Source organism: Lysinibacillus sp. KCTC 33748, from assembly GCF_002237755.1.
GTDB lineage: Bacteria > Bacillota > Bacilli > Bacillales_A > Planococcaceae > Lysinibacillus.
Genome location: NZ_MWSJ01000004.1, coordinates 57,672 through 170,911, shown reverse-complemented (window position 1 = coordinate 170,911; position 113,240 = coordinate 57,672). Strand labels below are relative to the sequence as shown.

Here is a 113,240-nt window from a genome sequence, read left to right as displayed (position 1 = left end):
TTGTAGCGTTTATTTCGAAGGTTGTATAGGTTGTCTCATTTACAGCACGGAGTAATCGTTGCTCCTGATAGACCCCGTTTTCCTTTAAATTATAGCAAACAGGCATCCATCCTTGTGACCAATCAATACTGCCTATTATTTCTTTTTTACGTTGTGCTAGTTTGCCAATTGAAAATGTAAAATATATTTTCATAATAGCTTGACCTATTTCATTTACCCCTTCACATACAGCTGTTACTTCTAACTTAATATCCTCCTTCGAGTGCTTCTGAATAACCACTAAAGTCACAGTGAAAATACAGATAACAAGTACTACACTAACGATTATCAATCCCATTTAGTCCCTCCCGATATCGCCATAGCTATTACTATTAGATTACCATGTTTTAGGAGTAACAGTATTTTTTCATCAAACAATCTTATGAAATGACATAGGCATAAAGGATAAGACAAATAACGAGTAGATACAGACTTAGCCATTGGTGAAGACAAAAAAATCAGTGGGTAAGAAAACCCCACTGATGATAGTTTCACTTCACTTTTTCGCTTGTAACTCGGCTGTTAAAGTAAATGGTATTTTTAAATACTTGTACTTAATCGTTATTTTTTTTATAGTAGGCGCTTCAACCTTTACTGCATAATGCTGAGGCTGCTTTCCAATGGCCTGGCGATCTATGTATTGACTAGGAAAAATGGATATTTGCCTTAATTTATGATAGGTAATATTCGGATTACCAACCAACTTCGTCTCCGCTTCAAACGGTTCAGACTTACTCACGACAAGCTCGGCACTTTCAGGCATTTTATCATTGACGAGTATTTGTTGAAGCTCTATCTCATGCAGTCCTTTATTTTCTATTTCTACGATTCTTATAGTTGAATCATCTACTGGATTCGTATAGCTGTTCATGACGAGTGGTGGATTGCTCTTTAAATAAATGATGAAGGCAGCTCCCACTACTAGAACACTAAATAATAAAACAAATAGTAATTTTTTCATGTCATTCCTCACTTTCTTTCTACCTATCAAGTATAGCGAGAAATCATAGGTGATGAAACCTTGAATAGTAAATGAGGATTTTCTTCTTCTCCACCTAACTTCTTTAAACCAACTAAAAACAACCTGACTCATTATAAGCCAGATTGCTTTGCTAATCGTATTTCATCACGTATTGGAATCCCATCATTGCCGATTAAAGGGATTTCAGGTTTATATGCTCTTGCTTGTTCGACCGCGTTTTGTATGATTTCGTCTAAGTGATAGCCTCTTTTTTGATAAAATTTTAACTTCTTTCAGCAGAAGTCTCCCACCTCTATAGGGGTGAGATGAATGAGGATTTAAGTTACTTTTCATCAGGTGTCCAAACATCCGCTGGAAGAAGTTAAAGCCTCCGGCGGATGTCACAAAATCGGAAAGGAGTTCTTTGCGCAAGCACAAAGCCGATTCAGGACGCAATTATGCCGAGGCATAATTGATCGGTGTGCAAATTATCATTTGTCGTTATAAGAGTAATTATCGTACAGCCTTGTCCGAAAGCAATTTCTTCAACCGCATGTACTAACAATGAACCTATCCCTCTTCCTTCTTCAATACTATCAAGGGAAATAATTTCACATTCTTCCTCACGAATGATATACGTTACAAGACCCAAAATCGTATTTTGTTCATCTACATAGACGAACCCCTCTAATTTACTACAGTCATAAACCCCACTGGAAATAACCATTTCTGTACTTCCCCAATGCTCTTTAAAAAATTGCAAAACATCAATTTGGGGTAATTGTTGAATAGGAATTATTGTCATTTATCATTCTCCTAAATAGAAAAATTAAACATACTAGCTATGGCTTTTTGAACACCTAGAAATACTGCCCACGAAATGACACCAAGTCCAATGGCAAAAACGATATGGATCGATGATTTCATAGCCATATAAATAACAAATAGCATCACCATTGTTGCTGGTAATCCAACGATTACACCAACCGTAAATCGCTGAATATGCTCACTCGATTCACTTTGCACAGTAAGCCAAATGATGCTTAAAATACTGACAAGTGGCAGTGCTGCGATAATGCCACCATAGCTAGGAAATCTTCTAGCAATCTCCGTCACAATACCAATAACGGCTGCCGAGCATAAAATTTTTACAAATGTGTACATTATTTAGCCACCTCGCTTAATAAACGAAATGCCTGTAAGATTAATTGTTGCTCTTCTTCCGTAAGCTGGTTTAGTGCATGTTGCAGTTTCTTATCATTTAATTCTGTGTTTTTCTTTAAAACAAGAAGCCCTTCAGTTGTTAAATGAATATGTACTTTACGCTGATCATCACTGTCCCGCTCCTTTTTTATCCAACCATTACGCTCCAGCTTTTTGATATGCTCAGACGCGGTATTATGAGAAATATTCAATAACTCTGCAATATCACGCACTGTTACTTCAGCTTCCTTTTGAATCATCTGTAAAATACGCACGCTCTGATGCGAAATTGAATCTTCATGTGTTGAATGTAGATGGTAATAAATCGATGTAAAATAGTTATTTATATCTTTAATCATCAAACTTGCTCCTTTATTATATCGTCATAAACGATTATATCGTAATGGACGATATATCAAAAGAGAATTACTCCTATATTTAAAAAGTTGTAATTTTCACACTCTTCAACACGCGAATAGTTTGGTAGCCATTTAAAGGCAATTCAACATAAGGAAGTTTTCCACATACTAAATAAATGGGCTGTCTATTGGCAGCCCATTTACTAGTTTTATCGAGAGTTTAAAATTAAAGAATCTTCACAAATAAACCCTTCTGAAATTATTCTATCGCATCTACCTACGCAAAATTTGAAAGAACAAAAACCCCACCACAATGCGAGATCGGGTAAAATTCTAATTGGCATACTCCTTTTAATAAGGATCTCATTTCCCCATGGACAAAGTAGATTTCATCATCATCCCAATAGCCAATACTTTCTTCACGGCATTTTTCAAGGTCCGCTCTTGTATTAAACGCAATATCGCCAATAAAAATTTTGCCTTCAGGTGTTAGATGTTGCAATAATTCTATAATGTATTGCACCTTCATTTCATCGGTAAAATGATGCAACGCATAGGTGCTAATAATAGCTTCATATTTTTGATGAAGAAGTGCTGTTGGCAGCCCTTTTGACAAATCCCACTCCATTAAGTTTGCATCAGGCATTTTTTCTTTGGCAATTTCGATCATTTTTGAAGAAAAATCGAATCCATTGATCATATGCCCATTGTCATATAGCTTTGCCGTTAACACCCCTGTGCCAAATCCAATGTCTAATACAGTGGACTTTGGACTGTGCATGACCTCATTAAAAATCGTATTTAATACTTCTTTATATCCTGCAAATGGATATTGGTTGCTTTCTTCACTTAGCTGAACCGTTTTATCGTAACCATCAGCCCATAAATTAAATCCTTGTTGACTTAGCATAATAGTCCTCCTAGAGTTTCAATAGCTTAAGAATTCGGAGGGTCTATTAGCACTAAACATCCCATGTTAGTTACTAACAATCCCTCTCCATACATATAAATTTTCATGACCTATAACCTGTTTCATAAAAACTCCCCCTTTCAAATTCAAGTTCATCACCTTATCGTGTAGGGTGTTTTCCGTTCCGACTGGGCACTTTTTGTAGGCGTCCAATCTCCACTCCAATCAAACTATACACACGACATGCTTCTTTCAAAATGTCATCCACAACTATTAGCAATGAACAAATATTAAACTATTATACCATTTTTTATCATTTGAATAAATTAAATTTTCTAACTTTATATAATTCCTAAAAAATGTTATAATTAGGGTAGCTTCTTTTCAAGGAGGAATCGAAATGGACGCATTCTTTTGTAATGCTTGCTCTAGACCAAACACTTTACAGGTCAAAGAGGTCTAGAAAAGTTAACGCAAATAACATAAATTGAAGGATCTCTTTAGGCCAGTAACCTTTATTAAAAGCCTACTATTTAGGAGTGAATTCAGATGGAAAAACAAACAATTCAGCCGTTCTTAACGGTAGCAAACTATCATTTACTAGAGCAACAAATGAATAAAATTATACAAACACTTGCAACGACAAAGGATAAGAACGTTATCTTAGCCGTTCATGGTATTGTTGAAAGCGAAATTACAGCAAAATTAGCGCTATCCACTGCGGAAACTCAGCTAATTGAACAGCTTTTTAATGTGACAGATCGCGCTCATGGCGAAGCGTATTTAGAGCAATTAAAACCGTACGTTATCCCATTCAAAGCAGTCACTGCAAGCACACTAAAGAGCCTATTTAAAAAGGAAAAAAAGCTCAAGCTACCGAAGCTTGAAGAAATGGACTTTCAGCAGATTTGTTATTTAGCTTGGGATGATCCCGGTACACATCGAAAATATGTCCTACTAGAACAAAATGAACAGCTAAAAGCGATTAAAGGAACTTTCTCTAACAATACAATTAAAGGAATATGTGCACTATGTAACCGCCATTCTGATGTTGGCCTATTTACAACGTCTGTAAAAGGGCAAGTCGTTGGAACGTTCACGAATTATAGTAATTACATTTGCGCAGATAGCCAAACATGCAATCGACATGTAACGGATATAGAAAAAACAAATGCCTTTTTCGAGCGTATTACTCAAAAATAAAAATAAGCCTTCTCCGTTATGGAGAAGGCTTTTTGTTGGTCTTTATTACAATCGAAGCGGATTGTGATTTACTTTTATTATCATCGAGGCAATAATAACAAAGCCAAACATTAAAACAATGATTAAATCGAGTAAGGATGTATACACCACACTATAGACTTATTATCTTTTCCATATTTCATTGCAAATGATAAGAAAGCTTCCATGTGAGCACGGGTTAATGCATTTTGTGTTTTAAATTTTTCATCAGAATATCCATTTGCGATAACAGCTCTTACATTACTTTGAATTGGAGCTAGTTCAACGTGATTGCAATTTCCGAGTTCGGCGCGCCAGCAAATACAACCGTTCCATTCTTCGGCAGTTTTACTTTGTTATTGCCGCTCACAACGGTAAAGTTGACATTTACTCCCTTCTCATCATACACTGCGAACGAACTCTTCTCTGGCAACGTCACGGTCATCGTTTTCCCTGCTACCGCTCGTGGGATCGTAAACCATTTCGCATGCCCATTTGCTTGTAGCGTAACTTTGGATGATTGGCTTGCATCAAGCTGTTTCACGTTTGTTCCACTTACGTATAACAATCCGGACATCTCCATATATTCATTACCGCCTTCTGTATAGAAACGAGATTCCGTTGTATCACGACCTGTCATCACGGGAATCTGGAGCTGATGTGCAGCCGTGTTTGGGCCTGTAATTTTTCTGCCGTCCCAATAGCCCTCTAGACCTTCACTGCGATTAATTTGTGTTGTAAGCATCATTGGTAAGAGATATTGAGCAGAACTATATTTCTCGTTTACGAGATAGAACTTAACGCCTTCCCGCTTCGCCCATGCGGCAGTGGTTTCCTTCGATAGCACATTGTCTTCTAGTTTTTCGGCTAAATATTGAGTAGCCGCTGCTTGCCCTAAACCTGGCAACGATATAAATGTGCTCTCCCTCAAATATGTTCGTCTATTCTTCTCTGTGACGAAGTTGAGCTTGGAGGTACCTGTCTCATTAATAAAGCTTCCATCTGCAGTATATACATATTTTTCTTCTGGATTAGATGGTAAGATCAGTTCTCCATTCTTCGTAATTTCTATTTTAAAATGGCTGAAACTATTGCCGTAAAAACCCGCTTTCTTTGCTATGTCTTGAGGCATTTTGGCCTTGGCCGGCTTGCCAAAGGATTTGTTCGGCTTGATATCCTTAATTGTACCCTTCTCTGTAAGGGCTGCGAGCAGTAATTCAGTCGCCATCATTTGATTTGTAGAGCTGCTACCGCCGGATGACAACACAGCCACTGCCATCTTCTGTTCAGGAAGGACGACCAGTGAAGCATGTTGCAGTCCCGTGTCACCGTTTTTAGCCAATCCCTTTAACCCATATTCACTGAATGGATATAGTTTCACACTATCCCAGCCAAGACCATAGTTGATAATATTATCTCCATCCCCCGGCCACATTCCTTTTTTATATTCCTCTTGCTCCATCGCCCTGACTGCCTTATCGGAGAGGATCCCTTTTCCATGTCCCATAAATAATTGTGAGAATCGAACCATATCTTCTGCTGTGGAAGAGATCCCTCCCGTACCAATCACATTCACCAATTCAGTAGGAAGCTGCCCTTGGTACGTTGGAAAATAAAGTCCAGCCCGCTTATCGTTTTCCCATTCGTCCTGCGGCGTTTTCGTATGATTTAACTTTAAGGGTTCTGTAAACCGTTGATGTATAAATTCGGTAAAGCTCATACCGCTGACTTTTTCCACCATAATCTCAGCCAGCGTAAAGCCGTCGTTGCAGTATACCGAGAACGCGCCAGGGTCCGCCTTCAAGCTCTGGTTGGACAATTGTCGCAACAAATTATCATGGGCATAGGTATCATTATCTTTAAATAAAAAATTATTGCTATACTCAGTACCTTGCAAGCCAGAGGAGTGGTTCAACAGCATACGTGGCGTAATACGTTTGTAACGCTCGTCTTTCATCTGGAAATCAGGAACATAGTGGACGACAGGAGTATCCAAATCGACTTTTCCTTCGTCGACCAATTTCATTACAGCCGCCGCTGCATACATTTTACTGACTGAACCAATCCCGTATTGGGTATCTTTGGTCAGCGGCTGTTTCCCTTTCATATCGTTCTTACCTGTCTGACCCGACAAAATAATTTGGCCATTATCAATTAACGCATACTGCACACTAGTCGTCTCATAGGACTTCGTGAGTAGAGCAGCCTTCTCTGCCGCAATCTTTTTCAGTGCTTGGCTAGCAACTTCTTGGCTAACTACAACCGTAGTCTGACTGCTAGAAAACGCCATCGCTCCTGTTGGTAGGCTCATCGTTAACGCTAATGTAGCAGCTAACACCCCAGATAATTTATTTTTCATAATAGAATTGCCTCCTTAGATAAGTAATTGATTTCAAGATAAACACTTCCTAAAACCAAGAAATATTTTCTATAAATAGAATATCAAGGTTTTATTTTGCTCGTAAATACAGTAATAGACTGAAACCATATCAGGCTTAAGACTTATGCTTGATCATGACTAAGTAAATGAAAAAGACCAGCTTGGCTAAATTAGCTTTGCTGGTCATCCTCTATTATGTAGCCCTACAATATTTGTGACTTGTGCTAATTTAGCTGTTTTCATTTCACTTGTTACAGCATCACTAAAATATTCATCCGCATTAACCACTTCAATACCTCAATATTTTTCTTTGCAAGTTAGCGTTTTTATTATAGAAATCATTTCTTAGACTATACGTTAAAAATTGTTATTCACTAAGCTTCCCCATCCATTTAATTCCCTCAAATTGTTCAGCAAAACTAAAAACCAGAACGGAGAAATCCATTCTGGTTAAAGTCTAACTTTTGAGGTTCATACATCTTAAGTGATTTTTATTTATTTAAACAATTTTGCATCTGCCCAGTCGGCATGATCATTGTCAATATTATCATTAGCATTAAAAGCAACTAACTCAAGTGTATTTTTCCCTGCAATATCTACTTCTACATGTTCAGCTGGTTCGTTTGATTTTTTAACCGGACTTATATACAAAATTTTGCCATCAGCAATTATCACAAAATTCACAGAACCATGACCCGGCGCTACTTGATCATCAATTCCTACATCAACTGTAAATTTAGTATACTGTCCATTCAAATTATACTTAATTGAACTATTTGAATGCGAGCCAATCCCTTTTTCATATTTCACACCTTTAATAGATAACTGTGTTTTATAAAACGATTGGTTTTTATTATAAGAAAAATAATCAGGTGTCATTTGCTCTATATCTCCTGTAACTGAAGTTGGAGTTAACTCATCACTTAAATACACAGATACAGGTGCAGCTAAAGTAGTTGTATTTCCGCCTACAAAAAATGTACAAATAGTAAGCATTAAAACCACCGCTAAACTTAATACATTAAATCGAAAACCTTTTGGATTAATAACGCGCTTTGTGTTTTTCATATCACTAGCCCCTTTCGATTTTGAAGTACACTCATATCTTTACACACGCAACCAAAATTTTCAAGAAATTTTTCAAATTGTAAATTTTGTTAAAAATTAGAATAAAACAAAAAGACATTAATAATTGGTAGTGTAGCCTCGATACCATACTGTGCCGTTTTTGCCCCAACAAACATTTCCGCTCGCATTTCTTTGATGGCGTTAACCATCTAGTGGTAGTCTGTAATCATTGAATCTAAAGCATCTGGTGGTTAGTGCTCTTTCTTTTAACATAGGTTTGCCCTCCTACGGTTGTGGTATAATAATGTTGTTAAGCACCGTCAAAGGGCATAAACCAATTCGAGCTGTAGCGTCTGATCACGCTGCGGCTTTTTTGTGCATTAATCTACAAAATCAAAACCATCGTATAGCTGTTCCCAAGCCCATTGTTATAACTCTCAGCGACAGCCTCTTGGAGTTCTCCGACTGTTAGATTTTTATCAATTCCTAATTGCTCAAGGGTAAATGCCTCTTTTACTTAAGCACCTTGTAAATTCATTCAGACTAAAAAAGTAACTTCCATTTCCTCCTTTTGTTATCGAACATTTTGGTTTAAACACGAATTATAAAATAGGATACAGAATAAGATATAGAACTGATTAGTTTAGGGAGGTTAACATTTGAGTAAACACAAAGATACTTTTAATATTAATGACTTTTTATCGAATGGCGAAAATGATGCTGCTAAGCTTGCTGTAATTGGTGGACTAATTACTACATTAGGTGACGGTTTATCTACTATTGCAGCAATGATGGCTTTGGAGGAAGCTCAATCCCAACAATCAAATACCAACAATCATAGCTACTTAAATAAAATAGATGAATTAGAAAAGCAAGTTCAATATTTAACAAAGGAACTACATAAACTTAAATACTCAAGAAAATGAACCTCTTTCCCTATTACACAAAATTTATCAGACACAATCTTCATATTTTTCATTAGTTTGCTGTAACGACCTCGTTATGGTTTTTTCTTATATTGTTCAGTGAAAAATTCCGAATATTCGGATGGTTAACATAACCATGGTCTTTCGTTAAATAAATTCCTATACTAGTAACATCTTATATACTGAGGTGGATAATATTGAATATATTCAAAACATCGGAAACATCAAAAACAAAGAAAACTGCTTTATCAAATGGCTGGACTCTAACAAAAAGTTGTGTAGACATATCTGTATTTAGCCATTCGCCCTCGCCTCTCCTTATATTCGAATTTTTACCATAGATTTATTAACAATCAGGTTAGGAAATAAAAAATAATTTCCCGGGTAAGCGCAGGAAATGACAAGTAAACCCTTAAGAAAAACTTTGTGGGTTACATTATTCATCCATTTTCACCACCTAATCAAATTTCGAATGTACCTTCTAACTTCTTTGTGGACCCGCAATATCCGCACCTATCACATCTATGTGGCTTTTTACGACCTTGTTTCGCTGCTATAATGTTTGCTAGCATCGTTTGAACATATTCCTTTTCAAAGTCGAAACGCCCTGAATTCAAGTGTAAAACTGATTTATCTGGCGGCGATTCTTTAGTTACTGCCACAATCTATAGATCATAGTAGCGACCTGTATTTTGATAGATGATCTCTCGATACACCCACATCTGCAGCACGTAATCGAAGGCTTGTACAAATGAAACCAAAGTATTATATTTCTCGCTCCAGTGGCGTTTCCTAAGCTCTTGAGTACTCTTTAAATCACTGAAAAATCCACGTTCATGATTGATGTTGTCTACTTTGATTTTCCACCCTACACCAAATAATTCGCCTGTATAGATAACCTCTTTTTCACCTTGCAAAGCGAACATACAAATCTCGTCATTTTTAATGGTATCAATCATGTCGTCAGCTTTTTCGTAGTCCTTATACTTGTTGCCACGATTGTTATAAATGGTGTGGTGATTTAGCTCTTTAAATTCAGTGAATGCCTCATTACTTTCAAATGCAGCGTGTAAATATGAGCCGACCATTAAAGCTGTAGAGGGAGGACGAGAAAACTCGCCCCTTACCTCTACAAACGCTAAAAAACACTCGTATTTTAAACGAGTGTTTCGTGACTTTTATGACAACCATTTCGGCGGTGTGTTTTTCTCCCAGAGTTCAAATGATTTTATATTATGTATTTCCCTATAAATAGATTGCTATAGTATCAACGTTCAATAGTGTACCACACTTTTTGATTTTAATATTATTGTATATTTTCATATACTCTTTTGGGGTACATCTGGGGTACCAAATATTTTGTTCATCCAGCGTTAAAATATAAATAATAAAATAGAAGAAGGCCACACATTTTTTTCAAGTGAGTGGCTTTATATCGATATTCATTTTCTAACGTAGTTATACTTAAATGATATATTCATTTATCCTTCTTTTAAACTCAAAAAAGACTAGCATGGCATAATTGCTTTGCTAGTCTTTTATCTTATTAAACATACTAGGTATATTTAAAATATTTTTTAATTCTAGTTTTTAGTTACTAATACTTGGTCTGCTTTTACCCATTCTGTGCCCAAATTGTACCAACCGTCTTTAGCTGCATGTACTTTATAAGTTCCTGGTGCTAATTGACGTTTAATTGCTCCGTTAGGGGTGCTATACGTATTGATGGTAGATGTAACAGTTGCATGGTGATTAGCAATAGTACCATAAGCATTGTGAACATAACCAGATCCTACATTGTAGAATAAAGTACCATCAGCTGCATATTCTCTTTGACCATACACTTTGTATTTTCCACCAGCTTCAAGTTGACCGATAATTTCATATCCAACATTTTTGAACACATTTGCTTTCTGAGTAATTGTAATCGTTGCCCAAGTTCCATCATAAGTATGGTAGTTAGCTGTTGGCTTGTCCCCTTTTAAATAAGGCATAGGGTCTACTGCCTCAGATTGAGACACTCGTGCTTTTTCATATATTTCAAAGTGTACGTGTTGACCAGTGGAACTCCCACTGTTCCCCATAACACCAATTTTAGCACCTTGACTTACAGTTTGACCTGCTGAGACGCTAATAGATTGTAAGTGAGCATAAAGAGTATCATATGTTTCCCCATTAATAGTGTGTCGAACAATTACATAGTTTCCATAACCACCATTACATGTATTACCGATAGAGCCATTATTAGAACAACCACCAACGGCTTTGTTAATCACACCCTCAGCGGAAGCGTGTACGGGTACATTGGAGCTACTATTTGCAATGTCAACTCCATAATGCATTGAACCACTTCTCATGCCATAAAGGCTTGTATAAATACCTTCAGCTGGTTTTATAAATACCTGTTTCATCAAACATTCTCCTTTTGAACTTTCTATATTTTAGTAGTATTAGATTGAATAATAAATTGATATTTTTTAAGTAATAACCAAAAATATATACTAAAAATAATACCGAGTTAATAGAATAAGCCCATTACCAATTAAGCTAATGGGCTTAAATTTTTTAATTTCTTTCCTCTATAACTTAGTGATTCTTTCTGTATTAATTAAGTGTTGTTATACCACTGTTCATGGCACCAGCTAAGCCTTGAAGGATACGGGATGCTCCAGCTTCTGCTTTCACACCAGTATTAGTTGAAACGATGTTATACGGAAGTGCTGCTGAACCTGCTTTGTTTGCAATTGCAGAAGTCAATTTACCAGAGGTTACCAGAGTGTGACCACCATACCAAGCTGTTGTGTACAGATAAGCTGTTACAGATGCTGCATCAGCATTACTTTCTTGCAGCATGTTGTACTGTACATTAGAGTTAGCAATAAAATCTGCTCCTGGAGTGAACGTAGAAGTAAAGTGTTGATAACCCGCAAGAGCGTAACCTGCTGTTGGAGCAGATGGACTACCAGGATATTCTGAACCACCTGGAGCTGCATTTGGACCGCCTGGCATAAAGTTAGGAAGACCAATTTCGAACGAACGTCCTTCGTTTAGAATTTGAGTGTTGTAGTAGTTCATGATTTCAGCTGCTGTTTGTTGACAAACGTGAGAACTTAAAGCAACTGCATTTTTGAATTGAGGAACTTGTGTTGTTAAGCCTAATTCAGCAATTCGGTAAGCACGAGCTGCAAGGTTAAGACCCCAGATAACGAATGCGTTGTAACCAGACGATGGGAAATACCCTCGCATTTGGTCAATTTTACTCCCATTGCCATTATCACCTGCACGACCTGCACCTATGTTTACACAAAGTTCAGTTAAACCATTGTTATCACGAGAGTTACCGTATGATTGACGTAGGCGTGTACACATTTGTGTGAACCAAGCGCTTAAGTCAGAATAGATTGCATTACCAGCACCGTTAATAGCTGCATTGATAAAGTGAACTGCACCTAGACCAAGAGTTACACCATTAAGTGCTGTAGGAGCATGTTTTGTACCAGCTAATGCTCCAACACTAACTGTTACCCCTTTACCATTTGATTGATTTACATTTTTGTAATCAGGTTGAGCAGTAATACGAGTGTAGAAGTTGCTAACATAATTAGTAAGTAATGTACGAAGTTCAGTTTGAGTTACCGGATTAGATGAACTAGCTTGTGTATATGAAGCCATATTAGCATCTTTGGCTAGAGCTAATGCTGCATAAGCACCTAAAGCTAAAATCGGGTTTTCTGGACCGACGTTGGCTGGATTAGCTGGGTTAATAAATGCTTTGTAATTGATTAAAATACGGTGAATACGAGTTAAGATTTGACCACGAACTGTCGCAGAAGATGCGTTAGAGTAAAGAGATGTCAAGAATAGCAATTGACTTCCTGCACGTTGACGTTTAACTCCTACTGATTTATCTGGTGTACCAAAAATATCATGGAAGTTAGTTTTTGAACCTGAGTCGGCTGCCAAACGTACTGCACCATCACCCATAATGTTAGTAAAGATTTTTTCTGCTTCTGTTTTGACTGTGAATGCCAAAGATATCATCCCCTTTTTATTTTATAAAAAACTCCCTTTGTCAAGAACGTTTGTTCTTATTTTTATTATAGAACAAACGTTCCCTTTTATCAAGGGATATATTCTTTTCAAGGAAAATAAATGAAGAAAACCATCACAATTATATACCATGGTATATAATAAGTATATAAGAAAGGGGTGAACAAAAGTGGATTACGATAAGATGATTCTAGCACCTAGTAGCTATCGCAACAGTCGCAAACTTACTTACAAGGTCAGCCAAAAACATAAGCGATATGAAAAGTAAGAAAAAAGAAAAGCGACCCACTCCCGCAAAGAAGAAACGTCGCAAATAAAGGAGAGATATACGTTGACTGAGAATAAAACATCTGAAGCACAGAAACGCGCTACACAAGCGTATCGAGAAAAAAATAGAGAAAAGACACGTAAACAATCAGCAAAGAGTGCTGCTAAAACGTACATTAATAAATACTGCGATTTAGACGATCTAGCTGAATTAAAACATTTGGTAGCAGCCAAAGAAAAGGAATTACTAAGTGAATAAACAAAAAATGACCAGGTGCTCACATTTTATGAGCGTCTGGTTAATTATTTTGGTGACTTAATAATAAATTTTCTACCTGCGTTTTAATTGCTTGATTTGCATATCGCAGAACAACATCATTTCCTGCCGTCGCTACATGTACATCACTAAAGTATTCGTCTATCTTTTCCAACTTTACTAATCTTATTTTTTCTTTAGCCAATAGCCTCTTAGCGTTGTAATAATCTTGCGTTATGTCTTTTAGTAACCTTTCGAGGATTGGTAAATAAACTTTACTCATTTTCAAATTTTCTATTACCGAGAAATCACGTTGTAATGATTGTATGGCCATTTCAAGAATCAAGAATTTATGAAATAGTTGCCTTTGTTCAGGTTTCATCATACAACTTCTCGCTCCTTGTGGAAGACTGGAACAACCGCCAATACACTATCAATCATAAATGTACGTTTTGCCTGTCTACTGAAGCAGTATGCTTGAAACGAATCTCCTACAACCTTAATGACTTTGATACGCCTTTTTGATATTTCACCAGACTTAGCCAAATACATCATATTCACAAATTGATTACGTTGCATTGCTTTAATCAATTGTTCTTTCATCATTCCACACTCCTTTAAACAAGAACGTTTGTTTGTTTTATTTTAGAACAAATGTTTCTATTTTGGCAAGAAAAATATTTAGAAACGCAAAAAAAGCCCAGGCTCAAAATTAATTGAGTACCTGGGCATTTAAGTTCCAAGGCTGCCGATTTTATCATTTCACTTCATACAATTTTGTTGTTTTGCTCTCGTTGTTATAAACGAGTTTCAATCCTAATAACTCTGCGATTTCTCGCACCTGAACATGCGTCCTACCATCTATAATAACAGCGGGAATTGTCTTAGAATCATTGAGCATAATTTTCGCATCTGCTGGCTGTCCAGTTTGGATTTTTGCATATCCTAAATGCTCAGCTAAAATCTCTGCGATGGCAGTACAAATAACGTTGAAATTTTTATGATACAGGTCAACATCTACTTCGCTGTCAACAAAACATACTTCAATTAAAATAGCTGGTTTATAAGTGTTTTTAAGGAAATACAGCTCTGTACGTTGTTTAGGACCACGGTCTTTAAGTCCTGATGCTTTTGAAATTGCAGCACTTACTTTAGCTGATAAATCCTTCATATCGTAATACAATACCTCTACACCACGCGGGGCATCAGTAACATTTGCAGCGTTGAAATGAATGCTCCAGTCTAGTTCTCGTGTTTGTTTATTGTGATAATTTACGATAGTTTGGAGGTTTTGGTTTTGCGTAGTCGATGTATCATCATGAAATACTGAACCAGCACCGTTGTACTGTGTTGTTAAAATACGATGTACTTCATTTGTTACTTTTCGTGCCTCGTCCACCTCATCGATAAAACACTTGGCACCTCTAATTTTTAAGCTGTGACCACTAGAACCTACATATCTTTTAGTCATTAATATCACCCTTTCGTTCATACGTCATAGCTCTGTCACTATCGTTTGCACCTGGTGTTGTTGGATCAACAACAACTCCGATTAGCACTAAAAAAGCGAGCACAGTGTTAAATAACTCTGTAACTCGCTCGTTATAAATTGTTGTATCGTAGCCGAATAATGCCCCTATTTGTTGCACTAATAGTAGCAACAAAGAAAAAGCTCCAATTAAAAATGGTTTGTGTTTTAAACGTACTTTCCAATTAATCTTCATGTGCAATGTCCTCCACCTTATCAAGTCGTTTATGTGCCTGTTTTGCTGATTCTTCCACACGAGTAACGCGTTGTACTACATCTTGTACTTTTTGATCATTCTCTTTCATATCCAAACGAATATCTTTCATATCAATTTGAATATCATTTACACCTTTACTGATGTAATGTAACTGCATACTTACTTCTGCTGATTGCCTTCCATCATCTTTAATACTTTTAGTTTTATTGAGCTGATACCCTTGTATCGCTACAATTAGCGATAAAATCGTTAGTACAATGCCTAATTCTACTGTCAATTGCCCTCACCAATCCTTTGCCCTAAAATAAGTAACGCTGTCAGACACATCGAGAATCAGTAATATGTACCGTTGCCCATCTCGATTGCTCTCACAGCGTGTAATAAATAGAAAAGCACATCCATTTGGATGTGCTCTAAATTTTTTTTATAAAATGTGTAGTTGCTAGAAATGATACAGTATAAATAACTAATTTAATTGTTATATTGAAACTATACTATACCATTCCTTAAGTGCTTGGCTACATATTCTGTCCTCCAGGCTCCCCGCAAAGCGCCAAAGCAGCAACTATAATGAAAGTATTAAACAAATTTATCATCTCCAAACTAGGTATTGAATCTAAGATATCTGATATCACAGCTGATAGTACGCCACTATACATAACGCCTATAAACCATCCTTTATTACCCATAAAAACAGTTAAACTTTCATAGGTTGAGAGATTTCGAATCGAACGAAAAACAGCGAAGTACATATTTATACCTTTATTATATATAATTGTTATTAAACCGTAAATTCAATTTTCGTAGTTTTCATACAAATCAAACTAAGCCTTAGCTTGCGTTTCGAAATCTTGCTTTGTAATTTCTTTGTACTGCTCTGGAGTAATTTCACCGAACGGATTAGCATCAGTTTTCACAACAATTCGTAATTGTTCTGATGTTACCCATCTTGAGATAAAAGCAATTTGCCAAAAATTCATCACTCTCCACCGCCTTTCATTGAGATAACCTCTAGCTTTAACTGAGTAAGTTGTGAACCAAGACTATTAATCAAGAGGTCTTTTTGGATGCTTTTTACTTTTTCTTGAGCTAACTCTTCACCTAAAGATAGTACTTGTTCTTCGGTTGTAGGTATCAATCCAACTTTTTCAAGTTCACCTAGCGAACCATCTGGCAATCTCTTGCGTCTCAACATTATTCAAGCACCCCCATGATTAAATGGATTTTATGGTCAACGTCAATGTTAGGTCTAGTTGTAGTTAGTTTTAGAATGATATCGTCTTTCGGCTCCAACGTTTCATAATAAAACTCATCCTCCACAACACCTTCATATACCGGCACAGTATGCATTGCTGTAAGTGGTACATACGTTTCTTGTTCGCCTTTTAACGTCATTGATAAATCAACCTTTAAATCTAGGTCAGTATCACGTTGAACCCACAACAAAACGCCTTTTGCAGATCCCTTTGGCGGCTCGACTTTATATCGAGCTACGGATTGCAAAATAGGCGCATTCACAGCATTTTTATTGAGTTTAATTGTTTTGCTAGTTTTAGCACCGTAGTTATCAACGACTTCGATGACAATCGTATTCGCACCAACAACTAGCTGAGAAAGTGAGATTTCAAACTCCCACTCGCCACCTTTTCCACTATAAATTTCAACAGGATTATTAGCATTAATACGTCTAGTTACTTTAACGCTTGAATTAGCATCTTCATCCAAAGCAGTACCACTGATTTTAAATTTGTCCATATCAATAACACCTGAAGGTACAACAGCGTCTACAGATAAAAGTGGAGCTCGGTTAGGAACGACATAAAACGTACGATCAACAGTTGTAGATTGTGCTCCTTCACTCTCAACCGCCCATACCTTTAATTTATGCTCTACACCTTCAGCAAGCATTCCAGTAAGCACTGTTTCGCCATCGTACAACTTCCCACCTTTAAATGTGAGTTGCTTTGATAATGATATTTGCATCTGACTTAGATTCGTTGCTAAGACCTTTTTAGGTTCGCTATTGATTTGATAATACGCAGTTACTGATTGGTCTTTATCTGCATCGTAAGCATTGCCTGATATGTTTATTGTGTCGTTTTCGTACAGCGTTTGGTTGTTGCTAGGTGAGACTAATGTGACTGTTGGTGCGGTGTTTGCCTTAGTACCCTTTACATACCAATATCCATCAGTATGACGACCATCTGTTGGGTATGTTCCTTCTTCTGCTACTACGTTCGCCTGCACTAGTTCACCTTTTACGTATGACCAACTGTATAGAGTAGGCGTCATTTTATACATCGTTATGTGATACTGGTTTTCGTAGTTTTGGTTATCCCAGTTATCGAACATATTAACCATGTAAAAACCTTTAGCAGGTCCAGAAAGCACTTCTATAAAGAAGTGTCTATTTCCGTAAGACGGATTATTAGTAGTAATATCCCATACTTCTTTTATTGTTGAAGTATTAATAGGGCGTGAATCCATAGGCTTACTACGCGTAAACTTACCTGTCTTAGAGTTAAAAGATATTTCGTTGTATGCATATCCATTAGTTATTGGCGTTGTTACACCAACACCGTACTTTGCTTTTAACCATTCGTAAAAATAGCTCTCGAAAGAATAGGTGTGTATATATACCCTTTTCTCATAAATATCCTCGACCACATCATAGGTATAATATTCGTCCTTAATCGAGGTAAACTTGTCGTAATAATACTTTACCACTAGACCACCTCCACTAACTCTACATTATATGTCTGCCAATCACCGACACCCATTTCGGCATTTACCGTATCCACAGTCACATTACTGCGAGCTACTTTCGCACCTTTTTTATATGCATTTTTAAGAGCTTGTACTTTAATAGAGTCTGTACCTATCTCAGTGATAATAACATCCTCGCTGTGAAGATCATCAAAAATAGTGACTTGCGTAAATGGTGCAAAACCATTAACACTAGCCACTTTTAAAGTAGTTGTACCTATTATGACAGCCTCGATAATATCAGTCATTGCTTTGTCTAATATGATTTTATTACTGCTACCATCTAACGTGTCAGCGAACGTCCCGCTGTTACCTGGTACACGGCCATCTAACTCCATTTGGACACGCATACGTTCCATTTGCCGATACATTTCATTTAAAAAACGATAAGCATTAAAAATACCCCACTCGAAATTATTAGCGTACTCAGACATAAATGGTGTGCCTTCCTCAATGATTTCACCAGTGACAGGATCTTCAACATCATCATGCCATTGAATGCGCTCATACGGGTTTTTCTTAAAATTTAGAGGTATTTCGCCATTCATTAGTTTTTTATTCACTTACTTTCACTTCCTTCACTTCGAGTTGCAGAGGAAATGCAATTACATACCCCTGTGAACCTTTTTGATAGTTCATCGTTTTCACATACAATTCACGCCCATAACTATCGACTAAAGCAGCACGTGTTACTAAACCTTGTTCTAACGACAATTTCACATACTTCCTTAGTCCATATTTTGTACTAGTGTGATAGATTTCTTTGTCGTAAACGACACCATCAATAGTAACCTTGGCACCTGCAACAAGATTACTTAAAAATTGTTGTACTAAATCTATCATCAATGGTTGTATTTCATTCAATTCCTCACACCTCCTGCTTTAAATCTGCCGCACACTTTATTGTTCATAATGAAACCATAAGACTCATTGTGTATGCTTAATATTTCATCTCCTAATGCACCATGAGTTCTTGCTGTTTTAAAACGACCACAGATTTTGTAATTAATTTGCCATGCATAAGTGCCAGCGTGGAGTATTATAAATTCGTTTAATTCATTTAAAAAAATATAAATACCTACACCAGCAGCTTTTATTCTTTTGGTTAACGATTCTGGGACGCTTTTAGCAGATGAACGAATATTCAACAGTAATGTAGCTGGATCAAACTCCATCCAGCCTTCCTCAAAGCCAATGAAATCATTGCCCATGTACGCATCCATAATCTGATTCATTGTGTCTATATCGCCATCGGAAAGGTTAAGAACGCACTGAATTTTAATCATTTTACGATATTCTTCATCATCCCAACTGCCGCGCGCTATCCCTTCGTCTTTCCCGAGCCTATCTAAGCCATAATCTTCAGCTTGCTCTACATCCCAATACTTTAAAATTGTTTGCTGGATAGCAATGTTTTCTACGCCATTTTCAGCAATGATTTTTAGTAGCTTGTAGTTATTACTATCCTCACTATTAGCATACTGACGAGGCATACGGTCCAGTAATGTTTGCAGTCGTTCATTAGACAAGGTTCAACACCTCGATTTTGGATTCATCTGTTTCCCCGACTTCAGGAAAGGCGATTGCTACATTACGAGGTTTGTAAGTAATTCCATCTGTAGAGAACTCGACCCTTACATCCTCTATACCATCAATTGATAGGACACGTGCTTCTGCCTTTGTACAAATGACGTCTTTGCTCATGCCTACTCCTGGATAAAGCGTTTTATTGTAAGTGCCATCAACATATTTGATCAATTGCTCAATGACCAATTCGTCTCTGTTTAACGGATATTGTTTGCCCTTTTCGATATATACTTTTACAAACAAACTAACTGTTGTCGCTCTTGTAAAGCCAATTTCATGTATAATTCCACGATTATCTTTATAGGTAAATATAGTTTGTCCATAAGCACGAATGCCGCCACCTTTTTTTTGAAAGATAGCCATTGCAACATCTTCATCTAATCCGCCTAAAACAACTGTTTCAATAGAATGGGGTGGACGTCCTTCAGCATCAAAATCATTTGTATCGTTTTCAATAACAATAGCAGAGCGAACACCGTTAACATCATCAAGAACATTCGCTTCGATTGATTCAACACGTCTAGAACCTACCTTCCCCAACGAGTCGTAATAACGATCTTGTAATTCTGCGTCCGTTTCTTCATCTTGGCCATTAAAAAAAGCATCTGGATTCGTTACCGAATTGATGCCACTCTGTGGGTTTACGATAATTGAAATGTCATTTGGTTCTACATTGCCGATTGCACCATATTCCAGTGCTTCGACATTCAATCGATAGTTTCCATCTTCTACTGCGTCAACAGCTTCTAACGCTTTAAAATACACATTGTACTTCGTTCTGAATAAATCATCTAAATTAATCTTTGCGCCCTTATCTAAATTAACAATGACTCCACCACTTGCTTTCAGCCATCTCTTACGAGTGATTAAGGCTCGCATGACATTCGCTTCTAACGCTGCACCTTCGCTTGTATCAACAAATCGAGCATTATAAACCTGTTCAAGCTCTTCATTATCTTCAGCACGTTGTTGTGCTTGTAAAAATATGAATTTACCAAGAGGTGTGAGATCTGATAAATCGGCATCTTCACCAAACAAATCCCGAGCCTGTTCTTCAATAATCGGTAGATAATCGGCTGTACGTAATCGTTTAAACCCATATTTGGTTAACAACAGCTTCACCTCCTACCTCTTCGCCATATGTTGTGCGAGCTTTAAAATTAATGGTTAAAAACCGTTTAATCCGATTGAAATCGTAATCTACATTTAGTACTTCAACTACTCGTGGTTCCTGATATAAACAGTCGTGCATGGCCTGAACGATTTGTTTTTTATTAGGTAATTTTTGTTCGATAACCGCCCTTCGGAAACCATGGTTATCATCAAACATCCATTCACCTACTCGAGTACGCAACAATTGTTTAAGATTTTGAATGAGTTGGTCATCATCATGCACAAGCTCATTTAGCATCCAATCACCATTATCGTCATATTTAAGAGTGTGCATTTCTCCACCACCTACTCTATATTTGTGGCTAAATTTCTGCCATTTGCAGTGATATTACTACCAACAAATTCTATATCATCGGCTTCGACTCTGAATTTTGATGATTTTATATCAATTTCTCCAGCATCGTTTAATACTATTTTTGTTTGAAAATCCTTAGTGCCTATTACCACATCATTAGGATGCTCGTTTTGAATTGGATTTGTAAAAAGGTTAATTCCACCGATTATTAATGCATCATTGGCACTGAATGAACGACTAGCAGCATCGCCACCGCCAAACATTAGAGGGTCGATATCAGCCTGTGAGCAAACTACAAGTACCTTATCATCTTTTTTATATGGAATCTGAATTACGAATTGATCAGTTTGGTGAAATGCTATTGGTGCATCTAAAATAGGTGTGGCATCAGGATCATTAAGAGGTAATACATCAGCTCTAAATGTGTTCATGTCCACCTCTAAGATCCTGCAAATTAGACAAGTATTCACATTCATCAAACTTTCCTCAATAGATGCGCTCACAAGTTGAGTCATTGTAGTTTTTGTCATACCGGTACCACCTCGCACTCTGTGTAGTACTCTGTTCCTGATGTATCTCCTTTGTGTTCACCTTTTGATACACGGAACACCCCATTAACATTCCTTGATTTTAGTTTAATAATGACATCTGTTGTAATTTTGTGATTTAACAACATCTTAATTTTGTATCCTTTTATCTTTTTTTGGGGGTTCTCGGATTTAGATTTGGATTTTTTCTCATCCTTTGTTTCCTTTGTTTCCTTTGTTTCTTTTACTTTCTTTTCTTCCTTTACTTCTTCTTCAATTTCTTCTGGTGCATCAATTAAGCCTGTTTCTTTAGATATATCCAAACCTACTTTGTCACCTTTGGCTCGGTCACGTACATACATACGGCCTTTGTTGATATGCAGTTTCGCCTTACAATCCTTCGCTATTTCAGATACTAAGAACTTGATTTTTCCGTTAAGCGCTTTTCCTGACCTATAAATAAAATCCGTAGGCAAGTCAATGTCACCAATCGCAAGGCCTGCATCGCGAGCTAAATCTCTTAAGATTACGGATGCTGGTGTATTACGGGCATATGTTCTTTTGATAACACCTTGGGTATAGTCCAACGTGCAATCAATACACTTGAATGTAGTAATCTTATCTAAGCCTTCCCACTTTGTTTCCTTTTTCTTGAGTACGCCACTAAAAATTACTCCATTATCGTCAACATAGCCAGCGCTCAAAATAACTGCTTTGTTCACTGATATGGATTTTATTGTTTCGTCTTTAAGGTTGTAAACTTGGATGTCTATTGTATCTACTTTATCGTTATCACCAAAAGGAACACTAAATTTAATTGTTAATGGATCCGTAATTTCACGGTCGCCAACTATTAATTTAGTCTTACGCATGTATAAATTACTCATCTGTTTCACCTACATATAAAAAGACCGTCTCATACAGATTTTCGTAAGTGATACGAGTAGCTGAATTAGCGCGGTCTTTAGGAATTATTTTTACTTTTGGTAAGTCAATATCAACGCGGTTTCGGAATAACGGTCGATTAAGAATTAACTTTTCGCCAATCACTAGCGCGCCACCATCTTTGAATAAATCAACAGTGAAAAAGTCGTGAGCTTGGTTGTAATTTGCTTCTAACTCAAAAACTTCTCCTGCTAACTCAATTTCAAATGAGTATGGTATTTCATTTTTATCGATATCAATATACTCGTTCACTTACGCCCCTCCTGTTTTTTAGACGTTTTATTTTTTGGGTGGATTTGAATATTTTGTTTTGTTTGATTTTGAGTTTGCTGTAGGTGTCTTTTTCGTCTGTTGTCGTCCTTTTTGGGTTACAGGTTTTGTTTGCTTCTTAACTGGAATAGACACACTAACATATTTAGCAACCTTCCCTACTTTTATCTGTTTAAGTGTCATTGTAAAAGCGTAACCGTCTTTAATTTTAGCTTCGTAATCACGATTGAAATCAGTGATCACTACATGTTTAAGGGCTGTCATGTAATTAAAATCAATAATTACACCTTTTTCCCTGTATTCACGTAACTTTAGTACCTTTGCTTCAGTCGCATCTAGAATTACACCCGTTAACGAGATAGTAATAGGGTTACTTATAACATGGTCTGTTGTCTGCTCACCATCTTCCAAAGCATGGTCCGTTGTAGTAGAGGATTCAGGTATATTAATATTTGTTATTACATCAATTAATACATCTTTAATGTATGGCATTACATCAACCCTCCTACGTTGTTTGCATTTCTGAATCAAGAATATCACTAATAACTTCACGTACTTTTTGCGTGATATCCATGGCATTGTTACCTGAAATGTTAAAAATAAATTGATTTCCACCATTATTAGCAGTGGCATTGTTATCATTACTACTGTTAACTGGTTGTGGCATTTGTGGCGTTGAACCAGAATTATTTTCATCTAGATTTAACTCTGGTGTACCCGAACTACCTTGGCTCAATATCCCTGCACTTCGTAGCGCATTTGATTGATTTGCAGTTAGAACAGCTTCGTCTTTATGCAATTCAGCTACATAACCATCGAATGGTACTCGTTCCAAGCCTGTAGCGTGAGAACCTGAAATGAAATTCCCAACTGCGCCGGCTGCTTTACCTATCGCACCACCAATTGATGAAACCCATTCAGGTGGTTTAAAGCTTAGTATTGCGTTTTTAAAATCGATAAATTTATCATAAAGACCTTTAAAAAACCCTGTTACTGGTTGGATTTTAGACATCCCCCAATCATATATGGCACCAAATACCTCTTTTACTTTGCCCCACAGTTCGCCTGCTTTTTCCTTTACTGTATCCCAATTCTGATACAAGTACACACCGGCTGTTACTAACAATCCGATGGCTGTTACAACCATACCAAGAGGGTTAGCCCTCAAAGCTGCATTAAAACCTTTTGTGGCAATAGTAGATAAAAGTGTACTACTTTTAAATAAATCTAAAGCTGTTTTTACGGTGGAGATAGTTTTAAACACAGCGAAACCGCCTGCTATACCTGCCGTTGCTGCTATTACGACATCTTTATTATCCATCACCCATGACAAACCCGTTTTGAATCCATCAAAAGCCTTTTTTGCGCCATCTACAGCGGTTGATAATGTACCCCTTATTACATCGGCGAATGATGCAATGCCATCACTCGTTTCTTTTGGCAATCCGAATTTTTGCCAAATGTCTGATACATCTCCACTATCGTTCCATAGTGATGAAATGGTATCTTTTACGGCACTAGCAAAATTCATAACGCCGCTGATTTTCTCACTCAAACTAGCTGTATCAATGCTTTTTATACCGGATGATATAAATCCTAATGCTGTATTGAATCCCTTACCTAGTTTGCTGACAACGTTTTCTATCGATTCCAAAGGCGTATCTTTCAACGTATCCTGAATCGATTGAATAATGCCAGCCGTACCTCTTGTCACTGCGGTTTTCATATTGCTCCATGATGTAGCGATACCAGAACTACTCTCCTTAGCGATCTCCGCGAATCCGCCTACACCGCCATTAAGCGAAATTATCTTTTTGTTAAAATCATCGAATGTGATTTTGCCTTTTTGTAGCGCACCATATAAATCACGTTGCGCCGACTTGCCTGTATAACCAAATGCTTCGGCCGTTTTATTAAGTGCGAATCCCATCGTTTCTTGTAACGTTGACCAACTATCAGCTTCAACTTTACCCTTAGATAGCATTTTTACATACTGATCAAGACCACGTTCCGCGTCTGCTGACGTTGACCCCGACGCGATAAATGCGTTATTTAACGATAGCGCTGTATCTGTAGCCATATCCAAATCGCCGGTCATAAGTGCAATATTCTTTGTACTTCCGACAATACCATCTAACGTTGTTGGTAGGCCCTGAATACCATCAGACAATTTATCAATACTAGCTGACGACTTTTCACTAGCAAAGCCCATTTTTTCCATAACAGTAGGGAAACCGTTTAGTGTATCAATACGACCTATAGCCCCATCTACTGAACTTTTAACCATACCAATAGCTTTATCAATAACTTTGACCGCACCAACGGCCGTGCCAACACCGATGATTGTGCTTTTTAATCTACTAAAACCACTACCTGTTTCACCGACTTTCTGGTTTAGTTTTCCGACACTTTGAACACTCTGATTCATGCCACTGTTAACAGATGCAGCAGTGCTCATACCAACTTTCCCCATCGAACTAAAACCAGATGATGTTTTACTCAGTTTTGACCCAAATCCAGTTAACGAACGCTGAACTTCATCCATCTTTTTATCTATTTGATCAATAACTTTAGTTGCTTCATCCTGAAAATAAATGCCGACAAACATATCTCGCATGCTACCAGCACTACTCATTTAATCACCCCTAGCATTTTTAAGGATGCGAGTGTTTCTAAAATGGTGTCATTATCCCATTGTTCTACAGCGTGAGGATCCATCTTATAGTGATATCCAATAACATATTTCCACCACTTCTCTTTTGCTTTCTTTCCATAAAAAGAAGGGATGCTTTGCACCCCTGAAAGATTTTTTAATTTATTATTGTCCTGTTCGAAGAAATGTAAAGGCTGCGGTAGTGACCTCCTCTAACTCCTCCCAAGTCTCAAAGTCATCCATTTTCAATCCATTAGGTACAACTACAACATGTTCTAAAATTTGTGGCATCATTTTTGAATTCAAAACTTTCCCCTGTAACCCTGTTCCAATATCAACAATTTCAGCTTGTTTTGAATTAGGTACGGTTTGAAAAGTGTATTCATTGCCTGCTGTTGATTTAAATTCTTTCTTTTTAGGTGTAAATGTCATTTGAATTAATCCTCCTTGTATTGTGCTGCTAATATTGTGTATTCAACTGCGTCAACTTCAGCGCCGCGTGAAAATGTTGGGTTTTTCGAAAAGTGACAATTTAAACCACTTACACGTTTCTTTCGTTTAGAATCAGTAATCGAAACATTAAATGGTTCCTTTGATTTTAATAAAGCATCTAACATAGGCAATACACTCGAATCTTGTTTTAGCGTAAATGTAAAAGTACCTGTCTCGTCTGCTGATTCATTATAAGTAACGGCTCCATCAGCACCAACATGTTGAGAAAAAGTATCTTCATTTTTCTCTGCCTCAACCGGTGTACCATCCATAAATCCAGTGAGTATAATACCTCCGACAACAGATACTGAATCTTTAAAATTAAAAATCATTAAAAAACCTCCTTAAACCGTTAGTACACCACGGATTTGTACTTTTTCGAATGCTCCTGAAATAGTAGCCGTCCATTGAATATCTGGAAGAATACGTTGAGCAAGTATTTTCTTTGGAATGTCTGCACGTCTGGGGAAGGTAATAGTATACATCGGATTACCAGCGTCATCACGAGCAATGATACCCTCTCCGGTAGTTGTGTTTTCTACTGTTTCCGACAGAACGCTTTCAATTTCACTTACAACCAAGCCGATACCTGCATCCGTGCCAGGAACTTTATCTCTAAGCGCAAGTAAGTGAAATACTCTCTCAGCAATACGTGATTTAAGATAATGTGTTGCTTGAATCACATCAATATATTCACCACTTGTTGTAACACCTCTTGAGTTCAATAGCAGACCTGCTTCATTGATGTAAGTCGATGCATTCGCATCATGAATACGATTAATCATATGATCACTATATTTTGCTGCTGGTACACCACTTACATTTTTAAATGTCCATGTATACGAGCCTATTTTTTTTGGAGCACAAACACCAATTAGGCCTTCTGCAACGAACGTATCTGGTTGATCATGCACAACAACGAAAGCATTGTCATATAATTCACGTATTTCCTCAGTTAATTCTACATTTGATGTCGTGACACCGTAGATTTTATCTTGAGTATTAGTCCATTCTGCGAGAGCCTTAATCTCCTTGTCACCTTGCTCAGTACTGACCACATAATAAAAATCTTTATGAATTTTAATTAATTCATTTAGCGCTGTTGTTAATGCTGTTGGATCATCTTTATTAGAATCGAAAACAATGCCATACACTGCTATTTCTGCAGGCTTTGGATTTTGACCAAACATACGAGATAACAATTTATATTCTTTTGTTGTTTCAGCGATGTCTTCGGTAACACCTTCAATGCCTGTATATTTCTTGTAATCTATAGCTTTACTGGTAGCTAATACCAAAGGTACTCCGAAACCCTTTTCCGAAACTGGCTTTGTTTCTCTAGAAATCTCTATATCAACAAACCGCATTTAATCACCTTCCTAATTTCATTTCTACTTCTACTTTGTCGAAGTAATCTACTTCATTTTCATCAACGTCTAGGTATCGAATAATCACATCAAATCCCCATTTTTCATCATAAGAATCGATTAAAAAAGTAGTACGATTCTCTACCTCTGACACATCAACAATCGCAACATCGATTTCCTCTAAATAAAGAGAACCACCATGTGCAAACCACTTACGAAGCTTTTTAGCTATCTCATAAGAGTTGTCATGTGTAGTTCCATAAGAGTTAAACGAAATTGTGGCATTACGTTCTTCTGTCCGATTTTCTATAAGAACATTGGGTTCATCTCGATAGGAAATATCTTCTTGACCCACGCCTTTACGATCACCTATCACCTTATATGTTGCGTATGGTAATTTCGGTAAGTCTCCTGGTTGATCTGCACGAATTATTGTTAAATCCGTATCGGTTGCGAGTTGTTTACGAATTAATTTAATTAAATTAATTTTTCTCGCCACCTCAACAAATATATATTGACGTCTGTATACTCGGAATAATCTTTAAAAGCTTGCAGAGTATATTTTTGGTCTTTGTACTCCACCTTAGTTCCTTCTGGTATTTGGTCAACAGTTAGTAATTTCTTTTCTTTAACTGTGTATGTGCCGTTTTCAGCATATTTTAAGTCATCATTACTGAGAGGTAGTATTACCCCTATCATTTCCTTAGGTGCTTCTTGCCCTGTAACCCATTCACCATCAACGTAGCCACTTTCACCTTGCAAATGAGCGATGAATGGCACACCTTGAGACTGGATAACAGAAGCAAACAACATTTTTTCAGGCATTATTTCTTCACCACTCTATAAGTAATTTTACTAAGCAAGCCTCCAGCGCCACCTTTATTAATCAATGGATTACTAGATCCCTTTTGATCAATGGTCGACTGTGCATTGGGTGGAGTATCTAAATCTACTATTTTTTCTTGAATATCTCCTACCATCTTTGCTCCTAAGTCTTCACATAATATACGAACATCTAATTTAGAATCCAACACAAGTGGTAATCGCTTCTTAACAAACTTGGTCCATGCATCTTGTTTTTCCTCAAATACGGAACGCATAAAAGAACGTTCAGGAATATTGATATTCGCTTTTTTAGTCCTTATTGTCATACCGAATTCATGAACTCTAGCTATCATCACGTATTCTCCATCGCCAAATATCCCAACTTCAACAGCATAGCTATTTAAATCTTTTATAACTTTTTTTAATTGAGGAATCCTAGTAATGTTTCTTATCTGTATATTCTTACTCATATCATAACACCATCAAATTGATTGATTTCTTTGGTTTTATTTGTTCCTCTAATTCATCTAAAATACGTTGGTATTCTTGGCCCCACTTTGATGCTAAAAGCCCGATGTTTTTATTTGGGGCACTGTATTGACGTTCGATTATGTCAACTTTTTCGCGGATTACCGTTTGATCCTTGCTTACACTTAAAATAGCTAGATGCGCTGCTAAATATCGCGCTAATCGCTCCTGATATATCTCTGGAACAGGCAAAGAGGACACTTCAAGCGAAGCATCCTCAATGTACATGGTTAATCTTTCATCCGAAATTGAAGTAAATTCATCACTTAGCATATGAATGCGCTCAATTGACGTTAATAACATGTGAATCCCTCCTATTTTTCGGGATTTTTCAACTCTTCAATGCGCTTATCAATGGCATCTAGAACTGTTTTACGGTCCTCTTCAGCTTTCAAAGCCTCTAGCATGTCAATGTCAAACGCATCTTCAATCATCGCAATTGCATCCTTTGCAGATGGTCTTGTTTTCTCATTGTCATAGACAAACTCGCCTTTATCATTAAGATGTTTCATCAGTGGATGAGTAAGAAAATGTTCGAATTCCTTTTCATCCACTTTATTTGTACCAGGAACAAGTGTTAAATCATTTGCTGTATATGAGTGATTACCTTTGTTTTGTACTAACATTGATTGGTCCTCCCTTAAATTCCATCTGCACGGCAAATAGCCATCGGATATCGAATGATTAAACCTGTTGTACGTTCTTCGAATGGCACTTTGGTATTTGGGAATGCGTACTCTTGTGGATGACGTATAATATCTAACGGAATCCCAAGTTCTACAACGTCTGGTGAAGAATCAAGGACCACAAAACACTCTGTACCCGCCAACCCCTTTTTAGCTAGGTCGTTTACTGTTTCAATACGTTTAAACCAGTTTTGAGATTTAATGTACTCCAACACCGATTGTTGCGTGAACTCGTTAAATGTTTTTTCGAGCTCTTCGTTTGAATCCGGCGTTACTAACAACGTATCAGCTTCATGCCCGTTTAATTTATTAATCATGTTTTTTGCTTTACGAATGTCAGCTACGATTTCTTTGCCTGTCTTGTCTTTCCATTTCGTAGAAGTGCCTGCCTCGTTTTGTGGTGTCGCATATACCTGAATACCAACTGAATCCGTTAAACCTTTAATTCCATGAGTCTTATCACCTGCGAAAGCGATTTGATTTTCCTTTTCAGCAATGGCCTTTCGTACAGTATCAGCTTTTGTAACATCAATCGGACGTCCTGCCATTTGCGCCTCACGTACTTCCTGAACACCGATATTAAAAGCTGCGGCAATGGAGTATATTTTCACTGTTTCTTCTGTTAAGTCTGCGTCCACTAAAGGTACATCTGTTGCACCTGGAGCTAAGATTTTAGCAGCACCTGAGCGAGTTAAAACATCATAGCTATATGTTTTAGCTCCTGCCGGAATATCCGTTTTTACACCGAAAATAGATCGTGCTTTTAATTCTGAAGCATGTGGTTCATACACACGCTGATCAATTGCGTTTAAATCTTGAGGGCGGATTAAAGCATCTCCGCGATATGATGGATTTGTCATGTAAAAGTTCCTCCTTAAGGTAAGTTAATTTCGATTTCTACTAATTGATTTGCTGTAGCATTTGCTTTGAATACAGCACCATTGATAGCTACTTCACCATCAATTGTAAATTTTTGAGTTGCAGGGTCCACTTTAACAGCTTGGCCATTGATAACGTCGCCACCAGCAACTACAAAAATGCGACCACGTTTAACAATCGCTGCCGGTTCACCTACTGGATAGTTTTGATCATCTTTCTTTTCCACCCAGTCATGAATGTTTTGAGCTAAAGCAATACCGATTACTGCACCACCTGTAGCTATCTGCTTAATTGCTGTGCCTGCGGCATTAAGTTGTACTGCTGCACCAAATGGTACTATTGCTTCTACTGCGTAAGTATCTGCTAAGTATTCTTGGTAACTTGATAATTGACCGGCTTTACCAGCAGGTTGCATGTAATCTGGATAATTTGTAATAGGCATGTAAGTTCCTCCTTATTTACGCATGTTTAAGCGTTTATTTTTAAGTTCTTCTAAATCTTTATTGTTAGATGAATCACCTGTGTACGCACTATTAGGACCAGTGCTTGAGAAGCCATTTGATTGGACCTGTTCTACAGTTGCATCAAAAAAGGCGTTGATATAGTCGTCTGACTTACCATCGCCTTTAAATTCCTCTTTAGTTGTCGCAATTACTGCCTCTTTAATTTCACGTTCTGTTTTACCAGTGAAGTCGAATGAGTCCCCAAGTAAAGGTTTTGCTGTGCTGATTAACCCTACACGTTCCTCTACTTTTTTATCTAACTCATCTGCAGATACTTGTTTTGCTTTTGCATTCGCAAGCTCGTTTTCAGTATTTTGTAACTTCACTTCCAAAGCATCGAAACGTCCTTGCAAAACATCCAAGGCATCTGTCTTTTTCTTTTTATTTTTCGGATCTTCCTCATCATCCTCGTCTTTTGAAGATGTTAAGCTTTCGATGTGCGCCTTAACCGCTGGATCAATCTCATATTCTTTTCCGTTAATTTTGTATTTGACCAAAATTGTTCCTCCTTTATGTTTATCCTCTTCGGAATCAATTTGCCATGCGTCGGAATCAGAACGAATAGCAACCTCTGAACCTGCACGACCTTTTTCTACAATCGCAATATGATTAATTTCAACATTTCGCTGAACATATTCGTACTGATCGCCGTTGTATATTCCACTTTCTGCAACAACATCCGATAAGAAACCAATACTGATTTCGTTATATCCATCATGTATTTTTTTAATGAGCGCCTTATCCGTTACTGTCAATGAGATATAAAGCTTAAAGTCTTCCACACGTGAATCTGTGTGGCTCATCCCTTTTGCGTAAGATTGATAATTATCAACCGTCACTGGTACTTCTGGATGGCCATCTGTAACTGGCTTAGAACGTGCTGAATAAATAGTACGGTCACTAAAAATATCTTCTGGCAGTTTCGCCTCCATTTGAACCGAACCATCTTGCCGTTGATATGGAAAAACACCAGGACGAGTAATCGGTACATTGACCGTTAAATACCCTTCTGGTGTTTCCATGTAGTCTTTTATATAAGATGTGTCGTAACGTTGTAGTTTCAATGTTTCACCCCCTTTCAAAAATAAAAAGAGAGTTGTTAACACAACTCTTTACAAATGTTGAGATGCAATGGCATGCGCCATTTCTTCTTGAACATTTTTTAAATTGTAATGTGAATTGATTATAAAGCTTGTCATTTCATGAGTATCGCTATTAAAATCACTACTAAAATACAATTCCAACTCTATTTTGTTTATTTTTGTTTCGGTTTGATTATCTTGTAAAAGTATAATATCTTCTGTTGAGGAGACCACATCAATTTGTCCATTAAATGTTAAATCCCCACTTATAATACTAAAATTACCTCTTTCCGTTTTCAATTTCACTTTTTCTATATTTAATAATTCGGATCCACCTTCTCCTTTTCCGAAGTAATAAAGTTCACTAAAAGGACTATATTTTATATATTCTGTCACATAATTCCTTATCTCATTTTGAACTTCTTCTTTTTCCAACACCTTATTCAAGATACTATTTCTAACTTCACTACTCATATTATCCCATGTCTTCACAAATTCTTTAAATTGTTCATTTGTTTCAACGTAGGGCTCTAAAAGATCTGAATTAAGAACCCCGTATGGTTGCTGAAAAACCTTTATTCTTGCTGTATCTTTCTGCAAATCTTTGTGAAGCTCTTGTCTATATAGATAGTCAGTAGAATTATTTGTGATAAATAAGCAATTTTCTAAACAATTCTCCTCAGCAAATTGTGCATAAGTAAGCCAAATAATCGCATCCCTGAATTCTTGTTTTTTTTCTGTAAATGGCTTAATCCTATAAATTGACCTACTTACCAATTCAGGTAATAGATTATTGTCATATTCCAATACAGTAATTTGTTCAGCATTATTGTAATGACGATCAAACCTATCTCTGCAATATTCAACTTCTTTTTCCACATCTTGATATATATCTCTAAAGTAACCACGGTGCTTATCTTGTAAATATTTAGCAGATTTATTAAAAGAATTAATGTTTTCTCTTATTTTCTCCTCATAATGATGTCTAGTTTCCATTAATACAACACTCGAAACATAAACTTTAAAATCATGTTGCTTAAAGATATTCAAAAGATTTTTCATATGTGGCTTTTGTAAAAAAGGATCGTCATAAAAGACAGTAGTATCTAAAAATAAATTCATAATTAATTTTACCCCCTAAATTCATTAAAATTAATTTTAACTTCATTAGGTTATATTAGTCAAAATTAATCAAAAACAGGAATAGCAACACATCTGCAACGATAATCCTCACCAGGCAACACAACACGGCCGTTTGCAGTAGGTGGGTCATCATAAGAAAAAACTTCATTACTGAGCGCTTTATGTGAGTCTCTAACTCTTTCATCTTGAGATGTGAGCCATTTAAACTTATCTATCCCGATTTGTTGGTGCCTTTCTGCAGTCATTTGACCAAGTATAGAACCTGTCTGATCTACAGCGATAAATTGCGCTCTGCTTTCAGCTACACCAACCCGTTCAACTAATTGTTTGCGGATTTGTTTAGCTGTACGACCTTCTTTAACGCCATCACGGACCACATTTTCAATTTCAGATAAGTAGTCATCCTTTATGTTTTTAACATAACTCACATTATCTTTTATTTTGTTATTAAGAAACGAATCTAACCACGGTTCTCTTTGTGCTGGGTCTATAACTTTAACCACAAGTTGATTATCAATGTTATGTTTGTTAAAGCGATTAACGCTTTTCACAAACCTTTCGGCTGCAGATTGTGTTTTTCTTTCACTGAATACTATCTCAGCCTTGTTTTTAATAGCTTTCAGCATTCGTTTGATGCTGTCAAAGATACCATCAACAACAAACTTCGTACTATCTTGTCTGGATTCAATCAATAGTAGTTCAATATGCTTTTCGAATTGCTTAAGAGTTTCATCACCTAGTTCAAGCACCATTTTTCGAATAGCACGACTATAAGTAACTGCTACTGCATCAGGGAAACGTGTAATCGGCACCTTCTTATTCATTGCGACCACGGTATCCTTTGTATACTTGATCAGCTAGATTCTTTAAATCAGCTTCATCACCACTAAATTTAGTTTCGTTAGTTAAACCAAACTGACCAAATCTCGCCTCGCGTACCTCGTCCGTTTCGACAACACCATTCAATAAATATATCTGGTCTGTCTCTGCAACAATCTTCCGTATTTCTGCATCCGTCTTAGCGTCAACATTCCATAACGGATTGAATTGTATTTCCCACTCCAATGATTCAGGGTCAATACGCCCTCCAAGCTCTTTTTCAGCCATTAAAAGCATTCGAATGAGCTTTTCTAAGTGAGGCTTCATTTCGTTCTCTTGATCAGCAACAATGCGAGAATAGTAGTTCATCACATCGTATTGAGCGCCGGTAATAGTTCCTGATTCTTGTCCTTTGATTACTGTTTTAGGCATTCGTGCAGCTCCAGATAATAAATCCCAAACGAAATCTAGTAAATCTTTAATACCTGATACTGATGTACCTTGTTTTGTTAGGTCCTCATCTGCTGCAATCATCGCTAGTGCTTCTGTACGGAACATATAGTCCATAATCATAGATAGTTGCTGCTTATCCTGTGATGATAAGTTATCAATATCCTTAGATTTATACACTTTAAAAGTGAAGTCATGAAGAATCTGACCAACTGACCAAACAGACGTATCAAAAACCGTCAGAATGTCATATAACGGTTCTAAAAGCGAGCGACCTTGCGCTTCCCCTTCAAATCGCCTTGTTTGGCTGTGAAGCAAACGCGAGACGTGTACAGCCGATTCCGTTGTTTGTGTTTGCGTTCCATGACTAGATGCACGATTAATACGTAATTGCTCCAACTGTCCATATTTAATATCGAATACGTCCTCATTAATCAGGAATTCATTAACCTTCATGGAACTAAAAGCATGCAAATAATCAACAGAATACAATTTATCCGTTTGTAATTCATCACTTAATTCAAATGCAGTAGCTTGTGTTACCCCTAAACTAATAAAACCATCTCCTCTGAGACGGTCATAAGTAAACATTTCTTTGAATGCTTTTTTCGCTTTAAGATCAGCAAATTTACTCATAATGTTCCGGGCCAATTGTTCATCTTTCATCTTCAAAGTGAACCAGTTGCGCGTCATATCCTCTGCTGGTATATCGATAATATTTTGAACAATACGGCTATCACCATATAAGTTCGTGATTTCATCATGCGACAATTTACGTCCAACACCTGCAACCTGTCTGGTCAACTTATCTTTCTGATTCGCTTTGCCATTTCCTTGCATGAAGTCATTTCTCATCTCTTTTGCTTGATCTAAGGATTTCATTCAATCACCTACTTTCCTAATAAATTTCTATAGCGATCAATTGGATTCTTTAAGTCTGATACTTCGTAATCATCTAGCGCATACCAAATGGCACTTAATGTATGCGGGTCAATACTAAATTCATCCGGAATGATTTCATCTATTTTATTTTTCTTGTACGTCAGTGTCTGCAACTCAAATATTGTGTTCTCACATTGATCAGAACAATATATCTTTTTGAATCGTTTAACTTTTTTCGTGTATTGTAAGCGTGATCCTTGAAACTTCTTAGCAGCAACCATATTGAAACCTTGCTGACTAAAATACTCAATAGTCTTTGGTTCCGCGCTATCAGCTCTAATGCGCTCTTTCGATTCTTTAAATTCAACTAATTCAATCGCAGTTTTATCATCTGTCATCTTGTTTTTGTAGTATTCTGTGTAGATATATAGATGCTTTCGCTGTTTATCGATTGCTACACGCACTAAAGCGTTATAGGAATCTTCGAACCCGAAGTCCATACCCACACGAAACATTAAGAATGGACGATTACTTTCGATAAAGTCCAACACTTCTCTATGTGACTTCACCTCGAATTGAGGCAACACTTTCACACCGTTAATACCAAAGCGCCCCAAACGTGCCACACGATATAAATCTCGGTCATAATCTTTCAACTCATCCAACTGAGCTATATAACTTTCAGGCAAAAATAAATTATCATCAGCAGTTGAGTGATGATAATACGTGTCATTCTTTATAATTGTTTTTTGTTCATATAACAGCTCGTCATCTAAAATTAATCGCTTATTCAAATCATCTTTGAAAAAGTGTTTATATGACCAGTTATCTGTTCCTATTGGGTTTGTAGAGAGAATCATGTGCAGTTTTAAAGTTGGGTGACGTAAACGTCCAAGCAACTCTTTAAAGCCTGCGTATTTGATTTCTGAACATTCTTCTAACCATACAATCGATATGTTATTTATCGATTTTAACTTTTGTGGCTTATCCATCCCTTTAAAGATGATTTTCGAGCCATTAGGAAACCTGATTTGCATAGGTGACGATAAACATTTCACTCTACCATCCAACCCTAAATCGATAACTATTTCCTCTAACAAGGAAAAAGTAGAGTCCCTATGCGTGTCATATACTTCGCGCACAACCAATGCGGTACGCCTTTCTTGCAGCAACTTTAAAATTAGCTTTAATGCCACATGATAAGACTTACTGGACCCGTAACCTCCTACAAGAAACTGAAACTTGGTTGACCAATCAAACAGGAAATCGTCAAATCGAGGATTAATTTCTTTTTCCATCAATCCTCACCCTTTCTCTTGATAATAATTTCCATAGGTCCGTCATCCTTCTTATCAAGCTTTTCGATTTCAGCTTTCGTCTTCGAAATATTCAGTTGCATCTGCTCAAGCTTCAAGCGACGTTCATCATCTGCATCAGCCATCTCAACAAACTGACGAATAGAAGAACGCAACTCCCCAATTGCTCTCGATTGAGCGGTGAGTAGTTGCGCCTGTCGTTCCCATGCGAACTGGAAGTTGTATTCTACTTCATCTAATGTTCGCTCGTATTTGGATGAAGTTTTACCATCTTCATCGGTTGTCTCAACTTCAGAATAACCATACTTCTCTTTTTTGATTTCTTTGATCATTTCCTCTTTCGATTCAACATGCATGATGCGTTGAGCACGAATGATTGCAGCATATTGAATTTGTATTTGATCCCAGATTAAATCTGCTGGAGAACGCTCATTCATCGCTTCTATGATTTCGAGTGTTTCTTCTGGTAGGAACTTTGAAAAGAAACCGTGCTTCTCTGCGATTGAGTTGCGTTTCGCAAACTTAGGTGTCGGATTAGGATTGCCTCTATTCCCCTTAGCATTCTCATTGCCTTTAGGGGCTCCTACTTGTTTCTCTTTGGTTGCAACCTTTGTTGTTTTTGTTGCATCCTTTTTAGCTGCATCCCTAGTCCACGGATTACCGTTCTTAGCATCACGGCTCTTTTGGCTTTTCACAGTACCTAAAGGAACATCATGTTTTTCAGCCAGTTTAGCTAATGTTATTTTAGTAGTTTCATATTCACGTTTTATTTCATCCCAATTAGCCATATCTCATACACCACCACCTCCACCATTTGTTTGTAATCACCCCATTATGCTAATTGCTTTGTAAAATAAAAAGCACCGTAATAAACGGTGCTTAAACGTTTTAAAAAACTCCCTCAAAATTCAACAACCTCTAAATGATAACTAGACTTATCTAGTTTAATTTGTTTTAAAGGAATCCCTTTTTTCTTTGCTTCAAGTGACAATCTGTTTTTATGAATTTCTTCTACCCGTGCCCCTAAGATGATACTTGAAGGCTTTATAATTGGTAGGTTGAAGCCAATTTCATCTGTTTCATTATGAACAATTATTCTCCATTCTTTTTCGTATTCCCACTCTACAGATTTATTTATAGCAGCTAATGTATGAACTGATATTTTACCTTGTACATCTCTATAATTATCAAGATTTAGTAATTCACTTGTGTAATAAACAGGGTGTAAACCTGTCATAATTTGTTTTTGATTATCTAGATCTAGATTATTAAAATTATATTCAATTACCATCCCTTTATGATTATCCGCATAGTGACTCCACATCAACATTGAAGTGGGATCCTCACTAAAACAAGAAGCAAATACTTTCTCTTGGAAAACATCGGAAATATTTTTAACGTATTTTTCAAATTCTTTATCTGTACCTTCAATATACTTTTCAACTGTGGTAGCTAATATCTCCGGATTATGTTTCAACTTAGTATAATTGTATAAAATGTGTTCCAATGTATCTTTAGTATTGAGTGATTCAATTTCTTCCAACGGGACATTAAACTCCCTAGCAATATTTTCAAGTCCCTCTTTGTGAATGGGATTATGCTCTTTGTTATTAATAGTTAAACTACTATCATATGGATCGTTAAAACCCGTAGCTCTACTAAACCAAGCTGTATCATTAGTTAAATTAGCAAGAGAATATTCATCGATTCTTCTATATTTATATAATGATTGAGGGATATTAAAAAATTTCAATGTTATTCCTTCTAGCGAGTTTAGTTTCTTCGGATCATTCGAGAACATTAAATCTAAATATTCATCTTTCCACATACTCCTCACCTCCAAACCAATCATAAGCCAGAAGGTGAAAAATATGTAATAACTTTTTGCTCACAAAACCACACCAAACTCTGCTCTCTCATCACAAAGTATTTTGGCTGTTTGATGGCAGTTTTCAAAGCAAAATAAAAACATCCCGAAGGATGTTTTTATATTTTTTCAATAGGAGCAAATTCTACTAATAATCGCTTTGTTCCAAATTTAGGATTAGTAAATTCGACTTCAATTTCAGTTAATTCACCACTGGCTAAAACGCTTTTAATATTACCTATCCCAAATTTCTTATGTTTAATTTTATCCCCAATCTGATAGTAATGTTTTTTTATTGTCTCTTTATCTGGTATTTGTTGTTTAATAATTCGTTCGAATTCTAACTGTAATTCTTGTAAATCATCTTTCAATTTTTCATCTAATTCTTTGGCACTTATTTCACTATTGTTTTTTACTGTTTCCCCCACATCAGCTATTACTTCTTCTATTTTATGTCTATAAACTCTTACTAGTAAGTCAGGATCAATCTTATTTACTTTTTCATCCACATTACTTATCTTTTCATTCATTATAGACATCATTACATTCAAACTTGTTGATAGCTCTTGATTATCTTTTGATTGAGATAAAGCAATAAATATGGCTACTAGTGCTAATGCAATTGAAACAGCACTAGAGATAATACTGAAATTCGTTTCAATTTTTAAACTTTTTGCAAATATTGAAGCTATCAATAATATTATTATCCCAATTAATACTCCAAGCAGCCAAACCCAGTCTCTATTAGTCCAATTTTTAAACATATTAAAACCTCCCATCCAATCATAAACTAGAAGGTGAAATATATGTAATAACTTTTTGCTCACAAAACCACACCAAACTCTGCCCTCTCATCACAAAGTGTTTTGGCTGTTTGATGCAGTTTTCAAAGCAAAAGAAAAAGCCCTCAAGCGAAGGCTCTTAATTACGTGCGATTGAAGCATTAGTCCAACCATTACTTGCTTGATATTTTAATTGCAAGTAGGATTTCCTTCTATTCTTGTCGAATTATAGAAATGAAAGGAGGTGTTCCCTATGGCAAAAAATAAAGAACCAGGTAAAGGTCGTGTTGGCGCAGTTAAAGACCGTCACCAAGTTTATAATCCTAAAACTGACAAATGGGTAAAAGTAGATTCAGATACTGGTTTGTTTATGGATGTAAAACAAGATGGTACACCATTTAAAGGTGTAACTAAAAAATAAAACAATTTCCGTTGAATAAATCTGTTCCCATAAATTTATTCAACGGATACTTCAAGAATCTTTAATTCCAACCACTCTTCGTTGATTTTCTGTGCTTTGGCATTTGCTTTCTCGTAACTTGAAAAATAGCCAAGAACTTCTCCTCCATATTTTCCATCTTCTACTTCTAACGTTGAATTCTTTCCGAATAGCACGTATACATTTTTCATTAATTTTCTCCTTTCGAATACATAATTAAAAGCCTCCATCCTAAGATGAAAGCTTTGCTATTGTGGTAATTGTCGAGTTAGCTCACTTTTAGGCCGCGGTAGAGCTGCACCACGTTATATTTGTAAAGCGAATTGCGTTTTTATTTATAGTGCATTTCCGTGCACTTGTTAATCAGTAAGTTTGACTGAATCATGGAAAGTGGACGAAGTTCACATGATAACCACTCCTTCAGCAATTTTTAGCCTTTTTTATTAATTAAGATACCTAATCTCTTAAAAATTATGGGCCGGCCTTGTATGTCTTGCCTCGAACAAGTTTATGAGGCGCAGGTCGGTCGTCGGTCTGTCTTTCCCTAATATTTAGGTTTTGATAAATACCAAGAGTGGAAAACCTTACCGCGCCGTCCTGCCTCCAATTTTACAATATTATTTTTATCTCACCTAATATTGAAAGTATGGCAAGTATGGCAACTTTGGAAAGTGTAAAAGCCTAAATATCACTTACTTAGATTTTATTTCCGCCATTCCTTTGTTTGTTATTTTTTGTATTATAATTCTTTGGTTTTTTATTGATAATAAAATTTCTTTTGCTTTTTCATAATCCTTAGGAATCATTCCCCAAATTATTTTTCTTTCTTGAATTGCTTTTTGTAACTCTGCAATACGCTTCTTCTCTTCTAATGAATGAATATTAATTTCGTATGATTTACGAATACGTTTTAATCTGTTTTGAAAAAATATTATATCTCTAAGTATAATAGTATTACTAACTTCCCATTTCCTATCCCATATATCCATACTAACCTGGTAAAATCCTCTTTTATTTTTAGGATATTCTAGAGTCGTAGCTATTTGATTTTCACCTTCTAAAAATTCAACTACCCTTTCAAATTCATATTCTAATGCTGCATATACCGTTAATTCTTTAGCTAGTTTATTTAACTTTTCATTTTCTTTCTCTTTATTCATTTGATATCGCGCTACTAAGTAAGCACCGAATGCACCCGCTGAGCCACCCAAAAAACTTAAAATACCACTAGTTAAGTTATCAACATTTTGAATATCCCTAAATAAAAATTGTACCGTAAAGACTGTAAAGCTAATTACAAATGTCGCCAATAATGCAACAAAAATATAATCAAGTTTTTTACTCATATATCCACTCTTCCCAAAATTAATGTATTTTCTATTTTATTATAAAACAAAAAGCCTCTCTTACGAGAGACTTTAATTAACCATTTGTTTTACAATACTGTCCTTGATATTCTGAATGTGGGTGTGACTTAATCCCATATTAGTTGCAATCCAGCGCTTAGATTTTCCGTCCAACATCCAGTTTAGGACTTGTAATTCCCTGTCACCTGTAACCTTATCTAGAAGCTTCTGAACCTCTATTAACTTCTTCTCATACTCAGCAACTCGCTTGATGTTTTTCGAACGTCTAATAGCCTCCTGCATAATTGGATCACCTACACCGCCTACTGCTTTCGGTAGTGTAGCCTCGATTCCATACTGTGCCGTTTTTGCCCCAATAACCATTTCTTCTCGCATTTCTTTGATGGCGTTAACCATCCAGTGGTAGTCCGTAATCATTGCGTCTAGCTTGTCTTGCGTTAATAATTTCATAGGTTTGCCCTCCTACGGTATGATATAATAATGTTGTTAAGCACCGTCAAAGGGCATAAACCAATTCTGAGTTGTAGCGTCTGCAAACGCTGCGGCTTTTTCATTTGTAAAAATTACTAGATTTTCCTTTAATTAAATGATATATTATTATGGCATGGTGGAACTGGCAGACACGCTAGCCTGTCAAGCTAGTGGTCTTTTAGACCGTACGGGTTCGATCCCCGTTGCCCGAATCGCCCTCAGGCTGTATAAGTCTGAGGTTTTTTGGTTTTATAAAACCTTTTCCTCAAATGTTCAGTTAATATCATCAATAATTATGTTTGTAACACGACCTCCAAAATCTTCTAAAGTAATTCTATCAGCGTAAAGTTTTTTAGCCTCATTCAAATTTTTTTCGTAACGGCCCATTGATTGGAGCGCTTTTCTCATTGCTTCTTGCTGTTCTTCAGTCCAGTTTGCCCACGCAAGACCTGCTTGGATAATTCTTTTTGATTCGTTAATATCCATTTCAAACTCCCTTTCGTACTGCGCAATATCTTTCAAATTACCTTCACAAAAGTTTTCAGAAAAGTTATACTATTTATATCCTTAATAGTATTTATTTTTTCCTCGAGTAGGTCTGCTAGAACTTCTTTACTCGAGGATTTTTATTTTTCTTACTTCCTCCACCTACGTAAACGACTAATCTGCTCCAGCTCTTTCCCAATGCTTCCTAGTTTCCTATAAGTCTTGCATCTTCCGCATTTTTTTATAGGATCATAAGCTCTACGTTTCGGACACCCTTTACACTCGAGAAAAGCTATATGGTCCTGTTGGTTAATTAGCCTGGCTCTACGCTGTTTTACTTCCTTGCGTACAGTTAAGCACCCCATTCAATCGTCACCTCGGCTCTAGGTTGTTCTGAATAAAACTTACGAACATTTAGTTCTACGATTTGTGCGTCGTCATGCCAAATGATTTTACTCATTCCATCCTTTATGCCCTTAATCAAGTTATCCGCATCAGGTTTCGTTGTAGGTCGCAATTCACCACTAGCTATAAGCGCTCTTTTGGGTCCTGTATGGTATTTCTTCGGTGGCATGAGATAAATATCAGCTTGTAGCTTTATCGGTCCTGTAATCAATTCAGAAGGCTTATTTTGCCATGCTACGATCTTTACAAAGTCTTTAAAGTCCTTACTCTTTGGTGCGTCATGTGTTCTCACGCCTTTCCCATGTCTACTAAAACGCGGACGCTCTTGAGGTTGAATAACTCCTGGTATTTCAAATGTTAAAGTGTTCATATTTCCACATCCTTAATATCCAGCGTTTTGACGTTCATGGTTGACTTTGTTTTTAGCGTAGTAGGCCTCTTCTACTTGCTCCCATGTGAAGCCAAGCATCTTGCCTAAAATGTAGAATTCACTGAACAGCCCTTCCCACGAACCATGACTTTTCCAATTTCGTAATTGTGAAATTGTTGAAGCAACTCCGATGAATTGCACTGTTATATCAGTGTCAAAGAAATCTATATCATCCCAAACTAATGATGTTTTAACGTCAATTTCTAAACCAATACTCAAAATGAAATGCAAGCAATCAACATATTCTTCAAGGAGTGGGTTTCCTACTGTGCCACTACCATTACAAAATCTACATGTTTTCTTAACTACAAAGCTAAGAAGACCTGATCCGTTACAAGGTTGGCATGCCACTCTAGTTCGTGGCTCCTGATCCTTACTCCACTTTTTAAACCCACGCCATTCGTTAGCACACTCACCTAACTCAACCTGTAGTGCAAGTAGCTTCCAGTCAAGATTGTTCTGCTCTAGTAGCTCTGGATGCTCCTGTATAATGCGCTTGTCCAATTCTGCTTGTGTTTCATATAGTTTTGTTAAGTTCATTGTTTACCTCCAACATTCCGATTATCTTTTACATAACGTTCACCATTAAATTCAATGACAGCAGGTTTCTCTCCACGTAACTTGAGGATTTTGACTTTCGTAAACATCTCGCTACCTTTCTTCATAGCCCTTACTCCCTTTCAGTATTAAATTCCAATAGTATTTGATAAGGTCGTGGGTCTTGAGAAATGTAGTTCATCCGACTCGCAACGTTCCAACCTCTCTCCGTATCATCTGCAACCAAATGTTCTAATTCTCGTGATGTTCTAGCCTTGGTGATTTTTCTTAATGGCGCCATATTTACCACCTCTATTTTAGAATGGGAGATCATCTTCGCTAACTTGCATTGGCCCTTTACTATTTGCAAACGGGTCATCCTCTACCTTTAAATAACTTGGCTGGTTGTTATTACCGCCATTATTGCCCTGTGGAGCGTTTTGATTTGCTCCACCTGTATTTGTACTAGATTCGTAGTTTGATACGCCCCGTGAGCCTCCTGTGCCGTTTTTCGGCTCTAAAAATTGAATACTATCGGCAACAACGTCTGTAGTGTATACACACTTGCCATCTTGCCCCTCATAACTGCCTGTTTGGATTCGCCCTTCCAAACCTATTAAGCTGGCTTTCTTCATAAAGTTAGCTAGGTTCTCAGCTTGTTTACGCCATGCTACACAACTTATGAAGTCAGCTTCAGGTTCACCGTTTTGCCCTTTGAATGTACGGTTAACTGCAACCGTGAAGCGACATGTTGCAACTTCATTTGGTGTATAGCGTAACTCAGGATCTTTTGTTAATCGGCCAACAAGTACAACTCGATTTATCAATTTGAATTACCTTCTTTCGTTAGACATACTGTGAATTTGCGTAAAAAGTATACAGATGAATTTAAAAATGCTAGTCCGACAATGAAATTACTGAAATTACTCCCCGTTACTAGTTGAATGAGACATATCGTCCAGACAATACCGCACACTAACGAAATGTACTTCGCGCAGTTCTTGCCAACTAATACGACTCGATTAATCATTCAAATCACCCCAACTAACTTGAAGTACATCCTTTTTGATACTTGGAATGAGTTGACTAGCGGATATTCTAATTACACTTACATTCACACCGTCCAACAAATCATTTACAACACTCAAGAAAAGTGGAGAAGTTAAAATATGATGATGTTCATTTGCAATAGAAACAATGTATTCTGTTCTACCATCACGAGCTTCTTCTGCAAGTTTCGGCTCTATGTTACATGCAAATCGAATAGCATAATCTTCAATTGCATTACGTGATGTTTTTAGCAATTTATCTTTTAATGTCATGCAGCAATAGCCCCTTTCATTCTCATAATCATTTGACTAACATCCACTTTCTCAACCATTCGCTTCACTCCTATTTCTCATTCTTTCAATATTTTCTAAGGCCTTTTGTCTCTCAACCTCAAAATCAATCGTGTTGTTATCAGATTCAGTATTTGGTGTTAGTGGCTCTTCTTTGTTATTACGATTAGCAAACCACTCTGGCACTATTTCTGTTCGACCTTTAGGCTTTTGATAGGATTGGTTAGATTGTTGTCGCTTGTTGTTTTTCTCTCTTTCTTCTTTAGCCTGTAACTGCTGGTAAGTTGTGATCATTTCCTTACGCCAATTTATTAACGTTCCTTCTGCATATTTAATTTTGTTGCGAGCGTTGTTAAATACTGCGTTTTGTAATGCCGCTAAGATTAAATCCACATCTTTATAGTCATCTAAGATGTAACCAAGGAGTTCTGCAATGGTCGGAAGAACTGGTGTAATGTTATGATTTGTAAATTCAACTAGTCTAGCAAAATCAGATTGAGAAGAAACCGACTGACAACCTTCACTGTCTTTTGTTTGTTTTTCTTTTTTATTTTCTTTTTGTTTTTCTTTTTCTGTTTGTTTTTCTTTTTGTCCACGTATCGTTAACGTATCGTAGGAAACCGCATCATTACTGGATTCTTCATTTTCTGACGTAACGTTATACGTATCGTAGTACGACTCGTAGACGATACGTACAGAATCATTCAAGATTCCTTCACCTACCCATTGAATTAATGTGGTATCTTTCACTTCTTTTAGTTCTGACTTCACACAATCAAGAATCGGTTTGCCTCCGCGATTAAGGTTGTATTTGCCCCAGTTTTTAATAGCTATTTCACGAGTTTCCTCATTGTATTTAATAAGTTTGTGATGCTCTCTGAACCTTTGTAGCAGCGCACCAGCACTTTCCATTGAGTAACCCATATCAAAAGCTATTTGCTTTTTGGTAATTTGATAGATGCCAATTTGAGTCGTACTTTCATTCGTCAGCAAATACAGGAAGAAGTATTTATCCTCTGCTGTCATTTCCTCAACCACACGAGGATCGTTCCAAAAAGTTGTGTAGACGTATCTGTATTTAGCCATTTGCCCTCGACTCTCCTTATATTCGAATTTTTTAATCACAGACTTATTAACAATCAGGTTAGGAAATAAAAATAATTTCCCGGGTAAGCGCAAGAAATGACAAGTTTAGTCTTACACTTAAGCACCAAGCGACTGATTTCTTCATTCCTTCGCCTGCTCAAATATCCAAGCAGGCAATAAAACTTTTGGCGGTATATTATTCTTCATTCTAATAAATAGCCAACTTTAATGGTTCTAGTGAGTTGTTTAGTCATCCGACAGTATTCACATTTCCCACATCGTACTGGTTCTTTTTTATAGTTTTTTGCTTCAATAATGCTAGGTAACATAGTTTTCACATACTCAAATTCAAAATCGAAATCAGATATTTCAAATTCCAGTATTTCCTTATCAGGTGGTGTTTCCTTAGTGACTGTAACTAGATATGGAACATAATACTGACCTGTGTTTTGATAGATTATTTCGCGATAAATAGCCATTTGTAGCACATAATCATAAGCTTCAACAAATGATACATACTTATTGTATTTCTCACTCCAATATCGCTTATAAAGGCTCTGAGTGGTCTTTAAATCACTAAATAATCTACGCTCATGGTTTATAGAATCGACTTTAATTTTCCAAGGCACTCCAAATATTTCACCTGTGAAAATAACTTCTTTTTCACCATCTAAAGCAAACATTGCAAATCTATCGTTTTTTAAGGTTTCTATCATCCTGTCTGCTTGTTCAAAGTCAGCGTACTTCCCACCACGACTCTTAAAAATACTGTTATGATGCTCCTCGCAAAACTCAGCAAAGGCTAGATCGCTTTCAAAAGCTATGTGTGTGTACGAGCCAACCATTAATGCAGGAGATAAAGGACGAATATACTCGCCCTTCAACTCAGCGATTAACCGTGCTTCACACTCTATAGCGTTTTTAAATTGAGATACAGACATATAATTTTGGTTCGCTTCATTCGAGTGATAATTCTGGCTGTTCAATTGGAATGACGTTAACATCTTTCTTCACCTCAGTTTTTAGCTGTTCTTGCGATTTTTCAAATTCGGCAGTTAGTCCACTTGTTTGGTTCTTGCCAATTTCCTTGTCAAACCAATCCTCAACCTTTGACATACCATCACACAACGAATTGTATATTTTGCCCAAATCGACATAGTCTCGTTCTGTAAATTCACTTGTTTTATAACCGAACTTGTCCTCAACCATTTCTTGTGTGACTTTAAAATACTCTTTAAGAAGCTTTAAAGCATTTGCTAGTCTATCTTTCAGTGGTTCCGTGTTATTACCTTGCATGGTAACTTCACACTCTTTTAAAGCTTTTTCTACAACATCTCCTGGGATAATACTCAAAATACATGAACGAAGTCGGCGAGCCCCGTCATTAGCTACTTTTTCATAAATATCACGAGGATCAGATAGTATCTTTAAGCCTTTTTTTGTCTTTATTGAATGTTTAACTGTAAAAGTTTTTTCTTGTCTTGTATTCGTTTCTAAATCCCAACAAAAAGCCATAGCTGTCGATTCGCCATTCCGTTGTTCCAATTCCTTAACACCGAAAGAAATGTTCCCCCAATTTTGTGCTAAAACCTCAGCAAGTCGAATTGAAGGTCCAGTAACATTTGTGCCTCCACGTGGGTATGAATACAACGCTGCATCTGCTAATGAAAAACGTTTACATGCATCTAAGATTCTTTTTTCAGCTTCATAAATATTTCTCGGAAATGACTTCGCCATAAATATTTGCCCTTTAACTTCTTCCATTTCACGGGAAGCACTAACTTGTGCTAATGCTCCACCACCTTGAAATTGAGGTTGTCCCATTTGAGGACTATGGAATTGTTCTGCTAAGTTACTCATTGAAATTCCTCCTGTAGTGCGCTATAATGAGCGCAATTAATATGTTTTCTTAGACCACTCTGCCAAGTGGTTTATTTTTTTGTATGAGCAAACCCATAACGCTCCTCCACATAAGCAATTACCTCTGAATCAGTCATGTCATAAGTTGATTCATCCATATATCCAACAGCCAAGTAATCACTGATATTGTCGATGTGTACAATCGCATCACCGATTTCGAAATAAACATCGCCAGAAGCTATGAAACTACCAAAATCATCGTGCATTTCGAAGCTTACAACTGGCTCATAACGCGGTGTCGGATACTCAATACGACCAAGTACCATTGGATTTTCAACTTCTAGAAGCACACTCACGCTATCGCCTCACGTTCACAGCAAACAAATGAAATTCCATCTTTATCGAATCTATACTGTGTCCAGCTTGCGTCATCGTAACCTACGAACGTTTCGACATCGCAGTTACCTAGTTTTTCGATAGTTTCTTTGAGGTGTAAATGTACTAGGATATCAGAGTTAATCATCGCACTATCGCTGTACTGTACACTGATTACATTTTCTGACGGTATTCCGTATTGTTCTAAAATGTTCGGTAAATCAGCAATCCTAGATATTGCTTGATTTAATTTCATACATATCAATCCTTTCGATTATTGTTTTGATGGAATCCCATCAAGCAACTCACAGCGGCAAAGCATACCGTAGGAAGACGTTGTTGCAAGTTGCTTGACGAGAGCGAGATAACACTCGCAAACGTCTGATATTGTGTTATAATAGATACATAACTAAACTGTATGGCTGTTTAATTGTTGCAACCAATTAAGCAGCTTTTTTATATTCATTTAGCTTTGATAACTCCTTTTTATCGCAAATGAAGTGTAAATAAATTAACCTCTGTTTTAATGTCATGTACTTCCACGCTCTAGGCTTGATTCGCATATTTTTTCATTACCTCTCCAAGTAATCCTCTATCTTGTAAATCCTTGATAACCCACATGAAATTTTGTTGATCTCGTAAATGTGCTTTTAATCTTTCAATTTCACGAATCGTTTTATTGATTTTTCTCATGCACTCAGCTGATAAGTGATATTCACCACGGTTGTTATGAACACCTATTGCTACTAATAAATCCTCGTTGCAAGCCTCTAACATAGCTATTTTTAGCTTTAATTTTTCTACTAAATCCATCTGAACATGCCTCCTATAAACATTGGTACTGTTTGTGATAAGTGTGTAAGAGCATTTGCTATTTCCATTCCGAACATCATTGCTGTTCCAGCAAACTCCGATTCGGTAATTTTCAACCATGAAGCGAAGGTGAAAATATCTATTGTCTTTCTACCACTTTCTAATTTGCTGATAGCTGATTGTGTACTATCTAATCGCTCCGCCATTTCTTCCTGAGTAATATTTGCATCGATGCGGAATTTCTTTAACATCTTTCCGACTTTCGCAAAATCTGCAACCATATCTATTTGCCCCTTTATTCCAATTTCGAATATATTCGTTAATCGAATACTAATTTCTTCCAAGTTAACTTAATATAAAGATAAGAGGTTGATTTGCCCCAACCTCTTACTAGATTGGTAGTTTGACTTGAGGCCATTTGCCCTGGCCTCTCCTATTAAATTGCACATGCCCGTGCATTTTTTAATACCATTCGTTCATGATGATTTCTTGTAATAACTTTGATGTCGGTTCTTTTAACCAGACACGTTTACCACCCTTTTCACGTTGGCGTTCATATCGCTCTATACGCGGATCGTTCAAAATGTGATCTTCCAAAAATTTACGACTAAATGTAGTTGTTTTCATAATGTCGTTAATATCCCAAAACAAAATAAGTGGCTTAGCAGATGTTTCAACAAGTTCAGTTAATTTTTTATGAACTATTTCAGGTGTGATGCCTGACATTTCGAAAAGTGTTTGAATCACTGCGCTTTCATTGGGTGTTGTACTAATCACATTGCCACCGCCTTATTTATAAACTTTTTAATAAAATAGACTTGTCCTTTACCAGTGATCTTTGATGTTCTACTGATACTTATCTCACCACTGCTGTGATAAATTGGTGTTTCTTTAATTTCAAATAATCCAAGCTCCATCGACTTTTGTGTAGGTGAGTTATAATCAGAACCTCTACGTTTGATTAAGTAACCATTTTCTCTAAGCCATTCGAACAGACGTTTTTGCCCAACATCTACACCGTTTTGTTTTAGGATTTTAGCGAACTCACCTATTAAAATCGATGTATGACTTGCTTGTATTGCTTCAGCAAATAACACTTTTGGTTTTTGAGCATCAATAATTAGTTGCTGTTCAACAATTTTTTTCTTGTTATTTTCGATTGTTTTATTAGCAATAAGCAAAGCTTTTGCCATGATTGATGCATCATCGTCGTTTTCATTAGTAGCAATATAGCCACCGTTTAGACGAATTTCCTTTAAGATGTTTTTGACCTGTTTTTTGAATTGCTTTGCGATAGGTTTACGTGATTGCATTAATATTTCGTATAAACCATCTTCAGTTAAAAACCAAGATTCTTGTAATCCACCAAGGGTAGGAACATTATTCTTAACCTTTCCATCTTCATCTATTGATCGAATCATTTTTGATGTGTCACTATGCTCAATCCAATCGGCAACATCTTTAGCTAGAAACAATGGATTTTCAAATGTTCCAAATACCTTAAATTTTTTTGTTAGTAATACCTGCTCATATATAATCTGTAAATGATTCATGATAAAACCTCCTTTGTTCCTTCATTGAAAACAACAAAATGTTGTGTTGTTATTTAAAAAAATTTTGGATGGTTCTATTCCAAATAATGCTGAGATAGCTAATGCTATATCTAGAGAAGGTGTTCGCACCCCTTGTTCAATCATTCCATAATAGCTTTCGGTAATTGTTATACCAAACTCGTTACAAAGTTTCTCTACTACATCTTTTTGTAACCAGTTTTTGTGTTTCCTAGCATTAATAAGAATGATTCGACGTTTTATCGTTCCCAAAAAATCATCTCCCAACTTTTTGTTGTCCTAATAATACCCAACAAAAAGTTGTGTGTCAACACAAAAACTAGATATTTTGTTGTTCTTGGTTATTATTTACCTACTGACCCAACGAATAGTTGTATAATGAGAATACATATTTAAGAGAGGTGTAATCATGTCTAATGTACCGCAGAGGCTTAAAGAGTTAAGAAAAGAAGCTAGTTTAACACAAGCAGATGTTGCCAAATTCTTAAATATTTCTGAAAGTGCATACGGTTACTATGAGCAAGGCCGCAATGAAATTTCAATCGGAAGTATTCAAAAGTTAGCAGAAAAATATGATGTAAGTGTTGCATATATTTTATGTGAAACTAATGAAAAGCAACCTTTTGACAAAGATGAGTCTGCTTTCCAAGCATTCGCCAACGACCCTTCCCTACAAAAATGGTACAAAGAATTACCTAAGAGTCGCGAAGAGGATTTACAGAAGTTGCGGAAGATGTGGGAAATTATTAAAAATGATAGTAATTAAATCATTTATAATAAATGATTTGAAAAATAACAATTTAATATCTAAACAAAGGACATGCATATATGACGTGTCCTTTAAAAACACCATTACAGGAAATATTAAACATTTATGTTTTATATTATTTTTTTGTTATTTACCTAGTTATATTTACACAAGTCAAATGTAACTATTAAAATTGGAGGTATTTTATATGGAGAAGTTTGTTGAACAATTAAAAAATTTAGCAACACGTATTGATTCCTTGAAAGATTCAATTACAACAGAAGAAGCAACAAAAACGGCTATTGTCATGCCTTTCTTTCAAATACTAGGTTATGACGTATTCAATCCTTTAGAGTTTAGCCCTGAATTCATAGCTGACGTCGGAATCAAAAAAGGTGAAAAAGTAGATTATGCTATCTTGAATGATGGTGCACCTGTAATTTTAATAGAATGTAAAAGTATCACAGAAAATTTAACTAAGCACGATTCACAATTATTTAGATATTTTGGTACCACTTCTGCTAAATTTGGAATACTGACGAATGGTGTTGAATATAAATTTTTTACAGATTTAGAAGAACCAAATAAGATGGATACTACCCCATTCTTTACATTTAATATCTCTGAATTGCGCGATATTCACGTTCAAGAAATCGCAAAATTCCGTAAAGAATCTTTTGATCTCGAAAATATTTCAAGTACTGCCTCTGATTTAAAGTATTTAAATGCATTAAAAAACTATCTATCAATCCAATTCGAAACACCTGATGAAGAGTTTGTAAAATTCCTAGTTCAGCAAATATATGACGGTTTAAAAACGAAAAATGCTTTAGAGAAATTTACGCCTATTATTGCAAAAGGATTAAAACAAATCGTTACAGAAAAAGTTAACGACAAACTAAATGCAGCACTTAAATCAACTGGTGATAGCAAGGTGCGTGTGACACTACCTGAACCTAATGAAGGTGAACAAACACATATTCTAGCTCAAACGGAGTCAGTAAAGGACGATGGTGTTGTAACAACTCCAGAAGAACTTGAAACTTATTCAATTGTTAAAGTAATTTTAAAAGATGCTATATCACCAGAACGAATATACTATCGTGATAATCGAAGCTATTTTAATATTATAATCGATAATAATATTCGCAAATGGATAATTCGAGTATTCTTTGAAAAGAATCGCAATTATATTATGCTTAATGATGCGGCTACCGATAAAGAACGTACTGTTATTGACTTTATTCATCCAATTGATCTTTTAAACCATAGTGAGCAGATAATACCTCTAGTACAAAATCATATTGAAGAAACTGTATAATTTTTCAAAGAAAATCCCCACTTCCTAATGGTGGGGATTTATTATACAATGAACAAGAACAAACGTTCTGGATTTTTAAAATGAGGTGTTGTTGCTTTGAAATATTATAGTCACTTGGAAGATTACATCAAGGATTTTTATTTACAAATTGGTATTACCACCCCTAACCTTCTGGATTTTAGAGAAATTGCAGAAAAGTTAGGAATCAAAGTATTTTTTTGGTCTGATAGTAGCCAAGCATTATTTGCTAAAGAGAAACCATTTATATTCTTAAATGAATCACTTAGCAAGCAGCAGCAATGGCAAGAATTTGGTCATGAATTGTCGCACGTCCTATTACATACCGGAGATCAATTCTTTATGTCTCCCCTATTTCGAGAATATCAGGAAAATAAAGCTAACAACTTTATGTATCAATTCTGTATGCCCACATTTATGTTAGATGAACTAGATTTATATGATTGCACACCTTCAACTGTTATGCAGTTACAAAAGTTGTTTAACGTTGAATATGAGTTTGCTTTAAAAAGACTCTCACAATATATTAACAAAAAAATTATGCTGAATTGGAATACTGTTTTCTCAAAAACTATGAGATGATTTAGAAACATGGATAAAATATTTTAATGGGTTATTTCATCACAAAAAAAGAACATACGTTTCACAAAGGAGTGATCTAAATGGCTCGAGAAAAAATGACAAAAACTAAAATAGATAGTGTCTACTGGTACAAACAAAATGGTAAAAAAAGATTTACATATCGATACAAATATTATGACCGTCATGGAGAAAGAAGAGAAAAAACGGAACGAGGCTTCGATTCAATTGAAAAAGCTGAGCGAGCATTAATTGAAGTGAAGGCTGCTATATTAGATGGGAATGTTAGTTTTGTTGAAAATGATAATTTAACGGTCGCTCAATTAAACGAAATTTATGTTGAAGCTAATAAAACGAATTGGAAACCCACTTCTGAAAGAAACCATAATTATGTGATGAATCAATATGTGATTAATTCAATTGGACATATCAAAATTAAAAATGTGAATAATATTGTTGTCCAAAAAGACTTAATAGATCCGTTGATTATTAAAGGCTTTAAGGAAGGTACCCTTATGTCGATTTTTAGACGTTTGAATGCCATTTTCACGTTCGCTATTAAGAATGAAATTTTAGATAGAAAGAAGTTTTCTACTCCTAATTTAAGTAGAGCTACTGAAAGTATTAAAAGAAATGCTCTTTCCATAGATGAAATAACAAGGGTTTTAGAAATCGCACGCACTAAATACAAAATCACTCATTATACTTGTCTGAGCCTCTTACTTTTAACAGGAATGCGCTCTGGTGAATTGAGGGCTTTGCAGTGGGAAACAGATATTGATTTCGAAAATAATGTAATTCATATAAATAAAACTAAGGATCGTTATGGATCCAGAACACCAAAGACCAAAAACAGTTATCGAAAATTCCCAATGAATGAAAACATCAAAAGTATTCTACTGGATTATAAAAAGTGGTATGAAGAAATAATGGAAACTTATAAATTCCGGAATCCTGATGGGTATGTATTTGTAACATACGCTGGTGAACCTATTGGTGAACGTTATTTGAAACGCATCATTGACTTAATCTGCGAGCGAGAAAATATAACTCACTTCACACCTCACTACTTACGGCACACATTTGTAACGATACAGTTATCTAATAAAATTCCTGTATCTACAGTTGCAGCTTTAGTCGGTGATACTCCTGAAACAATTTACAAAGTCTACGCACATTCATTTGAAAAAGATGAAGTACACGCATCTAAACTTATGGATGAAATCATCAATTTAAGTTCATTTGAAGAATCTGAGGAATTCGAAAAGTGATGAATTTGGGGTACATTTTGGGGTACACACTTTTCTCTACCCTCCCCCATTTTAACGGTATCTAAATTAAACAAATTAACAATATACTACAAACGTTGATATATCAATGTTTTCGAACAAAAAAACACCCGCATATTAAGCGAGTGTTTCGTGATTTTTAGGATAACCATTTCGGCGGTGTGTTTTTCTCCCAATAAATATCCCCTAAATTATTGTGTGCCATAAAGTCGTCCTCGGCACTGTGGTAGTGGAAGTTGTAATAGTAACCGTCCTGCGGTCTTTTTTCTGTGCGGACATGGAAGCGAATTAAATCCATACCTGTTTCATTGCTAGTAATATTAAAAATTTTCTCGCCATAGTTTCCACTTGGCTTTTCTGAAATTGTTAACGATGCTAACGATTCATCATCTAAGCCTTCTACTGTCATCGCAATGGCTTCCTCCATTTTAGGGAAGATAATAGCGTCAAACTCATTGCTAATTTTCGGACCAATTTTTGTGCCGAATTTCATATAGGATTGCTCTTTCGCCGCATCAACAAGCAATGCATTATAGTCAATCGGGTCTTCCTGTATTTCTGTTTGTTCTATCGGAAGAGCAGCCACTTCTGCAGTACTTGTCCCAGATGCCGGTCCGATAGAAGCACGATTTGATGGATTATGATCAAATGCTTCCCATATCTCATGTGTTGGCGTAATTAATCCAAATGTTAAAAACGCAACCATAATAACGATACTTTTTTGAATCCATTTCTTCATTAATTTACACCTTCTCTTTATGTACAAATTGGTAATTCTATTACTAATATATACGCATAAGCCCTATAAAAGGTTTCATAATTTTATAATTCATTGTACAATATTTATGTATAAAGTAAAAACTTCACATCCTGAGAAAACGCTTGTATGACCATCGTCCTGTTGCCCCATACTAATCGGGCATTTACTCGCAGTATGCAGGATAAATGTGTCGTTTTTTTAAAAGGAGGTACAAAACATGGATATCGCAATGGGTATTGGTCTTTTAATAATGTTAGGTTATTTATCATCTTTATGCTTCACGGACTAATAAAATCACTTTTACGAAGAAAGTCCGCGAGCTAGCGGACTTTTCTACTTTGTTAAGACCTATTTTAGAGTACAAGATAATACAGGCTGTCGATTAAATTTATATACAGTCTAGCACGTTCCTTCTTATTCTTACTTTATAAGTATTCAAGCACGATTCCCGCTACTAATGTACGCGGTAAAATTGTTAAAATACCACTCTCTTTCCGTACTAGCTGCCTATGCTCTTCATTGTACCCCATACAATCCAAAACAATCAGATCTACTCGGTAGTCACGAAGATAACGAGCTGCCTCTTCAAAGTTGCCATAATCAAATGGTGAAGCAACAGCAATCGTGATATCCTCCGAAATATCTTTCCACTTTTCAAGCATAGTCTCTCTCTGTTCTTCTAGTGGAATGATTAAACCTAGCTTCGGTTGATCGGCCATTGCACTAATCATTTGTGTGACGATACGATTCGGATAAAAAATAGTCTTTTCACATGTTAATTTCGAAAAATCATCTGTGCTTAATACGACGACCATATCCACCTCTTGTTCTAACTTTGATAATTCCATTTGTAATAATGGTAATAGTTTTCTTCTATCTATTATTATAGATCTGCCATCCCGTAATCGAGAGATAGATGTGTTCTTTTCATTTCTCGCTAAAACTGTTAGTAATTCCGCCTCGTTTAAGGAATCCAACGCTCCTCTTTCCACAATTTTAATATCTTTATTAAAAATTTCTGTAAATGTCGGTATAATATCTGAACGAGGTGATTGTCCGATCGTCAAAAAACCAACTTTATTCATTTGCAGTCACCCCTAAAGTTTGAAAATATATCATTGAACCGTCTAATTTATTCAAAAGGTTACATTCTTCTTTATCGGAAAACTTAGCTGCATCCTCAAAAAGTTGTTCTAATTTTAAATGATCGAATAACATCAATAATATCTGCTTTAACACCATAGCTATTCCTCCACAATTTTCTTCTATAATTTTTACTTGCCACAATTAGGTAGTACCTTTGTAAAAAATTCTGAATTTAAATACGAGAAATTAACACATTACAAATAAATACTCATTGATAGCAATTCCGTTGTAACATTTGCACTATCCCAATATCGAAAAATAAACTATAAATATATTTAGATCAAAAATATTAATAAACATTGTTACACAAGTTCATATTTATTGGAACATTTTTTAGAATAAATAATCAAAAAGAACTACAACAGATATGACATTTGGGAATTCATTTCATAAAAAAAGAGTAGACATAGTCTGTCTACTTCTGAAGGCACTTCTATATATTTGTTCGATGATTCTATCCATCATTTTGGCTGCCTTATCCACGATTTCGGCCTTTCTATCCATCACTTTAGCTGTTCTATCCATCATTTGGCCTTTTCTATCCGCAGATTCAGAAATATTCGACCTTCCCAATATATTAGACAAGGGGCAGCCTCGCTACTGCGAAGCCACCCCTTTAGTATTTAATAGGTAACATGTTTCGTAAATTGTAAAGTCTCAACCCAATCATCTGGGGAATATTATATTGAAACGTAGTTGTTTCATCACCGCGGTAAAATTCCACTGTGTGCTTTCTAACTTAAGCAACGCAAACCCAACCTTCTTTTGCGTCCTTGCAGCCCTATAGCATGCGCCAGTGTGAATAAGTATCTTCAAAAACAAAAAGTAGAATTCCAGATTACGTAAATATGCCACCTAAAATAGCACGATTCATATTATAGCACATAGTTTTTAAAAAGTAAAGATTACATCTCAAGTTACCAAGGTATAACTTTTGAACATTCAATTTGATACCCATGTGAAGCATACCACTCTAGTAAAGAATCCCAATAGATTTCGCAAATCCCAATAATTTGTTGTGGGTCAGAGAGATTACCGGACATCATTAACTCGCATAGAACCTCAAATCCCTCGGGCTTATCTGCAAACGACAATGCTTCAGGTAATACTTGAGCAGAAGTTGTGAAAAATTGTTTATTGTGTAATCCTAAAATCATCGCACCTGCTGTGGCAATTTCCATCGCCAAAATCGGTAAAAATGTTTGAGGACCTTGTATTTCAATATTTCTCACTTTACCAATATACTCATACATTTCTTCTACTAAAGTTCGACAGATCGCTTCTTTAAATATCGAGCTATCTATTGAGCTAGCTTTTACTTTTAGTTCAGTAAAAAAATCATTCGGGTCATAGATAGGTAAAATGTTGAAAAATTGTCCATGGGTCAGTGGCCATCTTTCGTCAACTGTAGTCGCTTCTTCAATTATATGTTCTGCGCTTTCAAAGTTCACTTCTGCTTTCCAATCTCCGGATGTCCATTCATAGCAAAAGTTTTCATCTAAGGCGTTTAAAATACACTTAATTTCTATATCTGAAAATGGCCCATCTGTTTTTCGGGCTAATGAACCGTAAATCCCAATTGCTTGAACCTTCGAACCATATCTTTCTGTAACTTGGTTAGCAATCGAATAAGCAATTTCCATTCTTTCTTCTCTCATTATTTTTTTCGGACCAATCATATTTATCTCTCCTTGTGAATGAATTATTTAATTGAGCAATATAATTGGCCGTGGAGGACCACGAGCTTAACGAGGAATTTTATCTGCCATCATGTGCAAAATCCCCTTTCCTTACTAAACATTCCGCTTTCTTTTTTCCAACAAACCCGACATTTCGTCTATATCCATTTCAAACATTACCGTGTCATGTGATAGAGGTGCAAAATAATATGTAACTTTTTCTTCCCCATAATCTTTCTCTAACCGCAACCACTTTTCGGTTGGTAGCACACAAAAAGCCAACGTATCTCCGCCAAGTGAGTCCATGTACCAGCGGATTTGATATTTTGGAGCAATAAAGTCTTGCACAGCTTTCAAAGTTGTGTCCCTATCCGTTCTTTCTTCATTATATGGGATTGCTTTCTTCACTTCATCTTTTATTAAGAAAATATCAACACACCTTGGCTTATCAATTTCAATTAGTTCAACATTTATTTTATCTTCTTCCAGTAAGTATTCGTTAAAATAATCCGCGATAGATTCGTCAAAATCTTTCCAATCCACCCATACTAATGCTTCACTATGCCAAAAGCTTTCTTCTTCCGCTAATGGATTTTTCAAAAATAGCTCGATTTCCCCCTCTATTTGATTCATACACATCCCCCTCAAATTTGATTTTTAACGCTCAAAAATTCGTAAATTCTTTATACCTATACTGCATTTTCGCAATACTGATACTTCCAACCCCAAAAACAAACATTCTATCACTACTATATATTACCATATTTTGAATTTCAGATAAAAATAGAGGCCCGTTCACAATGAACAAGCCTCTTGAAACGCTTAATATTTACTTCATTCAACATCCAGAACACCATAATGAAACTTCGCAGTCGTTCTTGTTAATTGCTGAAATTCATATTTGGCAAACCATTCTGAGCGAAAATGAGCCTTTAACACTACCCGTTTTCTCGCCACGCGATACGCTTCCCTTACCCATTCATCCGTTAATGTCACATGTTCCCCAGCTATGCGTAATGCTTCAAAATTATTGGCTTCTTCAATAGTTTCTTCAAACATCGGATCCATATAGACGACATCAAATGTATTGTCGGGCAATGTTTTCAAATAGCTAACCGCCTCAGCCTGCACCACTTCTATATGGCGCATACATGCAGTTAATGGCAGCTCAGTCGTATCGTAGGATTTCATCCCTTGCTCAACAATAAATGCTACATTCGGATTCGCTTCGAGCCCAACGACGTGTCCCGCTTCGCCAACTGTATAAGCCGCCAGCATAGCGTCAGCAGCAAGTCCCAATGTACAATCGAGCACTGAATCTCCTTTTTCAAGCTGTGCCGCTTCTAAAAAAGGTTCCGCTTCCCCACGAGCAACACGCTTTAAGCGAAACGCTGCTGAATTTGGGTGGAAGAAAAACGGTTCATTGGCACCAAAAGCATAATACTCAAAACGATTTTTCCCTGCAACGATTACATGTGCATGCAATTCCTGAGAAATCTTTCGAACAGAACGCTTTTTTCGTGGCTCAAACGAAGCATCTAATTGTTCACACGCAAAAGCAGCGAGCGCCAACGATAAATCGTCTGGTCTGCCCGCTGTCGTAACAATAGTCTTTACTTCTCGCATGTTTGCTCTAAAACACCTGTTAAATGTGTAACAATTTGCTCCACAGGGAACCCTTCAATCTGTTCACGTGGAATAAAGTATGCCAATTCCCCATCCTTTAAAATCGCCATCGAAGGTGAACTTGGTGGCACATCCTCAAAAAAGCCACGCATCGCAACAGTCGCTTCAGGATCCTGCCCAGCAAAAACAGTCACAAGATGATCAGGCTTAACCGCCTCCACTGCCTCACGAGCAGCCGGACGCGCTAACCCAGCCGCACATCCACAAACCGAGTTAATCACAACCAACGAAGTCCCCTTCGCCTCCGCCATAAATTCATTCACCGCATCAGCCGTCGTAAGCTCCGTAAATCCAGCCTCCACTAACTCCTCGCGCATCGGCTTCACTACCTGTTTCATATATTCATCGTAAGCGTTCATGCTTTTACCCTCTTTCATATGTATTCGCAAAGGTTATTATAGCAAGGTTTTTCATCATTGTATAATGATTCGATTTCACCGTTATTCACTTGCTTTCGGAATTTCGGTTGCTTTTTTGTTGCTTTGGTTGCTTTTTATTTTTAGACAAACGTTCGTATTTTAGCTAAGAATCAATAGAAGTAATATGGCCAGGTCTTCTTGACGAATATGATAACTAATCACGGTTGTCTGTTTTTTTGTATGTACTTTTACCTACAGTTTCCATTATAGTTATATAGAAGGAGGCAGTGTTTAATATGAGTTATTTTTTAGTATTTTTAGGTATACTCGGAGTTTTTGCTGGTCTTATTCTATTAATAATAGGATTAATTAAAAAGAAGAAAATGAAAGGCGGTCTCGTGCTAGGTATATCGATTGTTGCCTTTATTATTGGTTTTATAATGGTACCAACTAATAGTACGGAATCCACAGATAAATCTAAGGAAAAGGAAAAAGTTGAAACAGCTGTAAAACCTAAAGAAGAAGCACCTGAAGACAAAACTACACGTGAGAAAAAAGAAACCGAGGAGAAAGCATTAACTGAACAGAAAGCAAAAGAAGAGGCTGAGGCGAAAGTTAAGGCGGAAGAAGAAGCTCGTTTAAAAGCAGAACAAGCAGCTTCTGTTGCCGTAACTTGGCAAAACAAAGTGAAAGAAATCGCTACAATGAACGGAACTTCTACAGAGAAATATGATGCAGTTATGCTTTATGCAAAAGATTACCCTTCTACAGAAGATGAAATCAAAGAATTTGAAAAATACATCATAACTGAATACAAAAGTAAAAATTATGTAGCTGATATAAACAATGCAGAATATATGTTAAGTAATATCTTTAGAGCAAATGTAATCAACAGATTCTATGGTGAAGTACAATCTCCAATTAACAATTTCGCATTTGATTTCTATCAAAACACTAAATATACATATCGTGGTGTAGATACATTAGATAGTTCTGCTGTGAGATCTAACGAACGTCAAATGGATAAAGCATTAAAACAAATGGGCAAATAGACAGTTAAGCCACTCATATGAGTGGCTTAACTGTCTATTGTTTTTGAACCTCACATACATGTATACACCGAATGGCACATTGTACTTTTTACAACCAGCGATATTTTGAGTATATTTGCGATCTATAACGTTTGTACCGTCCTGAGTACGGACGATAGCCAAACCAACCTCTTCGCTTGGAAACTGCTCGATACTCACTTTTCAGGGCAAAATAAAAACATCCCGAAGGATGTTAATTAATTTTATTGCGGTTGAGTTGTTTTTCAATACCAGCACGATCAATTTGAATCCAATATTCTGCTATTTTTTCATCTTCAATTCTATAAACTGCGCTTGCCATTTCAATAACTGGAAGATTTGTAGGCTGATATCCATCGACCTCTTCTACATGCGTACCAACTTGTTTCCAACGTACATAAACTTTATTATCTTGAACCATGAATTCTTGTATTTCTAATGAAAAATTGCCATACACTTCTACCATTTCTTTTACATGGTCAGCATAATCTTTGGGCGTTCTTAAAACTGTTAATTCCTCTTCAGAAATAACTTGGTGTGCCGATACTTGCTCTGCCATTAATTCAGTTGCATAATCTGGATTTTTCCCTGAACGTACTTCTTCAAAAAATTTCTTAACAATATGCTCTGGTGTCATTATAGCCCTCCGTTGTGATACAAGATGGCGAGGATATCATATCTCCCCTACATAATAATAATTTAAGAGTCAACGAATTGGAATCTTATTCTACAATTTCCACTCTCAAAACCACACCAAACTCTTCCCTCTCATCATAAAATTTAGCCATTTCCGTTATCTCTTAAAAATTATGGGCCGGTCACGTTGGCTCTTCTTCGCTGTTAACTTTACCAGCGCAGGTCGGTCGTCGGTCTGTCTTTCCCTAATATTTAGGATTTTATAAATGCCAAGGAAGGAAATACTTATCCGCACCGACCTACCTCCAAGTTTACATCATATTTTTTCTACAACAAAACATCGTACATGTTTTACAATCGTTCCTTTTGTTACTACTAATTTGTTAATCTTAATCTTTATCTACAAAAGGAATGAAATCTGAAATCAGTTACATATTTAGTGATTTATTGGATAAATTAATACATGAACGATTAAATGCATTGATTTTAATAATATTCATAAGAGTTAAGGAGTACATGTATTGTGGGGACTACTAAATTTAATGAAATAACTCAAATTTCTTACGAAGAAGCGATAAAAGAAATAAAAAATGGTGATATTTTTTTCTGTAGTGGTCGATATTTAGTCAGTGAATTAATAAAAAAGGCCTCTAATTCAATATTTAGCCATGTAGGTTTATTGTATTATTGGAATAATGATGTATTTATATTAGAAAGTGTTGAAGACGACGGTGTCAGGGCAATCCCCCTTTTCCATTATCTCGAAAATTACGAAAATAGTAATAAAAAATATAATGGAGAAATTTATGTAGCCCGGTATAAAATTTTTGATAAACCTGATTTCGATAAAGAAGAAATTAATAAAATGTTTGAAAGTGCAATTAAATTATTAAATCGAAATTATGACAAAGCTGAGATAGCTAAAATTGTTGCACGTATTGGCTTAAATGTTGGTAAACACCAAGATAATGACGAGTATATTTGTTCAGAGTTCGTAGATGTCTGTTTTAAGCAAATAAAAATTGAATTTCCACGTGATCAAGGTGGTTTTATTTATCCAGAACATATCGCTAAAGATTCAAATATTCAACCATTGTTTGAAATCGTATAAAAGTTACAATTTCTGTTATCTCTATTAGTTCAGACAATAGACATCGATAAAAAAAGAAGTAGCCTTTTGGCTACTTTTTCATCTGATTTAAAATGTTGCTTCTGACTCTAAAGATTGTTGTGCTAGATAATTTCATATGCTTACCTATTGATCGCATACTATCTCCGTTTAAAAGCCTTTATAGCACCTCACTCTCTCTGTCCCCATTTACTAATGGAATACGTTGTTGTACTTCAGCAACCTTTATCTCGTACTCACGAATTCGCTTATTATTAGAATATACTCATCGTTGTACCTTAAGAAGTACTGGATCACTCGTACCACCACTTGCCTTTGGTAACGTTAAGTTTCTGTCAATTATCAGCAATTCGGGTTGGTCACTCTGCAATTGTTCTAAAATTTCATTAGCAGGTACCAACTCTCCATCCTCACCTTTTGTTTGGCTAAACTTAACGATTGCATGATTTCTTTCTATTTCAACAAATTCTAAGTCGCCCTCCTCATCAGCTACCAACTCTATATATTTTTTCTTTGCTTGTTCCTCGTTTTCGGCCTTAATTAACGTGAAATATGGATTGTAAAAATCAAAGAATTGCATTTTGTTGTTCCTCCTTTTAGTCTTCAAGTACAATGAGTTGCAATCTGTTATTTACTTTGCTTTTCGAACGTCGTTGATAAACACCTCCTGCAAAATTGTCTATAATGATTTCACGAAATAGACTTAGCTGATTCATCAGATATCCTCCTAACAAAATCTATCAAAAACCAAATAAATCCATCTGTTTCCACCGATCCCGAGGTAATTCTTTTATTTCAGGTTCTACTTCAATTTTCTGTACGGGTATCTCTATCACTTCGAGCTTTTCAAAAAGTGCGATAATATCGAAATATTTCGTCTTATACGAACCTACTAGCGCATTATCTGGACGACATTTTAAAAATACGGTGTAATAGCCATTGTCGCTTGGTTCAGTGATAATGTATTCCTCTCCAACTAAGTAAAAGCGCGATGGTGGTTTAACAATACAAGCTAAGTATTTTTTAGGGTTTGCGTTCGCTTCAACTACAAGCGGCGACAATTCCGTTGCATCCTCTGCAATGATTTCAACGCGACTTTTCTGACTAATAACCATTGTTTGTTTTTTAATATGTACTTTTTACCTAATATTGCCTAGAATAGTAATATCGAGGGAGGTTTTAATATATGAAGAAACAATTAATTTTTAGTGCAGCATTAGTATTAAGTTTAGGATTGGCTGGTTGTGGAGATGACAAAGCTAAGGAAGAGCCACAAAAAGAGAATGGTACTAAAGCTGAAGAACCACAAAAAGTTCTGGCGAAAACAGTTGATGACGTATTGAAACATTTTAAAGATGATGGTCTAGAGCTAGGTGAAGTTTCAGATTTACCAAAAGATGAATTTGGAAACATCCGAAAAGAAGGCAAACGAATTTTAATTCCTTCACTTGGTGATGATTCAGGTGGTCGATTATTTTTATTCGATAATGAAGAAAATCTAAAAAAAGCAAAGAGTTACTATGATGAATTAGGAAATTCAAGTCCTATGTTTTATTCTCACACTCACCAAAGTGGACTGTTTTTATTACAAATGAATGGTGATATGGAAGATAATGAATTTGCTAAGTTTGCGGCTACTCTTGAAACAGCTGTAACAGGTTCTACAAACATTGAAATCAAAGAAGAAAGCAAAGCAAATAAAGCAGATAATTTAACAGAAGCAAATGTTGGTGATGTAGTGAAAAATGATTTTGCAGGTACATATACAATCACTGATTTATATGAAGTGCCAAATGAAAAATATAAAAGTGCCGATGTTGAATTTTCAATCGATGGAATGAAAACAGCTAAACTAGTTGCACAAAATCCTGAACTAATTGAAACAGCAGCTGAAACAAATGTACTAATCCTCTCTATTACCGGAGAAAATTTATCTGACGATACTGTTGATTTCCATCCAAGCACAACTAAAATGATCACTGATACAAAACGTCAAATTGATTCAAATGTAATGATTTCCTCTTTTGAATCTGAATTTATTGGAAAAGTAATTCAAAAAGGTGAGGTTATTTTTGATTTAGGTGAAGACGGTTTAGAAGGTGTCAAAGAATTAAAATTTGTATTTGATAGTACTTCAAAAGATAACAGATTTATTGGGGAAAAAGTAACAGTAGTTGTACCGGTAAATAAAAAATAAGTCACTCAAAGGAGGTTCCCCCCTCCTTCTTCATATGAGTAAATAAAATACACATTCGGATTAACTGAAGAACTTCTTGAATTTCTAAATGAAGAATTGTTATCTGCATCCGAAGCAGTTGAGCTGCTGGAAATATCAAAAGCTCGATTGGGTCCGTTAGAACAATACAGACCATATGACTAATATACATAAAAGACCCAGGCACTCACACTTTCATGAGCGCCTGGGTCTTTACGTTTAGAGTTATCTAAAAATATACAGGGTACACTCTCCCCCTACTGGAGAGTTTATTCTTGTTACATACATATAATAAATGGAGGGAATTACGATGTATCATCCGAGATTAAAAGGAAATTCTTATGAGGCAGGAAAGCATTATGCTGAAATTCTTTATAAAAATGGTTTTAGGTTTCCGAAAGTAACCGAAGAAAAATTAATATATGGGGAGTCGTGCAAACAAATTCTTACAGATTTTGATCCCCATATCGTGAAAGAAATACAAGGATTTGCTGAAGGTTGTCACTCTTCTTTTGAAGAAGTAAGCTCGTTTCTCTTAAGTATAGGCGTATTTGAATTGGCAGGTCAATGTAGTATTTTCTCCGCCTATAACGGAAAAGAAATGTTTATTGGCCGAAATTATGATATGCTCTTTAATCTTAAAAATATTACTGAGTCCTCACTTGTTTGTTTTGATGATAAAAATAAATACCTCGGGCAATCGGATTGCTTTATTGGAAAAGTTGATGGGATAAACGAACACGGTTTATTTGTAGGGATTTCATCCGTTCCTCATGATGGAATTAAACCAGGACTGAATTTTTATTTTGCTGTTAAATATATTTTAGAAAATTGTTGTACGGTAGATGAAGGAATAGACGTGTTAAAAAGATTCCCGAGTTCGGTGGCAAATAACTATTTGTTAGCAGATCCTCAAGGGAATATGGCAGTTGTAGAGGTTACTCCTAATAGTTATCAAGTACGCCTTCCTACTAATAATTACATTCATTGTACAAATCATCACGAAAGTACATCATTAACTGAAAGTTGGAATTGGAGCAAATCAAAAGAACGCTTCGAAACATTAGAAACTCGTCTTAAACACAACGTACATTATATGGAACTTACCATTGCCCAATCAATTATGTCGGAAACCAAGGGTCATGTTTGTTTAAACCTAAAAGAACAACAATTTGGTACTCTTTTCTCTGTTATAGCTAACTTAAATACATTAGATATACTTAGAGTAGAAGGTCAACCAAACCGAGCAAAATATAAATCAGATCGACGATTAATAGATGCTGTTTTAAAAGATGTCTAATTAAGCTATTAACCAATGCATCTACAGAATATGCTCAAACAAAATATAGACCGTTTGAAGAATTAATACAAAAAAGCCCAGGCTCAAAATTAATTTGAATACCTGGGCATTGCTGTTAGTTAATACGTTATATGCAATGATGATCCACTACTCATTATGAGTTTGAAAATCCCAATTATAATTCTTCTAAATAGATTGTAACTGTGATAGTTCTAGGACTGTAAGTAAAAGCTCTTTCACTCACTGCCCTGTAATTTCCATCAATATTTACTACATCACCAACGTTCGGAATTAAAGCCGCTAGAGAGTCGTTGATGTCATACGTTATAATTACATCTCCGTTTTGTTCACAAAAATTTATATTAATCTGTTCTAAATTCCTACCCACCTTTTACCACCACCTTCTGGGTTAATCATAGACTGAGAATGGTTAACTGTGTAATAGGATTTTGATACATATAAAAAGCACCACTGACTATCAATCGCCTGTTGAATCATTCGTACCTACACTTTCTTTACTCAACCACATACATAGCTGTCTTAGCACCAATGTAGCTATAGTAATCAACTTCCCTTGCTTCCTTCTTCAATTCATTGCATTAAATTTTCTTTCGTTACCTTTTTTTGCCCTTTCAACATAGGTTTCCCTCCTGCTTTGTGGTATAATAATGTCGTGAACACCATCAAAGGGCATAACCAATTCGAAGCTGTAGCGTGTGAAGACGCTGCGGCTTTTTCTTATAAAGGAATGAACCTATGAATCAATTAATCCAATATATCAGCTACATGCCAAGCTTGTAGGGAGTGCCGTTAAATCCCTTGACCTCCATGCAAGCTTGGGTTTCTCAAGGGAGCTGATATTTATGAAAAATCGTTCAAAAGCTTATATTCGCCATCAGAGAGAGCGAATTATTCGAAGGAAATGGACCATTTTAAAAGACGTTATGTTAAGAGAAAGTGAATATATGCCTGAACGCGGCAGATTGAGCAAAGGTAAAGTTCATTGCTCATGTAGAATGTGTCGATACGAGCAGTATCACTCGATTCCAAAAGCAAAACATAAAGCAAAATTAAAAGCTATGGATCAGGAGATAGACGATTATGTCTATTTCCTTTTTTAAAAGCCCAGGCTCAAAATTACTTGAGTACCTGGGCTTTGCTGTTAGCCACCGCGCTGTTTAATGATGATTTTTAGTCCTTCAAAATCGCCACCTGTCAAAGCTCCTTGGTCAAATTTATCTAACCATGACTTATCAATTAGCTTTTTATCTACCGATTGTTTAATATAATCACGAACTGCTGCTTTTGTGATTTCGTTTGTAAATCGCATTATGTCATCATCCTTATCTGTTTGTTGTTGATCCAAACCATTTTTAATATCTAGTTTGAATTGTTCATCTGTGATTCCCATGGTTTGTAAATACGGAAATGGATCTCTATGCGTTGTACCGCCTAAAGTATCTGTGACCCAACGATGCGACTTAATACCATTGTCACTACTATCAAGTACAATAGGTAAACCTGCCTCTTTTGCAAGTTCTCTTAGTAACCAAATATAAGCAGCGTAATCCTTTTTAAATTGTTCCTTATCATTTGTTCGAGCCAACTCTACTTGTGCATAGCTAAGCGGATTACCTATAGGACCACAGCCATATTGCACACGATTAACTGGTGCGACTTGCACGATCCGTCCACCACCGCCTACCCAGTGAGAAGTAAAGGCATTTGCTTTATTTTGATTCATAAAAGCTAATTCATTTTCCAAAGCATTCGGTCCATTATTATTCGAATTGCCAGATTCATGAGCAATAACATATTTAACTGCAGTTAAAGCAAAGTTCGGCAATCCGGACATTAAGCGTTGTTCTATAATATAAGTCATTTTCTCATTTCTCCTCTCGTTGGATTATGCCTTTGAAAAAATCAATAAATGGATTTATGCACTTTTCATCATTACTAATTTAAAATGATTGAGAATCCAATAAACAATACATACAATGCACTAATCTCTTGCGGTTCTGGCAACAGGAGTAAATTTACAAAATATTCAGAAAACGAACTTTATCTTTTTAATCCATTATACTGACACTGAAAAATTAACGCTAAAGTATATCTATTGACGTTGAACTATCTGATTCTAAAAAACGTTGTAAACATTCAATCATTCATACTTCATTTTATTATTTGCAATATAAAATCCCTCCACAATTATCTGTGAAGGGCATAAAAAATAACGCTAGCTTATGCTGCGTTTACTTCTTTTCGTATAGTATATAAAAAGTATGAGCATTTGACGTAACGTGTAGAAAAGGAATAGCCCCTTTCCATTTGCTTTTTGTCAAATACTATTAAAAACATAATTATTAATCTAAACATTGCAAATATAAAAAGCCCAGCCTCAAAATTTAATTGAGTTTCTGGGCTATCTAAAGTGTTCTTCGCAATCAAATTTCTATCGCTGATTTTCTATTGGTATGGTTACATACACTAACTGGTTTCGTAGCATGTCCATGGTCATCAGTACACCAAGACTGAGATTGGAAAGCAAGGAATATACCAACCCATCTGTTTTCCTCCTCAAAATGAATGAGGACACCACCATCTTGCCATATCCCATCGTCTTTCCTAAAATCACTACTATTCCCTTGATTCATATGAATATCATGAATGCCTCTGCCTGGAGAAAAGCCGAAATATTTATCTACTTTATCTTCATTTTTAAACTTTTCACCGTAAGCGTAAACGGTAGCTTTTTTAGTCATAGCCTCTTGCATATACTTATTCACTTTTTCATTTAAGTCATTGTCTGGTCCATTTTCTTTTGCAGGGAGAGGTATCATTTTTGACGGATCAAATAAGCTACCACGAATATAATCCAATGCAATTTCATGATTTTCACTAGTAACCTCTGTAAATCCTTCTTCAAAATCAGGAATAATTGTTATTTGACTCGAGTTAAAATCTTCACTCACAAAATACAGGACTTCTGATGGCTTTACCTTTGAGGCAACATTGATCGCAATCCTATAATTCTCCTCGTTTTTGTCCTTCTTTGTTGCCCGAACATGCACTTGGTAATGAGGGGTTTTGTCAAATGAATCCACAGGTCTCACGTCAACAACTTTACCTTTTAACACTCCGTACTTGAATAAGGGCATAGAACTAACCTCCAATTTAATAGATTTTTTCCATTCTTAGCTCACTTAGTATCTGGTTATTTTGTCAAAATAAAAGATAGTGACTGTCTGATGAACCTAGTCTCTTTAGACAATTTTATGGTTACGTTACTAAACTCATTTGTTTTATTCTCTCTATAACACTTATTCTATCATTCCTAAAAATGGAACTTCAATCATTTATTCACGTCAAATTTCGACGTCCACGCCGCCACTTTGTTGAAGTTACATTGTTCTTGTGATTGTTGACTGCTATAAATTGTTGACGCAATGACTGACATTTTTACTGGTAAGAATATTCATCTCCAGTCATGCTTTGCAAATCAATTAACAGAAGCAAAAAAAAGCTAAAAAATTTGTTGATTTTTCCTGTTTTTTGTTTTATATTTACAATATCCATGTGCTGTTTAACAGGTAACTGTTAGGCAGCCTTTTTATTGCTATAAAGATTAACCCATATCTCGGCTAACCTCTGGATCCATCACTTATACCACTCATTAAGGATCACTCGTTCCATCACCTTTTACTGTTGCAGGCCATTAATGACCCTATCCACTTCCATGTCATCAATTTTCTAACTAACATGCTTCTAAACTACGAATCCTGTCATATAATCGTTCAATCGCTACTATAATCTTCTATAATCCATTATTTTAATGAAATACATCATATAAAATCTCCATTCCATACATCTTTGCAACCGCTACCGTGGTTAGCAATTTTGCATGTAGCTACGCCCCTTTCTCAGTCCAGAGAAAATAAAACAGATGCATAATTTAGGCTTTCATCATTTTGATAAATGGCTTTGAATTGTTGTGAATACAATCGTTTGACGTTTAATTTGTAAAAGGAGCTGTTATGAATGTCTTCAAAAAAAGTATCTATCGGTCTTACACAATTTACAGACTTTACTTTCAAAGGCGTTACTGGTAAAACCTCAATGGTTAGACAAATAAAATATCAAGATGAATACAATCCAGCTTTTGATTACTGGAAGCCTTTACGGGATGGTATCCGAAAATTTCACGAGAAAAAATTTAGTAACGATTACTTGCTTGATCTTGCTGAAAAGGCTTCTCAAACAAAACAAAAAAATTACCTAGAAGCAGTGAAAGCACATTTAAAATTTATTAAAAATAAAGAAATTGAATGGTTTGAACCAGGCAAATCCAATTGGTATAGCGAATATTTAACTGTTCGCTCATCACCAGAACTCGGATTAAAGATTGATGGTGTTCCACACTTAATCAAGCTATATTTCAAAGGGAAGGACGAACGAATTGATAAAAATAAATGCCGTTCATCTTTGACATTATTAAATCAATCTGAATTCACCATAGAGCATTCACCAGATATAAAACCGGCAATTTTAAACGTCCAAAAAGGACGATTAATTTCAGAAGAACCTTCTACTGAAGATCATCTAATTGCGCTCGAATCTGAAGCAGCACAATTTATGGTCATTTGGAACAAAATTTAACACGAGTATTAAGGATATCACTAAGAAGGTCACTCATAAATGAGTGGCCATTTCTGTACCATCCTTTCGATTCTTTTATCTATGGAAAAACGCTGTATCTTCTTTTATGTTAATATTTACATATACAGAGGTGGCTTAAATGCCGTTTACAAGAAAATACATATATATCTTTTGTTTTGTAACAATGTTTTTATTTAAAACGATTTGGAATTATTTTAGACATGGTAATTGGGCTTTACTTGAAAATTCCCTCTTTGCCTTATTCTTTGTATTCTTTTATGCTTTCATAAATTGGGCGTGGGATAGTAAAAAGTATGAAAAGAAATAGTTAGGTGTTCCGATAATCAATTCAATATCTCCAACATCTTTGATGCTGCTCTCTATTTTACACTTTGCGTGGTATAATTCGTTGATACATATGCAATTAATACTGAAGAACTTAGTATTCGTTCATTTCGGCTGTTAAAAAAACCCTTCACAGATGTTTGAAAGGCTTACTCTTAAAAAGCTATTTGAACTATACCTAATATTATGGACTTGCAATATTTCACTAATAAAAGGGAGAAAGCCCCCCCTCCCCTTTATTAGTGCACAGCCTTATTTTTGATTAGCTTAACACTACCAAAAGCAATGACCAACGCGATTAAAGATATAACAAGTGGCGCAATTGAGCTAGTATTTCCAAACATCACTTGCGATGGTAAAGCCGAGGCCTCTACCCATTGGTTGCTAGGCGTATAAAACATTGTTAATAGCATCCCTGATAATACTTGCAATACTAAAAATGCTACCGCGAAAAACAATGCGAATAATAGGTATTTTTTCAAGTTGCTCCCTCCTTTCTTTATTAGTACTACGGCTTGAGTTTAAATAAGTTTCACAAAATCCTATTTCCGCCAAAGATGCTTTATTAAGAAATTATTCTGTTCCCCATTTTTCCCTAGCTGGTTGTTTATAAAACACTATCCTTTTTTATGTTATAATTTACACATATTACATACTGAGGTGATATTATGGACAACAACAAATTGATTTGTAAAGCTTGTGGTAATGATTCATTTTCTGAAGGGAAACTTGATGGCTATGCTGCTTTAAGACCAGTTGACAAATTTTTTTCAAATGGTTCTTCACTTATTTTTACGCTGTGTCAAAAGTGCGGCGAAGTAGCCTCAATTAAAGCTGAAAAACCCTATAAGTTCACTAGTTCCATATAGTTTTGTTCAGGGTCACTTGAATAGTGACCCTTTCATGTGTTCGGCTTCAAATACTATTGCGCGCACATGAAAAAACGGCGTTTAATCGAGATGATTATAGCCGTTTTGTTTTTAATCTACTTCTTTTAAATTTTTTTCGATATCACTTAGTCGATTGTTCATTCCATCCATTTGTCTTGTCTCTACAATAGGATGGAATTTTGTTTTCCGATTTCTAGCAATTCATCTTTTCGTTTCTCATTCCTTATAACGGAGAGGCTAATCATTTTCAATCCGCATACTCCAAAAGACCAGGCTTGATTTAATTAAGTACTCATCATCGCTTAACCTTTAAACCTAGCAATTCAGCAAAGCCAATTGCTTGTTCAGTAGAAATCACACAGCCACTTAAATTTTTTATCGTTACATTTAAGCGTTCAAATGTACACGTACTAATATCCACATCATTAAGCGGTGTATCGCTAAAATCAACTTCATCTATGTTACAATGTTTAAATTTCACTTTTTTAAATTGACAGTCGTAAAAGTTTGTACTACGTAATGATGACTGATCGAAACAAATTTGTTTCAATCTTGCTAAGCCAAAGTTACATAAATTCATGATACATCCTTCAAAAGAAACGTTTCCTAAATGGGCCTCTGAGAAATCAACACCTAACAGTTTGCAGTTTTTAAACGTAACTCGATGGATAATCCCTTCGTTAAATGTTGAGTTAGATAAGTCACAGTTTTCAAAGATTACATCCATCATATCAATTTTATTGAAATTCGAGTGAATCAGAGATACTTTTTGAAACCGTACTTTGGAAACAATTAAACGGGCAATATGATCATTCTCTCTACTTGTATTCGTGATCAATTGATGCGATAGATAAGGTTCTTCATCATAAAAAACGTCTTCAAAAGTTCCTTGAGGCAATTCATTTGGAATAAGCGGGCGTTCAATTTTAAATTTAGTTGGCATACTATTTGTCCTTTCTTCCTTTTATTGTGTTTTATCCCCTCTTAAATTTTCCCCAGCTATGTATATGAATGAATGCAAAATTACCACAACCAAAAGATTGTGGTAGAAAATTATATGCGTCTTCTTTATTTTTTATTACTTCTTTGGGAAGTGTTTTCTTGTTGTTGTTTTTCATGATTTGCATTGTTCATTTGCTCTTTAGTTAGTTCATTTTCTTCACGCACATCTAAATCGTCAGGGCTTAAATCTGCTCCAAATTCTACTTCTTCTTCACTTGTATTGCGCTTTTTGTTAGTCAAAATTATCACCTCCGATATATAAATTATCCATTTTGTCGCAAATTATACTTGTGCGAATGAAAGCTAAATGTTACGCTATTTCTTCAGTAATAAGCAATTTTGGTATCATTTAGCAATAACTGATTGATAGAGCAGCTTCAATAAAAGGAGAAGTACTTTATGGTTGAAAAATATGTGCATCACATTTGCATCCAAACGAATACATATGTAGAATCTTTAAATTTTTACACAGAAGTAATAGGTTTTGAAATAGTACAGGAGTCGCCGGATTTCCACGATAGACATTTTAATACATGGTTAAAGCTTGGAACCTTTTATATAGAACTCCAAACTGGGAAATTTGATGAAGATCTTGAAGCATGCAATTCAAATGCTCAAGGTATTGTACATTTTTGTTTATGGGTTGATAATCTTCTTCAAGAAGTAGCACGATTAAAGGAAATGAACGTTCGTTTTATTCGTAAAAATGGTGAAATTATTTATAAAGTTGAAAATGGTCAGCTTTGTAAATTAAAAGCACCTGAAGGAACCATTATAGAAATTCGCGATAATAAAGGAATATAACCTTCCGCTTTACTTTTTTACATTATTGCGGGATATAATATTTTCCACACACGCCCAGGTCTCATTATAGAAATGAGTCCTGGTCTTTTATTTTAAAGGCTAATTGCAGCTATCCTAAGTTTTTCATTACTTATAATCCTCTAATTTTTTGTCCAAACTATAAACAAAACTTCTTAAGTCCTCAAAATTACACAGGAATTTCTAAAAGTAGGGATCAAAAAATGAAAAAAAAAATTACGTTAATCGTAAGCTTAGCAACTGTACTATTGCTTTCTGGATGTTGGGATGTTAAAGAACCGCAAAGAATGTATTATGTTGATGGAATTGGTATCGATTATAAAGATGGTCAATATGAAGTATATATGCAAATTGTCAATTTTGCGAATGTAGCTAAATCGGAAGGACCTACTCCTCAAGCTGCACCTACAGAGATTGGCTTTGCTAAAGGTAAAACGATGGAAGAAGCCTTTTTCAAATTATATCGCTCTATCGACCAAAAAGTATTCTGGGGACATATGACTTTTATTCTGTTCTCAGAGGACGCCTTAAAAGATGCGAATTCTATTCCTGTTGTTGACAGCTTTTTACGTCATCGGGAAACACGATATCAAATATTAGCTTTTAGTACAAAGGAACCTATTAAAGATATTCTTTTAATCACACCGGTTTTAAATAAAGCACCAACAGCTTCGAAACTAAGTAATCCACTGCATACAAAAGAACTACAAACTTATGTAGAGCCTGTTGATTTACGAAGATTAATTATCCAATTAAATGAACCGGGTCATGAAGTGAATATTCCATTAGTTACAATCAACAAAAACTGGGAGACGGCCAATGAGCCAACAACGGAAACTGCATTATCAGGTTTCGCGGTAGTTTCAAAGGATGGTTTTAAAGGTTTTCTAAATGATGGGGATGCGAGAGGGATCCAATGGATGTTTCCTAAAACAACTCGAGGAGATGTAACCTTTAAATTAGACAATAAAGAAAAAGAGTACTTAACAGTTGATTTAGAAAAGTTAAGTACGGAAATTAAACCAATTGTAAAAAACAATGAAGTAACATTTGAAGTCGATATAAAATTAAATGCAATCATTAATGGTTTCAAAGGAAAGATAAATACTGAAGAAATAAGAAAAGGTATTATTAGTTCGGTAAAAACAGATATAAAAAAATCATATGCAGAGGGCTTAAAATTAAATGTAGATGTTTTCCGTTTATCAGAGCATGTATATCGAAAAGACGTGAAAATGTGGAAAAAAATACAGAAAGATGGAAAGATTCCTTTAACAGAAAATACAATCAGTAAATTAAATGTTACCGTAAATAAAGTGAATCCTGGTCGAAAAAATTTTACTGAAACAATAATAGAGTAGCTATTTAAAACTCAATTGTGTCAGCTATCCAACGTTGTATTCAATTCATTGAAATAAATTCTCATTAGAACTTTGATTTATCGTACGTTGTGTTATAATGCTGTTAATGGCTCAGCCATTATCAGGGCAAGACCAATTCTGTGCTGTAGCGTTGTCATACGCTACAGCTTTTTATGTTGTAAAGTAAATTAATTGGCGAAGAATAACGATGCATGCCTTAAATTATTATGCAGACTGCCGAAGATTGGATAGCTTTTTAATAATTGGACTCAACATTCAATAGTGTATATTTAAAAATATCGATATGGTCGCCTTGTTCATCTAACACTGTTTCAATACGCTTCCAGCCCCTTTTTTCATAATAGACTGCGGCATTTTCTGTTTTTAAAATTACTTTTGTATAACCTATTTTTTTCATATATTCTAGCAAAGCTTTGATTAAATAAAAACCTATTTTTTGACTTCGATATGAAGGTTCTACAAATAAAGATGCTAACCAAGGTTTAAATTGAGGTCTTTCTTTCCAATCATTTTCAAATACAGAGACTGTTCCTACACATTGACCATCTACACTTGCTATAAAAGTAATTGGAAATTCATCTACATATGTTCTTTTAAAAAATTCGACAACTTCTTCATATGTCTTTTTACTGCTAGTTGGTACAACAAATTCCTTGTAGACCATTTCTGCAACATCTTCTATATGCTGTGGCTTACTTACTAATAAATCAATTTCCATAAATCGCTCCCCTTTTTTCCTTAAAATTCGTTCTTTACAACATTGAACCCTAACATTTCAGCTTCTTGACGGTCAAAGCCCTCATCTAAATGCATACACCAAAATGTTGGACGTAAATCGGAACGAACTAACTCGCTAAGTTTTCGTAATGATAAATGTACATTGCCTTCATAATCAGCTTTACAAGTATCAACGTAAACATAATCGTAGATCTTACCCGATTTATGCGGAGTTCGTAAAGATGCTTTTAGGCTATTTGTATCTCCCGAATAATAGATAAGTTTGTCATCTATACATAATTCAATGGAATAAGAAGGGATCTCTTTCACATGACTAGATCTTTCAAAAAGTACGTTACAGAAATTCAGTGAGTACTTTGTGTCTGATTGAAATTTTTTTGTGAAACAATGAACTTCTGGGCTAATACCATTCATGGTCAACAATTCTTCAATTTTCACATCATGAACGGCATAAACAGAAACATTCGGTTTTGCCATTTCGCCATGGCAATAATAGCTATAAAATATTAAATCAGCAAGGCTACCAACATGGTCTGCATGAGTATGCGTGATCAATACATGGATGTGTTCTATACCTTCCAGTAAATTATTTTCCTTAATGCGGTGAAAAATATTGCTACCACAATCAATCAGCAACATCTGATTCCCTGCTTTAAAATAAGCTGAATTATTACCTAATTTCGTATTAAACGCACTTCCAGAGCCGATAAATTTCAGCATAACGTGCACCCCATTTCCATTAAGATTAAAGCTAAATTTTAACCTCAAGTAAGTAGTCCATACTTGAGGTTAAATGTAAAAACAATATTAAATCAACAGGGCTATAAATTACAGATAGTCCCTTTTCAAAATGGAAAAATTAATTAAATCTACATACTTTCCTTTTTCAAATTCATGCTCATCGACTTTTGCTTCTATTTTATTCATGTTCATCTTAGTAAAAGCAAAATGGATGATACTACTTAACGTCTCTTTCATTATACCCTTCCCCCAGTAAGAAGGAATTAAATCATACCCAATCTCTATACGATTATGAGCCTTTTCATAATTTAAAAAACCACATGTTCCGATTACTTTTTTAGTTGTAGGTTCTTCTATAAGCCATCGTAAGCCACTCTTGTCTTCGTAAATTTTTTCATACCAATTCATTTCATTTTTTGAATCCTCCACTGAATTAAAAGGTTCCAATGGTATGTATTTCACAACACTTTCATTTGAATAAAGCTCCAAAAGATCAAAACAATCACTTTCCTGTGCTTTTCGCAATATAAAACGTCCCGTTGCTAATACGGGGAAATCCGTAAAATTAAAATGTGCGTTCATAAGTATGCCCCTTTGCATATAGTAACCTTCCATTTCATAGTACCATATGACGCAAAATCAGGTATTCATCTATATATGAAAGGACCTGCTCAAACGATATAAGTCAGGTCCCTCTTTTTGAGTTGTCCTCATTTCTCGCTTAAAAAATTGGATTTAACTCCTATTAAATTTCTCTTTAATATTTTTTGGCAACTCATTCCCATGCATTACTTGGGGTTCCCCCGTGTATCCTTCTAAGCTTCTTGGGACACGTAAGATAGTTCCTTTTGCAAAAGGTTTTTCAGCAAAAAAACTTACCACTTTTTCATTTCCATCCTTATCATATCCTTCTATTGTATATACGTATTGTCCATTACTATTAGGCGTTTTTTGTTCCTCGTTAATTTGGACATAGTAGTCTTTTTCTATCAAAGCTCCCTTTTCACCACAACCAACTAAGAAAGTAGCGAATAATATTGTCATCACCATGAATTTCATCTTCTTCATTTCTTCTGCCTCCTCTTTTCTAACGAAATCGTATCGTTACAAAAGAGTATAGATCACCACTTCACTACCTTAAATCTCGGGACATGACAGTTAGCTGACAAAATTGTCATCTTACAGCGATGAACTTGATTTACATTATTTACTTTGCACTCGCTGTTAAGTTCTTTAATGTTTCTAAGATTTTTTGACGCTCAGCTTCAAAATCAATAGCTTGATCATCTTCTAGATCACTGTCATTTTGACGTCGTTGATGGAACCATTCAGGGACAATTTCTTTATATTTTTGATGGGTAGATCGATTAGTAGGCTTTTGTCGTTGTTGTTTTTGAGCTGCAAATTGCAGATTGTCCGCTTCTACTTCCTCAATGGATGTAACGTTCTTATTATTCCAATCTTGTAGAATCTTTTCTACGTAATTCCAACGAAGCACATTGTTTTCTACTGCTAACTTCATGGCATGTATAACAAGGTCTTCTGACAGATCATTAATCCAATGATCGATTTTATTTGTGACATGAACGACTAGAGAACCAAACCCATTTTGCTCATAAAACTCGAATGCCGTTTGTGTTTTTACAAGGTTTTCACCTTTGGAATGACCCCTTTTATCATTATCATTATTATTTAGTACATTATTATTTAATGAATTATTATTACTTAGTAGTGGCGATTTTTCCGTCATCGGTTTTTCCGGTGACGGATTAACCGTTATTGGCTTTTTACTATACGGTTCAGCTCTTGGTGTTTCGAACACGGACAGCTCCAATTCCCCGAATTTTCCGTGGTTTGTTCTGATCTGCATCTTATGAATATAGCCCGCTTTCGTTAACTCCTTTATAGTGTTAGCCGTGGATTCACGACTGCATTTGCTCTTAGTAGCTAAATTAGAAATACTAAATGACCAATCATCTGGCAATGACAACATATAAGCAAGCAAACCCTTTGCTTTCCAGCTTAAACGGATGTCATTCAAAAATCCTTTGTCTAACACAACAAAATTCTCCTTTTTACGAACCCTGAATATAGCCATGATGCCCCTCCTGTTCTTTGAATTTTTAAAAAAATGAGATACCTCTCTCATTTATATACAGGTTTTTCACATAATAAGGGACAAATATTTTCTTTATAATCACTTTAGAAAGCAAAAAAATAGGACATGCAACAATTGCATGTCCTGTAGTTTTACTTTTTATAGTCTGTAAACGTTTTATTTATATAATTCTTTATAGACGATTACTTTTAGTGCCAAAATTTCTTCGTCTGTTAATTTCCCTTCCATCTCTTGAATAATCTGTTCTTTCGTCATTGAACCATTTTGTACTTTTGTTCTTATATTATTAAGCTCCGAAATGCCAACTTTTTGAATGATTACTTTTGTCGCCTCTTCTTTTGTTGAAAACGGTAACTTGCTACTATCTGCAGTTTTAGCCTCTTCCATAAATGATTTTAATTGAGGGTCGCTTTCAATCGTATTTTTAATTTCATCCATTTGACCACTTTCCTCTAATTCTGAAGAAATTGTATCAGCGACTTTTTCGGAAGCAAACTTCACACCATAATGATAAACCCCATAGCCAATAGCACCGAGGACAATGACAATAACCAGAAGGAATTTAATGAATCTCATATTCTCACGCTCCTTAATTCTACACTTTATCATACTATATAGTGTGGAGAGATGAGAAATGATATCCTTTCGACCTTTTTACAAACCTAAGAGGCTGTGCATGTTCAAAGTCGAGATACCTACCTGTCGTTCAAGAGAATCAACAACCAAATAAAATCTCCCGGGTTAATTTTTATGACCGGGAGATTTTGATTTATTTAACATACTTCAAATACTTTTTCACAAAATCTACGATATAAACAACTTCTTCTTCTGAAATAGAAAATCGACTGCTCACTATTCGTAGCTTCGCTGTTGATTTTAATTGTTCACGCACTTGATCAATCCTCATATATCTACATTTACGAGGATTTACACTGTCTCGAATTTGCTTGTATCGAAGGTAGGCATAACGTGCAAAAGCATTTACCATCTCTCGCTCCTGCTCATCTCGTTGTATTTTGTTCGCAATTTCATCGATCACCTCAGAATCAAAAATCCATTTACCATCTGTTATTTGCATAGTACCACCTCTTTCGTTGCGTATAGTTGATGTCAAATATCGCTGCACCCTAGTGCTCTGGCATTAAGTTGACTTCCATTGTTTCTTTTTATAGCTATTAGATGCATAAGAAAAAGCCACACCTAGTTAAATGTGACTCTTTTTGTATTTTGTTTAGTTGATGAACCCCCATCATCACTCGCCGGCTTTTGTGCTTTATTTCCAGATTGACCCTGGCCCTTAAAACTTGTATTTTTCTTTATTAAAGGGTGATACATATATATTTTTATTAACTAAAATGGAAATATAATGATTTCCTACATAAAAAGGAGGCAACATATGAACAACCAACCTTATGTGGACTGGGGCGGACATTATCATAAACTTACGTGGTTACCAAATAAAAATATTCATGATTATAGCAAAGCAACAAGTGTACATGGAGTTTGTTTTTATAATGGGAATGTTTTGTTAGTTCATGTAGACGGGCGAGGATTTAACTTTCCTGGCGGTCATATAGAAAATGGAGAAACACCTGAAGAAGCATTTCATAGAGAGGCATTTGAAGAAGGCTATGTAAAGGGTCCTATCAACTATATAGGAGCAATTGAAGTTAGCCACGAAGAGAATCCTTTATTCAAAGCTGATGGAAAGTACCCGTTAATCGGTTATCAAATGTTTTATTGTATGGAAGTTCAAGACTGTCTCCCGTTTCTTCGAGAACATGAAACGATTTCGCGCATTTGGGTTGAGCCGGACGAAGTACTTTATGTTATCAATGATCATGAGTTTGCAAATGTAGTATTACAAGCGGCTTTAAGTAACAAACTTTCTTAATTGTTTTTAGTAGATATACCTCTATGCTTTTTACATATATGTCCATAAAAAGTACATGTAGAAAAAGTGACAGAGATACAATTTTGAAACATCACCCATAGATTTTATTTTTTAATCTAATTCACGGCATTTCACTATACAAACATAGCTACCAAATCATATTAATAGTAGTGTAAAGCTAACTTAGCTTTGCCCTCCTAGTTTGTGGTTTAGGGTCACTTTGGTTCGAGTGACCCTTTTTTACTTCTCTTTCATTGTTATTTTATTCCCTTAATATTTTTATACTTATACTTAGTGAGAGTCATTACAGTTTAATATGATGAAATACCTTCGAAATAGATTACCTTCAGTAATAATTTGGAAAACTCATTTTTGTTTTTTTCGTATATTTATTAGTCTTAAAATAAGCGAGGTGGCGAAAATGATTGCTGGATATATTATATGTATAGTTCTTGCTTTAATCTTTGTTATTATGGGTTACCTTACCCATATAAAAAAGAAACTGTGGCTTATTGCGGGTTACCAAGAAGAAAGTTTTTTGGGTGATAAAGATAAACTAGCGAAGCTATTTGGACTATTCTCATACATAGTAGGTATTGCTACTTTTCTTTTACCTTTTGGTTTAGATTTTTTTGGTATCATTAGCGGTATTATTTATGCAGTTTGTATATGTATAGGCACAGTAGCAACTTTGGTCTTGAAACAAATAATGAATAAACCACTTTAGAAAGAGTCTTTCTTAGGCTCCTTTTATGTTAACCTTAGAATATAGTTTATTAACATAAAAAGGAGGAAATGAAATGTTTCGTAAATTACACCTTTATTCCCCCATTGTTTCTGCTATTTTATTTGTCATCCTTGTATTTATGAATTATTTAGGCTATTGGACAGCAGATAGGTTCATTCAAATTCTATTTTTCTTTATTATGATAGTGTCTGTTTTCAACGCGGGTATTAGAACAGAAACAATTTTAAAAAGCAGAGGTAAAATCGAATCCTCTAGATAGCGAAGAACTTTCAAGATTTTTTAAATATCCCCTTGAATTAGTCTACATTCAAGGGAATACTTTTTTGTGTACTGTAGCAATATTTTTTTCAAACGTTTCGCTAATCATTCCATCGCTTTTCTTTTATCTTGCCGAACGATGAAGAACATGTATAAGCTCGATAATAAAATGATAATGACTATTACTGCCAAGAAATATGTATCTTTCATCTTAAACAAAAATAAATTCAATGGATTTAATAATCCAGCTATCATTAAAAATAACCAATAGTTATTTTTTCTTTTTGATTGATCACCATTTCTAAGATAACTAGCAGAAAGCCATATAAAAAAAGGTAAGTAACATACAATTGAAAAAGTTAGTATAGCCCATCCGATAAATGTCATAGTACAAACACCTCCGAAAATCTTCCTTAATATATACGGTTGAAATTTGTAATGGTTTCAATTTTATTATTCTATAAAAATGTTTTTTATTTAAATATCATATGTAATGTGCAAAAAACGTCAAAAATCCGAGGAACCTTTAGCGTTGGTGGCCCTTTTTCTGGAGTAATTCCTCATGATAAATTTTCCTATTTTTAAAACGAATTTGAGTAAAATCTAGATGAATACCTCCCCTCCTTTCTACACATGAACATATTATAGGTTGTAGAAGGGAGGGATATTTTATGGGATACTACCAAGGTGGAAATTATGGTAACTGTGGCTGTTACGGAGGATATGGCGGTGGTTACGGCGGATACGGCTGCGGTGGCGGCGGTGGTTACGGCGGCGGCTCAGCATTCGCACTAATTGTTGTCCTCTTTATTCTTTTAATTATTGTCGGAGCAACATTCATGAATTATTAATGAAGTTTTCTACTACTAATCTGATTTTTAATAATAAAAGTTAATGCTAATTATCATTGTTACATTCAATCATTCCATACTCTCTATTGCTAAATAACATCAATAGTAATAGTAGGATAACTTACCAGCCTAACATACTACAGTTTAAACAAAAAGGTCACTTTTGTCCGAGTGACCTTTTATTTTTGATTTACAACTTCATTAGAGGCTTTTTTCATATTACTAAAGGTTCCAAAAATCTTGATCATTAATTTAAATAATAAAATAAAACCGCAACAATAATATTTGGTAAAGCCATGTATAAGGAATTTATCGTGATTTTATGACGTTCGTCTCGATGTTCTGTAGTTTCGGTAGCAAAATTTGCCCTCATCCGATCCCCACTGGCCATGGAGCCTGAAAAAACCATTGAAATTACAATGAAAATACAGCCAACTATACCTGGAACTAAATACATTTTTTCCATTCCCCACAAAATCATCTATATGAAAACACCGCACAATGTTAAGAAAACACCGATTAATACATATTTCATTCAAATCCCCCCTCTTCTTATTTTACGTTTGATTACCCTATTTTGTTTCGAATAAAAATTAAAATTTCAGAAAAGTAAGAATAATATCTTCGAAAAATAGGCTTATTCTTTGAAATGATCTTTGAAAGTATTATACTATTTATCTAAATTTCCTAGATATTCTACATTTAACTCTTCCTCATTGATACCCTTATCCAACGAGACCTTATATGCTTTACCATTTGGTTTTGAAGTAACGATTTTATGAATTTCTCGATCGATAAAATGAACGGCTACTCCATCATCAACGGCAATTCCAGATGAGAGTTTATTCGCTTTCACCAAATTATGATAAGCTGGTCTTCGATTGATTTCTCCATCATAATGAGGACAATTACTACCTGGAAGAAACCCTAAACATTTTATCGGCTCTAACTCTCCACCGAATGAATCTGTTATTCCTTCCTCAAACCAACAAATTGAGCCAGCACTAATACCTGTTAAAAGAATTCCCTCATGCCAAGCAGTTTTAAAAATGCTAGCTAACGACCATTCCTTCCATAAAGCTAAAAGATTTTTAGTATTTCCTCCCCCAACATAAATGATATCCTTTTCCATAATAAAACTTTCTAAATCTCGCGTAGGTGGAGAAAAAAGTGATAGGTGCGTCGGAATACATGGTTGTGAGTCAAAAAAAGAATAAAAACTTGCAATATAGTTTTCCGAGTCTCCGCTTGCAGTAGGGACAAAGCAAATTTTAGGATTAGCTTTGTTAGACTGCCGTAAAATATATGTATCTAATAAAGGATTTTGAGGCACCATTGAAAAGCCTCCTCCTCCTAATGCAATAATTTGTTTCATTTCTTCCCACTTCCGCTCTGTTTAGTTTTTACTTAATTATACAACGCCACAAATATTTTAACCATTTTTTTACAATAAATTTATTTGTTGAGGCTAAAACTAATGCTTTAATTTTTGCCCTTTTAGCAGTATACAAAACTAATAACAATCCAAAATGTATGTAAATAACGCTGCACATTCCAATGCCATAATGTTATATTATTTGGAAGGAGTGTGATTATTTTGATAATAAAGGTAAAGGAAGAGGATTTTGATTTCAATTGCTCCACTTTATGTGAAAGGTGCTTCGAGCCACTTATTAATAATTTTAAGGTAAGAATGTCCGACGAAGCGAATATCGGTGTGAAAGAACATTTTTATGAGGAACTCACAGAAGGCCAACGAGCATTATTTATGTTTAATGTTTATTATACCCATATTAGTGAATCTCTTATCGAATTTTATTGGTGGAGTGCTTATTTCATGGCTCAACCTAAAAGTTGGGCAGCTATCAAAACATGTTTTAAGTATTTTGATGATGAACCCTTTATTTTACTCCTTGAGAGAATAGAACAAGAACTAAAACGACATAATCACCCTATTACATTAGAGAATTTTTCTATTACTCGTGATGAATTAAATCATAACAAAGAGCTCCATGCATCATTTGAATCGCTTTATGTAATATTCGAAAATATTTATCCAACTACTATAGAAAAAATAAATAATTTCATTCAAAAGAATTTACAAGAATTTATACAAATTGAAAATTAAATAAAGGAGTATTTTTTATGGCCACTATAGAAGACTTTATGAATCTTGATATTAGAATTGGTACTGTGATCCAAGCTGAGGAACTTCAGAAAGCAAGGGTACCTGCCATTAAAATGAAAATTGATTTTGGGGAAGAAATCGGCATCAAGCAATCTTCTGCACAAATTACTAAACACTATACACCAGAAGGAATTATTCATAAGCAAGTAGTAGCAATCGTTAATTTTCCTCCACGTCGTGTAGCAGGTTTTAAATCTGAAGTTTTAGTAATTGGTGGCGTTCCGGTAGAAGGAGATGTGATTTTATTAACGCCTGACCAATCTGTACCAAACGGAACTAAAATTAGTTAAGTCTAGGATTTTGTGATAGTGGTATCCTATCAATTATGCCTCACCCAATTGCGTCCGGAATCAGCTTTGTGCTAGGCCGACACGATTTCGATAATGCACAGGACGTGTCGCCCTTTGATTGAGTTCCTCTATTTCAATGGGTGTTTGGACATCTGCTGAAATAAGTTTAAAAATAAATCTAGCTTGCAGGCACAAAACTAACTTTAATTTCCGCTACATCATATAAATAGTAGTGTAAAGCTAATTTAGCCTTACACCTCCTGACTTGATACTAAGGGTCACTACTATTGTGGTGGCCCTTTTATATTTTTTGTTTCTGCTATTACCATACGTTACAATTTTCGTTACATAAAATTATAAGAATAAACCCCAAAATTTGGGAGGAGATTTAAAAATGAAATTTTATATAGATTGGTGCTATATCGTTAAAATCTTCAAATAATAAAGAGAAAGGAGCGTGGTACTTGAAGAGAAAAAGGAGAGAACATTATGAAAAACAAACAAGCAACAACTAATGACTATGAAACTATTATAAATCTTTGGGATAGATCCGTTATCAAAACCCATGATTTTTTAAGTTTTAAAGATAAGGAAGACATTAAAAAGGAAATCCCTATGTATTTCCCACATCTTGATGTAAGACTTTGGTTTGTGGAAAATGAATTGATAGGTTTTTCAGGTACCAATCATCAGCATTTAGAAATGCTATTTTTAGAACCTGCTGAAATTGGAAAAGGCTATGGAAAACAAATAATACAACAACTTATTAGAGATTTTAATGTAAGGTCTGTTGATGTTAATAAAGACAATGAAAATGCAAAGATGTTTTATTTCAAAAATGGTTTCACAATTGTCAGTGAAGATCCAACAGATAGTTCAGGTCGCCCTTATCCAATAGTACATTTAAGATTGAATTAAATAAGAGAGGCCCCCCTCTGCTTTAAGCATACTATCAAATACGTTAATTTCATATTAGACTGCAATCAAGCTTAAGTTGATTGCAGTCTTTTTTTATTGAAACCCTAACTTATCGTAGCTCCCCTTTTTTATACACTATTGATAATATCCAAATTAAATCATGTATTTTCAATAAAACATTCCAATAAAATGTATATATACATAACACGAAAAGAGGAATGTGTATGGACACTGAAAAGAACTATAAATCCCTACTCATACTAATTGGTTGGTTAAACGCTTCGTTTGCACTTGTCTTTTTTCAATTGTTTTGTGGTATTATGGCCATTTGTATGGGCGTTGTTTTAAGAAGTGATTATCATGAGAAAAAGCATGGGCTTATTTTAATTATAGTTGGAATTATTACTGGGATTGCCGGGTGGATACTCAATTATTTATACTTGTAGATTAGTAAAATTATAAAACAATAAAAGCACTAACATGTAGTACGTCAGTGCCTTCGAAACAAAATGGTGCTTACTTCTTCACTTTTGAAAGTGTCATACCATCACCGATTGGAATAATAATCGACTCTAATTGAGGGTGGTTTGCTACTGCAATATTGAATTTCTTCATTAATTCCGTATAGCGTTTTGGTTGGGCATTTGGGTCTGCCACACTTCCATTAGCAAGGACATTATCCGAAACGATAATCGCATCCGGTTTTGCTAACTTCACACAGTAATTTAAATAATTTTCATAATTATCCTTATCAGCATCGATGAAGAAAAAATCGAATCGCTCATTGCCCTGCTCTAGCTTTTCGAGGCTTTGCAATGCAGGTCCCGTCTTATAGGTCACTTGTTCAGCAAAACCTGCTTTCGATAAATTACTGTAAGCTAACTGCGCGTATTTTTCCTCTAGTTCTAGCGAAGTTAATTTCCCATCACTGCCGAACCCTCTAGCAAGACAAATACCACTATAGCCCCCGAGAGCTCCTACTTCAAGAATGTTTTTAGCGCCAGTCATCGAGACAAGCATTGTTAAAAGTTTTCCAGAAGAAGCAGAGACAGAAATGGCGGGCATCTCGTTTTCTTCAATGGATGTAATAACCTCCTCTAAAATAGAGTCCTGCGTTTGAAACACTGAATCAATGTAAGTATTAATTGTTTTCATTTAGGTTATTCCCTTCTTCATCATGGTTTATAGATTTTTCATCCTGTTGATTGTCGGGTGTATCCAGCGTTTCACTTTCATGTATTTCAAATAATTGACTGAATTCATTGATGACCATATCAATGGCTTTTAATTCTCCCACTAATATTGGCTGAATCGATTGAAACTCTGGTTGCTCTATTTGTTGCTTAATCGTTGCACGCTTTAAATTCATCATCTCTAAAAAGGCAATAGCTCTTCCACGACGGAAAGTTTTAGGACCATGGTGATGAGAGCCATCTCTTCCTCTGTGACGTCCCCCTCGATGACGTCCCTCTTCTCTAAACTCCTTCATTTTTTCACTTCTCAAATTTATTCTCCTCTCTTTGTATACATTTGTATACAATCTCGACTACATTTAAAGTGTATACAAATGTATACAACATGTCAATTAACCTTCTCTATTCATCTCCCGTTTCCTAATTTCATACTTTAACAACAGAAACATTTAACGTTTTAAGGAATTATGTAATATGTACTTCCCTCTGTTCTTCCATTAAACTGTAAATAATAGCCATCACCATGAAACGGTAATTAATAGTTGTGTGACTTCTAGGTGTAAAGGATTCATTGGTATTGATGTAGAGAACTTCATGTTCAAAAGAAGGAGCGATAAAATGAAAAGGCCATTTTTAAAAATTGGTCTATTACTTGTTTTTGGCGTAGTGTTTTTAACTGGGGTGCAATCATATTTTAATCAACAGGAAATTAATTTGGCTAGTGAAAGGTGTCTAAAAGCAGGTGGAGAACCCATTGTAGAAAGAGATCTTCTTTCATTAAATTACACCATTGCATGCCATATCAAATAATTGTTCGTATGAGTAATTTTGAATAAAGTTGTGGATTTCCTCCGACTGAATGAAGTGGGTGATATATCGAAGAAGAAAGACTCTTTATTAATTGTAGTATTGTTTAGTTTATTTTTAGTTGCTTGTAATGAAACAGGCACAGAAGATACTTCTACTTCTGAAAAACCTGACGCAGCTGAAGCTTTAAGATTGAACAACCAAGCAGATATTTTTCAATGGGAAGGTAATATTTTTCAGACTGAAATAGAATGGATCGATGAACTTGAAATGAATGAAGATCAATATATTGGTGACATACAATTTAGTGCCACTAAAGCTGAGGATTTTAAAAATGGTACAGCTAACCATTTACCGATTGGCGCAAAGCAAAAGAACGTGATGATATTTTAATTGTGAAATATGACAATGTGGTAAAAAGGTATTTAGTTCTATCTGAGGGCTGATTTACTAGAAAGGAGATGAATCATGTTCATTCATGATACAGTTACCGATTTCACTGAAAACTATCTACCTACTATTGATCATTTAAAGAAATACCTTTTTAGGTCACCTTTCTATTATTAAAGGTGACCTTAATTCATAACTTGAAACCATAGAGATCGTTGACGTTTAGTTTTCATTTCATAGATAATTAACGGAAAAATACGATATTTGTTTTTTTACTCATATAACCAGAAAAATAGTATTATTGCTTATTTAGAGTTATGATCTTTTCCATTCATTTATTTTTACCATTCATCTCATTTATTAGTTGGACAGCTTCATCGATATGAGACACATGCAAAATTTTTACGTTGCTTTTTTGCTCCTCTTGAATTTGTGCTGCCTCTTCTGCATTTTTAGTGGGAATAATCAGATAAGGTAAACCGTATTTTTCTGCGATTAGAATTTTTTCTTTTAGTACCCCTATCGGTAATACGTCACCGTTCTCGCTTATTGCGCCTGTCACTGCAATTGCTACGTTGTTTTGGAAATCGCCTCGCAAAATGAGTCCTGTTAGTGCTAGCCCCAAGCCAGCACTATTTCCACCAATATTATCCTGATTAAAAAAATCATTAATATGTTCATCTTCTTTACCTAGATAATGAATCACGTTTTCTTTCATTTCATCTACTTCATTTTTCTGAAGATGAAGCCACTTTAATATTTGCTTATTTTTGCTCGCGTATATTTCTAAATTCGTAATTTCAGCAACATCAAAAAAAGGAACTTGTTGTTTAATTAACAGATTTTCAACAGATTGAATGCTCTCCATATATTGAAAATCTACTCTCTCTACCCCTATTAAATAGATTTCAGTATCCCTGGCATGTAATGGCTCTTTGTATATGTATGCAACATGCAAAGTTCCTTCATAAAATATAAGTGGTAATTCGAAACAAAACAGCAAGAACATCATGGAAATTGCAAGCGTGATGTTTCTTTTATATATTTTTTTTCTAAGTAAAATGCGAACAATTAATAAGATGATCAAATTAATCAATAGTATAGCAACAAAAGAAATTCCACCAATTACACCTTGAAGATACAATAATAAAAACACACCATAATAGAGAAAAATTAAAAAGATAGTCACAATATTAGGCAATCTTCTTTTTTGATTAGAAATATTTTTCACTCCTTATTGTCTTCCATACATCGCATTTCTAAGTGTACATATTCCAGAAACATCCTAAAAATCCTTCTTAATCGATCATCTTATATGTGCAATTGTTTTCAACAGATTTCAAGTTCATACCAAAAACATTACCTTAACAACAAAAAAGCGTTAATCCTACTTCGATTAACGCATATCCACACCTATTGACTTTTTAAAACTCTTTTTATCTACTTCTTACAATAATCAGTACGCAATACCTACACGTGATTTTACATATTCCTTACTCAGAATTTGTTGATAGGCAAACTCTGCCGTATCTGCTACAGATATTTCTCCCCCACCATCCGGTAAAAAGTCCTGTTCAATGCGATAGGTACCCGTGTATTCACCGTCAGGTAAGTATGTAGGACAGACGATTGTCCAATCAGTGTCTGATTTCTTCAATAACTGATAGACCTTATGGTGCTCCTCTGCTGCAAAGGTCGTTTTTCTTTTGGACTCACTCGATTGGTAACGTAATACACTAGGTGTCAGACGACTTTGTAGAATTCCCGCCGTTCCAATCGTTATAATTCTTTTTACATGCAGCTCTTCCATTGCTTCAAGAACTAGCGGCAAACTTTTGGTTAATGTATGGGTGCCATCCGTGTTTAATGCACTGATCACAATATCAACATTCGCCATGACATTTTCGATATCTTGTTTTTCTAATACATTTCCTTGTACAATCTGTAAATTTTCATCATTTAGGTTTAGCTTATTCGGGGTACGAACTAAAGCTGTAACGCTATGTTCATCACGTAAAGCTAGGGAAACAATGTGGCTACCAACGCGTCCAGTGGCGCCTAAAACTAAAATTCTCAGAATAATCACCTCTTTTCTTGATTATAGCACACAATTTTTCTGTAACTTGTTAGAGGTCTTTAACCATTCTTACTTGTTGTTAATGAATTATCAATCAGTCTGACATTAACGATAAACAGCTGAAGATCATTTGTTTCCGCAATACTATTGACGATATGTTGGATTTCGCTTTCTGTACTCTTTTCTAATTTATCTAAATTATGTAATGGTATAGTGATTACTTGATTGTTTGGTGATTCAATTAAATAGCCAATCATACTATCTGGATAATAGCCTGCTGCTCGTAACGCTACTATAATTTTTTTTGTAAAATTCGTATTTTGTAATTTTTCACCAATTTCTTCATTATAATTTGTATTGGGATATTTTTGAATGGATCTTTCAATTGAAGGTTGATTATACTTAATCAAGGCAGCAGCTATTACGATCACGGAAAATAAAATAAAAAGACTTTTTATGAACCCTCTCATATATTGTCTCCATTTCATCTTTTTAATAGAATACGCTTCTCTTTTTAAATCATGAATTTATCCCATTTTCCTGTTATGCACAGCACTTATCGAAATGATATTTATCAATTTGCCAGGCTACCATTTAATTTACCTGGCAAATTTGTTGTAAAGGATAAAAATCACCTAAAAATTTATTTATTAACGATAACTTTCACAACTGGTTCTAGTTTTCCTACATATGCATCTCCTAGATAATCTACATCTATAACGATAACTTGTGGCACAAAACGTTGAATGCTTTCTAAAAGACGTGCAGTATTTCGTCTTATGGCAAGCTGGAAAGGTGGAAGAGTGTCTAGTCTAAAACCAAAATCTCTGTACAAAGGGCAAGAAATTACGAAAGTAGATAATATATACGCTACATTTTGTAATATTTCATCAACGCCAGAAGCATTAAAATCAAAATTGCTTTTGGCGGTTACTTGATGTGTCATCCTATCAACCTTTCTTCTACGATACATGGAAAGATGTTAGTAATCTTTCTGAATATGAGCTTTTCATCAAAAAAAGAGCACTTAGTTATTTATGCTAAATGCTCCAAAGTTATGAACGAGGTACACATTCGTTATTGTATGTATACAATGCAATGTATCGATAAACAATTGCACAGTGTCAGGTTCCGTATTTGCGCTTCTTTGATTGGATTCTATCTAAATATCGCGTAATAAATGACATATAGCCAGCTTAAACAACCATGTATGATGGCCCAAATGATCGAATGATTGACACTCCAAGAAATAGTAATCGCCAATACCGAGCCAAAACTAATACCACTCTTAATGACTGTTTTGTTTTCCATTTTTCTCACCTTCTTTACTTTTCTAACTTCTGAAGTATGTCTCCTCATCTTCATTCCTCCTCATCATGCCAGCACTGTAGCATTGCTGTTTGTACGTGAAAATAATTTTACCGCTAATAAAAATCGCAATGTACACGCCATTCATTTAACTCACGATTAAAAAAGAAATAGAAATTCCCATTATCGACGATATTAAAATACGCCTTTTCGTCTGAGGCAATTTGGAGTACAAACGGAAATTCCTCACCGTAATCACGACCACTTTGGCAAAAAGCTGGATAGCCACCAATTTTATGGACGGCGTATATTTCTTCAACGATATCATCGAAGTACTCAACATCCTCCTCGTGTTCTAGCCTCAAAATTTCATCCTCCACATCAGACGGAATCCCTCCCCCATCCCATGTCGGATAATCATTGATAATCCATTTCGGAATAAGTGGGAAAGCTCGAATTCGGTCATGCTGCCAATTTTGCTGGACTAAACCTTCTAGAGAAGTATATGCTCTTATTTCAAAAAAACAGCTAAGATCATCTTCTATCAGGTGATCAAATATTTCTTCATTCATAAATAACGTTAGCAGCTCAATATGTTGAAGCGATGTCGGTACATAAGGAAGCTCCTTTAAAAATAATGTAGCAAGTGGCTGAAACCCTTGTGGACACTCCTCTGCAGGCAATGACCATCCCACAAAGCCAATCCAACTTTCTAGCAGGTCATGTGTAGGTCTAATACCACCCGTTTCAAAGATCGTTGCTTGCCTTACTAATTGAGCCTTAATATCCTCAACTTTCATCAGTTATCACCTTCACTGCGACAAAAACAATCGACGACATGGTCATTTACCATTCCTGTTGCCTGCATAAATGAATAGCAAATCGTACTACCAACAAATTTAAAACCATCTTTTTTTAATTGCTTGCTCATACGTTCGCTAATTTCTGTTGTAGCAGGTACGTCTGCAATGGACGACCATTCATTGATAATCGGCTGATGGTCTACAAAGTCCCAAATATATTGAGAGAAGGAACCATACTGCTCCTGTATACGTAGAAAGGCTTGAGCATTCGTTACAACACTAGCAATTTTAAGCTTATTTCGTACAATGCGAGAATCCTGTCTAAGCTCCTGTAGCTTGTCCTCCGTATAGAGAATGATTTTCGATGCATCAAATTGGTCGAAAGCTGCCCGGTAGCCCTCTCTCTTTTGTAAAATCGTCCACCAGCTAAGACCCGCCTGTGCCCCTTCTAGACAGAGCATCTCAAATAAATGCTGATCATCATGGACAGGGATACCCCATTCCTTATCATGGTATTCAACATATAAAGGCTCATCTTGCTTGACCCATTCACATCTTTTCATTGATATATCCTCCATTTACTACGATTCATTTAATTCCTGTAATACAAAGCCAACCTTTTTGCGTGTTTTCTCGTATAGTAACAGTTTGAAACCCAACACTTTCAAACAACTGCTTGATTTCAGGCTTAGTTTTATAAGCTTTCATATGATAATTAATTTTATAGAGCTCCGAAATGATGATAAACTTCCCATCGTCATTCAACACTCTAAATACTTCCTTCACATCATTTGCTAAATCCGGCCAAAAATAATGCGTTTGGAACGCTGTAATCGTATCGAAAAACTTATCCTTGTGCGGAATGCTTGAAACACTTGCTTGCGTTACGATCACTTTTCCATTGGCCACATCCATTTGATTGGATTTCGTAGAATCTTTAACCGCCTGCGCGGAAAAGTCTATACCATAGATTTTACCACTTGGATTCATTTTCGATAAGGATTGAAGTGTTTTTCCACCTCCACATCCAATATCTAGCACAATATCACCATCATTTACAGCTTCCTGTTTCATGAGCCAAGTATTCATACCGCTATGTGCCTTATTCATAATTCGTAACATCAATGAGCCTACGAATCCTCGTGGTTGTTTAGCTTGTTCGATTAATCGTTGTAAAAGAGTCATTTTAAAATTCCCCCTTGTCATCTTTCAAATACGTGCTGTGAAGTAAGGATTAAGAGGTCTTGTGTAGCTAGCTTTGTTAAGGCCGCTTCCTTACTTTGATCTGTAGCTCCTGCTACTGCATCGCTCACAACAGTTACAGCAAAATTTCTAGCTAGAGCCCCTTTCACCGTTGCTGTGACACAGCCTTCTATCAATTTCGCCTTGGCGTAATTGCGTCCGGATTTTGAATTGTGTACGCACAATTCACTCCTTTCAAAATCCGTGACATCCGCCGGAGGCTTTATCTTTATTTAGTAGGTGTTTGAACACCTACTGAATAAAGATAAAATCCTCGTTCCTATACATTCGTTTATTTCATTATTTTTTAAATAAGTTACTAAGCTGGGATTATTAAATGCATCCGCTTTATTTTTTGAAAAGTACATACCCTCAACTCTTAATAATCGTTCATCCAATTCAGCACCCTTACTTTCTTTTAAAGCTGTGAATTTTCTTAAAAGATTCGAAAGTACATGCGTTCGCTCAAACTCATTACTAATATAGATAACTGGAACATTTGATTTTTCAGCATCTTTTATAAGACCATTTATGCTATTTAAAGTTGGCTCAATTTGATGCTTTGCTACAGGTATTCTCGCTTGGTCACTAAAGTAATCATTTTGAATATCAAGTATCATTAACGCTTGCTTCAAACTACTCCCCTCCCCGTTCTTTTCTATCTAATCTCTTTACGTTCTGAAAAATAAAAAAGTTTCAAATTTTACCATTCATAACGGAGATTAATGTTAAAAAAAATCACAAGTGCTTTTATGAAATAGCACTTGTGATTTTATTCATCTATAAGTAGGATAATATAATTGTATTAAAGGTTTATTATTTTTCACACAGCTTGTCATTCGATTACAAACTATATGGTTTATGTAAAAAAGATAGCTACTTATCCTACAACATTTTCTAATTTAAATATGTATTGTTAGCAATACTTCTTTCGCGCTCGTCCATTACTAAATGGATAATAAATGCAAGTTGTTGCTCGATTCGCAAATTGTTAAGATGCAGGATGTCCGCAATTGCATTTTTTTGTATCTCCTCTAATCCTGCCTTCTCAAGCATTAACATAATCTCTTCTTTTGTCAGCCCAAACATTCCTTTTCCACCTCTACTTCATCCAATTATTATTTTACAATCATTATTCATATTTCTAAAACAACGAACTAGTAAAGCATTCCATGAACTTTTTCCCCTGATTATAAGATAACATATACAAATTAAACAATCCAAAATCTACTTAAATATAATAAAATTTTAACCTCTGCAAAAAAACATTGTTATTTAATAATAATTTCAATACAATACCTAGATCGATACTTGTTATTCACTAATTCTATTATAAAAATAACAAGTGCTTTTGTCGAATTTTATAATTCGGCGCTACAGTGTAAAAAACATTATAAAGAAACCGTTTACATGCAAATATAAATGGCTCTGAACAATGAAGAAGTGTCTTTATACGTATCCATCATATTTAATTACCTCATTATTACAGTACTTTTACCCCAGAAAAAAAAGTAATTTCAAAATAATTGAAACTACTTATCCTACTTTTTTATTCGGTTACTATACTGTTTTATTAACATTATTCGTCGAGGTAATAATGTTAAGTTTTTGTAAATTTTCAACTTGTATTCGTAATCTTTCGTCCAGTATTTGCATGTCGGTTGCTTCTGCTTGATTTATTACACTGTGCTTTGTTTTAGTATTGGCTGCCAAATAAACTATTCTCGACGATGAATCACTCTTCCACAATGTCTTGTTCGTATACCCTTCGATAAATAATTGACTTTTCCCCTGTACAATAGAGGGAATATTAACAGTAACTAGATCTGTATACACCATCTCAAGTAAAGATTGATTGGACACCGCTAAAAATGGACGATCTGCTTCATCAATCGTACAATGCTTAAAACGGCCCATTGACTGATCAGACCAAACGATTGCATACGGACCTTCATAACAGTTTTTAAATTTACTATTTGCTATTTCAAAAATTGCATCAATACAAGTAATCGCATTCGCACGAATATGTTCAAAAGTACAATTATCAGTAAAGAGCCGAGCATTGTTAATATAAATATGGTGACTTTCGAGCTCTCGAATTATGGTATTCTGGAGCGTAATCTTAGCGTGATCATTGCCATAAATACCACCTGCCTGCCCAATTTGAATCATGCACTGATTGAGCATTAGCCCGCTGGCGTCAACAATCATTTGAAATTGCGGGTGTTCTTGGATATTACATTCTGTCATCGATACATCTGCTTCATTAACAACCGTTACTCCCGTCGCCTCTCCTTTTTCTATTCTACATGTACGAAACTCCACTTTACTATTTTCAATTAACAACTGAGATTTAACATGCCGATGAATCTTACAATCGTACAATATCGCCTTTGATTTCTCGCCAATAAAAAGGCCATTTCCCACTCCATCAGAAAAGATAGAATCCGTCACGAATAACTCACTTTGATGAACAACTAGATGCGTGTCTTGATGTTGCTTGATTTCACAGCCATCCATCGATAGCTTCGTGTTCTCAAAAACTTGGATCCCTATACTTTCCCCTTGGTGAATAAGTGTATTCATCATTGAAATTGAACTGGAGGCTGCAACAATTTGGGCCTTTTGATGTCCATGAATTTCACAATCCACCAACTCCATTTTCACATTTCGTATTGCATAAATGCCATTCGCTCGCCCTTCCAACAGCATGCAATTCGTCAAAGTGATTTCACTATTTTGCACCATAATTTGAGCCTTCTTATGATGCTGGATAGTCGTATCCACAAGAATAACACTCGAACCATTATCAATACGTAAGCCAACATGATTGATAGGACTCGCTAAAACATCAACATTTTTCATCATTAAACTTCCGAAGCTCACAGTTACTTGTGTTTGCACCATTTGCTGCTCAATGACACAGTGTTCTAGCTGTAAATCTCCCTTTACATAAATACCCTGCCCTTGCGTAAAACGCAAATTTCGCATATTCACAAGTGTTTGATAACGTATAAACACGCCACCTTTAATGATTACATTTCCTACTCCATACAATGTAAGCCTTTGGGAAATTTCAAAGCTTTCTTCATAAATCCCCTCCCGGATTTCAATAAAATCTCCCGGCTTTGCTTCTTGAATCGCCTGCCCAATGCTTTGGTATTTGTACATAATACCTCTCTTTACAACAAGTGTCGCCATCTCCACACTCCTTATCGAAGCTTATTCATGAACACATGAAATTAATTGTCGGTTTTATATTATTTATAGCCTCATTGAACTTCCTGTTATTCAATTTTTGGATAAATAATTTATGACCAGCTTTTATTTATTGCGACAATACTATATTTGATAAAGGTATTTACTCTTTTAATTTCACCCTTCTTCCTAAACCACATAATAAAATAAAACCAGCAATCACACGATTTTCTCGTCGATTGCTGGTTTAACCGATTTACATAATTCAATTGCTACAAAATACAATACATTTAATTACAATTTAAACTTCCTAACAAGGTCATTTAAATTTTCTGCCATACCCGCTAAATTGGCTGAACTATTTTTGATTTCGTCCATAGAGCTTGATGCTTGTTCGATTGTTGCTGAAGTTTCTTGGATGCCTGCAGCAGATTGTTCTGATACAGCGGCAATTTCGTCCACTGATTTATTAATCGTAACGGTATTTTGTACTACCTCTTCTAGCTTGGTCATCACGCCATCAATATTCGTTGACATGGCGTAAACGGCCTCTGCAATCTGGTTGAACGTTTCATTTGTAGTTGCGATTTGCGCCGTGCCTTTTTCGACCTCATGATAGCCAGTTTCTAGTGAGGATGTTACCGTGTTAGAATCTTGTTGGATTTTTTGAACAATGCCTGTTATATCATCTACGGAGACGGCTACTTGTTCTGCAAGTTTACGCACCTCGTCTGCAACGACCGCAAACCCTTTACCATGCTCCCCTGCGCGAGCCGCTTCGATTGCTGCATTTAGTGCTAGTAAATTCGTTTGTGCAGCAATATCCTGTATGACAGCTACGATTTTTGAAATTTCCTGTGTTTGTTTACTCAGTTCATCCACTTTATAAACAGAATCTTTCACAATATGATGAATGGAACTCATTTGTGCAGTTGAGGCGTCCATTAAACTTTGGCCCTCTTTTGTTAAGGCCATAACATGTTGGGAATATTGCTGAACATCTGTACTACTATTGTTGACATCTGTCACCTTTAAGGTGAATTCTGTCATGGTTGTCGCTACATCTGATGCATTGCTCGCCTGCACTTCTGTGCCACTTGCAATTTCAGTAACTGTATCAACAATTTGTTCCGTACCTGTTTTCACTTCTGTCGACGATTGCATAAGCTCTTCACTATGCGCAGCTACGTCATTAGATACGGTTTGAATTTGCTTTAATAATCGATTCAAAATATCGGACATCTTATTAGTCGCTTCTGTAAGCAGTCCTACCTCATCTTTGGATTTCACAACAAGTGCAGGCTCACTTAAGTCACCTTCAGTAATTCGTTGCATACGATTTGTCACAGCGATGATTGGTCTAGAAATCAGTCGAGCACTTAACAATGCAATCAGGATAGAAACGATAACAATCATAACACCAACGATGATACCAATCAGCTGCTTAGTGTTTCCTGCACTGATAATGTCTGCGCCAGTCGCATTAATCGATTGCTTACGATGCTCGGCTAATCCTTCATAGCCTTCACGTATTTCCGTCACTTTTTCATTCATAGAAGCTAAATTTTTCGTTGCTAGTTCCTTCTGACCTCGATCATAAACATCAAATACCTCTTTTTCAACATAGCTATTCCATTCCTTCGCCATTTCCGCAATTTTGCCGAAATCTCCTGACTTTGTAATTTCTAAACGCTTTTGTTCGTTCTCAACAGCATGCTTTACAGTATCTTCAAAAATCTTCTTATACTTTTCTTCGCCAGAAAGTACATACCCTCTAGCTGCAGCAATTCTGAGCGAAATCGTTTGAGCTTGTTCATAATCTGCAATTAGTAATTGCAATTCTTCATCAACGATTTCTTCCGTCGCGCTGTTGCTTTGTTTTATTGCATAGTAATTGTAGCCAATGTATAAAACGACGATTGCTATAACAATGCTGAAGGAAAAAACAATTCTTTTACTAATAGACTTAAAATTCATTTCAAATTCTCCTTATTTTCCAATACAAATATGTACTTTATCAAAATTTGAATACCAATAGTAATCTACCACTTTAAAGACGAACTTGGATGAATCAGGAATTTTTTATATATTAAATGAAATAACTAGTTAATTTTTATGTAATTTATAGCAGATTATAGAATTGAAAAATAAATCAGATGGACTACTATAACGATAAAAGTAGTACTTTTAACACACATAAAAAGAACAGCATTAAAAATCAAGCTGTTCCTTCTAATAAAAAATTAATCCCAATAGTTAAAAATAACATCCCCTATAGTTTTGCTGTCAAAGTGTGAAATATAGTTCCATTCCACCTCAGATAAACTGTGCAAATCCTTATCTTGCGTCAATAATGTGTTTAATGTATCAGATGTAAGACATTTACGCATCGGAAAATATTTGTGTAAGTGAGTTTTTGTTAAAAATTGAAAGCTTAGCTCTTCATCAAACTTAGCAAATGCAATATAAGGCATCAACCTATGATGGAGAATTGTCAAACGCTCATCCTCCAGTTGAATCACCGCTTGCATATAAACAACATGAGGCTGATCGATAAATTGCACAGCCTTTGCTCGTTGTTCGCTTGTCACTAAATGATAAACCATCGACTGGAAAGTACGCATATCTTGTTCGATTAGATGATCTGCATCAAAACCAGAAATCCCTTTCGTTAATCGCAACGAATCACCCCTTTATGATTGTGTATATATGACCTTCTAGTAAAGGTAGGTAGATTCCTTCTATATGTATCTATTTTCTTGTTGCTAAACAAAGCAGATTGAAAATACGCATCTTATGTACAGCAATTTTTATCACCTTGTACCTTTATTCTAAAATGCTTCTAGCTAGTTATTTTTCGTTTTTCTTTTTAAAACTCCATCCCTTCCACCTATTAATGGTATTATAGCGAAATTAGAACAAAACCAAAATTTAGGGAATCGTTGATTAAAACTTATGCTATGTATATAAGTGATCTTCGTTCAAGACTTGGAGATTAGCATTAGAGGAATGGAAATCAACCCTAAGTTATGGTGATAATCCACTAAATTTCCAATAAAATAAAAAAACTTGAATCGAAATGATGATTTGCCAAGTCTAATAGTCGGAAGGAGGCGATTTTCATTACTACAAAGCAACAATCTTTAGTACAGTTAGCACAAAACGGAGATGAGCAAGCTTTCTATCAACTCATTGAACAAGAGCAACATAAGCTATATCGAATGGCTTATGTTTATGTCCAAAATGAAAATGACGCCGTAGAAGTTTTTCAACAGACCATTATCCGTGCGTATGAGGGCCTACCTCAATTAAAGGATCCTCAATATTTTTCTACCTGGCTAACGCGCATTATTATTAATTGCTGTAAAACCTATCTTGCCAAGAAAAACTCTGTACAACTTGTCGAACCACATACATTAGAAGATCTCAATAGTACATCACCTACATATATCGAAGAAGAACTAGATTTATGGCATGCACTCTGCAAGCTAGAGGAAAAATATAAAACGGTTTTACTATTACGCTTTTATCAAGACTACTCGGTAAAGGATATTGCTGTGATTTTACAATGTCCTGAGGGCACAGTGAAAACTCATATTCGCCGAGGTTTACAAGCTTTACGACAACAATTAAAGGGGGCATATATAGATGAATGGGTTCAATCCGTTGAAAGGAGTTATTAATACGATTCCAATCCCTGAAGGACGTTTAACCGAAGTGTTACGTATTGAGGGAATGTCAAAAATCTTTCAACAAAAGCATCATACGGTTAATGCATTGAAAAATATCCATTGTACGATTTATCAAGGTGAAATGGTGGCCATTATGGGGACAAGCGGTTCGGGTAAAAGTACACTACTAAATATGATTAGTGCCATCGATGAACCGACTGAAGGTGCATTATTCTTATTTGGACAGGAAGCGCATGATATTTTTAAAGAGCCAAAAGCATCGAAATTCCGTAAAGAGAATATCGGCTTTATCTTTCAATCATTCCATCTGTTGAAGGATTTATCAGTTGAAGATAATATTGCGCTCCCCCTTATCCTTAATGATGTGCCAAGTAAAGAGATTAAAGTGCGTGTACAGCAAATAATGGAAAAACTCAATATTGCCGCATGGGCAAAGCATCGACCTAATGAGCTTTCTGGTGGTCAAAAGCAACGAGTAGCTATAGCACGCGCCATTATTGCAAATCCGCCAATTTTATTGGCCGATGAACCGACTGGTGCATTAGATGTGAATACGACAGATGAAATTTTAGAGCTGTTAGTAAACTTGCAAAACAATATGAATCAAACTATTTTACTCGTGACACATGACCCTTATGTCGCTACTTATGCAAACCGTGTATTATTTTTCCATGATGGTGCCATTGTGGATTCCTATCAAAATAAGCAAACAGCAGAGGATTTAGATTGCATTTTATCAAAGTTCAAGCTGATTACTAGAGGTGATGTGTAATGTTTACGATGCGTACCATTGCTCTGAAGCTATTTCGTGCAGCGTGGGCCAATGTATTAACGAGTATAAGTATTATTACCATTTCTATTTGCCTTGTCATGACAATGAGTGTTTACATATGGAATGCTAATAGTCAAATGAAGGAAGAAATACAAGCATTATATGGCGAAATGGATTTGCTGGCCGGTTATAATCCTGATCAGCATAAGCTGTTAACTTCACAGCTTATCGAAAATTTCGAATCAATGCCTGGAATAACAAAAGTTTCTAGTGTGTCATTAGCTCATACAAATATTGAAAATGAAAAAAACACATCATTTTATACTGTTGGTGTTGAAAACGATGACTTAGTGAAAAGCCGCTATCATTTTAATGTGAATCTTGAACCGGAAGATGTTGTGATTACCGAAAATATGGCCCGTCTCTTCCACAAGGATGTCGGAGATACATTAAACGTTACGTTCAATAAAACAGTCGGAAACTCCGCTGAAGCAGAAACAGGTACCTTTACGATCCAAGAAATCCTTCCACCTCTAAAAGGCACAGATAGTCCTAATTTAATCCTGATTCAAAATGATGTGTTGAAAACGTGGATGGATAATAGTGATGCACAAACTGCAGGGATGTTTGCCCTCATTAAAACGGAAAACGACAATATTACAACCGCAGTTGGTGCGGATTTGAAACAGTTAGATGACACATTACGTGTTGATATCATGAGCGACTACGATGAAATTAAGAAAAATTTACAAGCATTAATAATTTTTATAATTGTATTGTCATTCTTTATCTTACTTATTTCTAGTGTCTTACTACTATCAACGTTCCAGCTATTATTTTACAAAATTAAAGAACAGCTTATGGTATTACGTGCACTTGGCGCATCCACTAAGCAAGTAAGACGCATAGTACAATTGCAATTATCTAGCATCATTGGCTTTGGCGTATTGCTGGGGATATCTGTCAGTTTATTAGTGATAAAAAGTTGGCTACCACAGCTAATTACCCTGATGAAAATGCCAGACGCAAAAACTGACTTACCGATGATCTTTGTTATCGTGATTGCAGTTGCCAGTTTTTTCTTGCTGCAACTAATCACACAATGGCAAGTTCATAAAAGCGCTAGTCTATTACCTTTACAAATCGCCATAGAAAATGAAAATTTAAGTTTACGCTGGACAAAATGGAAAACGATTGTTGTGGGCATCGTTGCATTCATATCCCTATTCTTATTTGCGAATGCTTATCAAGTCGGGACAAGTACTGGCAAAGGGGCACTCATGATTTTAATCGGCACATTGCTCGTCTGTGGGATTTTACTCTATATCATGCCGTATCTCTTTACAGTACTATTCAAAATTTCCTTGAAGCCCGTTCGTGCTGTACTTGGCAAAGAAGCATACTTAGCGTGTCAGCAGCTCATGCCACAGGTGCGAAAAAATATGCCCATTGTGCTTAGTATTGTTGGATTAATGGTCATTTTAATATTCGGTAGCTCTTTATTTAAAACGAATCAGCAAAACTCATATCGATATATAAACTCTCAATATGAAACATCTATTAAAATTGATAATGAATTAGAAGATCCAACTATTACACCAGCTTTGATTAAAGAAATTGAGGCATTGCCTAGCGTGTCCTATGCCTATGAACGAAGTAACGCACCTTATATAGTGCTTGAAGGTGACAATGGCTGGGAAGGTAGTAATTTCGAGGCCATTGATGTTGAAAAATACGTCCAATTAGAAAAGCTTGATGCTTTTGAAGGAGATTTAAAAAATGGGGTGATCATTACAGAACGACTTGCCAAAAAACATCAATTAGCTGTTGGTGATTATATAATGGCAGGGACATTTAATGAAACACTTCAACAGGAAGCGCCAATTGGTGAATTAATAGTCGTTGATATAGCCCTTGATTCTTATAAAGAATATATAGATTTGTTTGTCGATTGGTCCTCTTTTATAGTATCAGATTCAACTATAATTACAGACATCATGGTGGAAGCAGATGATACAGAGCAGGCATTAGCAGACCTTGCTTTCTTACAGGAGCGCTGGCCTGCGTTAAAAATTACTGATAAAGAGACATTTATCGAGCAAAACGATGAAATGATCTTCCAGCGCTGGAGCCTTTTTGTTGGCGTCTTCGTTATTTTAATTACCGCTACTTGCCTTGGCGTATTGCAAACATTGCTTCACTCCATTTATTCAAAACGTGGCGATTATGCGATTCAACGACTGATTGGTCTTTCCCCGAGCGGATTAGTCAAGCTGATTTTAACGCAAGTGTTATCTTTTGTGTTATACGGGCTAGTAGTTGGAACAATTCTTGGATTAGCGTTAACGAGAATGTTGAGCTTTATTGACGAAGGAGCTCCGACGTACTACGACTTCTTCACATTAAGTGTGACGAGCATCGTCTTTTTAGCCGCGACACTCATTGTCTTTACGCTGCAAGGATACTGGATTAGTCGGAAGAAATTAGCGAATGAAATGATTGATATTTGAATGACAACAGACCCTCTAAAATAGTAGAGGGTCTGCTTTCATTTATCGCATTATATTTTTGTTTTATCGCTCAACTTTCTCATTTTATCACCCAACTATTTCAGTTTATCGGACACTTTTTCAAATTTATCGACATCTGCCAACAATTACGCTCCTACAAACAACACGGCCTGTCCAATCGCAATAAAAAAGGCTTCATGCTGTATAGGGCTGTTATCTTCTATTTGCAGCGTAATCTCAAAATGTGTCTCACAAAAAACTGCCTGCCAACGAGCAATCGGTTGATCATCAAGAGTAAATACTGACCAATCCTCCATTTCCTTGTTCAGTTTTATTTGTTGAGCTCCATCCGTGATGATTAAATCAGGAATCATAATTTGCCAGCCATCATAGGCAACCATATAATCTTTGCCTGTAACAAAATCCTTCCCTCGAAAATGCACTCGACCACGTCGCGACATCTTCTTACATGTAAAAAGAGCCTGACCAGCGACATCGCTCACATCAAAACGTACAAAATAACGATAGTCCATCGTGCGGTCAAACGCCTTTTTCAATCCGTTTGAATAAACACGTTGCACAGTAGACGATACTTCCCCCGCTTCATTAACGATTGCTACTAACTCTGTTGATTCGATTGCCGCTGGTTGCTTGTATGTAAAAATCTTCAATATATTCGCTCCTTCATTACACTTGCTCCCTATAACCTAACATAAAATAAACGCCAAATACAAAGGTTGTATTTGGCGCTTGACTGTTTATTTAGTTTGCTTTGGTACTTCTACGGAAAATGGTTGGAACTTCACTTCTTTTAGTGATGACGGATCAAATGGTATTTCAGTTTCTACACCATCCTTATCAATTTCAACACCACCTCCGCCTGAAGGAAGTGATAAATAAGGGGTAATCGTTAATTTTTGAACACCGTCTGAAATCGGGTCAAAGGACTTGGTGCTACTAAAGTTCCATACTCCATTATCGAAATGACCTTCTCCCCCACCTGAATGCGATGTAATTTCCTTGCCATTCTGATCGGTAATACGGAATTCTATAAACGATGCGCCTACTTGAGCATTATCAATTGTACCCTTTTCGGTAGCTTTATAGTCAAGGGCTATACCTGATGGGCTGAATGAAATTTTGGACACATCTAGTTGAATGTCTTCTGCTTGTTGCTGATGATTAATCGGAACATAAATAATATCCGCAATCTTTTTGACAGGTACTGTGAATTCAAATTTCTCCCCCTCTTCCCCTTCTAGCATTAAGCCCATTTCAAATGAATCCGGCATGTCATCCTTCACTTCAAATCTTGCGATGCCTGTACGGACGGTTGAACTTAAAGCTTTTTCACCATAGCCACCAGAAGTCACTTCTGGGTTTTTTCCATTTATCGTAAAGTCTGGTCCTGCTCCGAAGTAATAATCACTTAATTTCTTTTCAGAATCAATTGTAAGTCCTACCGTAATATTCGACGCGTCATAAAGGACTTCATCTATTGTTACGGATATACCGTTAATTGTATGTTTTTCTCCAATAGAGCTTGTTAACCCTTGTTCATTTGCCTGTTCTAGCCCAAGGAAGCCAGAGTTACTGAATACCGACCCGACGATTGGTAGCTGTGATAATGTACTTGCGAATGTTGGTGATACATAAGCGGCTGAACCTACCATAATACAAAATGCTGCTGCCGCACTTGCTACATATAATAACGGTTTACGTATACTTTTTCTTTTCATTTGAATAGGGGCTTGACTCATATTTATTTGCTCCTCTGCTTGTTGGATTCCTTTTGTAATCGCTGATCGTACCTCATCTCTTGGGAATTCTGGAGGGGTACCGTTTTCATTAAATAGCTTTTTCATTCAACGTTGCACTCCTTTCTAATTCTCGCTTTAACTGTTTTTTTCCACGATGCAAATACGTTTTAATAGTGCTAACTGGCTTTTCCATTACTTCTGCTATCTCTTTAATCGGTAAATCGTGATAATAAAATAAAATGATGGCCATTTGCTGAGAATGATTTAATTGCTGTATGGATTCCGATAAATCGATTGGATTCGCAATAACATTTTCTTGCTCCTGCAAACGATTTAATAATTCACTTTCTTCATAGGGGATGATTTTATTCCCTTTTTTTAGTAACCGGTAGCACTCATGTATTAAAATTCGAAACAGCCATGTAGAAAAAAATTCTGGATGCTTTAGCTGATGAACGGTTAGAAAGGCTTTACACGCTGCTTCTTGAATCGCATCCAAAGCATCCTCTTTTTGACCAACATAAGAAAGCGCAGTATAAAATAATTTTTCTTCCTCTAGAATAAGTAGTTGCTCAAACGCTTCCTTATTCCCTGCAATAGCCTGTTTGATGATCGATAAGTCATGTTCCACGCTATTCCCTCCTTTCAATACTTAGAGTCAATAACTCTATGAAAAGGTTTCACTTTGATAAAATTCTTTTTATAAATAAAATAAGTGACTCCGGGCGGGCGCCGTCACTTCGGTTCTTCTATCGTGCATTTTATTCGTTCTATCCACGATTTTACCTCTTCTATCCACGATTTTGACTCTTCTATCCACGACTTTGACTGTTCTATCCACGATTTCGGCTCTTCTATCCACGATTTCGGCTCTTCTATGCCACGACTTTGACTGTTCTATCCATTAGTGATCGCTCTAACCACGACTTTGATTGTTCTACCCTCGATTTTGATCGCTCTATCCACGATTTTACCTCTTCTATCCACGATTTTACCTCTTCTATCCACGATTTTGACTCTTCTATCCACGACTTTGCCCTTACATCTCGCTCTTTTATCTTACTATCCGTCCCTATGTATCTACGAAAAAAATAGACTACTTCATATAAAGTAGCCTACTAAAATTTTCTTTATTTATCCAATTTAAAAGTAATGTCGCCAACTCCGATTTCCGAGTTGACCTCTATTTTTACATCTGCTTTATCATACGCTTCGTTTACATAAACCCCTTTGCCTTTTGAAATGAAACCTTCTATATTTGAACTGCCGATGCCAGCTTCCGTAGTAAGCTTTACCCCAACTTTTGATGGTAATATGACAGTAGTGTCCCCAACACCTGTTTCAATATCCGCTTCGAAGCTTTTTTTCCAATCGCCTCCTAAATTCACATCAAGATCGCCTACGCCTGTTTCAATATTTAATTTTTCCAGCTGCAACCCTTGTAAATCTAGCTCTGCATCCGACGCGCCCGTTTCGATTGAGAGATCCATAGGAATATCATCATTCAGTTCGATATCCCATATATTTTTTATTTTCCCTAAACGCACGTTAGTAGAACCTTTATGTTCAATCGTTACTTTTCCTGTCTGGCCGCGTAAATCATATTTTACTTTTGGTGCAAATTTATCAATATTGTATTGAGCATTACCTTCAACCCAATCCTTGGCACCCTTTTTAACTGTTATTTCTCCAATACCAAGTTGTAATTCAACATCCAACTTTTCTGCTTTATCCTTTTCAACTAGGATCGTTTCATCTTTGGTTTTACCCGGTATGACTGAGTTACACCCCGATAACGCAATTATTGAGGCGCTTATAACCAAACCAAGTCCCATAAATTTTTTCAATGTAATTTCCTCCTACTATATAATATTCCAATAAATTCATTATATAGGAACTGTCATATTTAAAAACGACCCTCCGCTTTATATTCGTCTAAGACCTAAGACGTAGTGAGAATTTATATAATGAATATGTCACCTTTCAAAAAAAGTGAACTAGTATTTTGAATATGGATAGGTAAAAATTTGTGAAGCATTATAAAGAATATACGTATTTCCTTCATGGTCCAATGCATGTATCACCAATTGCGAAATAGCTATTTCTGATTTAAGAGGGACTGATACTAATTGCGCATCATTCGAATCAACAGCTTTCTCAAAACGCTCGTCTCCTGTGTCTATTATTAATTTTTCGACGTTATGATTGTTAAGTAATGGGAAAACAAGATGGTGTATGTCTTTAAAATAAATAGGACTCATTGTATCCACTTCACTCTGGATATAGTGATCCAGTGCATAGCCTTTTCCATCATGTTTGAAAATGGAAATACCTTGAAAGCCATTTTCCGAAAAATAGCCCATTCTATACTGATGAATCGTTAATGTATCATTCATTTTTACCGTATTAGGATAAAATGGACCCCATTTTATAGCATTTTGAATGTCAGCTTCATTCTGTACATAAACACGATAACCGATTCGTTCAGACATATTTCCTAAAATGGCAATAATAATAATGGTACATAGTAATACACGCCAAAACCAATTTTTCATGAAAGCAAATATGGCAAAAATAAATAAGAAGACAGCACTTACTAATCCTACTACCATCCATGGTCGTGCTAATGAGCTATAGTCTTTCACCCTTCCAGACTTTTCTGGATAAAGATTTGTATCTGTAAGCACCGTCGTCATTGGTTGGCTATCATGTTGGAAGAGCATCATTTTTAAACCAATGATCAGACAAGCTGATACGACAACTGTTAGGATAATTGGGATGAATGGTGTTCGCTTCTTCGTTATTTGATTAATTTTTTGAAACGTTTTTACATGGCTTTCGCCAGAGAATTTACCTTCCTTATACATTTTATTGATGGCATTACGAATCTGATCCATATTCGAATCCCTCCTCCAATAGCGTGAAGCCAACCATTTGACGCGCTCGCCTTAACCGTGTTTTCACCGTATTTACTGGTAACTTTAGCAGCTCTGCAACGTCCTTTAAGGAAAACTCTGCGAAATGAAATAGAAGTAGTACGTCTTTGTATTTCGTCGGAAGTTTTTCAATCGATGCTACTAGCAGTGCATCCGTCTCTCCCATCAATACTTCCTCTTCAGGATTATCGGATAGGCTCTTTAATTTGCTCCAATAATCAATAACTTGTATTTTTTTATAGCGCCAGCTTGAAAGATAACTATGACACTTGTTAATGGCAATGCGATATAAGTAGGTTTTGACGGAAGCTTCTTCACGAAATTGCTCCATTTTCTCATCTAAATCAATTATGCCTCGGCATAATTGCGTCCGAAATCGGCTTTGTGCTTGCACAAAGAACTCCTCTCCGATTCCGTGACATCCGCCGGAGGCTTTAACTTCTTTCAGCGGGTGTTTTAAACACCCGCTGAAAGAAGTTAACAAATGTGTCTTGAGCCAAATCCTCTGCCACTGCCCAATCTTGAACATATGTATTGCATACTCGCAGTAAATAATCTCCGTGCATTGTCATAGCTCTAGATAAGTGAGCGTCCTTCTGTTCTTTTAACACGTTGCTCGCCCCCATAAAAGCATTTACTGTTAGTCTGCTGAACAATAAAAAAGTTTCATAAAAATCAAATTCTTCATGAAACTTATATGTTAAAGGATATCACTCTCCACTAAAGCTTTTAAGTTAGCGAGAGATGCCCCGTAACCGCTCGTATTAAAAGTGACCGTGGTGCCATTTTGTTTTTCCTCTAATAAAATAGAGATCAGTGATTCTTCTATACCTAAGTAAAACGAAAACTCTCGATATGACGTTACCTGTTTGATTGTCAACACCATCGGTAATTTCTCTGCAAGCTGATTCTGTTCATTTGGCTGTAACGTGAAAACAATCTCTTCTCCAGGCTCTAGTTTTGGGATTTCCCAAGTTGAATCTGGAGCGTACCATTGCGACAATTGCTCCTCCTCTGTAACAGCCCGCCAAACTGTAGCAATACTTGCGTCAATCCAAATTGAACTTTTTTCATTATCCATCATTGCATTCCTCCGTTTGTTGAACTTATGCCTTTTCTCTTCATTTTATCCTATTATTGGAATAATAGCTTTAGCTCCTAAGAAATAAAAAAGTGTGTTTTGACAATTAATTGCTCAAAACACACTCATTAAAGATTTTATGTTCTACGCATATACGCTTTCACTGTTAGTGGTGCAAAGATGGCGACAACTACAGCAGCACCAATAAGTGAGGTCGATAAATCCCAGCCTATTGTTCCTGAATTCGTCAGCTCTCTGACAGCCGTCACGAGATGTGAAATAGGATTAATTTTCACAAACCACTGTAGGAAATCGGGCAAAGTTTCTGCTGGGACAAAAGCATTTGAAAGAAATGTTAATGGAAACAAGACAAGCATCGAAATTCCCTGTACACTCGAAGCTGTTCGAGCAATTACACCAAAGAAGGCAAAGATCCAGCTTATGGCCCAGGCACACACAATGACTAAAAGCCCCGCAAGTACAACGTGTTCCAATCCACCTTCTGGTCGATACCCCATAATATATCCCATAGTAAAAGTAAGTACCGTTGCAATTGTATAACGAATGGTATCGGCCAATAAGGCCCCTGCCAATGGCGCAATGCGGGCGATCGGTAATGATTTAAATCGGTCGAACACTCCTTTATCCATATCTTCCCGTAATTGAACGCCTGTGACGATTGAGGTCGTGATGACAGTCTGCACGAGAATTCCTGGAATAATGACTGGCAAATAGTTTTGTACATTCCCCGAAATGGCTCCCCCAAAAATGTAGGTGAACATCAGCGTGAAAATAATCGGCTGAAGCGTTACATCAAACAACTGCTCAGGCGTACGTCGAATTTTTAAGACACCTCGGTAGGCCATTGTGAGAGAATTTTTTATCGATTGATTGATACTCGGCTTGCGTAATAATCCGCGTCCAACTAGTGGTTTTATCGTATTACTTTTCATACTCTTTCCTCCTCTAGTTGTGGACCATTTTCATTCACACTGTTACCTGTGATTGTTAAAAATACTTCATCTAAGGTCGGTTTTTGTACACTGAACTCGTCAAGCTGAATTCCTTTTTGGCGAAGGGCAATCAGTAAATCCGTAACTAGGTCAACATCTGCCATTGGGGCAGTGATTTTCCCGATATCCTGTGAAATGGTTGTTTTCACTTGAAGTATGTGTTCTACTGTTTCACGAGCAGCCAACATTTCCTGTGTATTTTGAATGCTCAAATGTAAGGATGAAGTACCGACAGATGCTTTTAGCTCATCGACTGTACCTTCTGCTACAACGCGCCCATGATCTATAACCGCAAGCCGATCTGCCAGCTCATCTACCTCTTGCAAATACTGTGTCGTTAACAGAACAGTTGACCCCGTATCTACTAAACGACGAATCGTATCCCACATTTGATTACGTGTACGTGGATCTAGCCCCGTCGTCGGCTCATCTAAGAAAATTAACGGTGGCTGTGCGATCAGACTGGCTGCCAAATCCAGACGACGACGCATACCTCCAGAGAAATTTTTCAAAGGACGTTTTGCAGCTTCTGATAATCCGAACTCTTCCAGTAATTCAGCAGCCTTATTTCGGGCATCTGTACGTCCCAATCCTAGCAAACGAGAAAAAATAATTAAATTTTCCGTTGCACTAAGTGACTCGTCAACTGAAGCATACTGACCAGTGACGCCAATTAATTGACGTATAATATGTGGTTCTTTCACTATGTCATACCCGAATATTTGTGCCGACCCAGCATCTGCTCTTAGAAGAGTCGCTAGCATTCTAATAGTCGTTGTTTTACCCGCTCCATTAGGACCAAGTACACCATAGATAGTGCCAGCGCGGACGTTTAGATTGACACCATCCACAGCCCGATTTTCTCCAAAATGTTTAACTAGGCCACGTGCTTCAATAGCCCACTCACTATTCTCTAACGGGCTTTTCATTCTATTCACATTCCCCAATACTATTCCTCCCTCATTCATTACCATCAGTTTTATAGAAATTTGTCTATAAACGGATAATACAACAAGTTTATGAACTGAATGTGAACCGAATAATATACGTTACTCATTTTATTTGTTACAGGATTTCTGAACTGATCTTTGTAGTTTTAGTTGACCTATGTAAATTAATTGCACCTAGCGCTACAAACGCTGCGACAATATCCAAGGCCAATTGATAGCTTGAAAAAATAGTGACCATGAATCCAAATAAAGTAGGAGCAATGACGATAAAAAATTGATTTAGCGTCAAAGCAGCACTTACAGTTAGACCCACATATTGTGGATTCGATTGCTCGGTCACACAAGCGATAAATAATGAATACCAGCCAAGTGCTATGAACCCTAATATGAAACTAAATAATAGCATCAACAATTTCGCATGTATCATATACGGCAATATGACTGTAAGAATAACTGCACTAACCATTACAATCATTAAAAAATATTCCCGTTTTTGCGCAAAAAATTGATCACTAATCCAAGCAATAGCTACCCTGCCAATCATCCCACCAATTAATATAAGGCTTAAATATTGCCCCGCTTCCGTTAAGGAATAACCACCCTCTTGATGTAAATAACTCATAAAATGAGCAACGAGGATCATTTGTAAAGTCATCATTACGATTCCTACAATATAAATTGGATATAAACCTTTATTATTTTTAATGGCCATGAGCTTCTCTTTAAAAGTGACAGACGTTGCAGCTACTGCTACACGTTCTTTAGGCTCCTGATAAATTAGTAAAAAGAGTAGACCACCAGCAATTGCTACTAATCCTTGCACAAGATGCACCGATGACAGGCTATAATGATGGTACATATATGTGAGAATGACTGATGCAAGCGCTCCACCAATTGGAATGCCTGTTTGCCGAATGCCAATCGCCAACCCGCGGTGTTTGTCTGGAAACCATTTCACGATGGCCGTGCTCCCCCCGGTTTGCGCACTGCCGTACCATACCCCTACGATTAATAATAAAAATAATAACACCACATAATTATTGACCAACATTAGTAGTAAAGCCGAGAGTCCTAATAATATCGAACCCCAAGCGATGATTTGTTTTTCCCCTTTTTTATCCATAAAATAGCCGAACAGAATCATCGAGAAGATTGGCCCGATATTAACCGCAGAAACAATAAAACCTGTTTGTAGCGAAGATAAATTCCATTCAATTTGATAAAATGTGGCGATTGGCCCCATGCCATACGTCACAAAAGTTGCCGCAGTTTGAGACAGCGTAGCTACTAATACGATGACCCATTTAAAATATGTATTCATTAAAATTC

General features: G+C 35.9%; 149 protein-coding genes and 3 pseudogenes (1 of these 152 only partly in view). 30 read left to right on the top strand and 122 right to left on the bottom strand.

The genetic code is table 11. The features are described 5' to 3' along the window. From B1B04_RS08710 to B1B04_RS08680, 7 genes and pseudogenes are all read right to left on the bottom strand, one after another. Positions 1-337, bottom strand: partial view of a hypothetical protein gene (locus tag B1B04_RS08710; RefSeq protein ID WP_079561063.1) — the 5' portion only. Its footprint begins 173 nt before the window's first position; 337 of the gene's 510 nt are visible here — the first part of the coding sequence; its start codon is at positions 335-337; its stop codon lies beyond the left edge, outside the window. 198 nt (positions 338-535) lie between these two features. Continuing rightward, positions 536-1,000, bottom strand: a complete 465-nt coding sequence (locus B1B04_RS08705) for a hypothetical protein (protein WP_079561165.1) — start codon at positions 998-1,000, stop codon at positions 536-538. Positions 1,001-1,131: 131 nt separating this feature from the next. Continuing rightward, positions 1,132-1,287 (bottom strand): annotated as a pseudogene (locus B1B04_RS26110) (GNAT family N-acetyltransferase); the annotation flags it as partial. Between the two features lie 158 nt (positions 1,288-1,445). Then, positions 1,446-1,805 carry a GNAT family N-acetyltransferase gene (locus B1B04_RS08695; protein ID WP_079561062.1) on the bottom strand — a complete coding sequence of 120 codons (360 nt, stop codon included), beginning with the start codon at positions 1,803-1,805 and terminating at the stop codon, positions 1,446-1,448. An 11-nt stretch (positions 1,806-1,816) separates the two neighbouring features. Then, positions 1,817-2,164 (bottom strand): DUF3147 family protein, encoded by a 348-nt coding sequence (locus tag B1B04_RS08690; protein ID WP_079561061.1) that lies wholly within the window; start codon positions 2,162-2,164, stop codon positions 1,817-1,819. Next, on the bottom strand, positions 2,164-2,562 hold the full coding sequence (locus B1B04_RS08685) for a MarR family winged helix-turn-helix transcriptional regulator (protein ID WP_079561060.1): 399 nt from the start codon (positions 2,560-2,562) through the stop codon (positions 2,164-2,166). The genes B1B04_RS08690 and B1B04_RS08685 overlap by 1 nt, the downstream gene beginning before the upstream one ends. Positions 2,563-2,839: 277 nt before the next feature. Then, positions 2,840-3,472, bottom strand: coding sequence for a class I SAM-dependent methyltransferase (locus B1B04_RS08680; RefSeq protein ID WP_170938936.1), 633 nt, complete (start codon positions 3,470-3,472; stop codon positions 2,840-2,842). 549 nt (positions 3,473-4,021) lie between these two features. Between B1B04_RS08680 and B1B04_RS08675 the strand changes: the two genes are divergently transcribed. Beyond that, positions 4,022-4,675, top strand: a complete 654-nt coding sequence (locus B1B04_RS08675) for a FusB/FusC family EF-G-binding protein (RefSeq protein WP_079561058.1) — start codon at positions 4,022-4,024, stop codon at positions 4,673-4,675. A gap of 295 nt (positions 4,676-4,970) precedes the next feature. Here the strand turns inward: B1B04_RS08675 and B1B04_RS08670 are convergent, their stop codons facing one another. Together B1B04_RS08670 and B1B04_RS08665 are read right to left on the bottom strand one after the other, a co-directional pair. Beyond that, entirely contained in the window at positions 4,971-7,052 is a 2,082-nt protein-coding gene (locus B1B04_RS08670; RefSeq protein ID WP_079561057.1) for a serine hydrolase domain-containing protein, read from the bottom strand. 516 nt (positions 7,053-7,568) lie between these two features. Next, positions 7,569-8,141 (bottom strand): NPCBM/NEW2 domain-containing protein, encoded by a 573-nt coding sequence (locus B1B04_RS08665; protein WP_079561056.1) that lies wholly within the window; start codon positions 8,139-8,141, stop codon positions 7,569-7,571. Between the two features lie 659 nt (positions 8,142-8,800). Here B1B04_RS08665 and B1B04_RS08660 point away from each other — a divergent pair. Next, the gene (locus B1B04_RS08660) at positions 8,801-9,067 is read left to right on the top strand and encodes a translation initiation factor 2 (RefSeq protein ID WP_240518248.1); all 267 of its coding nucleotides are present in this window, start codon (positions 8,801-8,803) and stop codon (positions 9,065-9,067) included. A gap of 461 nt (positions 9,068-9,528) precedes the next feature. On the opposite strand, the pseudogene B1B04_RS08650 reads toward B1B04_RS08660, so the two are convergent. The 3 genes and pseudogenes from B1B04_RS08650 to B1B04_RS08640 all read right to left on the bottom strand — a co-directional run. After that, positions 9,529-10,182, bottom strand: a pseudogene (locus B1B04_RS08650) (PD-(D/E)XK nuclease-like domain-containing protein); the annotation flags it as partial. Between the two features lie 468 nt (positions 10,183-10,650). After that, the gene (locus B1B04_RS08645) at positions 10,651-11,478 is read right to left on the bottom strand and encodes a M23 family metallopeptidase (RefSeq protein WP_079561053.1); all 828 of its coding nucleotides are present in this window, start codon (positions 11,476-11,478) and stop codon (positions 10,651-10,653) included. Positions 11,479-11,671: 193 nt separating this feature from the next. After that, the gene (locus B1B04_RS08640; protein WP_079561052.1) at positions 11,672-13,108 is read right to left on the bottom strand and encodes a calcium-binding protein; all 1,437 of its coding nucleotides are present in this window, start codon (positions 13,106-13,108) and stop codon (positions 11,672-11,674) included. 340 nt (positions 13,109-13,448) lie between these two features. Between B1B04_RS08640 and B1B04_RS08635 the strand changes: the two genes are divergently transcribed. After that, positions 13,449-13,643, top strand: a complete 195-nt coding sequence (locus B1B04_RS08635; RefSeq protein ID WP_079561051.1) for a hypothetical protein — start codon at positions 13,449-13,451, stop codon at positions 13,641-13,643. Between the two features lie 40 nt (positions 13,644-13,683). On the opposite strand, the gene B1B04_RS08630 is transcribed toward B1B04_RS08635, so the two are convergent. The 36 genes from B1B04_RS08630 to B1B04_RS08445 all read right to left on the bottom strand — a co-directional run bounded on the left by B1B04_RS08630 (position 13,684) and on the right by B1B04_RS08445 (position 39,204). Continuing rightward, the gene (locus tag B1B04_RS08630; protein WP_094075086.1) at positions 13,684-14,025 is read right to left on the bottom strand and encodes a YhjD family protein; all 342 of its coding nucleotides are present in this window, start codon (positions 14,023-14,025) and stop codon (positions 13,684-13,686) included. Beyond that, complete coding sequence (locus tag B1B04_RS08625) at positions 14,022-14,243, bottom strand: transcriptional regulator (protein WP_079561050.1); 222 nt, start codon at positions 14,241-14,243, stop codon at positions 14,022-14,024. The genes B1B04_RS08630 and B1B04_RS08625 overlap by 4 nt, the downstream gene beginning before the upstream one ends. Positions 14,244-14,397: 154 nt before the next feature. Continuing rightward, entirely contained in the window at positions 14,398-15,111 is a 714-nt protein-coding gene (locus B1B04_RS25355) for an N-acetylmuramoyl-L-alanine amidase (protein WP_170938934.1), read from the bottom strand. After that, positions 15,104-15,364 carry a phage holin gene (locus tag B1B04_RS08610; RefSeq protein ID WP_079561048.1) on the bottom strand — a complete coding sequence of 87 codons (261 nt, stop codon included), beginning with the start codon at positions 15,362-15,364 and terminating at the stop codon, positions 15,104-15,106. The genes B1B04_RS25355 and B1B04_RS08610 overlap by 8 nt, the downstream gene beginning before the upstream one ends. After that, entirely contained in the window at positions 15,354-15,662 is a 309-nt protein-coding gene (locus B1B04_RS08605) for a hypothetical protein (protein WP_079561047.1), read from the bottom strand. Before B1B04_RS08605 ends, B1B04_RS08610 begins: the two co-directional genes overlap by 11 nt. 547 nt (positions 15,663-16,209) lie before the next feature. After that, positions 16,210-16,365: an XkdX family protein gene (locus B1B04_RS08595; protein ID WP_079561045.1), complete on the bottom strand. Its 156-nt coding sequence runs from the start codon at positions 16,363-16,365 to the stop codon at positions 16,210-16,212. Next, on the bottom strand, positions 16,365-16,580 hold the full coding sequence (locus B1B04_RS08590; RefSeq protein WP_079561044.1) for an XkdW family protein: 216 nt from the start codon (positions 16,578-16,580) through the stop codon (positions 16,365-16,367). Before B1B04_RS08590 ends, B1B04_RS08595 begins: the two co-directional genes overlap by 1 nt. Continuing rightward, positions 16,580-18,112, bottom strand: a complete 1,533-nt coding sequence (locus B1B04_RS08585) for an Ig-like domain-containing protein (protein WP_079561043.1) — start codon at positions 18,110-18,112, stop codon at positions 16,580-16,582. The genes B1B04_RS08590 and B1B04_RS08585 overlap by 1 nt, the downstream gene beginning before the upstream one ends. Further along, a complete protein-coding gene (locus tag B1B04_RS08580) occupies positions 18,112-18,714 on the bottom strand; it encodes a hypothetical protein (protein ID WP_079561042.1) in 603 nt (200 codons plus the stop codon). The genes B1B04_RS08585 and B1B04_RS08580 overlap by 1 nt, the downstream gene beginning before the upstream one ends. Next, positions 18,707-19,015 carry a hypothetical protein gene (locus B1B04_RS08575; RefSeq protein ID WP_079561041.1) on the bottom strand — a complete coding sequence of 103 codons (309 nt, stop codon included), beginning with the start codon at positions 19,013-19,015 and terminating at the stop codon, positions 18,707-18,709. Before B1B04_RS08575 ends, B1B04_RS08580 begins: the two co-directional genes overlap by 8 nt. Continuing rightward, the gene (locus tag B1B04_RS08570; RefSeq protein WP_079561040.1) at positions 19,012-19,680 is read right to left on the bottom strand and encodes a hypothetical protein; all 669 of its coding nucleotides are present in this window, start codon (positions 19,678-19,680) and stop codon (positions 19,012-19,014) included. Before B1B04_RS08570 ends, B1B04_RS08575 begins: the two co-directional genes overlap by 4 nt. Further along, the gene (locus B1B04_RS08565) at positions 19,673-20,851 is read right to left on the bottom strand and encodes a baseplate J/gp47 family protein (protein ID WP_079561039.1); all 1,179 of its coding nucleotides are present in this window, start codon (positions 20,849-20,851) and stop codon (positions 19,673-19,675) included. Before B1B04_RS08565 ends, B1B04_RS08570 begins: the two co-directional genes overlap by 8 nt. Then, entirely contained in the window at positions 20,829-21,185 is a 357-nt protein-coding gene (locus tag B1B04_RS08560) for a contractile injection system sheath initiator (RefSeq protein WP_079561038.1), read from the bottom strand. Before B1B04_RS08560 ends, B1B04_RS08565 begins: the two co-directional genes overlap by 23 nt. Before the next feature lie 11 nt (positions 21,186-21,196). Then, positions 21,197-21,736 carry a Gp138 family membrane-puncturing spike protein gene (locus B1B04_RS08555; protein WP_079561037.1) on the bottom strand — a complete coding sequence of 180 codons (540 nt, stop codon included), beginning with the start codon at positions 21,734-21,736 and terminating at the stop codon, positions 21,197-21,199. After that, entirely contained in the window at positions 21,733-22,620 is an 888-nt protein-coding gene (locus B1B04_RS08550; protein WP_079561036.1) for a phage protein, read from the bottom strand. The genes B1B04_RS08555 and B1B04_RS08550 overlap by 4 nt, the downstream gene beginning before the upstream one ends. Beyond that, positions 22,613-22,930, bottom strand: coding sequence for a phage baseplate plug family protein (locus B1B04_RS08545; RefSeq protein ID WP_079561035.1), 318 nt, complete (start codon positions 22,928-22,930; stop codon positions 22,613-22,615). Before B1B04_RS08545 ends, B1B04_RS08550 begins: the two co-directional genes overlap by 8 nt. 27 nt (positions 22,931-22,957) lie before the next feature. Next, a complete protein-coding gene (locus B1B04_RS08540) occupies positions 22,958-23,440 on the bottom strand; it encodes a phage baseplate protein (protein ID WP_079561034.1) in 483 nt (160 codons plus the stop codon). 13 nt (positions 23,441-23,453) lie between these two features. Then, positions 23,454-25,583 carry a tape measure protein gene (locus B1B04_RS08535; protein ID WP_079561033.1) on the bottom strand — a complete coding sequence of 710 codons (2,130 nt, stop codon included), beginning with the start codon at positions 25,581-25,583 and terminating at the stop codon, positions 23,454-23,456. A 183-nt stretch (positions 25,584-25,766) separates the two neighbouring features. Further along, positions 25,767-26,033: a hypothetical protein gene (locus tag B1B04_RS08530; RefSeq protein WP_079561032.1), complete on the bottom strand. Its 267-nt coding sequence runs from the start codon at positions 26,031-26,033 to the stop codon at positions 25,767-25,769. A 5-nt stretch (positions 26,034-26,038) separates the two neighbouring features. Then, the gene (locus B1B04_RS08525; protein WP_079561031.1) at positions 26,039-26,425 is read right to left on the bottom strand and encodes a phage structural protein; all 387 of its coding nucleotides are present in this window, start codon (positions 26,423-26,425) and stop codon (positions 26,039-26,041) included. 12 nt (positions 26,426-26,437) lie between these two features. Beyond that, positions 26,438-27,460, bottom strand: a complete 1,023-nt coding sequence (locus B1B04_RS08520; protein WP_079561030.1) for a DUF3383 family protein — start codon at positions 27,458-27,460, stop codon at positions 26,438-26,440. A gap of 4 nt (positions 27,461-27,464) precedes the next feature. Then, positions 27,465-27,959, bottom strand: a complete 495-nt coding sequence (locus B1B04_RS08515; RefSeq protein ID WP_079561029.1) for a phage neck terminator protein — start codon at positions 27,957-27,959, stop codon at positions 27,465-27,467. Then, on the bottom strand, positions 27,938-28,285 hold the full coding sequence (locus B1B04_RS08510; RefSeq protein WP_079561028.1) for a hypothetical protein: 348 nt from the start codon (positions 28,283-28,285) through the stop codon (positions 27,938-27,940). The genes B1B04_RS08515 and B1B04_RS08510 overlap by 22 nt, the downstream gene beginning before the upstream one ends. Then, complete coding sequence (locus B1B04_RS08505; protein WP_079561027.1) at positions 28,285-28,755, bottom strand: hypothetical protein; 471 nt, start codon at positions 28,753-28,755, stop codon at positions 28,285-28,287. Before B1B04_RS08505 ends, B1B04_RS08510 begins: the two co-directional genes overlap by 1 nt. A gap of 1 nt (position 28,756) precedes the next feature. Continuing rightward, positions 28,757-29,116 (bottom strand): DUF4054 domain-containing protein, encoded by a 360-nt coding sequence (locus B1B04_RS08500; protein ID WP_079561026.1) that lies wholly within the window; start codon positions 29,114-29,116, stop codon positions 28,757-28,759. An 11-nt stretch (positions 29,117-29,127) separates the two neighbouring features. After that, the gene (locus B1B04_RS08495) at positions 29,128-29,439 is read right to left on the bottom strand and encodes a hypothetical protein (RefSeq protein WP_079561025.1); all 312 of its coding nucleotides are present in this window, start codon (positions 29,437-29,439) and stop codon (positions 29,128-29,130) included. Between the two features lie 14 nt (positions 29,440-29,453). Continuing rightward, positions 29,454-30,359 (bottom strand): DUF2184 domain-containing protein, encoded by a 906-nt coding sequence (locus B1B04_RS08490; RefSeq protein ID WP_079561024.1) that lies wholly within the window; start codon positions 30,357-30,359, stop codon positions 29,454-29,456. Between the two features lie 14 nt (positions 30,360-30,373). Continuing rightward, positions 30,374-30,820: a structural cement protein Gp24 gene (locus B1B04_RS08485; RefSeq protein ID WP_079561023.1), complete on the bottom strand. Its 447-nt coding sequence runs from the start codon at positions 30,818-30,820 to the stop codon at positions 30,374-30,376. Positions 30,821-30,832: 12 nt separating this feature from the next. Beyond that, positions 30,833-31,945, bottom strand: coding sequence for a DUF2213 domain-containing protein (locus B1B04_RS08480; RefSeq protein WP_205756633.1), 1,113 nt, complete (start codon positions 31,943-31,945; stop codon positions 30,833-30,835). A 48-nt stretch (positions 31,946-31,993) separates the two neighbouring features. After that, complete coding sequence (locus B1B04_RS08475; RefSeq protein ID WP_079561022.1) at positions 31,994-33,085, bottom strand: PIN domain-containing protein; 1,092 nt, start codon at positions 33,083-33,085, stop codon at positions 31,994-31,996. Between the two features lie 65 nt (positions 33,086-33,150). Continuing rightward, positions 33,151-33,930, bottom strand: a complete 780-nt coding sequence (locus B1B04_RS08470; RefSeq protein ID WP_079561021.1) for a minor capsid protein — start codon at positions 33,928-33,930, stop codon at positions 33,151-33,153. Next, entirely contained in the window at positions 33,923-35,257 is a 1,335-nt protein-coding gene (locus B1B04_RS08465) for an anti-CBASS protein Acb1 family protein (protein WP_079561020.1), read from the bottom strand. The genes B1B04_RS08470 and B1B04_RS08465 overlap by 8 nt, the downstream gene beginning before the upstream one ends. Before the next feature lie 8 nt (positions 35,258-35,265). Further along, positions 35,266-36,558, bottom strand: coding sequence for a PBSX family phage terminase large subunit (locus B1B04_RS08460; protein WP_094075085.1), 1,293 nt, complete (start codon positions 36,556-36,558; stop codon positions 35,266-35,268). Next, positions 36,555-37,361 (bottom strand): phage terminase small subunit, encoded by an 807-nt coding sequence (terS, locus tag B1B04_RS08455; RefSeq protein WP_079561018.1) that lies wholly within the window; start codon positions 37,359-37,361, stop codon positions 36,555-36,557. Before terS ends, B1B04_RS08460 begins: the two co-directional genes overlap by 4 nt. 113 nt (positions 37,362-37,474) lie before the next feature. After that, positions 37,475-38,401 (bottom strand): DUF2971 domain-containing protein, encoded by a 927-nt coding sequence (locus tag B1B04_RS08450; protein ID WP_170938933.1) that lies wholly within the window; start codon positions 38,399-38,401, stop codon positions 37,475-37,477. A 158-nt stretch (positions 38,402-38,559) separates the two neighbouring features. After that, positions 38,560-39,204 (bottom strand): motility associated factor glycosyltransferase family protein, encoded by a 645-nt coding sequence (locus tag B1B04_RS08445; protein ID WP_079561016.1) that lies wholly within the window; start codon positions 39,202-39,204, stop codon positions 38,560-38,562. Positions 39,205-39,475: 271 nt separating this feature from the next. On the opposite strand from B1B04_RS08445, the gene B1B04_RS25595 reads away from it, so the two are divergent. After that, the gene (locus tag B1B04_RS25595) at positions 39,476-39,643 is read left to right on the top strand and encodes a hypothetical protein (protein WP_094075084.1); all 168 of its coding nucleotides are present in this window, start codon (positions 39,476-39,478) and stop codon (positions 39,641-39,643) included. Between the two features lie 35 nt (positions 39,644-39,678). Here the strand turns inward: B1B04_RS25595 and B1B04_RS25590 are convergent, their stop codons facing one another. The 20 genes from B1B04_RS25590 to B1B04_RS08340 form a co-directional block, all read right to left on the bottom strand. Beyond that, a complete protein-coding gene (locus B1B04_RS25590; protein ID WP_170938932.1) occupies positions 39,679-39,852 on the bottom strand; it encodes a hypothetical protein in 174 nt (57 codons plus the stop codon). A gap of 501 nt (positions 39,853-40,353) precedes the next feature. Further along, positions 40,354-41,007: a hypothetical protein gene (locus tag B1B04_RS08435; protein ID WP_079561015.1), complete on the bottom strand. Its 654-nt coding sequence runs from the start codon at positions 41,005-41,007 to the stop codon at positions 40,354-40,356. A 72-nt stretch (positions 41,008-41,079) separates the two neighbouring features. Continuing rightward, the gene (locus B1B04_RS08430) at positions 41,080-41,478 is read right to left on the bottom strand and encodes a helix-turn-helix transcriptional regulator (protein WP_176166744.1); all 399 of its coding nucleotides are present in this window, start codon (positions 41,476-41,478) and stop codon (positions 41,080-41,082) included. A 294-nt stretch (positions 41,479-41,772) separates the two neighbouring features. Beyond that, positions 41,773-42,021, bottom strand: a complete 249-nt coding sequence (locus B1B04_RS08420) for a hypothetical protein (protein ID WP_205756632.1) — start codon at positions 42,019-42,021, stop codon at positions 41,773-41,775. Between the two features lie 316 nt (positions 42,022-42,337). After that, positions 42,338-42,760, bottom strand: a complete 423-nt coding sequence (locus tag B1B04_RS08410) for a RusA family crossover junction endodeoxyribonuclease (protein WP_079561012.1) — start codon at positions 42,758-42,760, stop codon at positions 42,338-42,340. A 12-nt stretch (positions 42,761-42,772) separates the two neighbouring features. Continuing rightward, positions 42,773-43,360, bottom strand: a complete 588-nt coding sequence (locus B1B04_RS08405) for a dUTP diphosphatase (protein WP_079561011.1) — start codon at positions 43,358-43,360, stop codon at positions 42,773-42,775. Further along, entirely contained in the window at positions 43,357-43,485 is a 129-nt protein-coding gene (locus B1B04_RS26390) for a hypothetical protein (RefSeq protein WP_276207746.1), read from the bottom strand. The genes B1B04_RS08405 and B1B04_RS26390 overlap by 4 nt, the downstream gene beginning before the upstream one ends. Before the next feature lie 189 nt (positions 43,486-43,674). Then, the gene (ssb, locus tag B1B04_RS08400; protein ID WP_079561010.1) at positions 43,675-44,184 is read right to left on the bottom strand and encodes a single-stranded DNA-binding protein; all 510 of its coding nucleotides are present in this window, start codon (positions 44,182-44,184) and stop codon (positions 43,675-43,677) included. Further along, positions 44,181-44,387 carry a hypothetical protein gene (locus tag B1B04_RS25920; protein WP_079561009.1) on the bottom strand — a complete coding sequence of 69 codons (207 nt, stop codon included), beginning with the start codon at positions 44,385-44,387 and terminating at the stop codon, positions 44,181-44,183. The genes ssb and B1B04_RS25920 overlap by 4 nt, the downstream gene beginning before the upstream one ends. Then, positions 44,380-44,679, bottom strand: coding sequence for a hypothetical protein (locus tag B1B04_RS08390; protein ID WP_079561008.1), 300 nt, complete (start codon positions 44,677-44,679; stop codon positions 44,380-44,382). The genes B1B04_RS25920 and B1B04_RS08390 overlap by 8 nt, the downstream gene beginning before the upstream one ends. Positions 44,680-44,730: 51 nt before the next feature. Next, the gene (locus B1B04_RS08385; protein ID WP_094075083.1) at positions 44,731-45,783 is read right to left on the bottom strand and encodes a DnaD domain-containing protein; all 1,053 of its coding nucleotides are present in this window, start codon (positions 45,781-45,783) and stop codon (positions 44,731-44,733) included. A 203-nt stretch (positions 45,784-45,986) separates the two neighbouring features. Further along, complete coding sequence (locus B1B04_RS08380; protein WP_079561160.1) at positions 45,987-46,724, bottom strand: PD-(D/E)XK nuclease-like domain-containing protein; 738 nt, start codon at positions 46,722-46,724, stop codon at positions 45,987-45,989. Between the two features lie 16 nt (positions 46,725-46,740). Beyond that, positions 46,741-47,643, bottom strand: coding sequence for a hypothetical protein (locus B1B04_RS08375; protein ID WP_079561007.1), 903 nt, complete (start codon positions 47,641-47,643; stop codon positions 46,741-46,743). 71 nt (positions 47,644-47,714) lie between these two features. After that, on the bottom strand, positions 47,715-47,999 hold the full coding sequence (locus tag B1B04_RS08370) for a hypothetical protein (protein ID WP_079561006.1): 285 nt from the start codon (positions 47,997-47,999) through the stop codon (positions 47,715-47,717). Then, on the bottom strand, positions 47,996-48,274 hold the full coding sequence (locus tag B1B04_RS08365; RefSeq protein WP_079561005.1) for a hypothetical protein: 279 nt from the start codon (positions 48,272-48,274) through the stop codon (positions 47,996-47,998). Before B1B04_RS08365 ends, B1B04_RS08370 begins: the two co-directional genes overlap by 4 nt. A 290-nt stretch (positions 48,275-48,564) precedes the next feature. Next, positions 48,565-48,831, bottom strand: coding sequence for a hypothetical protein (locus B1B04_RS08360; protein WP_079561004.1), 267 nt, complete (start codon positions 48,829-48,831; stop codon positions 48,565-48,567). Further along, complete coding sequence (locus tag B1B04_RS08355; protein WP_079561003.1) at positions 48,822-49,112, bottom strand: helix-turn-helix domain-containing protein; 291 nt, start codon at positions 49,110-49,112, stop codon at positions 48,822-48,824. The genes B1B04_RS08360 and B1B04_RS08355 overlap by 10 nt, the downstream gene beginning before the upstream one ends. Positions 49,113-49,293: 181 nt before the next feature. Next, the gene (locus B1B04_RS08350) at positions 49,294-49,608 is read right to left on the bottom strand and encodes a hypothetical protein (RefSeq protein WP_079561002.1); all 315 of its coding nucleotides are present in this window, start codon (positions 49,606-49,608) and stop codon (positions 49,294-49,296) included. Then, positions 49,605-50,384 (bottom strand): phage antirepressor, encoded by a 780-nt coding sequence (locus B1B04_RS08345; RefSeq protein WP_079561001.1) that lies wholly within the window; start codon positions 50,382-50,384, stop codon positions 49,605-49,607. Before B1B04_RS08345 ends, B1B04_RS08350 begins: the two co-directional genes overlap by 4 nt. A 21-nt stretch (positions 50,385-50,405) precedes the next feature. Further along, positions 50,406-50,654 (bottom strand): helix-turn-helix transcriptional regulator, encoded by a 249-nt coding sequence (locus B1B04_RS08340; protein WP_139376955.1) that lies wholly within the window; start codon positions 50,652-50,654, stop codon positions 50,406-50,408. A 157-nt stretch (positions 50,655-50,811) separates the two neighbouring features. Between B1B04_RS08340 and B1B04_RS08335 the strand changes: the two genes are divergently transcribed. The 4 genes from B1B04_RS08335 (at position 50,812) to B1B04_RS08320 (ending at position 54,339) form a co-directional block, all read left to right on the top strand. Continuing rightward, positions 50,812-51,168, top strand: coding sequence for a helix-turn-helix domain-containing protein (locus tag B1B04_RS08335; RefSeq protein ID WP_079561000.1), 357 nt, complete (start codon positions 50,812-50,814; stop codon positions 51,166-51,168). Between the two features lie 190 nt (positions 51,169-51,358). Next, positions 51,359-52,471, top strand: coding sequence for a type I restriction endonuclease (locus tag B1B04_RS08330; RefSeq protein WP_079560999.1), 1,113 nt, complete (start codon positions 51,359-51,361; stop codon positions 52,469-52,471). Positions 52,472-52,567: 96 nt separating this feature from the next. Continuing rightward, positions 52,568-53,071: an ImmA/IrrE family metallo-endopeptidase gene (locus B1B04_RS08325; protein WP_079560998.1), complete on the top strand. Its 504-nt coding sequence runs from the start codon at positions 52,568-52,570 to the stop codon at positions 53,069-53,071. Positions 53,072-53,151: 80 nt separating this feature from the next. Then, on the top strand, positions 53,152-54,339 hold the full coding sequence (locus B1B04_RS08320) for a site-specific integrase (RefSeq protein ID WP_079560997.1): 1,188 nt from the start codon (positions 53,152-53,154) through the stop codon (positions 54,337-54,339). Positions 54,340-54,496: 157 nt separating this feature from the next. Here B1B04_RS08320 and B1B04_RS08315 read toward each other — a convergent pair whose 3' ends face one another. From B1B04_RS08315 to B1B04_RS08285, 8 genes are all read right to left on the bottom strand, one after another. Next, positions 54,497-55,096: a YpjP family protein gene (locus B1B04_RS08315; protein WP_079560996.1), complete on the bottom strand. Its 600-nt coding sequence runs from the start codon at positions 55,094-55,096 to the stop codon at positions 54,497-54,499. Between the two features lie 446 nt (positions 55,097-55,542). After that, positions 55,543-56,202, bottom strand: coding sequence for an AroM family protein (locus B1B04_RS08310; RefSeq protein ID WP_079560995.1), 660 nt, complete (start codon positions 56,200-56,202; stop codon positions 55,543-55,545). Beyond that, complete coding sequence (locus tag B1B04_RS25350) at positions 56,195-56,404, bottom strand: hypothetical protein (RefSeq protein ID WP_139376954.1); 210 nt, start codon at positions 56,402-56,404, stop codon at positions 56,195-56,197. The genes B1B04_RS08310 and B1B04_RS25350 overlap by 8 nt, the downstream gene beginning before the upstream one ends. Positions 56,405-56,650: 246 nt before the next feature. Next, positions 56,651-56,848, bottom strand: a complete 198-nt coding sequence (locus B1B04_RS08305) for a hypothetical protein (protein ID WP_079560994.1) — start codon at positions 56,846-56,848, stop codon at positions 56,651-56,653. A gap of 332 nt (positions 56,849-57,180) precedes the next feature. Next, on the bottom strand, positions 57,181-57,942 hold the full coding sequence (locus B1B04_RS08300; RefSeq protein WP_170938931.1) for an ANT(4')-I family aminoglycoside nucleotidyltransferase: 762 nt from the start codon (positions 57,940-57,942) through the stop codon (positions 57,181-57,183). Between the two features lie 114 nt (positions 57,943-58,056). Then, positions 58,057-58,575, bottom strand: a complete 519-nt coding sequence (locus B1B04_RS08295) for a glutathione reductase (RefSeq protein ID WP_079560992.1) — start codon at positions 58,573-58,575, stop codon at positions 58,057-58,059. 201 nt (positions 58,576-58,776) lie between these two features. After that, positions 58,777-59,568 carry a class I SAM-dependent methyltransferase gene (locus B1B04_RS08290; protein WP_079560991.1) on the bottom strand — a complete coding sequence of 264 codons (792 nt, stop codon included), beginning with the start codon at positions 59,566-59,568 and terminating at the stop codon, positions 58,777-58,779. Then, positions 59,556-59,987 carry a BrxA/BrxB family bacilliredoxin gene (locus B1B04_RS08285; RefSeq protein WP_079560990.1) on the bottom strand — a complete coding sequence of 144 codons (432 nt, stop codon included), beginning with the start codon at positions 59,985-59,987 and terminating at the stop codon, positions 59,556-59,558. The genes B1B04_RS08290 and B1B04_RS08285 overlap by 13 nt, the downstream gene beginning before the upstream one ends. Positions 59,988-60,283: 296 nt before the next feature. On the opposite strand from B1B04_RS08285, the gene B1B04_RS08280 reads away from it, so the two are divergent. Beyond that, a complete protein-coding gene (locus B1B04_RS08280; RefSeq protein WP_079560989.1) occupies positions 60,284-61,039 on the top strand; it encodes a cell envelope integrity TolA family protein in 756 nt (251 codons plus the stop codon). 232 nt (positions 61,040-61,271) lie between these two features. Here B1B04_RS08280 and B1B04_RS08275 read toward each other — a convergent pair whose 3' ends face one another. Beyond that, the gene (locus B1B04_RS08275) at positions 61,272-61,694 is read right to left on the bottom strand and encodes an ester cyclase (RefSeq protein ID WP_079560988.1); all 423 of its coding nucleotides are present in this window, start codon (positions 61,692-61,694) and stop codon (positions 61,272-61,274) included. A 522-nt stretch (positions 61,695-62,216) separates the two neighbouring features. Here B1B04_RS08275 and B1B04_RS08270 point away from each other — a divergent pair. Next, positions 62,217-62,804 carry a YiiX/YebB-like N1pC/P60 family cysteine hydrolase gene (locus B1B04_RS08270; protein ID WP_079560987.1) on the top strand — a complete coding sequence of 196 codons (588 nt, stop codon included), beginning with the start codon at positions 62,217-62,219 and terminating at the stop codon, positions 62,802-62,804. A gap of 283 nt (positions 62,805-63,087) precedes the next feature. Here the strand turns inward: B1B04_RS08270 and B1B04_RS26105 are convergent, their stop codons facing one another. After that, positions 63,088-63,402, bottom strand: coding sequence for a hypothetical protein (locus B1B04_RS26105; protein ID WP_240518247.1), 315 nt, complete (start codon positions 63,400-63,402; stop codon positions 63,088-63,090). Positions 63,403-63,562: 160 nt separating this feature from the next. Further along, entirely contained in the window at positions 63,563-63,937 is a 375-nt protein-coding gene (locus B1B04_RS08260) for a hypothetical protein (RefSeq protein ID WP_079560986.1), read from the bottom strand. Positions 63,938-64,008: 71 nt separating this feature from the next. Here B1B04_RS08260 and B1B04_RS26100 point away from each other — a divergent pair, with 71 nt between their 5' ends. Beyond that, a complete protein-coding gene (locus tag B1B04_RS26100; RefSeq protein WP_240518246.1) occupies positions 64,009-65,019 on the top strand; it encodes an LptM family lipoprotein in 1,011 nt (336 codons plus the stop codon). A 328-nt stretch (positions 65,020-65,347) separates the two neighbouring features. Continuing rightward, the gene (locus B1B04_RS08245) at positions 65,348-66,337 is read left to right on the top strand and encodes a C45 family autoproteolytic acyltransferase/hydrolase (protein ID WP_079560984.1); all 990 of its coding nucleotides are present in this window, start codon (positions 65,348-65,350) and stop codon (positions 66,335-66,337) included. Positions 66,338-66,512: 175 nt separating this feature from the next. Here B1B04_RS08245 and B1B04_RS08240 read toward each other — a convergent pair whose 3' ends face one another. Together B1B04_RS08240 and B1B04_RS26385 are read right to left on the bottom strand one after the other, a co-directional pair. Next, the gene (locus B1B04_RS08240; protein ID WP_079560983.1) at positions 66,513-66,725 is read right to left on the bottom strand and encodes a hypothetical protein; all 213 of its coding nucleotides are present in this window, start codon (positions 66,723-66,725) and stop codon (positions 66,513-66,515) included. Next, complete coding sequence (locus tag B1B04_RS26385; protein ID WP_276207745.1) at positions 66,710-66,835, bottom strand: hypothetical protein; 126 nt, start codon at positions 66,833-66,835, stop codon at positions 66,710-66,712. Before B1B04_RS26385 ends, B1B04_RS08240 begins: the two co-directional genes overlap by 16 nt. A 365-nt stretch (positions 66,836-67,200) precedes the next feature. Here B1B04_RS26385 and B1B04_RS08235 point away from each other — a divergent pair, with 365 nt between their 5' ends. Next, entirely contained in the window at positions 67,201-67,458 is a 258-nt protein-coding gene (locus tag B1B04_RS08235; RefSeq protein ID WP_079560982.1) for a hypothetical protein, read from the top strand. 41 nt (positions 67,459-67,499) lie between these two features. Here B1B04_RS08235 and B1B04_RS08230 read toward each other — a convergent pair whose 3' ends face one another. Further along, complete coding sequence (locus B1B04_RS08230; RefSeq protein ID WP_079560981.1) at positions 67,500-68,219, bottom strand: peptidoglycan recognition protein family protein; 720 nt, start codon at positions 68,217-68,219, stop codon at positions 67,500-67,502. A gap of 562 nt (positions 68,220-68,781) precedes the next feature. Beyond that, positions 68,782-69,495 carry a YukJ family protein gene (locus tag B1B04_RS08225; protein WP_079560980.1) on the bottom strand — a complete coding sequence of 238 codons (714 nt, stop codon included), beginning with the start codon at positions 69,493-69,495 and terminating at the stop codon, positions 68,782-68,784. Positions 69,496-70,375: 880 nt separating this feature from the next. On the opposite strand from B1B04_RS08225, the gene B1B04_RS08220 reads away from it, so the two are divergent. Then, positions 70,376-70,993 (top strand): hypothetical protein, encoded by a 618-nt coding sequence (locus B1B04_RS08220; RefSeq protein ID WP_079560979.1) that lies wholly within the window; start codon positions 70,376-70,378, stop codon positions 70,991-70,993. A 584-nt stretch (positions 70,994-71,577) separates the two neighbouring features. Here the strand turns inward: B1B04_RS08220 and B1B04_RS08210 are convergent. Then, positions 71,578-71,820, bottom strand: a complete 243-nt coding sequence (locus B1B04_RS08210; RefSeq protein WP_079560977.1) for a hypothetical protein — start codon at positions 71,818-71,820, stop codon at positions 71,578-71,580. A gap of 186 nt (positions 71,821-72,006) precedes the next feature. Here B1B04_RS08210 and B1B04_RS08205 point away from each other — a divergent pair, with 186 nt between their 5' ends. Beyond that, positions 72,007-72,207: a hypothetical protein gene (locus B1B04_RS08205; protein ID WP_079560976.1), complete on the top strand. Its 201-nt coding sequence runs from the start codon at positions 72,007-72,009 to the stop codon at positions 72,205-72,207. A gap of 316 nt (positions 72,208-72,523) precedes the next feature. On the opposite strand, the gene B1B04_RS08200 is transcribed toward B1B04_RS08205, so the two are convergent. Further along, positions 72,524-73,171, bottom strand: coding sequence for a pentapeptide repeat-containing protein (locus B1B04_RS08200; protein WP_079560975.1), 648 nt, complete (start codon positions 73,169-73,171; stop codon positions 72,524-72,526). Between the two features lie 125 nt (positions 73,172-73,296). Further along, positions 73,297-73,479, bottom strand: a complete 183-nt coding sequence (locus B1B04_RS08195; protein WP_079560974.1) for a hypothetical protein — start codon at positions 73,477-73,479, stop codon at positions 73,297-73,299. 150 nt (positions 73,480-73,629) lie between these two features. Between B1B04_RS08195 and B1B04_RS08190 the strand changes: the two genes are divergently transcribed. Next, positions 73,630-74,034, top strand: a complete 405-nt coding sequence (locus B1B04_RS08190; protein WP_079560973.1) for a VOC family protein — start codon at positions 73,630-73,632, stop codon at positions 74,032-74,034. Positions 74,035-74,255: 221 nt separating this feature from the next. After that, the gene (locus tag B1B04_RS08185) at positions 74,256-75,413 is read left to right on the top strand and encodes a Ger(x)C family spore germination protein (RefSeq protein ID WP_079560972.1); all 1,158 of its coding nucleotides are present in this window, start codon (positions 74,256-74,258) and stop codon (positions 75,411-75,413) included. Positions 75,414-75,669: 256 nt separating this feature from the next. Here the strand turns inward: B1B04_RS08185 and B1B04_RS08180 are convergent, their stop codons facing one another. The 7 genes from B1B04_RS08180 to B1B04_RS08150 all read right to left on the bottom strand — a co-directional run bounded on the left by B1B04_RS08180 (position 75,670) and on the right by B1B04_RS08150 (position 80,110). Continuing rightward, positions 75,670-76,152, bottom strand: a complete 483-nt coding sequence (locus B1B04_RS08180; protein WP_079560971.1) for a GNAT family N-acetyltransferase — start codon at positions 76,150-76,152, stop codon at positions 75,670-75,672. Between the two features lie 20 nt (positions 76,153-76,172). Next, the gene (locus tag B1B04_RS08175; protein ID WP_079560970.1) at positions 76,173-76,892 is read right to left on the bottom strand and encodes an MBL fold metallo-hydrolase; all 720 of its coding nucleotides are present in this window, start codon (positions 76,890-76,892) and stop codon (positions 76,173-76,175) included. 108 nt (positions 76,893-77,000) lie between these two features. After that, positions 77,001-77,495 carry a GNAT family N-acetyltransferase gene (locus B1B04_RS08170; protein WP_079560969.1) on the bottom strand — a complete coding sequence of 165 codons (495 nt, stop codon included), beginning with the start codon at positions 77,493-77,495 and terminating at the stop codon, positions 77,001-77,003. Positions 77,496-77,648: 153 nt separating this feature from the next. Next, positions 77,649-77,981 carry a YxeA family protein gene (locus B1B04_RS08165; RefSeq protein ID WP_079560968.1) on the bottom strand — a complete coding sequence of 111 codons (333 nt, stop codon included), beginning with the start codon at positions 77,979-77,981 and terminating at the stop codon, positions 77,649-77,651. 139 nt (positions 77,982-78,120) lie between these two features. Continuing rightward, entirely contained in the window at positions 78,121-79,011 is an 891-nt protein-coding gene (locus tag B1B04_RS08160; protein ID WP_079560967.1) for a DnaD domain protein, read from the bottom strand. Between the two features lie 177 nt (positions 79,012-79,188). Beyond that, positions 79,189-79,608: a hypothetical protein gene (locus tag B1B04_RS08155; RefSeq protein WP_079560966.1), complete on the bottom strand. Its 420-nt coding sequence runs from the start codon at positions 79,606-79,608 to the stop codon at positions 79,189-79,191. A 193-nt stretch (positions 79,609-79,801) separates the two neighbouring features. Beyond that, positions 79,802-80,110, bottom strand: a complete 309-nt coding sequence (locus B1B04_RS08150; RefSeq protein ID WP_079560965.1) for a hypothetical protein — start codon at positions 80,108-80,110, stop codon at positions 79,802-79,804. Positions 80,111-80,428: 318 nt separating this feature from the next. Here B1B04_RS08150 and B1B04_RS08145 point away from each other — a divergent pair, with 318 nt between their 5' ends. The 3 genes from B1B04_RS08145 to B1B04_RS08135 all read left to right on the top strand — a co-directional run bounded on the left by B1B04_RS08145 (position 80,429) and on the right by B1B04_RS08135 (position 81,933). Continuing rightward, the gene (locus B1B04_RS08145) at positions 80,429-80,926 is read left to right on the top strand and encodes an NUDIX hydrolase (RefSeq protein WP_079560964.1); all 498 of its coding nucleotides are present in this window, start codon (positions 80,429-80,431) and stop codon (positions 80,924-80,926) included. A 421-nt stretch (positions 80,927-81,347) separates the two neighbouring features. Further along, on the top strand, positions 81,348-81,653 hold the full coding sequence (locus B1B04_RS08140) for a DUF3784 domain-containing protein (protein ID WP_079560963.1): 306 nt from the start codon (positions 81,348-81,350) through the stop codon (positions 81,651-81,653). A 73-nt stretch (positions 81,654-81,726) separates the two neighbouring features. Then, positions 81,727-81,933, top strand: a complete 207-nt coding sequence (locus B1B04_RS08135) for a hypothetical protein (RefSeq protein WP_079560962.1) — start codon at positions 81,727-81,729, stop codon at positions 81,931-81,933. Between the two features lie 104 nt (positions 81,934-82,037). Here B1B04_RS08135 and B1B04_RS08130 read toward each other — a convergent pair whose 3' ends face one another. After that, the gene (locus B1B04_RS08130) at positions 82,038-82,319 is read right to left on the bottom strand and encodes a hypothetical protein (RefSeq protein WP_079560961.1); all 282 of its coding nucleotides are present in this window, start codon (positions 82,317-82,319) and stop codon (positions 82,038-82,040) included. Between the two features lie 284 nt (positions 82,320-82,603). Here B1B04_RS08130 and B1B04_RS08125 point away from each other — a divergent pair, with 284 nt between their 5' ends. Further along, positions 82,604-82,783: a YjcZ family sporulation protein gene (locus B1B04_RS08125; protein WP_079560960.1), complete on the top strand. Its 180-nt coding sequence runs from the start codon at positions 82,604-82,606 to the stop codon at positions 82,781-82,783. A 247-nt stretch (positions 82,784-83,030) separates the two neighbouring features. Here the strand turns inward: B1B04_RS08125 and B1B04_RS08120 are convergent, their stop codons facing one another. Both B1B04_RS08120 and B1B04_RS08115 read right to left on the bottom strand, forming a co-directional pair. Next, the gene (locus tag B1B04_RS08120; RefSeq protein ID WP_240518245.1) at positions 83,031-83,240 is read right to left on the bottom strand and encodes a DUF5316 domain-containing protein; all 210 of its coding nucleotides are present in this window, start codon (positions 83,238-83,240) and stop codon (positions 83,031-83,033) included. Positions 83,241-83,453: 213 nt separating this feature from the next. Then, positions 83,454-84,158: a Type 1 glutamine amidotransferase-like domain-containing protein gene (locus B1B04_RS08115; protein ID WP_079560959.1), complete on the bottom strand. Its 705-nt coding sequence runs from the start codon at positions 84,156-84,158 to the stop codon at positions 83,454-83,456. Positions 84,159-84,380: 222 nt separating this feature from the next. On the opposite strand from B1B04_RS08115, the gene B1B04_RS08110 reads away from it, so the two are divergent. The 4 genes from B1B04_RS08110 (at position 84,381) to B1B04_RS08095 (ending at position 86,625) form a co-directional block, all read left to right on the top strand. Next, positions 84,381-84,911 carry a hypothetical protein gene (locus tag B1B04_RS08110; RefSeq protein WP_079560958.1) on the top strand — a complete coding sequence of 177 codons (531 nt, stop codon included), beginning with the start codon at positions 84,381-84,383 and terminating at the stop codon, positions 84,909-84,911. A 17-nt stretch (positions 84,912-84,928) separates the two neighbouring features. Further along, the gene (gene csaA / locus B1B04_RS08105; protein ID WP_079560957.1) at positions 84,929-85,261 is read left to right on the top strand and encodes a chaperone CsaA; all 333 of its coding nucleotides are present in this window, start codon (positions 84,929-84,931) and stop codon (positions 85,259-85,261) included. A gap of 489 nt (positions 85,262-85,750) precedes the next feature. Next, complete coding sequence (locus B1B04_RS08100; RefSeq protein ID WP_079560956.1) at positions 85,751-86,179, top strand: GNAT family N-acetyltransferase; 429 nt, start codon at positions 85,751-85,753, stop codon at positions 86,177-86,179. Between the two features lie 224 nt (positions 86,180-86,403). Then, the gene (locus tag B1B04_RS08095) at positions 86,404-86,625 is read left to right on the top strand and encodes a hypothetical protein (RefSeq protein ID WP_079560955.1); all 222 of its coding nucleotides are present in this window, start codon (positions 86,404-86,406) and stop codon (positions 86,623-86,625) included. Between the two features lie 70 nt (positions 86,626-86,695). Here B1B04_RS08095 and B1B04_RS08090 read toward each other — a convergent pair whose 3' ends face one another. Then, a complete protein-coding gene (locus B1B04_RS08090) occupies positions 86,696-87,334 on the bottom strand; it encodes an O-methyltransferase (protein ID WP_079560954.1) in 639 nt (212 codons plus the stop codon). Continuing rightward, the gene (locus B1B04_RS08085; protein ID WP_094075088.1) at positions 87,321-87,668 is read right to left on the bottom strand and encodes a hypothetical protein; all 348 of its coding nucleotides are present in this window, start codon (positions 87,666-87,668) and stop codon (positions 87,321-87,323) included. The genes B1B04_RS08090 and B1B04_RS08085 overlap by 14 nt, the downstream gene beginning before the upstream one ends. 322 nt (positions 87,669-87,990) lie before the next feature. Here B1B04_RS08085 and B1B04_RS08080 point away from each other — a divergent pair, with 322 nt between their 5' ends. Further along, on the top strand, positions 87,991-88,182 hold the full coding sequence (locus B1B04_RS08080) for a hypothetical protein (protein ID WP_079560952.1): 192 nt from the start codon (positions 87,991-87,993) through the stop codon (positions 88,180-88,182). Positions 88,183-88,200: 18 nt separating this feature from the next. Beyond that, positions 88,201-88,572 (top strand): hypothetical protein, encoded by a 372-nt coding sequence (locus tag B1B04_RS08075; protein ID WP_079560951.1) that lies wholly within the window; start codon positions 88,201-88,203, stop codon positions 88,570-88,572. Positions 88,573-88,900: 328 nt separating this feature from the next. On the opposite strand, the gene B1B04_RS08070 is transcribed toward B1B04_RS08075, so the two are convergent. The 13 genes and pseudogenes from B1B04_RS08070 to B1B04_RS08005 all read right to left on the bottom strand — a co-directional run bounded on the left by B1B04_RS08070 (position 88,901) and on the right by B1B04_RS08005 (position 99,878). After that, entirely contained in the window at positions 88,901-89,800 is a 900-nt protein-coding gene (locus tag B1B04_RS08070) for a S16 family serine protease (RefSeq protein ID WP_079560950.1), read from the bottom strand. 225 nt (positions 89,801-90,025) lie between these two features. Beyond that, entirely contained in the window at positions 90,026-90,646 is a 621-nt protein-coding gene (locus B1B04_RS08065; protein ID WP_079561158.1) for an NAD(P)-dependent oxidoreductase, read from the bottom strand. Between the two features lie 59 nt (positions 90,647-90,705). Further along, positions 90,706-91,116, bottom strand: a complete 411-nt coding sequence (locus tag B1B04_RS08060; protein WP_094075081.1) for a hypothetical protein — start codon at positions 91,114-91,116, stop codon at positions 90,706-90,708. A 173-nt stretch (positions 91,117-91,289) separates the two neighbouring features. Further along, entirely contained in the window at positions 91,290-91,592 is a 303-nt protein-coding gene (locus B1B04_RS08055; protein ID WP_079560949.1) for a hypothetical protein, read from the bottom strand. A 212-nt stretch (positions 91,593-91,804) separates the two neighbouring features. Next, positions 91,805-92,005, bottom strand: coding sequence for a hypothetical protein (locus B1B04_RS08050; protein ID WP_079560948.1), 201 nt, complete (start codon positions 92,003-92,005; stop codon positions 91,805-91,807). A gap of 65 nt (positions 92,006-92,070) precedes the next feature. Then, complete coding sequence (locus B1B04_RS08045; RefSeq protein WP_079560947.1) at positions 92,071-92,754, bottom strand: DUF1963 domain-containing protein; 684 nt, start codon at positions 92,752-92,754, stop codon at positions 92,071-92,073. Further along, positions 92,754-93,320, bottom strand: coding sequence for a DNA-3-methyladenine glycosylase I (locus B1B04_RS08040; protein ID WP_079560946.1), 567 nt, complete (start codon positions 93,318-93,320; stop codon positions 92,754-92,756). The genes B1B04_RS08045 and B1B04_RS08040 overlap by 1 nt, the downstream gene beginning before the upstream one ends. Positions 93,321-93,345: 25 nt before the next feature. Further along, positions 93,346-93,942 carry a class I SAM-dependent methyltransferase gene (locus B1B04_RS08035; RefSeq protein ID WP_079560945.1) on the bottom strand — a complete coding sequence of 199 codons (597 nt, stop codon included), beginning with the start codon at positions 93,940-93,942 and terminating at the stop codon, positions 93,346-93,348. 17 nt (positions 93,943-93,959) lie between these two features. Beyond that, positions 93,960-94,619, bottom strand: a pseudogene (locus B1B04_RS26380) (cysteine hydrolase family protein). A 277-nt stretch (positions 94,620-94,896) separates the two neighbouring features. Continuing rightward, positions 94,897-95,088 carry a hypothetical protein gene (locus tag B1B04_RS08020; protein ID WP_079560942.1) on the bottom strand — a complete coding sequence of 64 codons (192 nt, stop codon included), beginning with the start codon at positions 95,086-95,088 and terminating at the stop codon, positions 94,897-94,899. A gap of 471 nt (positions 95,089-95,559) precedes the next feature. After that, entirely contained in the window at positions 95,560-97,200 is a 1,641-nt protein-coding gene (locus B1B04_RS08015) for a right-handed parallel beta-helix repeat-containing protein (protein WP_079560941.1), read from the bottom strand. Positions 97,201-97,491: 291 nt separating this feature from the next. Further along, positions 97,492-99,174 (bottom strand): methyl-accepting chemotaxis protein, encoded by a 1,683-nt coding sequence (locus B1B04_RS08010; RefSeq protein ID WP_079560940.1) that lies wholly within the window; start codon positions 99,172-99,174, stop codon positions 97,492-97,494. A 266-nt stretch (positions 99,175-99,440) separates the two neighbouring features. Continuing rightward, positions 99,441-99,878 carry a hypothetical protein gene (locus B1B04_RS08005; protein ID WP_079560939.1) on the bottom strand — a complete coding sequence of 146 codons (438 nt, stop codon included), beginning with the start codon at positions 99,876-99,878 and terminating at the stop codon, positions 99,441-99,443. 435 nt (positions 99,879-100,313) lie between these two features. Between B1B04_RS08005 and B1B04_RS08000 the strand changes: the two genes are divergently transcribed. The 3 genes from B1B04_RS08000 to B1B04_RS07990 are packed head-to-tail and all read left to right on the top strand — an operon-like array spanning position 100,314 to position 104,171. Next, on the top strand, positions 100,314-100,880 hold the full coding sequence (locus B1B04_RS08000; protein WP_346426986.1) for a sigma-70 family RNA polymerase sigma factor: 567 nt from the start codon (positions 100,314-100,316) through the stop codon (positions 100,878-100,880). Between the two features lie 52 nt (positions 100,881-100,932). Further along, positions 100,933-101,661 carry an ABC transporter ATP-binding protein gene (locus B1B04_RS07995; protein ID WP_481817177.1) on the top strand — a complete coding sequence of 243 codons (729 nt, stop codon included), beginning with the start codon at positions 100,933-100,935 and terminating at the stop codon, positions 101,659-101,661. After that, positions 101,661-104,171, top strand: coding sequence for an ABC transporter permease (locus tag B1B04_RS07990; protein ID WP_079560936.1), 2,511 nt, complete (start codon positions 101,661-101,663; stop codon positions 104,169-104,171). The genes B1B04_RS07995 and B1B04_RS07990 overlap by 1 nt, the downstream gene beginning before the upstream one ends. 146 nt (positions 104,172-104,317) lie before the next feature. Here B1B04_RS07990 and B1B04_RS07985 read toward each other — a convergent pair whose 3' ends face one another. From B1B04_RS07985 to B1B04_RS07935, 11 genes are all read right to left on the bottom strand, one after another. Beyond that, entirely contained in the window at positions 104,318-104,842 is a 525-nt protein-coding gene (locus tag B1B04_RS07985) for a tubby C-terminal domain-like protein (RefSeq protein WP_079560935.1), read from the bottom strand. A gap of 87 nt (positions 104,843-104,929) precedes the next feature. Further along, positions 104,930-106,036, bottom strand: coding sequence for a DUF4179 domain-containing protein (locus B1B04_RS07980; RefSeq protein WP_079560934.1), 1,107 nt, complete (start codon positions 106,034-106,036; stop codon positions 104,930-104,932). Next, positions 106,020-106,562 carry a sigma-70 family RNA polymerase sigma factor gene (locus tag B1B04_RS07975; protein ID WP_079560933.1) on the bottom strand — a complete coding sequence of 181 codons (543 nt, stop codon included), beginning with the start codon at positions 106,560-106,562 and terminating at the stop codon, positions 106,020-106,022. The genes B1B04_RS07980 and B1B04_RS07975 overlap by 17 nt, the downstream gene beginning before the upstream one ends. A 499-nt stretch (positions 106,563-107,061) precedes the next feature. Beyond that, positions 107,062-107,778 (bottom strand): toast rack family protein, encoded by a 717-nt coding sequence (locus B1B04_RS07970; RefSeq protein ID WP_079560932.1) that lies wholly within the window; start codon positions 107,776-107,778, stop codon positions 107,062-107,064. Positions 107,779-107,928: 150 nt separating this feature from the next. Next, complete coding sequence (locus B1B04_RS07965; protein WP_079560931.1) at positions 107,929-108,828, bottom strand: hypothetical protein; 900 nt, start codon at positions 108,826-108,828, stop codon at positions 107,929-107,931. Next, complete coding sequence (locus B1B04_RS07960) at positions 108,812-109,261, bottom strand: sigma-70 family RNA polymerase sigma factor (RefSeq protein WP_170938929.1); 450 nt, start codon at positions 109,259-109,261, stop codon at positions 108,812-108,814. The genes B1B04_RS07965 and B1B04_RS07960 overlap by 17 nt, the downstream gene beginning before the upstream one ends. 40 nt (positions 109,262-109,301) lie before the next feature. Next, a complete protein-coding gene (locus tag B1B04_RS07955; RefSeq protein ID WP_170938928.1) occupies positions 109,302-109,478 on the bottom strand; it encodes a sigma factor in 177 nt (58 codons plus the stop codon). A gap of 89 nt (positions 109,479-109,567) precedes the next feature. Continuing rightward, complete coding sequence (locus tag B1B04_RS07950; RefSeq protein WP_240518244.1) at positions 109,568-109,951, bottom strand: SRPBCC family protein; 384 nt, start codon at positions 109,949-109,951, stop codon at positions 109,568-109,570. A gap of 134 nt (positions 109,952-110,085) precedes the next feature. Further along, positions 110,086-110,901 carry an ABC transporter permease gene (locus tag B1B04_RS07945; RefSeq protein WP_079560927.1) on the bottom strand — a complete coding sequence of 272 codons (816 nt, stop codon included), beginning with the start codon at positions 110,899-110,901 and terminating at the stop codon, positions 110,086-110,088. Then, a complete protein-coding gene (locus tag B1B04_RS07940) occupies positions 110,898-111,890 on the bottom strand; it encodes an ATP-binding cassette domain-containing protein (RefSeq protein ID WP_079561156.1) in 993 nt (330 codons plus the stop codon). Before B1B04_RS07940 ends, B1B04_RS07945 begins: the two co-directional genes overlap by 4 nt. Before the next feature lie 136 nt (positions 111,891-112,026). Beyond that, a complete protein-coding gene (locus B1B04_RS07935; RefSeq protein ID WP_079560926.1) occupies positions 112,027-113,232 on the bottom strand; it encodes an MFS transporter in 1,206 nt (401 codons plus the stop codon). Between the last annotated feature and the right edge of the window lie 8 nt (positions 113,233-113,240).

Coding starts and splice junctions, on each gene's coding strand:
- B1B04_RS08015 (WP_079560941.1), bottom strand. CDS start 97,200: ATGGCGACACTTGTTGTAAAGAGAGGTATTATGTACAAATACCAAAGC.
- B1B04_RS08155 (WP_079560966.1), bottom strand. CDS start 79,608: ATGAGATTCATTAAATTCCTTCTGGTTATTGTCATTGTCCTCGGTGCT.
- B1B04_RS08345 (WP_079561001.1), bottom strand. CDS start 50,384: ATGAATCATTTACAGATTATATATGAGCAGGTATTACTAACAAAAAAA.
- B1B04_RS08390 (WP_079561008.1), bottom strand. CDS start 44,679: ATGACATTAAAAGATAAATTGCTAAAAACATCACGTAATGCAATTGAA.
- B1B04_RS08630 (WP_094075086.1), bottom strand. CDS start 14,025: ATGATGAAACCTGAACAAAGGCAACTATTTCATAAATTCTTGATTCTT.
- B1B04_RS26385 (WP_276207745.1), bottom strand. CDS start 66,835: ATGATTCAACAGGCGATTGATAGTCAGTGGTGCTTTTTATATGTATCA.
- B1B04_RS08680 (WP_170938936.1), bottom strand. CDS start 3,472: ATGCTAAGTCAACAAGGATTTAATTTATGGGCTGATGGTTACGATAAA.
- B1B04_RS08295 (WP_079560992.1), bottom strand. CDS start 58,575: ATGAATCAAATAGAGGGGGAAATCGAGCTATTTTTGAAAAATCCATTA.
- B1B04_RS08505 (WP_079561027.1), bottom strand. CDS start 28,755: ATGAGTAAGAATATACAGATAAGAAACATTACTAGGATTCCTCAATTA.
- B1B04_RS08380 (WP_079561160.1), bottom strand. CDS start 46,724: ATGTCTGTATCTCAATTTAAAAACGCTATAGAGTGTGAAGCACGGTTA.
- B1B04_RS08050 (WP_079560948.1), bottom strand. CDS start 92,005: ATGAGGAGACATACTTCAGAAGTTAGAAAAGTAAAGAAGGTGAGAAAA.
- B1B04_RS08260 (WP_079560986.1), bottom strand. CDS start 63,937: ATGGTTATTAGTCAGAAAAGTCGCGTTGAAATCATTGCAGAGGATGCA.
- B1B04_RS08595 (WP_079561045.1), bottom strand. CDS start 16,365: ATGAATTTTTGGCAAATTGCTTTTATCTCAAGATGGGTAACATCAGAA.
- B1B04_RS08435 (WP_079561015.1), bottom strand. CDS start 41,007: ATGAGTAAAAAACTTGATTATATTTTTGTTGCATTATTGGCGACATTT.
- B1B04_RS08085 (WP_094075088.1), bottom strand. CDS start 87,668: ATGAAGGAGTTTAGAGAAGAGGGACGTCATCGAGGGGGACGTCACAGA.
- B1B04_RS08705 (WP_079561165.1), bottom strand. CDS start 1,000: ATGAAAAAATTACTATTTGTTTTATTATTTAGTGTTCTAGTAGTGGGA.
- B1B04_RS08235 (WP_079560982.1), top strand. CDS start 67,201: ATGAAAAATCGTTCAAAAGCTTATATTCGCCATCAGAGAGAGCGAATT.
- B1B04_RS07935 (WP_079560926.1), bottom strand. CDS start 113,232: ATGAATACATATTTTAAATGGGTCATCGTATTAGTAGCTACGCTGTCT.
- B1B04_RS08285 (WP_079560990.1), bottom strand. CDS start 59,987: ATGAACGCTTACGATGAATATATGAAACAGGTAGTGAAGCCGATGCGC.
- B1B04_RS08095 (WP_079560955.1), top strand. CDS start 86,404: ATGGACACTGAAAAGAACTATAAATCCCTACTCATACTAATTGGTTGG.
- B1B04_RS08040 (WP_079560946.1), bottom strand. CDS start 93,320: ATGAAAAGATGTGAATGGGTCAAGCAAGATGAGCCTTTATATGTTGAA.
- B1B04_RS08320 (WP_079560997.1), top strand. CDS start 53,152: ATGGCTCGAGAAAAAATGACAAAAACTAAAATAGATAGTGTCTACTGG.
- B1B04_RS07950 (WP_240518244.1), bottom strand. CDS start 109,951: ATGATGGATAATGAAAAAAGTTCAATTTGGATTGACGCAAGTATTGCT.
- B1B04_RS07940 (WP_079561156.1), bottom strand. CDS start 111,890: ATGAAAAGCCCGTTAGAGAATAGTGAGTGGGCTATTGAAGCACGTGGC.
- B1B04_RS08670 (WP_079561057.1), bottom strand. CDS start 7,052: ATGAAAAATAAATTATCTGGGGTGTTAGCTGCTACATTAGCGTTAACG.
- B1B04_RS08290 (WP_079560991.1), bottom strand. CDS start 59,568: ATGCGAGAAGTAAAGACTATTGTTACGACAGCGGGCAGACCAGACGAT.
- csaA (WP_079560957.1), top strand. CDS start 84,929: ATGGCCACTATAGAAGACTTTATGAATCTTGATATTAGAATTGGTACT.
- B1B04_RS08525 (WP_079561031.1), bottom strand. CDS start 26,425: ATGATTTTTAATTTTAAAGATTCAGTATCTGTTGTCGGAGGTATTATA.
- B1B04_RS08405 (WP_079561011.1), bottom strand. CDS start 43,360: ATGAACTTAACAAAACTATATGAAACACAAGCAGAATTGGACAAGCGC.
- B1B04_RS08695 (WP_079561062.1), bottom strand. CDS start 1,805: ATGACAATAATTCCTATTCAACAATTACCCCAAATTGATGTTTTGCAA.
- B1B04_RS08470 (WP_079561021.1), bottom strand. CDS start 33,930: ATGAATAAGAAGGTGCCGATTACACGTTTCCCTGATGCAGTAGCAGTT.
- B1B04_RS08665 (WP_079561056.1), bottom strand. CDS start 8,141: ATGAAAAACACAAAGCGCGTTATTAATCCAAAAGGTTTTCGATTTAAT.
- B1B04_RS07945 (WP_079560927.1), bottom strand. CDS start 110,901: ATGAAAAGTAATACGATAAAACCACTAGTTGGACGCGGATTATTACGC.
- B1B04_RS08450 (WP_170938933.1), bottom strand. CDS start 38,401: ATGTGGAAAGATGAATATTTAGATTTAATGTTCTCGAATGATCCGAAG.
- B1B04_RS08120 (WP_240518245.1), bottom strand. CDS start 83,240: ATGTATTTAGTTCCAGGTATAGTTGGCTGTATTTTCATTGTAATTTCA.
- B1B04_RS08555 (WP_079561037.1), bottom strand. CDS start 21,736: ATGACAAAAACTACAATGACTCAACTTGTGAGCGCATCTATTGAGGAA.
- B1B04_RS07980 (WP_079560934.1), bottom strand. CDS start 106,036: ATGAAAAAGCTATTTAATGAAAACGGTACCCCTCCAGAATTCCCAAGA.
- B1B04_RS08115 (WP_079560959.1), bottom strand. CDS start 84,158: ATGAAACAAATTATTGCATTAGGAGGAGGAGGCTTTTCAATGGTGCCT.
- B1B04_RS08510 (WP_079561028.1), bottom strand. CDS start 28,285: ATGCCTGAAAAAATGTTGTTTGCTTCTGTTATCCAGTCTCAAGGTGTG.
- B1B04_RS08200 (WP_079560975.1), bottom strand. CDS start 73,171: ATGCCAACTAAATTTAAAATTGAACGCCCGCTTATTCCAAATGAATTG.
- B1B04_RS08100 (WP_079560956.1), top strand. CDS start 85,751: ATGAAAAACAAACAAGCAACAACTAATGACTATGAAACTATTATAAAT.
- B1B04_RS08430 (WP_176166744.1), bottom strand. CDS start 41,478: ATGAAATTATTAACGCAAGACAAGCTAGACGCAATGATTACGGACTAC.
- B1B04_RS07965 (WP_079560931.1), bottom strand. CDS start 108,828: ATGGATCAGATTCGTAATGCCATCAATAAAATGTATAAGGAAGGTAAA.
- B1B04_RS08530 (WP_079561032.1), bottom strand. CDS start 26,033: ATGACATTTACACCTAAAAAGAAAGAATTTAAATCAACAGCAGGCAAT.
- B1B04_RS08245 (WP_079560984.1), top strand. CDS start 65,348: ATGTATCATCCGAGATTAAAAGGAAATTCTTATGAGGCAGGAAAGCAT.
- B1B04_RS25355 (WP_170938934.1), bottom strand. CDS start 15,111: ATGACTAAAAGATATGTAGGTTCTAGTGGTCACAGCTTAAAAATTAGA.
- B1B04_RS08090 (WP_079560954.1), bottom strand. CDS start 87,334: ATGAAAACAATTAATACTTACATTGATTCAGTGTTTCAAACGCAGGAC.
- B1B04_RS08145 (WP_079560964.1), top strand. CDS start 80,429: ATGAACAACCAACCTTATGTGGACTGGGGCGGACATTATCATAAACTT.
- B1B04_RS08610 (WP_079561048.1), bottom strand. CDS start 15,364: ATGAAGATTAATTGGAAAGTACGTTTAAAACACAAACCATTTTTAATT.
- B1B04_RS08220 (WP_079560979.1), top strand. CDS start 70,376: ATGTCTTCAAAAAAAGTATCTATCGGTCTTACACAATTTACAGACTTT.
- B1B04_RS08690 (WP_079561061.1), bottom strand. CDS start 2,164: ATGTACACATTTGTAAAAATTTTATGCTCGGCAGCCGTTATTGGTATT.
- B1B04_RS08475 (WP_079561022.1), bottom strand. CDS start 33,085: ATGAATTTATTTTTAGATACTACTGTCTTTTATGACGATCCTTTTTTA.
- B1B04_RS08375 (WP_079561007.1), bottom strand. CDS start 47,643: ATGAGTAACTTAGCAGAACAATTCCATAGTCCTCAAATGGGACAACCT.
- B1B04_RS08160 (WP_079560967.1), bottom strand. CDS start 79,011: ATGGCTATATTCAGGGTTCGTAAAAAGGAGAATTTTGTTGTGTTAGAC.
- B1B04_RS08170 (WP_079560969.1), bottom strand. CDS start 77,495: ATGAACGCACATTTTAATTTTACGGATTTCCCCGTATTAGCAACGGGA.
- B1B04_RS08675 (WP_079561058.1), top strand. CDS start 4,022: ATGGAAAAACAAACAATTCAGCCGTTCTTAACGGTAGCAAACTATCAT.
- B1B04_RS08360 (WP_079561004.1), bottom strand. CDS start 48,831: ATGGATTTAGTAGAAAAATTAAAGCTAAAAATAGCTATGTTAGAGGCT.
- B1B04_RS08385 (WP_094075083.1), bottom strand. CDS start 45,783: ATGGCTAAATACAGATACGTCTACACAACTTTTTGGAACGATCCTCGT.
- B1B04_RS08020 (WP_079560942.1), bottom strand. CDS start 95,088: ATGTTTGGGCTGACAAAAGAAGAGATTATGTTAATGCTTGAGAAGGCA.
- B1B04_RS08180 (WP_079560971.1), bottom strand. CDS start 76,152: ATGGAAATTGATTTATTAGTAAGTAAGCCACAGCATATAGAAGATGTT.
- B1B04_RS25920 (WP_079561009.1), bottom strand. CDS start 44,387: ATGATTAATCGAGTCGTATTAGTTGGCAAGAACTGCGCGAAGTACATT.
- B1B04_RS08540 (WP_079561034.1), bottom strand. CDS start 23,440: ATGCCATACATTAAAGATGTATTAATTGATGTAATAACAAATATTAAT.
- B1B04_RS08010 (WP_079560940.1), bottom strand. CDS start 99,174: ATGAATTTTAAGTCTATTAGTAAAAGAATTGTTTTTTCCTTCAGCATT.
- B1B04_RS26100 (WP_240518246.1), top strand. CDS start 64,009: ATGAAGAAACAATTAATTTTTAGTGCAGCATTAGTATTAAGTTTAGGA.
- B1B04_RS08315 (WP_079560996.1), bottom strand. CDS start 55,096: ATGAAGAAATGGATTCAAAAAAGTATCGTTATTATGGTTGCGTTTTTA.
- B1B04_RS08230 (WP_079560981.1), bottom strand. CDS start 68,219: ATGACTTATATTATAGAACAACGCTTAATGTCCGGATTGCCGAACTTT.
- B1B04_RS25590 (WP_170938932.1), bottom strand. CDS start 39,852: ATGAAAAATGTATACGTGCTATTCGGAAAGAATTCAACGTTAGAAGTA.
- B1B04_RS08520 (WP_079561030.1), bottom strand. CDS start 27,460: ATGCGGTTTGTTGATATAGAGATTTCTAGAGAAACAAAGCCAGTTTCG.
- B1B04_RS08495 (WP_079561025.1), bottom strand. CDS start 29,439: ATGTTAGTACAAAACAAAGGTAATCACTCATATACAGCAAATGATTTA.
- B1B04_RS08685 (WP_079561060.1), bottom strand. CDS start 2,562: ATGATTAAAGATATAAATAACTATTTTACATCGATTTATTACCATCTA.
- B1B04_RS08550 (WP_079561036.1), bottom strand. CDS start 22,620: ATGAGTAATTTATACATGCGTAAGACTAAATTAATAGTTGGCGACCGT.
- B1B04_RS08280 (WP_079560989.1), top strand. CDS start 60,284: ATGAGTTATTTTTTAGTATTTTTAGGTATACTCGGAGTTTTTGCTGGT.
- B1B04_RS08140 (WP_079560963.1), top strand. CDS start 81,348: ATGATTGCTGGATATATTATATGTATAGTTCTTGCTTTAATCTTTGTT.
- B1B04_RS08300 (WP_170938931.1), bottom strand. CDS start 57,942: ATGATTGGTCCGAAAAAAATAATGAGAGAAGAAAGAATGGAAATTGCT.
- B1B04_RS08640 (WP_079561052.1), bottom strand. CDS start 13,108: ATGATATCTTTGGCATTCACAGTCAAAACAGAAGCAGAAAAAATCTTT.
- B1B04_RS08080 (WP_079560952.1), top strand. CDS start 87,991: ATGAAAAGGCCATTTTTAAAAATTGGTCTATTACTTGTTTTTGGCGTA.
- B1B04_RS08225 (WP_079560980.1), bottom strand. CDS start 69,495: ATGCCCTTATTCAAGTACGGAGTGTTAAAAGGTAAAGTTGTTGACGTG.
- B1B04_RS08645 (WP_079561053.1), bottom strand. CDS start 11,478: ATGAAACAGGTATTTATAAAACCAGCTGAAGGTATTTATACAAGCCTT.
- B1B04_RS26390 (WP_276207746.1), bottom strand. CDS start 43,485: ATGAAGAAAGGTAGCGAGATGTTTACGAAAGTCAAAATCCTCAAGTTA.
- B1B04_RS07990 (WP_079560936.1), top strand. CDS start 101,661: ATGTTTACGATGCGTACCATTGCTCTGAAGCTATTTCGTGCAGCGTGG.
- B1B04_RS08150 (WP_079560965.1), bottom strand. CDS start 80,110: ATGCAAATAACAGATGGTAAATGGATTTTTGATTCTGAGGTGATCGAT.
- B1B04_RS26105 (WP_240518247.1), bottom strand. CDS start 63,402: ATGCAATTCTTTGATTTTTACAATCCATATTTCACGTTAATTAAGGCC.
- B1B04_RS08045 (WP_079560947.1), bottom strand. CDS start 92,754: ATGAAAGTTGAGGATATTAAGGCTCAATTAGTAAGGCAAGCAACGATC.
- B1B04_RS08485 (WP_079561023.1), bottom strand. CDS start 30,820: ATGCCTATTACAAATTATCCAGATTACATGCAACCTGCTGGTAAAGCC.
- terS (WP_079561018.1), bottom strand. CDS start 37,361: ATGGCTAATTGGGATGAAATAAAACGTGAATATGAAACTACTAAAATA.
- B1B04_RS07995 (WP_481817177.1), top strand. CDS start 100,933: ATGTCAAAAATCTTTCAACAAAAGCATCATACGGTTAATGCATTGAAA.
- B1B04_RS08190 (WP_079560973.1), top strand. CDS start 73,630: ATGGTTGAAAAATATGTGCATCACATTTGCATCCAAACGAATACATAT.
- B1B04_RS08560 (WP_079561038.1), bottom strand. CDS start 21,185: ATGCACACTCTTAAATATGACGATAATGGTGATTGGATGCTAAATGAG.
- B1B04_RS08135 (WP_079560962.1), top strand. CDS start 81,727: ATGTTTCGTAAATTACACCTTTATTCCCCCATTGTTTCTGCTATTTTA.
- B1B04_RS08335 (WP_079561000.1), top strand. CDS start 50,812: ATGTCTAATGTACCGCAGAGGCTTAAAGAGTTAAGAAAAGAAGCTAGT.
- B1B04_RS08310 (WP_079560995.1), bottom strand. CDS start 56,202: ATGAATAAAGTTGGTTTTTTGACGATCGGACAATCACCTCGTTCAGAT.
- B1B04_RS08055 (WP_079560949.1), bottom strand. CDS start 91,592: ATGACACATCAAGTAACCGCCAAAAGCAATTTTGATTTTAATGCTTCT.
- B1B04_RS08205 (WP_079560976.1), top strand. CDS start 72,007: ATGGACAACAACAAATTGATTTGTAAAGCTTGTGGTAATGATTCATTT.
- B1B04_RS08165 (WP_079560968.1), bottom strand. CDS start 77,981: ATGAAGAAGATGAAATTCATGGTGATGACAATATTATTCGCTACTTTC.
- B1B04_RS08355 (WP_079561003.1), bottom strand. CDS start 49,112: ATGGTTGCAGATTTTGCGAAAGTCGGAAAGATGTTAAAGAAATTCCGC.
- B1B04_RS08410 (WP_079561012.1), bottom strand. CDS start 42,760: ATGAACACTTTAACATTTGAAATACCAGGAGTTATTCAACCTCAAGAG.
- B1B04_RS08035 (WP_079560945.1), bottom strand. CDS start 93,942: ATGACTCTTTTACAACGATTAATCGAACAAGCTAAACAACCACGAGGA.
- B1B04_RS08490 (WP_079561024.1), bottom strand. CDS start 30,359: ATGACAAATCCATCATATCGCGGAGATGCTTTAATCCGCCCTCAAGAT.
- B1B04_RS08130 (WP_079560961.1), bottom strand. CDS start 82,319: ATGACATTTATCGGATGGGCTATACTAACTTTTTCAATTGTATGTTAC.
- B1B04_RS08185 (WP_079560972.1), top strand. CDS start 74,256: ATGAAAAAAAAAATTACGTTAATCGTAAGCTTAGCAACTGTACTATTG.
- B1B04_RS08125 (WP_079560960.1), top strand. CDS start 82,604: ATGGGATACTACCAAGGTGGAAATTATGGTAACTGTGGCTGTTACGGA.
- B1B04_RS08500 (WP_079561026.1), bottom strand. CDS start 29,116: ATGTTATTAACGTCAATTGAGCGCATTCATATGCTAAGTGATGAATTT.
- B1B04_RS08060 (WP_094075081.1), bottom strand. CDS start 91,116: ATGAGAGGGTTCATAAAAAGTCTTTTTATTTTATTTTCCGTGATCGTA.
- B1B04_RS08445 (WP_079561016.1), bottom strand. CDS start 39,204: ATGTTTAAAAATTGGACTAATAGAGACTGGGTTTGGCTGCTTGGAGTA.
- B1B04_RS08330 (WP_079560999.1), top strand. CDS start 51,359: ATGGAGAAGTTTGTTGAACAATTAAAAAATTTAGCAACACGTATTGAT.
- B1B04_RS08535 (WP_079561033.1), bottom strand. CDS start 25,583: ATGAGTAGTGCTGGTAGCATGCGAGATATGTTTGTCGGCATTTATTTT.
- B1B04_RS08365 (WP_079561005.1), bottom strand. CDS start 48,274: ATGAAATTAAATCAAGCAATATCTAGGATTGCTGATTTACCGAACATT.
- B1B04_RS08590 (WP_079561044.1), bottom strand. CDS start 16,580: ATGTTGAGACGCAAGAGATTGCCAGATGGTTCGCTAGGTGAACTTGAA.
- B1B04_RS08175 (WP_079560970.1), bottom strand. CDS start 76,892: ATGCTGAAATTTATCGGCTCTGGAAGTGCGTTTAATACGAAATTAGGT.
- B1B04_RS08465 (WP_079561020.1), bottom strand. CDS start 35,257: ATGAAATCCTTAGATCAAGCAAAAGAGATGAGAAATGACTTCATGCAA.
- B1B04_RS25595 (WP_094075084.1), top strand. CDS start 39,476: ATGGCAAAAAATAAAGAACCAGGTAAAGGTCGTGTTGGCGCAGTTAAA.
- B1B04_RS08625 (WP_079561050.1), bottom strand. CDS start 14,243: ATGAAAGAACAATTGATTAAAGCAATGCAACGTAATCAATTTGTGAAT.
- B1B04_RS08275 (WP_079560988.1), bottom strand. CDS start 61,694: ATGACACCAGAGCATATTGTTAAGAAATTTTTTGAAGAAGTACGTTCA.